Below are 115,343 nucleotides of genomic sequence, written 5' to 3' on the forward strand. Positions count from 1 at the left end.
TTAGAGGGCATGGAAACAGCAAGCTGGCATTAAAAGACACCTTCAACGAGGATTATACTTTTGATGTCATCACAGACGATATTATTGAAGTTTTAGAGCATTTAAAAATAAAGAAATCTCATTTTATTGGAATTTCCTTGGGGACCATTCTGATCCGTAATTTGGCTGAAAAAAGACAAGATCTAGTGGAGAGTATGGTAATGGGTGGCGCTATCTTGAAATTAAATGTTCGTTCTCAGATATTAATGAGCGTAGGAAATGTTTTTAAATCTGTAGTTCCTTATATGTTGCTCTACAAGTTGTTTGCATTTATTATTATGCCAAAGAAAAACCACAAAGAATCTAGAATTCTTTTTGCAAACGAGGCTAAAAAACTATATCGAAAAGAGTTTATCAGGTGGTTTAAATTAACAGCAGAAATCAATCCTTTGTTGCGTTTATTTAGAGCTAAAGATATTGAAATCCCTACTTTATACGTTATGGGAGCACAAGACCATTTGTTCTTGCCCTCCATTAAAAGAGTGGTAAAAGAACACCTTCAATCTTCTTTGTATGTAGTAGAAAATTGCGGCCATGTTGTCAATGTGGAGCAACCTGAAAATTTCAACATAAAGACTATTAGTTTTTTGAAAGCGATACCTTCTTAAACCAGTTAAAAAAGAAATCAACTTTTAAAGTTCTTACTTGTATAAGTAAGGAGTTATGGTAAATAGCATATTATCTTTCTTATCATTCATTTTACAAAAAATAATTAAGTTGGTAACATTGCTGTAACTGATAAGATTTAATCAGCAATTGCCTAGTGTTCTTTAGAAACATATACCCTGTTGAAATGAAAAAAGGAGTTTATATAATCTTGTTGCTGAATGATCACCAGTTGATTTTTTAAAGATTTATATAATTTAGGTCTGAAATATTCAATATCCTTTATAATATAGGTATAAGAAGAGCGATTGCTTGGATAGAGTAGATCTTTTTGTTTAATATTACATTGTCTAAACAGCCCAAAAATGACACATGAAATTTCTTCCAAAAGATTAAGTTTAAAAGATTTAAATTACATTTCTCAAAATGTTACTGAACTTCAACTATCAGAAAGTTCGCTTCTCGCTGTTCAAGCGTGTAGGGATTATTTAGATAAGAATTTTGGAAGCGTCAACAGCAAGCCTACTTACGGTATTAACACTGGTTTTGGCTCTTTATGTCATACCCCAATAGATAGCATTCACTTAACTCAATTACAGCATAATTTGATCATGTCGCATGCTTGTGGGACTGGTGAGGAAGTGCCTGAAAAAATTGTGAGATGGATGTTGTTTCTTAAGATTCAAAGTTTGTGTTACGGACATAGTGGCGTGAGTGTGGAAGTAGTGCTTCGTTTAATAGATTTTTACAATCACGGTGTTTATCCGGTCATATATGAGCAAGGATCTTTAGGAGCTTCTGGAGATCTTGCACCGCTGGCACATTTAGCATTGCCATTAATAGGTTTAGGAGAAGTAACCTATCAAGGAAAGAGATATACGGGTGAAGAAATTAATAAGTTAAAGGGTTGGAAATCGTTACAACTGCAGTCTAAGGAAGGACTGGCCTTAATTAATGGAACTCAGTTCATGCTTGCTTACGGTGTATTTCTTTCTCTAGAATCTAGAAAGTTATGGTACTGGTCTCACATTACAGCCGCTTTATCTATAGACGGCTTTTCTTGTAGTATGTCTCCATTTGATGAGCGTATTCATTTGATAAGACCTCATAAAGGACAGTTGACGAGTGCTGCGATGATCAGAGAGCTATTAGAAGATAGTGAGATAGCGGTAGATGAAAAACAAAATGTACAGGATCCATATAGTTTTAGATGCATACCTCAAGTTCATGGAGCTACAAAGGATGCGATTGATTATTTTATTAAAACAGTATTAACAGAATGTAATTCTGTAACAGATAATCCAAATGTTTTTCCTGAATCAGACACCATTATTTCTGGGGGTAATTTTCATGGACAGCCGCTGGCACTAGGTTTAGACTTTTTATCTATAGCTATGAGTGAGATAGGAAGTATTAGTGAACGAAGAATATTCCAATTAATGAGTGGTACACGTGAATTACCGCCCTTCTTATGTAAAAATGCAGGTCTGAATAGTGGCTTGATGATTCTGCAATATACAGCAGCAAGCATAGTGAGCCAGAATAAACACTTAGCAAATCCTTCTTCAACAGACAGTATAGTGAGCTCTAATGGTCAAGAAGATCACGTAAGTATGGGTGCAAATGCCGCTACAAAGTCCTATAAAGTTATTGATAATTTAAAAACGGTATTAGCCATAGAATTATTGACCAGTGCTCAAGCTATGGAGTTTCATGTCAAAGACACTTCTAGTTTTTTGAAGTCTATAATATCTATAGTGCGCAGCGTGGTGGAGCCTTATGATAATGATCGTGTGTTGTATAAAGACATACAATTGGCTAAAGAAATAATGGAGTTTACTGAATTAGATATGGATATCATGAATTAGTTCATACGATGGATTAGTAGGATTCCGTTAAAAGTTTCAAGTAGTTCCTTATGAGTCCAATGCAGTGCTTGTTCTTTGGTGGGGAGTGATTTTAGTTTATTAGGTTTAAAAAATCTGCTTTACACAGCTACAGCACTCATGCATGGCATCTTAGTTTCTACCATGCCTATGCAGTAATATTCATCATGCTTTGTATTGTGTAAATGTACCATAGGCTCCATATTATAGCTGTTTTCACGTATACTTGTAGATCCTAATTTGTAATATTCACTGGCTTAAGATATAACAGTTGCAGCCTGCAGATTATTTAATTTTAAATTAAAAGGAATACCCTCTTTTATTCTTCCTGTAATAAACTTAGCTAATCCTTAAACAAAAAAACGCATCTTAAAAATCGCTTTTTAAGATGCGTTGGTATGAACCATTATAGCCTATAAGGTTACTCTGCCGACTGTTCTGTGTCTGGTCTTACAATTTTCACTCTTAACTTGTCGTTTTCCTTGTCAAAATCCATGAATATGGTATCTCCTTCTTGCAGTTGGCTATTTACAATCTCTTCAGCAAGCGTATCTTCGATATACTTTTGGATCGCACGCTTAAGAGGTCTAGCGCCATATTCTTTATCAAAGCCTTTGTCTACAATGTAGTTTTTTGCTTCATCACTCAATGTTAATTCGTATCCTAAATCTTTGATACGAGCAAAGAGTTTTGCAAGTTCAATATCAATGATTTTATGGATATCTTCTTTTTCAAGTGAATTAAAGACAATAACATCATCGATTCTGTTCAAGAATTCTGGAGCAAATGTTTTCTTTAAAGCTGCTTGTATAACACTGCTAGCATTGTCACCTTCTGCTAATTTACGAGCAGCGGTACCAAATCCAACTCCAGAACCAAAATCTTTCAATTTGCGAGCTCCTACGTTAGAAGTCATGATGATAATGGTGTTTCTAAAATCAATTTTCCTTCCTAAGCTGTCTGTTAAGAAACCATCATCTAGTACTTGAAGCAACATGTTGAACACATCTGGATGTGCTTTTTCTATCTCGTCTAGTAAGATTACGGCATATGGTTTACGTCTCACTTTTTCAGTAAGTTGACCACCTTCTTCATAACCTACATATCCTGGAGGAGCTCCTATTAATCTAGAAATAGCAAATTTTTCCATATACTCACTCATATCAATACGAATGAGCGAATTTTCAGAGTCAAAAAGCTCGCTAGCAAGAACTTTTGCTAGTTGTGTTTTACCAACACCAGTCTGTCCTAAGAAAATAAAAGAACCAATAGGCTTGTTAGGATCTTTCAATCCAGCTCTATTACGTTGTATGGCCTTTACAACTTGTTTCACTGCTTTTTCTTGACCTATCACAAGATCTCCGATAGATGCATTAAGGTTACTGAGTTTTTTCATTTCCTTAGTAGCGATACGATTTACAGGTATTCCTGTCATCATACTCACCACTTCAGCTACGTTTTCTTCTGTTACGGTGTCTTTGTGAAGTTTAGAAGCTTCTTCCCAAGCTTGTTGTGCTTCAGCAAGCTGCAGTTCTAGTTTTTTCTCATCATCACGCAGTTTTGCAGCTTGTTCATACTTCTGCTTTTTAACCACGTTGTTCTTCTCTTCCTTAACCTCTTCTAGTTGCTTTTCTATTTCAACGATTTGATCAGGAACTTCTATATTGTTGATGTGAATACGGGAGCCAGCCTCATCCAAAGCATCAATAGCTTTGTCTGGTAAAAAACGATCTGTCATATAACGGTTGGTAAGCTTCACACAAGCATTAATAGCTTCTGGAGTATACTCTACGTTATGATGTTCTTCATATTTACCTTTGATGTTATTCAAGATTATAATTGTTTCTTCTACCGAAGTAGGTTCTACCATAACCTTTTGAAAACGTCTTTCTAACGCGCCATCTTTTTCAATACTATTTCTGTATTCGTCTAGTGTTGTTGCGCCTATACATTGAATCTCTCCGCGAGCTAACGCAGGTTTAAACATGTTAGATGCATCTAGGGAACCAGCGGCTCCACCAGCGCCTACTATGGTATGAATTTCATCTATAAAAAGAATAATATCTTCATTCTTCTCTAATTCATTCATAACCGCTTTCATGCGTTCTTCAAACTGACCTCTGTATTTAGTTCCAGCTACTAGACTGGCTAAGTCTAGTGTGATAACTCTCTTATCAAAAAGAGTACGAGATACTTTTTTCTGAATAATCCTCAAGGCAAGCCCTTCAGCTATGGCACTTTTACCAACACCGGGTTCTCCTATTAATAAGGGGTTGTTTTTCTTTCGTCGACTCAAAATTTGAGACACGCGTTGTATTTCTTCTGCACGTCCTACTACTGGATCTAGTTTGTCATCTTCGGCCATTTTAGTTAAATCACGACCAAAATTGTCAAGAACAGGAGTTTTAGATTTTTTATTAACCTTTTTATCACCGCTAGGAGAGAAGAGGTTTTCTTTACTACTATCTTGCATATCGTCTCCAGAGTCATCGTCACTTAAAGATTGTGCGCTCACATCTTCTACATAACCATCTTCTTGCGAAAGGATCATTTTAAATTCATCCTTTACATTATCATAATCTACTTTAAGCTTGTTTAAAAGTTTTGTAGTAGGGTCATTTTCATTACGTAGAATACATAATAATAGGTGTGCTGTATTGATAGAAGTGCTTTGAAAAAGTTTTGCTTCTAAAAAAGTGGTTTTGAGTGCGCGCTCTGCTTGTCTGGTTAGATGTAAATTCTTTTTCTCATTTATTGCAGTAGATATATTGGGGTTTGCTGGGCTGAGTATTTCAACTTTACGACGCAAACTGTCTAGATCTACAGATAAATTAGTTAAAATCTCTATCGCTTTTCCATCTCCATCGCGCAGTAATCCTAACATTAAATGTTCTGTACCTATAAAATCATGACCTAATCGCAAGGCCTCTTCCTTGCTATAGGCGATGACGTCCTTTACTCTTGGTGAAAAATTATCGTCCATATCGCTTCTTTCGTTTAAATGTATTGAATTTATTCTTTCAAAAAGCATTCCGTACTGTAAAAAAGGGTTAATACTTTGTTCGCTTTCGCGAAAGCGTAACTAGAACTCTTGTTTACCCCAATATTTAGACTCTTAAAACTTATCCACATGAAGGGATTAAAAGTGTTAATAAAAACAGCTCATAATGAGTATCTAAGCCTTATTAATACTAGGGATTTACTTAAATTGCTAGTTGTTAAAATAACTAATTAATATAATCTGATTTACATGGCAGATGGAGAAAAGTTAATCCCGATAAACATCGAGGATGAAATGAAGTCAGCATACATCGATTACTCGATGTCAGTCATAGTGTCACGTGCACTGCCAGATGTGCGAGACGGACTAAAACCAGTACATAGACGAGTTCTTTTCGGGATGTATGAACTGGGTGTGCTTTCTAATAGAGGTTACAAAAAAAGTGCGAGAATAGTAGGAGAAGTTCTTGGTAAGTATCACCCACATGGGGATACTTCTGTTTACGACGCCATGGTACGTATGGCTCAAGAATGGTCATTGCGTTACATGATGGTAGACGGTCAAGGTAACTTCGGTAGTGTGGATGGAGATCCACCGGCAGCAATGCGTTATACAGAGGCAAAAATGCGCAAGATATCTGAAGAGATGCTTGCAGATATTGATAAAGAAACGGTTGATACACAACTTAACTTTGACGATACCTTATCAGAGCCTACTGTCTTACCTACTAAAATACCTAACCTTCTCGTGAATGGTGCCAGCGGTATAGCTGTAGGTATGGCTACTAACATGCCGCCACACAACTTGACAGAAGTCGTTGATGGTACTATAGCTTATATTGAGAATAATGATATCGAGATCGATGAACTCATCACTCATATCAAGGCTCCAGATTTTCCTACTGGAGGTATTATTTATGGCTATGATGGGGTGAAAGACGCTTTTCACACAGGACGTGGGCGTATAAAAATACGTGGTCGTGTAAGAATTGAAGAAGTTAAAGGCCGTGAATGTATCTTAGTAGATGAGTTGCCTTATCAGGTCAACAAGGCTGATATGATTAAGAAAACAGCCGATCTTATTAACGATAAAAAACTAGAAGGAATCGCCTCTATAAGAGATGAGTCTGACAGAAACGGAATGCGTATAGTTTATGTTCTTAAACGTGATGCTATTCCTAATATCGTTATCAATAAACTATATAAGCATACGGCACTTCAATCTAGTTTTAGTGTCAACAACATTGCTTTGGTAAAAGGACGTCCTCAGTTGCTCAATGTAAAGGAGATGATCCATTACTTTGTTGAGCACAGACATGATGTAGTCGTTAGAAGAACGGTCTATGAACTGCGTAAGGCAGAAGAAAGAGCTCATATTCTTGAAGGATTGATTATTGCAAGTGATAACATAGATGAGGTTATTGCTTTGATACGATCTAGTAGTAACGGTGAAGAAGCCCGCGCAAAATTAATAGAGCGTTTTGAGCTTTCAGAAATACAAGCTCGCGCAATAGTTGAAATGCGATTGAGACAGCTTACCGGACTGGAACAAGATAAACTACGCACAGAGTACAGTGAGTTGATGGATACTATTACTGATTTGAAAGACATTCTGGAAAAGAAAGAACGTCGTATGCAAATCATTAAGGAGGAACTTATCGAGGTAAGAGAGAAGTTTGGAGATGAGCGTCGCTCTCAGATAGAATATGCCGGTGGCGATGTAAGTATAGAAGATATGATCCCAGATGAGCAGGTAGTGATCACTATTTCTCATGCAGGTTATATTAAAAGGACAAGCCTTACGGAATACAAAACCCAAAATCGCGGTGGAGTAGGACAAAAGGCAAGTACTACTAGGGATGAAGACTTCTTAGTAGACCTCTTTGTAGGAACTAACCACCAGTACATGTTGTTCTTTACAGAAAAAGGAAAATGTTTCTGGATGCGTGTTTATGAAATTCCAGAAGGAAGTAAAACTTCTAAAGGTCGCGCTATTCAAAACTTGATCAATATTGAGCAGGATGATAATGTGAAATCAGTTATTTGCACCCAAGATATTAAGGACGAAGAGTATATCAATAGTCATTTTGTGATTATGTGTACTAAGAAAGGTGTGGTTAAGAAAACATCTCTCGAGCAATATTCTAGACCTAGATCCAACGGTATCAATGCCATCACTGTTAGAGACGGAGATACACTTCTAGAGGCAAAACTCACTACTGGAGACAGTCATGTTATGTTAGGTCTTAAGAGTGGTAAAGCCATTCGTTTTGATGAATCTAAAACACGCCCTATGGGTAGAAATGCCAGCGGAGTTCGTGGAATTAGATTGTCTCATGAAGATGATGAGGTGATAGGAATGGTAGCGGTTAATGATATGGACTCTAATATTCTTGTCGTATCAGAAAAAGGATATGGAAAACGTTCCAGTCTTGACGATTACAGGGAAACCAATCGCGGAGGAAAAGGTGTGAAAACCATCTCAGTTACAGAGAAAACTGGTGGTCTTGTAGCCTTAAAGAACGTAAGCGATGAAGATGGCTTGATGATTATCAATAAATCTGGAGTTGCGATACGTATGAATGTGGCCAACTTAAGAGTAATGGGACGCGCAACACAAGGAGTACGTTTGATTAATTTAAAAGGAAACGATTCTATTGCTGCAGTAGCTAAAGTTGTCAAAGAGGAAGAGGAAGAAGAAGAAATAGCATCTGAGGATGGTGTAGTTTCTGAAGCTCAAGACACAGATACTACTGTTGTAAACGATGATAGTGAAGAATAATAAAATTTATAGTATGAAACTTAAATTAACAATACTTTTTCTGGCTGTAGCTTCTTTAGCTATGGCTCAGAAAAGGGAAATTAGAAAAATTGAGAAAGCAATAGAATCAAATGATTCCTCCGAGGCCGTTAAGGAGTTTAACTCTATAAACGAAAGTGAAGTAGACGCTAAATACGAAGGAGCGTATTCCTTTTATAAAGCAGCAACGACTATTGGTGTCTCAGGAGAAAGCAATGCTTCAGAGGAAGAGCTTTATGAATCCTTAGATCTTATTAAAAAGGCCGTAAAATTAGGCTATGATAATGAAGAATTATTCACTTCATTTGAAACTAAGGCAAAAGAACGATTGTTCAGCCTTGCAAATGAAAAGCTTAAATCTAATGACACCAAAGGAGCACTAGTCATTGTGAATTATTTATCAGATGCTGATACTTCTAACTTGACCATGTATTATAATGCTGCAAGGCTAGCTTATCAAGCCGGAGAATTTGATACAGCCAAAGAAAAGTATCAAACGCTCATAGATAAAGAGTATACAGGTGAAGAGGTTACTTATACAGCAGTAAAAATAGCTAATCAAACGGAGGAGAAGTTTCCTAGTAAAAGGTTGCGTGATTTTTCTGTCACTACCTCTAAGACATATACTAATCCTAAAGATATCAAATCAGCTTCTCAAGTAGGTAGTATTGTGACTAACTTGGTTTGGCTTTATAAGAATGAAGGGGATATGGATAAAGCAAATGGCACTTTTGAGAATGCTCTAATAAAGCATCCAAGCGATGAGTCTTTAAAATTTGCCATGGCTGATATATACTTGACACTAGAAATGATGGACGAGTATAAGGAAGCAACAGAAAGTCTTACACAAGAAGTTAAGGACCCAAAGGTTTATGATAACCTTGCTATTTCTGCACTAAATACAAAGGATTATGACCAAGCAATAAAGTATTATGAGCTGAGTATTGGAATAGCGCCTAATAACTTTGTTGCGCAAGCTAATTTAGGTCTTTCTTATGTAGAGAAAGGGAATTTAGAATCGACTTCCGCTAAGGATCAATTGGAGCTATATAAAAATGCTATTGCTTGTTATGAAAAAGCTCATCAGTTAAAGCCAGAAGATAAAACAGTAATTAGCACATTAATTAGTTTATACGGTGTCTTTGATATGAGTGATAAGGTTGCAGAAATGAAAGCCAAATTGTAATGTTGATTCGGGTTACTTATTAAATCGCTTTCGCGAAAGCATCATAAAAAAAGCTCTTAGATGAATATCTAAGAGCTTTTTTTATAATTTCTTTAAAAAAAATCAAATGATTTTCTTGATCATTCTCAGTTTATGAGTATGTATATTCTTTTCTATATTGAATATACCGCTTTGATCTAGTCGATCTATACGAACTTTACCATGAGCATGAATAATATAATTATCGCTCATAATGATGCCTACGTGAGTGATCTTTCCTTCGTGATTGTCAAAGAAAGCCAAATCTCCAGGTTCAGATTCTTCTATAAAACTAAGAACCTCACCTTGTGTTGCTTGCTCGCTAGCATCTCTTAAAAGATCAGAACCGCTCAACCTGTATATAAGTTGGGTAAAACCACTACAGTCTATTCCTAGTGGTGTTCTTCCGCCCCACAAATAAGGTGTGTTTAAAAAAAGTAATGCGTTATTTATAAGTAGAGATTTACTAAAATGAATCTTAGCAGTATCAATTGGAAACAAGTCGTGTAAGAAATTAGAAGAACTCACTTGAGCACCAATGGTTATGGTGCTCAAGGTATGGTCTTCATGTGTAAGGTGTGCAATTAAATCTTTAGAATAATAGTTATCTTCTTTTAGTAAGTGATGATACTCTTCTGCTTCGATCTCTTGGAACTGCTTGTTGTCTATCCAGCCTTCATAATTATCATGAGCCAGTCTTATTTTAGACCACTTTTTTCTACTCTCTATAATTTTAAAGATTTCTCCGTAGAGTACTTGAGACACCATTTCACTGGCATCACTAGTTTCAGACCTTAAAGGAGCAATAGAAATCGGACAGATACCGTATCTCATAAAACTTAATTAAGATTGTAAGATTATAGCACTAGCGCCACCACCACCATTGCAAATGGCAGCTGCTCCTATAGTTCCGTTTTCTTGTTTGAGAACACTCAAAAGTGTAGTTACAATTCTTGCTCCACTGCATCCTAATGGATGGCCTAATGATACGGCTCCTCCATAAACGTTAACATTTTTATCTTCAAGGCCTAGGATTTTCATATTAGCAAGACCTACTACTGAAAAAGCTTCATTAAACTCAAAGTAGTCAACATCTCCTAAATTAACACCTGCTTTTTTAAGCGCTTTGGGTAATGCTTTAGACGGGGATGTAGTGAAATACTTAGGTTCTTGAGCAGCATCAGCATAACCTATGATAGTTGCAAGTGGCACTAAACCTAGTTCTTGAGCTTTTTCTTCACTCATCAACACTAAAGCTGCCGCGCCATCATTAATAGTAGATGCATTAGCAGCAGTTACGGTGCCATCTTTTGAAAATGCGGATCTAAGAGCAGGAATCTTTTCCAATTTCACATTGGTAAACTCCTCATCAATGGAAACAATAACATCATCTCCTCTTCTTTGTGGAACATTAACAGGAACCACTTCATCGTTAAATTTACCATTTTCCCAAGCGGCTTTAGAGCGTTGATAGGATTGAATGGCAAAGTTATCTTGATCTTCTCTTGTGAAATTATGATCTGTAGCACATAGATCTGCGCAAGTTCCCATGGCTTCCTGACTGTAAGCATCAACGAGACCGTCTTTTTGCATTCCGTCTATTAGGGTAGAAGGACCAAACTTCTGTCCAGTTCTCATTTGAACATAATGAGGAATCATGCTCATGTTTTCCATTCCACCAGCTACAACGACGTCGTTATCGCCTAGTGCGATAGATTGCGCAGCCATCATAATAGTTTTCATTCCGCTAGCACACACCTTATTTATGGTAGAAGCAGGGGTACGAGCGTTAATCCCAGCTCCTATAGCAGCTTGTCTTGCTGGTGCTTGTCCATTGCCAGCTTGGACTACATTCCCCATCAATACCTCATCAACATGATTAGGGTCTAATGAAATTTTATCTAATGCCCCTTTAATGGCTATGGCTCCTAATCTTGTCGCTGGAACAGAAGATAAATTACCCATAAAACTTCCTATAGGCGTTCTAGCATAAGATACAATGACTACTTTTTTCATGACTCTATTTTTCTTTGCAAAAATAATGATTTTAATAAGCAATTCATAGAGTTCCTTGAATGCATAAATCAATTGTTTTCATTATATAATTGTATTTTAAAAGTATAGTTGTTAATTTGTTTTATACAGCGCAAGATGAATAGACTATATAATTATCAAAATGTTATTTATAGAATAATTTTGTTATGCTTTTGCACAGCACTAACAGTCTATATATTTCCTAATAATAATCGTTTTAAATACGATTACAACCAAGGAGAACCTTGGGACTATGAAACTTTGTACGCCCCTTTTTCATTTCCTATAGAGAAAGATGAAAATGCTCTTTTAAACGAGAGGCAAAGTGTTTCAGATAAAGCGCCACATTATTTTAAAATTGATCCGGCTGTTGAAAAAAATGTGCGTAACAACTGGTCCAATAGATATTCTATAAAAAGTGGTGATTTATTGTCAGCGAAGGATCTTAAAAACATAGACACGGAAGTAAGTAAAATATTTTCCGAGATTTATAAAGTAGGCTATTTAGAATCACCATTAGATGTAGAAGAAAACCAACTTGTTTTAATAGAGTTTAATAACGAATTAAAATCGGCTATCTATGGTGATTTGCACAAGCCTGAAGATTTAGGTCAACTTTTAAATGATCGGGTAGGGCAGTTAAATACAGGTAGCTTCAACAGAAGAGAATTGATAGCAGACCTTTTAGAGGTGATACAACCCAATATCACCTATGATAAGGAGTTAACAGATTTAGCGATTAACGAGGAGTTAAATAAAATTCTAACTACTCGAGGAGTGGTTTCTCAAGGAGCCAGGATCATCGCTCAGGGAGAGATCGTTGAAGGAGAAAAGTTGCAAGTACTCAACACGCTCAACAACACCTATAAATCTCAAACGTGGACCGATTCACAGTACAATTGGAAGCTTGGGGGTTATATCATATTAGTGGGTATGGCTTACACCATGTTGATCTTGTTTTTATGGAGGTATAGGAAATCCATTTTTGAAAACTTTAGAAAGCTTTTCTTTATATTTTTCAACATCTTAGTAGTGGTTGTTTTAACCGCAACGGTAGTAAATATTGATATTCAGTACATCTATGTCGTCCCTGTTTGTATTTTACCTTTAATCTTAAAAGCCTTTTTTGATGCGAGATTAGGCTTGTTCACTCATGTGATTGCTATTTTTATTTTAAGTTTTATTGTGCCTAATAGTGACGAGTATTTATTTTTACAAATGATGGCTGGGATTGTAACCATTCTCTCCAATAATGAAATTTATAAGCGAGCCAACTTATTTCTTACCGTAGCCCAAATAATAGGAATATATTTTCTTTCCTATTTTGCCTTTTATGCTATTAATCAAGGAGGTGTTGCTGGTTGGGAGTGGAGTAGGTTAGGTTACTTTGTGCTCTGTGGTCTGGCGATGCTTTTTGTTTGGCCTTTGATATACATCTTTGAAAAGGTTTTTGGTTTAGTAAGTGATGTGTCCCTTTTAGAATTAAGCGATACCAATTCAAAACTTTTAAAGGCTTTATCTAATAAGGCTCCTGGTACATTTCACCATTCTTTAAACGTAGCTAATATTGCAGAAACTGTCGCAAATGAAATAGGAGCAAACGCAATGTTAGTGCGTGTAGGAGCTCTTTATCACGACGTCGGTAAAATGACTAATCCGACTTATTTTACAGAAAACCAAGGTAGTGGTATAAACCCGCATAATGATTTAGATCCGGAAGATAGTGCGAGAATCATCATTGACCATACCCTTAATGGTATTGAGATTGCCCGTAAATACAACTTACCAGACCGTATCATCGACTTTATAAGAACTCACCATGGAGATAGCTTGGTGTATTATTTTTATGCCCAAGCAAAAGAAGGTAATCCAGAGGTTTCAAAGGATAACTTCCGTTATCCTGGTCCAAAGCCTTTTAGTCAAGAAACAGCTATACTTATGATTGCCGATAGTGTAGAGGCAGCTTCTAAAAGCATCAAGAATCCAACTTCTGTCAAGATAGACAACTTAGTAAATAAAATTATCGAAGGTCAGGTAGAAAGTGGTCAGTTTCTCAACGCAAATATTACCTTTAAACAGATAGAAACAATTAAAGCTGTGATTAAAAAGAAGTTAGCGAGCATCTATCATTTACGTATAGAATACCCTGAATAATTTATTGAAAAAATCTTCATTTTTGTTTGTGGAAATATAAAGTTCGCTTACATTTGCAACCGCTTTCAGAAATGGAGTAAGTTCTTTAAAATTTAGGAGAGGTGCCAGAGTGGTAATGGAGCAGTTTGCTAAACTGTCGACGGGCAACCGTCGCCAGGGTTCGAGTCCCTGTCTCTCCGCAACTTAACCCTTTTAATATCTGAAAAAGTATTAATTTTAAAGGTTAAAAATCAGTTCCCGAACTGATATAAAAAAAATCGGGGTGTAGCGTAGCCCGGTCATCGCGCCTGCTTTGGGAGCAGGAGGTCGCAGGTTCGAATCCTGCCACCCCGACTAAAAGTTATATTGCTTTTACAAACCGTTTTCATTTTATTATGAAGACGGTTTTTTTATTTTACATTCTAAGCATACTGCCTAAAATGTTTTTGTAATTCTTACGACAGGATTAAATGGAGTACGTCTCCTTGTTCTACTCGCCTCTCTTTTTAAGATTTATAAGATCATTATCTCGTTTTCGCGAAAGCGAAATACTCACCATCTATATGATATTTAAGAATTGTTTGCTATTTCAAAAGAAGCATTTAATGTAAATTGCAGTGAAATAATTAGTTCAATGCAAAGAGATCTTCAAAACTTACGTAAATCTTACGAAAAGGATGCCTTACTGGAAAAAAACCTACCAGAAACCCCTTATCATTTATTTGATACCTGGTTTCAGGAAGCCAAATCATCTATAGAAGTTGATGAGGCAAATGCGATGAGTCTTTGTACTCTAGGTGTTGATGGTTTTCCTAAATCACGTATCGTACTCTTAAAGGAGGTTCTAGAAGGGAAGTTTTTGTTTTATTCCAATTATACTTCAGAAAAAGGAGTTGCTATGGAAGCCTATGATAAAGTAAGTCTTCATTTTTTTTGGCCGTCATTAGAACGTCAGATTATAATTAAGGGAAATGTAAAAAAGGTCTCTAGAGAAAAGTCCTTAGATTATTTTCATTCTAGACCACGAGGCAGCCAGATTGGGGCATGGACCAGCAATCAAAGTAGCGCTATTATGTCACGTGAAAAATTAGAGGAACAGCTACGTCATTTTGAAGATAAATTTAAAGATCAAAACATACCATTACCAGAATTTTGGGGTGGATATGACTGTGATCCTGTGAGTTTTGAATTTTGGCAAGGAAGACCTAATAGACTTCACGATCGTATTTTGTTTGAATTAGAAAATGACCGTTGGACTTTTAAAAGATTACAACCTTAATGAAGCGATTAATAGTTATAAGGCACGGTAAATCAACTTGGGAACTTCAGGTGAGAGATCACGATCGCGTATTGACACAACGTGGTATTGACGATGCTCATCTTATAGGTGAAGCATTAAAAGATTTGGATTTAAATCCAGATCAAATATGGACCAGTACTGCGGCGAGAGCAATGCAAACAGCGACTTTAGTTAGTGAGTACATCAACTACAGTCTTTCAAAACTCGAGCTTAAAAGAGAATTATACACCTTTAGTAGTGATGAATTGATAAGTGTCATCTCTACTGCACAGGACGCCGTAGAAACCCTCGTTATCTTTAGTCATAACCACGGAATAACAGATCTTGTCAATGATTTGGGAAGCACTAGATTTGACAATGTGCCTACCACAGGAGTTGTAGCTATAGATTTTGATTCCAACTCTTGGTCTTCTCTAGGTAAAGGCATTACTAAATTTCATTTTTTTCCTAAATTGCTAAAATGAGTAAATATTATAATAGAGACTTGAGCTGGTTGCGATTTAACGCAAGAGTATTACAAGAAGCAAGCGATAAAAATGTGCCGCTTATTGAGCGCTTGAGATTTTTAGGGATTTTTTCAAATAATTTGGATGAATTTTTTAAAGTTCGCTATGCGACCATACAGCGCATTCAAAGAGCTGGAAAGAACGCTACCAAATCTTTAGGAGGAATCAGTGCAGAAGATTTGTTACAGGAAATCAATCAAATGGTTATCGTTGATCAAGCTCATAGTTTTAACGTACTAGCAGAGCTGGAAGATGAACTCAAAAAAGAAAATATCAGTCTGGTAGATGAGACAGAAGTGCTTTCTGAACATGAAGACTTTATAAGAAACTACTTTAATGAAAAAATAAGTCCAGCGATAGGTACCATAATGATTAACGATGAGGTAGATTTCCCACATTTGAGAGATGGGTACGGTTACCTCGCTGTGCGTATGCTCATGACCGATAACAGTATCAGGTACGCCCTTATAGAGAAGCCTAAGTATTTGAATAGATTTGTAGTCTTACCTCAAATAGATGGTGATCAAAGGCAATACATCATTCTCATTGATGACTTGATCAGACACCGTATGCATTATATCTTCAATATTTTTGATTATAAGGAAATTGAAGCACACATGATTAAGGTGACATTAGATGCAGAGCTGGATATGGAACTGGACCTTAAGAAAAGTCTATTAGAAAAAATACGTCGTAGTGTTCACGATCGTAAGGATGGAGATCCAGTGCGATTTGTTTACGACCGCCATATTCATAAAGATACGTTACATCTTATCATGAAGAAATTACAAATTGATAACCACGATAGTATTATTCCAGGGGGGAGGTATCACAACAGAAGAGATTACTTGAAGTTTCCCAGTCTAGGAAGAACAGATTTACTCTATGAAAAACTACCGGCCTTACCTATTAAAGATGTAAAAATTAGAGGTTCTCTTTTAGAACGAATAGCGAAAAAAGACATCCTTCAATACACGCCTTACCACACATTTGCTAATACCATTAAGTTTTTAAGAGAAGCGGCTCTTGATCCTCAAGTGAGGACCATTAAAATAACTATTTATAGACTGGCTGAAATATCGCAAATAGCAGGGTCATTGATTAACGCTGTAAAAAACGGAAAAAAGGTTACTGTTTCTATAGAGCTACAAGCTAGGTTTGATGAGCAAGCCAATATCAATTATGCAGAGTTAATGCAGGAAGAAGGTATTCATATGATATTTGGGGTTCCAGGACTGAAAGTACATTGTAAAGCTTGTTGTATCACTCGTGAAGAAGAGGGTAAAATTGTGAGATACGGTTTTATATCCACAGGTAATTTTAATGAATCCACCGCTGGGATTTACACCGACTATACCTTGTTTACAGCAAATCGCAAGATTTTGAAAGAAGTGGAGCGAGTCTTTGATTTCTTTGAAGTCAATTACCGTCAGCATCGATATAAACACCTACTCGTTTCTCCTAATTACCTCAGAAATGGAATTGAACGATTAGTTCGTCGAGAGATCGCTTTCGCGAAAGCGGGAAAATTTGCAAAAATGCGTATCAAAGTAAATTCTTTCTCAGATTTTAAAATGATCGATTTATTCTATGAGGCCTCTAATGCAGGTGTTCAAATAGAATTGATCGTGAGAGGAATTTGCTGTCTTGTTCCAGGTGTGAAAGGAATGAGTGAGAATATTAAGGTGATAAGTATTGTCGACCGATTTTTAGAGCATCCTCGGGTGTATAGATTTTATAATCAAGGGCAAAACGACCTCTATATATCTAGTGCAGATTTTATGGGACGTAATCTAGATAGCCGTGTAGAAATTGCTTGTCCTATATACGATGAAGATATCAAGGCCGAGATTATAGCCACCATGGATATATGTTGGAGTGATAATGTGAAAGCAAGAGAAATATGTGGCGAACAACTTAATAATTATGTGGTTAACGATGCACCAGCAGTAAGATCTCAATATGCCACATATGAGTTTTATAAAAATCAAATCACAAAGTAATGGCATTTGAAATAAGAAAATATGGAGCTATCGATATAGGGACTAATGCTATTAGATTGCTAATTGCAACCATAACTTTATATAATGATGAGCCACCAGTTTTTAAAAAAACAAGCCTGATTAGGGTGCCGGTAAGACTAGGTCAGGATGTATTTACTACAGGTAATATTTCCAAAGAAAATATTTCTCGTATGATAGATGCTATGAAATCCTATCAGTTATTAATGGGCGTTCACAAAGTGAAATCTTATAAGGCTTATGCTACTAGTGCCATGCGAGAAGCAAAGAACGGTAAAGATGTCGTAGCACTCATTGAAAAGGAATCTGGAATTCATATAGATATCATTGACGGGTCTCACGAAGCGGCTATTATCGCAATGACAGATTTACATGCAGTGATTGATGAAAGTAAAGTATTCCTCTATGTAGATGTAGGTGGCGGTAGTACTGAGTTTACCCTATTTGCATACGGTAAAGAAATCGTATCCAGATCTTTTAAAATAGGAACGGTACGATTGATTAATGATATGGTCAACAAAACACTTTGGGATGAGGCTCAGCAGTGGATCAAAGAGGTGACAGCTCCTTACGAGCGCATTGATTTAATAGGTTCTGGTGGTAACATTAATAACATCTTTAAAAGTAGTGGTAAAGCGATAGGTAAGCCGCTCTCTTACTTTTATTTGGCTAATTACTACGAGCAACTACAAAATTATAATTATGAAGAGCGAGTGTACCACCTGAACTTGAATCACGATAGGGCAGATGTTATTATACCCGCTTGTCGTATCTATTTAAGAGCTATGAAGTGGAGCAGAGCTAAAAACATATATGTTCCTAAGATAGGTCTGACTGATGGTATTATTAAATCCATATACAATACCGACAAAGGATAATAGTATAGGGTTTTAATGGACACCCTTTCGTGGAGCCCTACTTTACATTTAGGTCCTTGTTATATAAAAGACAACGCTACGATAGTTATGAAAAAACTTTTACTCTTTGTATTTATAGTTTCGTGCACAACTATGATGCATGCTCAAGCTTCTGGTGCTAGTTCTTATGGTTTCCGTTTTGGAGTAAATTACTCTTCATTATCTGGTGATGTTGTATCTGCTGACTATAATAGTAGAATAGGTTTACACGCTAATTTCTTAGCTGAAATTCCTTTGAATACTATTTTTTATTTACAACCAGAAATAGGCCTCTCGGCTTTGGGTGTGAATGAAAACGAAATAGGATTAGACAATGGTGATATAGTACCATTAAAGACCAACTGGTTGCAAGTAGCTGTTCTCGCTCATTTAAAAATAGGTCATCGTGCTTTTGTTCTCGTTGGTCCACAAGCTGGTGTCAACGTCACTGAAAGAGATCAAAATGACTATTACAACTATGATTTTGATGCAGTTGTAGGCATTGGTTATAGGATTAACGAAAACTTAGGTGTAGACCTGCGTTACGGTTATGGGCTTTCTAATGTTTTTGATAAAGAATTTGCAACTGTGTCTGATGCGAGCAATAGGTGGTTGCAATTAGGAGTTGCTTATAAGTTATAAATACCGCTTCCATTTATATACAAAAAAGCCTCTTATAAAGAGGCTTTTTATGTTTAGTATATTTTCTTAGTATTAAAAATCTAAATCAAAGGTTCTTCTCAATAGGTCAACAGCAGGGTTTTTCTCTACTAGTTTTGTGAACTTATCTTGGTCTGTATAAACATATTTTTTAGTAACGCTTTTATCTACTGCTATTTCAAAGTCTATAAGGTAGTTGTTCAACTCTCGTTTTAAGTATACTAGGATTTGCCCTTGTGATTTCTCGAGATCTTCCTTCATGGATTTGTTAGGAAAACGCAACATCACCGTGGTACCTCTAAGAATAGGTTGGTCTGCATTGATGATACTGGCTAGAATAAGCTGTCCTCTTTCTTTAAGATGTTCTACATATTTGGCCCATACCAGGCTTAATTGCTCTTGAGTAAACACTTCCTCTGGCAGTTGATGTTGTGCTACTTTTTTACCTTGTTGTTGAGCTATATGAGTGTTTTTCTCCTCTATTCCTTGGATAGAAAGGCCACTTATCTTTTTCTTGCTTTTATCAAGTAAAGCTTTTCGTTTCTCTTCAAGAGATGCTGATATCGCAGGAGTTGGTATTTCGGTAGCGACCTCTTCCTCTTTTTCTTCCAGTTTCTCTTCTCCACCTGAAGGGTTTGCTGCATTTTCAGGAGTATCATAAGTAGTGGAATCCTCCTGTACTTGAGGACTTGTTTCCTGCATAACTATTTCCACCTCTTTCTTTTCTTCCTTTACTTTAGGAGAAGTAGGTAAAGAAGAAAGGCTTGGGTTTACAGTAGTGTGTTCAAATTGGACTGCCGGTATGATGTACTTTACATCATTTTTTTTTTCTCCATCAGAAGTGATGGAGGCAAGTTGCATAAGAGTTAATTCTATCAGAAGCCGCTGGTTGCGACTGGATCGATAATTAAAATCGGCTTGATTTGCTATTTCTATACATTGTCTTAAAAAAGGAAGGTCTACTTTTTTAGATTGTTCTAAGTACTTTGCTTTTGTTTTTTCTCCTACTTCTAGTAGTGCAATGGTACGCTCATCTTTACCAACCATCAGGTCTCTAAAATGAGAAGCCAGACCGCTTACAAAGTGCTGTCCGTCAAAACCTTTTGCCATGATCACATCATAGTCCACTAACAATTGCGGGATGTTATTTTCCAGCAATAAATCAGTCATATTAAAGTAAGTATCCCTATCAAGAACATTTAAATTTTCGGTAACAGCTTCTACAGTGAGCTCTTTTCCGGAAAAACTGACCACACGGTCAAAAATGGAAAGGGAATCCCTTAAGGCACCATCAGCTTTTTGAGCAATAATCTGTAGGGCATCTTCCTCAGCATTGATCCCTTCCTTTATAGATATGCGTTTTAAATGCTCGCGCATAGCGCTCACTGTAATGCGTTTAAAGTCAAATATTTGACAACGGGAAAGTATCGTTGGAATAATTTTATGCTTCTCTGTTGTTGCAAGAATAAAGATCGCATGTGCAGGCGGTTCTTCTAGAGTTTTAAGAAAGGCATTAAAGGCCGCATTAGAAAGCATGTGTACCTCATCAATAATATAAATCTTGTATTTACCTACTTGTGGAGGGATACGCACTTGGTCTACAATACTTCTTATCTGGTCTACACCATTATTAGAAGCGGCATCTAATTCAAAAATATTAAAGGCAAAATCCTCATCTGCATCATAATCACCACTTTCATGGTTGATCTTTTTTGCAAGAATTCGGGCACAAGTTGTTTTTCCAACACCTCTAGGACCTGTAAACAGTAGCGCTTGCGCTAGGTGATTGCTTTTTATTGCATTCTCCAGCGTCTTTGTAATAGCGCCTTGACCTACGACATCTTCAAAGGTTTCAGGACGGTATTTTCTAGCCGATACTATAAATGGTTCCATATGTCAAAGATACTTTTCTATGATCTTTTAGATCGGCTTTCTAAGCCTATAATTTCTGTGAATTATCAACATTTATTAACTAGTTTTGTGGCTTAGCAGGTCGCCTTATCGATCTTGCGCAAGCGAGGTAGGAAAGTCCGGACACCATAGGATAACATAGCGGCTAACGGCCGTCGTTTTGTTTTCGCTTTCGCGAAAGCGAGATAGGACTAGTGCAACAGAAAGTATGTACAGATAATGCTGTAGTGAAACCAGGTAAACTCTATGTGGTGAAATGTCGCGTAAATCAGAGCTTGAGCGCGATCCGCGCGATTCTGAAGGGTAGGCAGTTAGAGATAACGAGCAATCGTTATACTAGATAAATGATAAGGTGCTTGAGTAATTAGGTAACAGAATCCGGCTTATAGACCTGCTATTTTTTATTCCATCCCAACAAATAAATCGATCATATGATCAGACCGCTTTTTCCCCAAAAATAGGAAAAGGTCGGTAGGCATAATAGTGTAAAACTTCTTCTATAGCTATTTTAAGAGCCTTATTGATCGGTAGTATGATGTTTCCTAAATGAAAATCGATTTGATTTAATTGCATGTAATAGGTCGAAAAGATAGGAACAGATAATCCTTTAGAAAGAGCTTCTAGGTTAGAGTTATAAGCGTCCGTCTGGCCTTCTTTGATGATTTTACAAGTTGCTAGTCTCAATTTGCCATATTTATCGGTACTGGCAGCACTTCCAAATAACCTACAGATCAAACCTCGGTATTTATAATTGCTACAACTTCCTTGATCAATGATGGATAAGGGTTTGTAAATCATACAAGTGGAGCTGTTTTTTTTCTTTAGTTTAAGGAGTGTGTTTTCTGCTTCCCCATTTAAAAATAAATGAAAGGCCCATGGTAAAAACTCTAAAGGAGAAGCTTCTACATCTGGATAGGTGCAACATTTACCACAACCAGAAACACAACTCATTCCTGATACTTTGGCAAAGGCAGTAGTTTCTTGCTCTAATTGGTGAAAAAGATCTTCTACCAATTGTACTTTGCGCTCTATGGACATTTTTTAAGGAAAGATAATCTTATTAAAGCCTTAGTGTATAATTATGATACTATTTTTTAGTGGGTTTATTTGATTTGGATGAACTCACCAATCAGTGCAACCAGCTAACGATTATATTTCAAGCTTGCTGATCTATGGATCAATTAATAACTGTTTCAAAGGCGGTAATTAAAGCCCTTATTCATAGCATAAACCTTAATAGTGCAGATAGTGCACTATTAAATCACATTATAAATTATCAATCCACCTAATAAAAAAGCAAATGGAGCTAAAAGTTGCCAGTATAAGGGCTGGAGTATATCAGCGGCTTTCATGGAAAAATGATGATGTTTGATTCTTGGAATCATATACAATACTAACGAAGTCAATAGCATGAACCACCCCAGAACTTTAAATGCAATAGGCAATTTTGAAAAGTCACCATACATGATCATGGCTATAGCAGGAATCAATCGCAGTGTAATCTCTGTATAGTTGATCCAGTTGGTGCTTCCGGCTTTTCGTAATGTAGCTCTTGCTTTTTTAGGAGCAAAAAGCATCAGAAACCCAGCTATAATAATAATAACTCCGAAGACTAAGATGATATATTTTGCTGTGCTTACTAGCATCACCTTTAGGATTTATAGTTAATATATTTTCACTCTTCTTCACTACTAGGACCTTCAAAAAAGCTAAAAACCGTACCGCCATAACGCCGCTCGTTATCAAAATGTTCATGAGTAGCTAGTGAGGTGTGTTTAGAATGTTCTATAATAAGAATTCCATCTTCGGCAAGAAGCTCGTTAGCATACACGAAGTTTGGGATTTTTAGAAACTCTTCTTCTTCCAGCGCATAAGGTGGGTCAGCAAAGATGATGTCGTACTTGCCTTTGTGTTTTTCTAGAAACTTAAATACATCTGCCTTTATGGTATCTATAGGAAAATCCAATTCTTCTGCCATTTTTTTTATAAAAGCGATGCAAGGATAATGTTGATCTACCGCAATTACACTTCCAGCACCACGACTGCAAAATTCATAAGACATATTGCCACTACCAGCAAAAAGCTCCAGCATTTTGATATCGTGAATATGAATCTTATGACGCAATATATTGAATAATGCCTCTTTAGACATATCGGTAGTAGGTCGTACAGGCAAGTTTTTGGGAGCCGATATACGTCGGCCTTTGTGCTTTCCAGATATTATACGCATAAGATTTGTTCTAAATAGTTAGGGTAGTCTTCTATATAACTTACATAACGCACGTAAGTGTATAAAAGATCAAATAATTCTTCTTCTTGTTGCTCTGCACACAAGATCATTTTCATGGTCTCTGGATCGAGATCATTATGATGTGTGGTAAACATCGTGTAATATAAAATATCTTCTATGGCATCATGAGGGAAAAGATTTTGTGCCACGAGCTTTCCGTTTTTAAAAATAGTCAGATAAAAATGACTTTTTTTAATGTCTAGATATACCTGTGGTTGCAGCGTTGTTAGCTCCTTATCTCTCAACTCAAGAATACGAGAGCTGTAATGAAAATACTCATAGCTGCCAAAGCGATCAAAGAAGTAGTTATTGATATTAGCATAGGCAATGTACACTGTATGTATGTCTAGATCTCCCAGATTTTTGTCCACACTCAAGACATCTGTTTCTAATATTCTCGCATTGTATTTGAGATAATCTACCGCGTGGTCTTCACTGTATAAAGCTGCCGGGACGCTGGTAAATATATTGTGGTGGTAGAACAAGGTAGCTTTCGCGAAAGCGGAATCTAAAAAAGCCTCTTCCTTAAAACAATCCTCCATAGACTGCAAAATTTCTATAGGGTTTGCTGGGTGCTTAAACTCCTTATGCAACGAATTTAAGATTCCTGTTGCATCATAGGTATAAAAAGAAAGTCCATCCTGATGAATCAGAACGGACAGTTTCTTTATGGAGTCGTTAGGACTATTTTTCGTTGAGTGCATACTGTCTTGGCCAGTTTCCACTAGTAGTAATTTCCTCAAGGCTACCAACAAAAAGAGTTGGGCCATCAATACCTTCTACACTTTTCATTTCTAACTCTTCTTTTACAAGTCTTTCTGGCTGGTCAAAGAGAATATCTTTCTTTTGTGCCACAGCGCGGAAAACAGGAATTCTGTTTTCTTTATCGATGACAACATCGGTCTTTAATTCTATAGAACCAGGAGCACCTTTGATAGTGTATTTCAATAGTTGAGAAACATCTACTTTACTAAACAGGGAATCTTTAACTGATGTAAAGCCTAAAGTATCTGTAAGCGTTATTTCTTTTTTGTATCCGTTAGGATCATCAGCACGAAGTCTAAATTTGATGTTGCGCTCTTCATCGATAATCGTACTATCACGTTTTTGAGTTAAAGCAAATTTTGCGGTGTCTATAAAACGAGATAATTTATCAATATCATCACTATAAGCACCTGTAATGGACTTGTGAGCATTTTGTGCTTCTCTTAAGAGTATCAATTGAGCTACTACTTCTTTGTAACGTTCTTCTTTTGCTGCTTCAAACTTCACGGGCTCTTCAATAGATTTATACAGCTTGTATCCAAAAAAAACACTGATGCCTAACAACACAACAATTATAATTGGGTGTAGTTTTTTAGGGATCTTGTTAATGAATATCGCTAAGAGAACAAGGACTATAAGACCTAAAACAACTGCTATAATTAAATTGACCATATTTGAAGGGTTTAATGTTATTTTTTAACGCTAACAAATCTACAATTTTTTTTCACTCGTCCTAGCCTGAGATATAAAATTTGAGTTAAGTTTATACTCAGTTTTCCACAATTGCCAATGACTCCACAAGAATTTTACAAAGTACTCCTATTAGAGTTCCCTTTTAAGCCTACAAATGAGCAAGATAGGGCCTTAGAGTCCTTAGCCGATTTTATTATAGATACAAATAAAGATAGGCTTTTTATGCTGCGCGGTTATGCAGGAACCGGGAAAACTACCTTAATAAGTACTATTGTTAAGAGTATTTGGAATTTAAAAATGAGCTGTGTGTTGCTAGCCCCTACCGGTAGAGCAGCAAAAGTGATCAGTAATTATTCCAATAAACAAGCGGCCACGATTCACAGAGAAATTTATTATCCAAAAAGTCAAGGAAATGGTGGTGTGCAGTTTACTTTAAAGCAAAACAAACACCGGAATGCGCTTTTTGTGGTAGATGAAGCATCAATGATTCCTGATGTGGCTGCAGATAATAAAATGTTTGGGGGGAATGGTTCTCTTCTAGATGATCTTATTGAATATGTTTATAGCGGTGTCAATTGTAAGTTGATGATTATAGGAGACACCGCACAACTACCTCCGGTAAAGCTTGATGTTTCTCCAGCGCTGGACAGTCAGTTGATTGAACAACGTTATTTAAAAGAAGTCACAGAGATCGAATTAGACGAGGTAAAACGCCAAAGCGAGAACTCGGGAATCCTGCTCAATGCTACAGGAATACGAAATCATATATTACATCAGGAATTTGATTTTAAATTTGATGTAGAGAATTTTACCGATATCAACAGACTTATAGATGGTTATGAAATCTTGGATGCTATCAATAGCGCCTATGATTTTCATGGTCATGAAGAAACCGCGATTATCGTGCGTTCTAATAAAAGGGCCAACTTGTACAACCAGCAAATAAGATCGCGCATCTTGTTTAACGAGAATGAGCTCTCACCAGGAGATTACCTCATGGTAGTAAAGAACAACTACCACTGGCTAGAGCCATCAAGTGACGCAGGGTTTATTGCTAATGGCGATATCGTAGAAGTGCTGGAAATATTTGGCTTTAAAAACATCTACGGTTTTCATTTTGCAGAAGTTAAAGTCAGAATGGTCGATTATCCTAAAATGAAAGAATTTGAAACAGTACTCTTAATGGATACCCTCACTTCGGAAACACCTTCCTTAACATATGATGAGAGTAATAAACTCTATCAAGAAGTGCGTATGGATTATTTAAAACTACCCAAATACAAACAGTATAAGGAGATCAAAGAGAATCCGTTTTTTAACGCCTTGCAGGTCAAGTTCTCCTATGCTATTACCTGTCATAAATCACAAGGAGGGCAGTGGGAGAACGTGATTGTAGAGCAACCTTATTTACCTGAAGGACCTAATAAAGGCTATTTAAGATGGTTGTATACGGCAATTACTCGTGCTAAAACTAATTTGTATCTCATAGGTTTTAAAGACGATCATTTTATAGAACGCTAGTTCCTGTTTGCCCTTATTTTAAGTATTTTTCTTGGAATAGGACTTGCCACAAGTGCAGGTTTTAGAGTGTTTATACCGCTGGCGTTTGTTCTAGCAGTAACTTAACTGCTGGTGGATTAGGCAACCCAGTAGTAAGCAACGTAGAAGCAGGTTTTTCTAGTGCATTATTATTTTGTCCGCTGCTTTTTAACCCTTTGCTATCATAGCGGTGCTTTTCCTATTGAATGGAATGCGAAAGTGATACAAGACAATGTTCAAGAAGAAGAAGGAAAATGTTGTGGTTGGGTAGTTCCGCTTTCGCGAAAGCGAAACGAAAGACTAAATTTATTTAAAGCCCCCCTTTTTTAAAGCTAGAAATGCGAGATAGTATATTCCTTCAGAAAAGGAACCTATAGTCATTGAGGATGATGTTATCTCGCGATATTGTTTGGGATTCATGGTGCTCTGCATTATTAGGATTGATCATTTTAATTTGTGTTTTGCCATTAGTAATCAGGATCAAGACAGAGGCTGTTGCATCTAGAATTTTAATACACAAAATTGATCATTTGTTTTACGGTATACATAGCAGAGCACATCAAACTTCTATCAAGTTCCATAACGCTAACTAATGCTGCGTCATTTTTGAAACGACCGCTGCTAGAAATACATTTGTACATTTTAGGAGAGAAAATGGTTTTGATGTAAAAGAATCAGATAGAAGATTACCTTTGTTATCGCCTAATTATTAGAGATGAAAAAAATAGCGGTTATTCCAGCACGTTTTGAAGCCAGTAGATTTCCTGGAAAACTCATGAAAGATCTTTGTGGGAAGTCAGTGATCTTGCGAACTTATGAAGCAGCTTTACACACCGGTCTTTTTGACCAAGTTCTTGTTGCGACAGATAGTACAGTGATCTATGATGAGATCATTAATAATGGGGGAGAAGCAGTAATGAGCCGCAGAGATCACCAAACAGGAAGTGATCGCATCGCAGAAGCGGTGGAGAATTATGAAGCAGACGTGGTCATTAACGTTCAAGGTGATGAGCCATTTACCAATCAAGCCGATCTTAAAAAGCTTATTGAAGTATTTGAAAATGATCCTAGGAAAGAAATTTCCTTAGCTTCTTTAATGCACGAAATCAAGGATCAAGAAGATATTCAAAATCCCAATAATGTAAAAGTGATTACAGACTTGAGTGGTCATGCCTTGTATTTTTCACGTTCGATTATTCCATTTCCTAGGGACGAGAACGTTAAGCAACCCGTTTTTAAACACATAGGGATTTATGCTTTTAGAAAAGAGGCTTTATTAGATTTTTATCATCAATCCCCGACACCATTAGAGTTGTCAGAAAAGATTGAGTGTATACGGTACCTGGAGCATGGTAAGAAAATTAAAATGATTGCTACAGATCACCTTAGTATAGGAATTGACACAGCACAAGACTTAGAGAAAGCAGTTGTCCAATGGAAGCAACTGTATAATTGATAATAAAAAAGGCTCTTATTTATTCAATAAGAGCCTTTTTTTATGGATATAGTCAGTGCTTAAATAGCAATTCCAACCGGAAGCATGTCCTTGTATTTCATGCGGTTTTTTCTTACAAAACCTGCAATTTTAGGATGAGTAGGAACCACTTTGAGTTTTTTCTCATTTTTAATATTTTCAAATACAGCAGTTAAAAATTCGTTTCTAAATTCTACATCATCCTCTAATTCTTCAGGGACAATTAATTTAGTTAGGAATATTTTTCTCTCTTGCTGGGCATATTCAATTTTTGCCAACATGTCGCCTTTGCGACACTCGTACTGACGTAAAAATTCATTGTCAGTAATTTCTAAGGTAGTAGAGGTATTCATATACTTTATTTTAACTCATTATAACCTACTAAATAGACTATCACTAATTTTATTAAAGCTAACTTTATGGCCGATTAGTGAAGTGAGTAAAAATTTCACTTATAATAATGCAAATATAGTTTAAAATTGATGCTATACATCAATTTTAATGTTAAAGCGCTGATGGAAAGCGTTTATTAATGATATGAAACACGTTTATCTTATGCCAGGTATGGCAGCTTCTTCCTTGATTTTTGAGCATATCAAACTGCCCGAGAATGAATTCACTCTACATTATTTAGAATGGATTATACCTCATAAACAGGAAAGCTTGACTTCCTATGTCAGTCGCTTGTTAAAATTAGTTACTCATAAGAACCCTGTGCTTATAGGGGTTTCATTTGGCGGTATAATTGTACAGGAGATGGCAAAACTGATAGCCGTGGATAAACTTATTCTTATTTCAACCGTTAAATCCAACAAAGAATTCCCAAGAAGGATGCGTTTTTCCAGAAGGCTAGGTTTGCATAAGATTTTTCCTACCAGCCTGGTAGAAAGTTTTGATGTATTGAGTAACTACAGTTTTGGTATTGCTCCTAAAAAGATAGAAATGTATAAAAAATACCTTTCTGTAAATAGTTCTGTTTACCTGGACTGGGCACTGGACACCATAATCAATTGGGATCAAGAAGAATCATTACCGGGTGTTATTCATATTCATGGCGATGCAGACCCTGTTTTTCCAATTAAATATATTAATGATTGCATCGTTATTCCTAAGGGGGCTCATGTAATGATTGTGAATAGATACCGATGGTTCAATGAACACTTGCCAGAACTTATTCTTTCCTGAAAAGCAGAAAGCTTAACGGTTTGTAAGACGTTAATCGTTTCATCTTTATTTATCTTTGAATAAATTCCTTAAACACATGAAAAAGATACTTTTAGGGGCTGGAATAGCCATCGTTTTTATAGTTATTATTAGTGCTATCCAACAAGGAGGAGCTGCTTCTAATACAACTACAATTGGAGCTTTGAATACATCGACTACGGTAAAAGTGGAAAAGCGTGTACAAGATTATAATGTATACAGTGTCAACTTACCTAAAAGTCTTGATTTTGCTGGTGAAGCAGTACCGCTTCATCAACCAGATATAAAAGAACGTGTTGATCGTGAGTTTTTAGTAAACACCTACTGGCAATCCAATGGTATATTACTGATTAAACGAGCCCAAAAATATTTCCCAATTATTGAGCCTATTCTTGCAGAAAATGGTGTTCCAGACGATTTTAAATATCTAGCGGTTATAGAAAGTGGTTTGCAAAATGTTAGTTCTCCGGCTGGAGCGAGAGGTTTTTGGCAAATTATGACTGGAACAGGCAGGGAATTAGGATTAGAAGTAAATGACAATGTTGATGAACGCTACCATATAGAAATGTCAACTAAAGCAGCATGTGACTATTTAAAGGAAAGCAAATCAAAATTTGGTTCTTGGACTCTTGCGGGAGCTGCCTATAATGCCGGTAACGGAGGAATTAACAAACAATTAGAAGCCCAAGGAGTAGGGAGTTATTACGATCTTCTTTTAGGAGAAGAAACGGGTCGTTATGTTTTCAGAATTTTAGCTCTCAAAGAGATTCTTAAAAACCCGAAGAACTTTGGCTTTAATGTAGACCCTAGTCATGGGTATGAAGTTATTCCTACTAAAAATGTATTGGTAGATTACGAGGTGGATGATCTTTCCGCTTTCGCGAAAGCTAATGACATTAATTATAAGATTCTTAAAATCCACAACCCGTGGTTAAGGGAACCTAGTTTAAATAACAAATCAAAAAAGGAATACACCATTGCTATTCCTGAAAAAGGCTATTATAATTAAACAGGATCAATAGGGCTCTCTCTATAGTGTTGCCTACCATTTTTTAAGGCAGTCCTTGTAACTTAAGAAAAACACTTCTATCTTTTAATATTTTGTAAGCTTTTATCTTGATGAACAAGGTTTAACGCATACAAAAATAATAGTCGTAAATAAAGAGTTTGCCGCTACAGGAACTTCTTAATATGGTTTACAAAAGTTTTGATAGCAATGCACTCATTTTTGACTCAGCTTTTGCTGAAGAACTCCGTGATCCATTTTTTAAAGATTTAATCTATTGTGAACAAGTTGTTATTGAAAAGTGACAAAAGGAGATAAATTGAATAAAATGAAAGAGTCTTTTTGTAGCTTGTGACCAACATTATTATAACCATGAAATCAACTAAAATGAGCTTAACTACTGTATTACTACTATTATTAATAGGATTGCTTGCTGGTGTTTTGAGTGGCAGTGTAGGAGTAGGAGGCGGTGTTATCATGGTTCCTTTAACTATTTGGTTTTTAGGATATTCACAACATCAAGCGCAAGGAATGAGCCTGGCTGTCCTCGCTGTCCCTGTTACTTTACTCGCGGCATATACCTATCATAAAAATGGGCATACGCTGGACTGGCGTTATGCTCTTGTTATTGCAGTAGCATTTGTAATAGGCGGGTTTTTTGGTTCAAAAATAGCTATTAGTATTAATCAACAAATGCTTAAAAAGGTGTTTGGAGTAATATTGTTGGTCGTTGCCATTAAAATGATCTTTTTCTCCAGCGTTAAAGGAGTTAGTTAAGAAAATCCTAACATTTTGAAGATCTAAATTAACGACATTTACATACTTATTAAAAATTAAAAAATCACACCATGAAAAAATTAATAATCGTTTTAAGTTTAATGTTTGTAGCTACTAGTGTTGCTGCTCAGATAGATGCGCCACAACCTAGCCCAAGCGCTAAGGCCATGCAAACCGTAGGTCTTACAGAAGTTACTCTAGAATATTCTCGTCCAGCAAAAAGAGGAAGAGCTATTTTTGGAGAGTTAGTGCCATTTGACAAACTGTGGAGAACTGGTGCAAACTCAAATTCTATGATTACATTTTCTGACGATGTAAAATTTGCTGGGACAGATGTAAAAGCAGGAACATATGCTGTTTATACAAAACCAGGAAAGAACGAATGGATCGTAATGTTATACAACGACACGAGTAACTGGGGTAATCCTAGAACTTGGGACGAAAATAAAGTAGTTGCTAGCGCTAAAGTAGAAACTAAAAAACTAAAAAACGAAGTAGAAAGCTGGACCATGGCGATCAATGAAGTGACTATGGAAGGTGCTCATTTACAAATGATGTGGGAGGAAACATTAGTAGCTGTTCCTTTTACTGTTCCTACAGCTGCCAAAACACAAGCTAGTATCGATAAAGTTATGGCAGGCCCATCAGCAGATGATTATTATAGTGCTGCTACATTTTACTTGGATGCAAATAAAAACTTACAACAAGCACATGAGTGGATATCTGAGGCTGTGGAAGCACGTCCTGAAGCCTATTGGATGCACAGAAAAAAATCTCTTATAGAGGCAAAAATGGGTAACAAGTCTGCTGCGATTGCATCGGCAAAAATCTCGTTGACTCTTGCAGAAGAAGCAAAAAATATGGATTATGTAAAATTGAATACCGACAGCCTTAAAGAATGGGGCGCAAAGATGTAAGGATATTTTATGATCTCGCTTTCGCGAAAGCGGAACAACTAAAAACCGTTTAGATTATTTCTAGGCGGTTTTTTTTATGATCAAAACTCAAATATCTGTTAAAGGAGGTAGAACTCATGTGCTATTTTTTAAATTTAGTTTCAACATAAAAATATAACAATGAAATTTTCAAGAAAAGCAAATGCCCAATGGGAAGGAACAGGTAAAGAAGGAAAAGGAAACATTTCTACACAAAGTGAGGTGCTCGATAAGACCGCATATTCATTTGGCACCCGCTTTGCCGAAGGTAAGGGGACTAATCCAGAAGAATTAATAGGAGCTGCACATGCGGGTTGTTTCACTATGCAATTGAGTTTTTTACTCAACGAAGAAGGCTTTACAGCTACTGATTTATCTACAGATGCTAAGGTTACATTTGAAGATGGAGAAATCACTCACATAACTTTAGAACTAACTGGAAATGTTCCAGATGTGTCTAAAGAAAAGTTTGCAGAGATCGCAAATAAAGCAAAAGAAGTCTGCCCTATATCAAAATTACTAAAAGCAGAGATTTCCTTAGAAATAAAGTAAATAATCGCATCTTATTTTTAAACCCGTCCGTACTAGTTACAGGCGGGTTTTTAATGGAATACATTTTCTATATTAATAAAATCTCCAGTTAGCAGGTGATTGAGGTGTGGTTTATAATTCGGGTGTTTTTATTACCTAGTAATTCTTGAACCTTAAAAGCAGCGAACTCTCTGAAACCACCGTGTAAAAGTATTGTTGATTCTCTAGCTATTTTCAAATTGAAAAGTGGTGCGATCTTCCTTATTTAAGGAGCTAAATAACAAAGCAAATCCTATTGTTAAAAATGCTCCTAACGGATTCAACCAAAGGAATGGAAGGATTTCAATTCCTTCTACAAATTCATGTAACATGGCACAAGTGGCAACAATGACTTGAGAAATACAAGCTGCTATAAAAACGGCTTGTCCTTTTATTCTTTTAAAGTAAAAAGCGACTAAGAATATACCTAGAATAGTTCCGTAAAAAATAGACCCTATAAAATTGACCAGTTGGATCAAGTTGTCAAATAAAGAAACAAAGCTAGCAAAGAAGATGGCCATAAGACCCCACATGAGCGTGAACCACTTGCTCATATTTACATAATGATCGTCGTCTTTTTCTTCCTTGCGGTATCTTTTGTATATATCTATTGTGGTCGTGGAACTTAAGGCATTTAATTCTGACGCTGTGGAACTCATTGCAGCACTTAGTATGACCGCAAGCAATAATCCTATAAGGCCTTTAGGCAAGTGATGTAATATGAAATGTATAAACACAAAATCCTTGTCATTAGTTTCAATGCCACTGTCTGCCTTTTCAATAAGGGTGCGTGCCGTAGCTCTGTTCGTTTCTTCTTGAGATCTCAGGGAATTCAAAGCCAATTCATAATCGACAATATCTTCTGAAGCAGAGGTGTTTAGTGCTGTGGCATACTTTTTTTGAACTTTTTGTTTTTCTTTTAATATTTCTTCATGACTGGATTCAAGTCTGCTGTACTGACCTGCAAATTCGCTTTCTTTCACTGCTTTTTCTGCCGCGGGGTTAAAGTTTAAGGGGGTGGAGTTGAATTGATAAAAAACAAAAACCATAACACCTACCATAAGAATAAAAAACTGCATAGGTACTTTAAGCAGTCCGTTGAACAGCAGTCCAATACGCATTTGTTTTACAGATTTCCCGGACAGATAGCGCTGTACCTGTGACTGGTCCGTTCCAAAATAGCTCAACATTAAAAAAGTAGCTCCAAAAAGTGCGCTCCACACATTATAGCGATCATCTAAGGAGAAATTAAAGTCTAGAATTTGCATTTTTTCGGCACTTCCTGCCATGGTGAGCGCATTGTCAAAAGTGACGTTATCTGGCAATTGAGTTACGATAAGGACAAAGGCAGTTACCATTCCGGCCATGATGACAATCATTTGTTGCTTTTGGGTCACGTTAACGGCTTTAGTACCTCCAGAAACCGTATAGATGATGACTAGAATACCTATGATGATATTCAGGTATTTTAATTCCCAATCCAGTACGGCGCTCAAAATAATTGCCGGCGCATAGATAGTAATTCCGGCGGCTAGACCACGTTGGATCAAAAAGAGGATGGAGGCAAGAGACCTGGTTTTAAGGTCAAATCTTTTTTCTAGAAACTCGTAAGCCGTGTATACTTTCAGTCTATGATATATAGGGATAAAAGTCACACAGATAATAATGACTGCAATGGGAAGCCCAAAATAGAATTGAACAAACTCCATTCCGTCGGTATAGGCTTGTCCAGGGGTGCTTAAAAAAGTAATAGCACTTGCTTGGGTAGCCATCACCGAAAGTCCTACAGTCCACCACCTAGCGTCACCACCTTTAATGTATTCTTCACTAGTCTGTCTTCCTCTAGTCTTATAAACTCCGTAAAGTACTATAAAAGCTAGTGTACTTACAAGTATGAACCAATCAACTATTTCCATAAATCGAGCTTATAATATAAAACAATACGGCAAAGACAATATTTGCTAGAATAACCAGTGCATACACAAGCTTCCATTTTTTAGAATTTTCCTTGGCCATCTTTGTTTTCAATTGGTTGATTTTCAACTCCTATACTGATTATATTTGCCAGTAATTTATAAGCCCCTGAAACTCCTGCAGGTAATTCTCTAAAAAGGCTTAATCCTGTATAAATAATATGGCCCTTGCCATATTCAGCAACGATCAGACTTCCTTTAGTCATCTCCTCATCCTTATCACTCATTCCTAAAATAGGAGTAAAGGCAGTATCCCATTGTTCTGGAAAATAAAGTCCGCGTTCCTGTACCCAACCTTCAAAGTCTGTTGAGGTAATCGCATTAGGATAGGACATGATCTTATGCTGAGGTTCTAATATGGTTACGGTCGCATTTTCATCAGTTACTCGCTTTCGCGAAAGCGTAATAGGTAAAGGCCCTAATTCATCAGGACTAATTCTGCGACTTGTATTGTATTGCATCATCAAGGTGCCGCCATTTTTCACATAAGTATCCAAACGGTTTTGCAGTGCCGCCATATCGTCTTCTGCTACATTATAAGCTCTGATTCCTACTACTACGGCATCGTATTTAGAAAGATCATCTGGCACTTCACTTGGTTCAAATTTGAATACTTTACCACCTATAGCTTCAATAGCTTGAGCGACATCATCTCCAGCACCATTGATATAAGCAACCGTTTGAGCCGTATTGATAAGACCAGGTTTTACTACTTGAGACTCGTTATCTCTAACCAATTGTTGATTTGGAATATGATCGTAATCGATCTTAATCACTTCCTGTTTAAAGATCTGTGAACCTATTTTAACCCATCCAGAAATGACACCTCTTGAGGCCGTTTTAGGGGGTTGTACATTAAAGGTGTAGGTTTTTTCCTCTCCTTTTTCTAATCCTTTAAAATTAAAATCTGTAGGAGTAATGCTCCAGTTATCTGGATGAGCTAACTCTAAGCTACCTTGAGGTAATTTTTTATTTGCCTTGATGGTTACATGAACAGGTTGTGCGGTATTTCCAGAGAATACATATACTGGATTTTCTATGCTTACAGCAACTTCTGGAACGACATGAAAAGGTTCATTCACCTCGCCACGCACAGGGTCCGTGCGCTTGTGAATGATGGGAATTTCTCTATATAATCGAGTTCCCTGTATTTCTAAAAAGGTTCTTACTATAAACTCAGGGCCCATTTCAGGTTTTCCCGTAAGACCTCTATTTTGAAATTGATACATTCCTAAACTGCCTTTTTCTTTTAAGTAATACGGAGTGCTGGCTTCGTAATATGCAGGAATATTTAAAGTTGCTTCTATAGTTTTAGTATCGTTTTGATGGAGACGGAGTTCCTTTTCTTGGATTTGAATCAGTTGGTTCGGTAGAAGGCTTACTTCAAACTTTTCTGATGACCTATTGGTGAGCTCTACACGCACCGTTAAAGATTCTCCAGCAGTAGCTGTAGATGTATTCACACTTGCTTCTAGATAAACGCCTGCTATATCAAGAACTATCTGGTCGAGTTCCTCTAATTTGATATTTTTCCAGTGTTCGTCTTTTAATTTTTCAATTTGAGCTCGCATTTCTAATAGCGCAGGAATGCTCGCCGTCGGATTTTTAAAATCATAGTTGGTTATGATAGAATTGAGTAAGGTCTTTATGCTGCTGCCGCCTGTTACACGAGTCCAAGTGGTGTTTATTCCAGAAAACAAATCAGATTTATCAGTAGGGAAGGAGCCTTTTAGATACTCTAAATATTCTGTTTGTGAACCTCTTGAACCAGAACTTCCAAAGCCTTGAGATTGGTGCTTACTTCTGCTTAATGCAGCAATCTCGCTATTAGATAGTCCTTTGTATGGGTAATAAGTTCCAGCATCTAGTTCTAGAAGGTTGGTCTTATCTGCTTTTTCAAAAGCCTCTTCACTTCCATAAAACCACCAGCTGGTATTAAAGAATATACGTTGTGCTTGCCAGGTGTTGAGTTCTTTTAACTGGTTGGCATAAATAGTTTTATCTGCTGCAAAATCAAAAACCTTCATACTCAACATGGCGCTGCTGGTATGATGTCCGTGTGTTGATCCAGGAGTGCGATGATCAAATCTATTAATGATTACATCTGGTTGAAATTCTCTGATAATACGCACCATATCTTCCATCACTTCCTGCTCATTCCATATTTCTAGGGTTTCATCAGGATGCTTGGAATAGCCAAAATCATTGGCACGTGTAAAAAATTGCTGCCCGCCATCGGTATTTCTGGCTTCTAGCAACTCTTGAGTTCTTATCATTCCCAACTGTTCCCGCAACTGCGGCCCTATAAGGTTCTGACCACCGTCACCGCGTGTGAGCGATAGGTATGCAGTACGCGCCATTTGATCATTGGCAAGCCAAGAAATAAGTCGTGTATTTTCATCATCAGGATGCGCAGCTACGAAAAGTGCTGTTCCCAAAAAACCTAATTTCTCGATTTGATGATAGATTTCGGCCGTATTAGGCTGTTTTTGAGCAAGCCTATTTTCTTGAGCAACAGCTGTCGACAATAGGAAAAGGGCCATTATGGAGGTAAAAAAAATATGCTTCATATAGTCTGTGAAGATAGAATTTTCAAATCTTAAAATTTTGTGAAGATTTGCTTGCGCGAAAGCGGAACCTAATCAAACAAAAGAATGGTCCAATTATATTTGGTGCCATTTGATTTTTGCTATGATAGTTCCTTTTTCCTCTTTATGGATTAAAGTACAACAATTTTAAAAGGAAAAGTCACTACTTCATTTACGTCAGAAGCACTTGGTCCAAAAAAATATTTGTTTACCAGGCTATTATTGAAAGTAGAAAAGCTAGAAGAGTACCAATTCTGTTCCTTTATTATTATACTGTGGGCATCAATCAATTTACGATATCCATAATATTTGCCCACATTTCCTCATGGAACAAAACAGGAACGGTCTCTTGTGCTGAGGTGTCGCCCATACGTATCACTACCATGTTTAAACTAGGAACTACGTCTATAAACTGACCGTTTTTACCAAGTGCACTAATCATATCTATAGGTCCAGATGGTGTTACTGAAGATGGAATAGCGGCTGTAGTTCCCGGAAATACAACAGAGTCCTTTCCATTGAGCCACCACAAGTAACCATAAGACTCGTTGATAGATTGAGAGGTAGTGGTCATGGAGTTAAAATAAGTAGCGTCTCCTAAAACAGTGGTATCCTCCCAGAGACCTTGGTTTAAAGTCAATAGACCAAAACGCGCGGCACTTCTCGCCGTACTGAAGTACACCTCGTTTAAACCGTTGGTGCTTAACCAAGATCCATCCATCCCGATTTTATCCTTAATTGCCGTATTTGTGAATTGGTTATTGGTAACTCCAGTAGCATTTTCTAAAACCCTATGCAATAAGGTATAGGTGCCGTTGTGATAGTACCATTGATTTCCAGCATCGGTTAGATAATTAAGACAAGCTGGTGCAGTGCAATCTACTACAGGCACATTATAATCAATTCCAGTAGTAAAAGACAGCTGGTTTTTAACGGTAATTAAATCTTCTTTGTTTGCTGGCATGCTCGTCCAGCCAGCTCCCAAATAATCTGATGTTTTATCATTGATATTTAAGCTGCCTTCCTCTTGTGCAATACCTATTAAGGTAGCGGTAAGGGACTTTCCAGCACTTGCCCAGTACCAATTGCTATCTGCAGTAAATGGATTTCCTTGTAAATCGTTGTTCCAATAATTTTCTAAGACTATTTTTCCATCGATCAGTACTATAAACGCACGAGTTTCATTGACCTCAAGAAACGTCTGAAGCTCAGTGATTTTTTGTGCGTCCCATTGAAGTGTTGTGGGATTTATAGTTTCCCAAGTAGTACTGGTTAAAGGAGGGAAATAAGCTTCCTCCAGAGGAATAAAAATAGTGTCGTCAGTAGAGTTACAAGCAGATAATAGGATGAGTGTAAACATCAAAAAGTAAAAAGGATATTTCATAATCAGAACTTTTGAATTACAAGAATAAGCATTTGACCATAAATAAATGCAAAAGTTTAAATACCTAGTAAGCTACTCCGTTATCGTTTTCGTAAATTTGCAATCCATAATCTGATAAGTTCATAATGCAAGATCAAACACCATATATTCCCGTAAATAAAGTACGTATAGTAACGGCCGCCAGTCTTTTTGACGGTCATGACGCTGCTATTAACATCATGCGACGTATCATACAATCTACGGGTTGTGAAGTGATTCATTTAGGTCACGATAGAAGCGTAGAAGAAGTGGTAAACACTGCTATTCAAGAAGATGCAAATGGTATCGCTCTAACTTCTTATCAAGGTGGTCACAATGAGTATTTTAAATACATGCGTGATTTATTGGTAGAAAAAGGTGCTGGTCATATCAAGATTTTTGGTGGTGGAGGTGGGGTTATTCTTCCTTCTGAAATCAAAGAACTCATGGATTATGGCATTACTCGCATTTATGCTCCAGATGATGGACGCGCGATGGGATTGCAAGGAATGATTAATGATTTGGTAAAGCAATGTGATGTTGCTGTTCCCCCTTTCGCGAAAGCGGAATTAAACGGAGAGCTTTTAGAAAATCATGCACCTACCATAGCGCGATTGATCTCACTTGCAGAAAACAGACACGAAGACTTTGTAAAGCATTTTGCACAAGCTGATAAAACTGAAAAACAAGCTCCAGTGCTAGGAATTACAGGAACTGGAGGTTCTGGAAAATCTTCCTTAGTAGATGAATTGATCCGTAGGTTTTTAGTGGATTTCCCAGAAAAAAATATAGGAGTTATATCGGTAGACCCATCAAAGCGTAAGACTGGTGGAGCACTTTTAGGTGATAGAATACGTATGAATGCCATCAATAGTGATCGCGTTTATATGAGGTCCCTAGCAACGAGAAGGTCCAACCTAGCGCTTTCCAAACATGTCCAAGAAGCGGTGGATATTTTAAAAGCAGCCAACTATGATTTAATAATTTTAGAAACCAGCGGTATAGGACAAAGCGATACCGAAATACTAGACCATAGCGATGTGTCTTTGTATGTAATGACACCAGAATTTGGCGCAGCGACACAGTTGGAAAAAATCGATATGCTCGATTTTGCAGATGTGGTAGCGATCAATAAATTTGATAAACGCGGTTCCCTAGACGCACTGAGAGATGTAAAAAAACAATACCAGCGCAACCATAATTTGTGGGAAGTAGACCCAGCGACATTACCAGTTCACGGAACCATTGCAAGCCAATTCAATGATCCAGGAATGAATGCTTTGTATGAAGCACTAATGGCTGAGCTAACTAATAAAACAGCAGTAGACTTCAGTTCTAAAAACGAACTCAATAAAGCACAAAGCGAAAAGATATTTGTCATCCCACCATCGAGAACTCGTTATCTAAGTGAAATTGCAGAAAGCAATAGAGCCTACGATAACATCGCAGATGCACAATCTAAAGTAGCTCAGAAATTATATGGTGTCTATCAAACAATTAATACCTTATTAGACCAAAACGAGAATGCTAGTTCGAGCGAAAGTCGAGAACGTTTAATTACAGAAAAAGGCTTAAATGAAGAATACATCATCTCACAAACACTTGCAGATGATACCGATTTCATGGATCTTTTAATTGCCCAATTCAACAAATCCCTAAAAGATCTCGATCCCTACAACTGGGAAGTAATTACCGGTTGGGATGAAAAAGTAAACAAGTACAAGCAACCTATTTATGAGTTTCAAGTACGTGACAAAGTCATTAAAATTGAAACACATACCGAGTCACTTTCTCATAAGATGATTCCTAAAGTGGCGCTGCCTAAATACAGCGCATGGGGCGATATTTTAAAATGGTGTTTACAAGAAAACGTACCAGGAGAATTCCCATATACCGCGGGATTGTATCCATTTAAAAGAACTGGAGAAGATCCTACCAGAATGTTTGCAGGTGAAGGTGGACCAGAACGTACCAACAAACGTTTCCATTATGTAAGTCTTGGAATGCCGGCAAAACGACTGAGTACAGCTTTTGATAGTGTAACTTTATACGGTAACGATCCAGGATTACGACCAGATGTATATGGAAAAATTGGTAACGCCGGAGTGAGTATTTGCTGTCTGGATGATGCTAAAAAACTCTATTCTGGGTTTGATTTATCGCATGCCATGACATCGGTTTCTATGACTATCAATGGACCGGCTCCTATGCTATTAGGATTCTTTATGAATGCCGCGATTGATCAAAATTGTGAACGATTCATTACTGAAAACGGATTAGGCGATAAAGTAGAAGCAAAGCTCAAAGAAGTTTACGACGATAAAAAAGTAGAACGTCCTTCTTATTTAAATGCTGAAGGAGATAAAGTATATTCTAAAAATGGCCAGATAGATGTCAACAAATTACCAGAAGGAAATGATGGTCTAGGTTTGATGCTTTTAGGATTGACAGGAGATCAGATTCTAGAACCAGCAGACTATGCCCGTATTAAAGCCGAAACTTTGGCTCAAGTGCGTGGAACAGTTCAAGCAGATATTTTAAAAGAAGATCAAGCACAAAACACTTGTATTTTTTCTACCGAATTTGCGATTAGACTAATGGGTGATGTACAGCAGTATTTTATTGAAGAAAAAGTACGCAACTTCTACAGTGTTTCTATCTCTGGATATCATATTGCAGAGGCTGGAGCAAATCCGATTACACAATTAGCGTTCACATTGGCAAACGGATTCACTTATGTAGAATATTATTTGAGTCGCGGTATGGATATCAACAAATTTGGTCCTAACCTAAGTTTCTTCTTTTCCAACGGTGTTGATCCAGAATATTCGGTTATAGGTCGTGTGGCTAGAAAAATTTGGTCAAAAGCCTTAAAGAATAAATACGGAGCTAACTCTCGTGCACAAATGTTGAAATACCACATTCAAACCAGTGGACGTTCTCTACATGCACAAGAGATTGACTTTAACGATATACGCACCACATTACAAGCGCTTTATGCGATTAATGACAACTGCAACTCCTTACATACTAATGCTTATGATGAGGCGATCACCACACCTACTGAGGAATCGGTAAGACGTGCGATGGCGATCCAATTGATCATCAATAAAGAATTAGGTCTGGCTAAAAATGAGAATCCAATTCAAGGAGCCTTCATTATTGAAGAGTTAACCGACATGGTAGAAACCGCTGTTTTGGAAGAATTTGACCGCATTACAGAGCGTGGTGGCGTGCTAGGAGCCATGGAAACCATGTACCAGCGCAGTAAGATTCAAGAAGAATCCATGCACTACGAGATGTTGAAACATACTGGCGAATTCCCTATCATAGGAGTGAATACGTTCCTAAGTTCAAAAGGCAGCCCAACTGTTTTACCAGCTGAGGTGATCCGTGCGACAGAAGAAGAGAAGCAAGCTCAAATTGCTACAAAAAATAATTTGCATACCGCTTTCGCGAAAGCGCAACAAGAACAACTATCAAAAATCCAAGAAGCAGCCGTACAACAAGGCAATATCTTCGAGCACTTGATGGAAGCCACAAAGATCTGTACACTAGGACAGATCACGGAGGCCTTGTTTGAAGTAGGTGGGCAATATAGAAGAAATATGTAAGCAGAGAACCACCAGCTCTGCTGGTGTGTGAATCGCTTATCCCGATGAGTGACGCAGGAGCGATATCGGGATCTGTACCTTTATCAATCTTTGGTAGTACCGTTTCTGAAATTTTAAAAAGCGCAAACCGACAGGTTTGCGCTTTTTTTATAACCTGTCATTACGAGGAGAGCAACGACGAAGTAATCTGCTGTTCAAATCGAGAAGTATTTTAATAAACCAGCGGCTTAGGTTTAAAACCTGTCAGGTTGCCAGCGCTTCTCCCTTGCGAAACCTTACAGGTTAGAGTAAAGGTTTTGATTAAAACAAGATGTCAGTTCGAGCGAGAGCGATGCACTGAGCCTGTCGAAGGGTCGAGAACCATTACAGAAGAAATTTCATTGGTTAGCCTTCATATGTCCATCCGCTGCAGAGCGGATGCGCTAACAACCTTTCTCAAATACTATTTAATAGCATCAAGGTTTCCGTTGCCCATCCCTAAAGGGTGCGGAAACACGAGAATTTTATTAGAAATGCAATTAAGAACCATTAATTTCCGCACTTGATGCGGAAACTGCTGGAATTTATAAGGTTTGCGCTTTTCTATTCAATGTTGTCGTCCATCCGCTGCAGAGCGGATGCGCTAAGAATCTTTCTCAAATACTATTTAATAGCATCAAGCTTGGTGTTTCCCCAACCCTAAAGGTTGCGGAAACACCAAGCTTTTAAAAGAAATGCAATTAAGAACCATAAATTTCCGCACTTGATGCGGAAACTGTTGGAATTTATAAGGTTTGTGTTTTTTTATTTTATGCCAGTTCGAGCGAGAGCGATGCACTGAGCCTGTCGAAGGGTCGAGAACGATTACGGAATGAAATATCTATAATTTATTTAAGGTTTAATTTTTATACTGTCCATCCGCTGCAGAGGGGATTCGTATAATTTTATAGCTATATCGTCTTATTCCTAACCGGCTTTTATGATATAAGAAACTCCTAAATCCTTTAGCAAACGTTTAACATATACGGTTTTAATTATAATGTAGTTTGCACGAGTAAGTACAAGATAATTTATGATGAAGCAGATCTTTTTAATTTTAACAATTATCCTTTTAAGCGGGACCACAATAGCACAAGTTGGAGTCAATACAGCTAATCCCGATACCTCAGCTGCTCTAGATATCTCATCAAGTGATAAAGGGGTCTTGTTTCCTCGAATGGATTTGGGTGATTTAACAGTTGCCGATCCAGTTGTTAATCCAGTGGAGAGTCTCTTGGTATGGAATACTGATGCTGCTAATGGTGGAAGTGCTAAGGGTTTTTATTATTGGGATGGCGAGTGGAAAGCCTTTGGAACATCTTCAAGCGACCAGTTGTCAGGTGTTTTTGGTGAACTGACTTTAGACTCAGATTTAAATACTTCTTTACGAAGATATAATAATACCTTTATCACAAGTTCTTCAACTGGAACCTCTTCAGGTGTTACCCTTGATAGTGCACAATCTACAATGACTGTGCAGGTTGATGGAAGGTATAGGTTGACGTATACAATTACATATGACAAGGTTTATAATGCAGGATCAAACTATATTGAATTTTATTTGCATCGATATAACAATCCTATTGATGCGAGTAAAACAACTGGAAACTTATCAACTTCTCAAAATACAGTTACGCATACCGTTGAGTTAGATCTTAACGCTAATCAAACCTATGGTATGGGAATTTCTAGAAGTGATACCGGACCTGGCGATATAGACATAACCATTTATTCTGATTTAACTCAATTTAGTTTACAGCGCCTTTAAATTTTTTCCAATAAAATTTATTCTAAGGAACATCTGTGTGGACTTAATGCAAGCTGCAAAGATTTGTATTGTATGAAAAATTACAGAGGCCTAGTTTGAGGTAGGAGGATGGTGCTACCGCAAAATTTTAAATCCCAAGTTCTAAGTATAAACTGAAGAAGCGCAATCTAGTGGTTTACAAGTTTATATTCTATGGTGTCCATCAGATGCATAGCGGACTCGCTAAGAGTCTTTCTCATGAGCAAGTTAATAGCACGATCCAGCCTTTCCCTTTAGATGAAGGGAAAAAAGTAAAGAAGCGACAGCGATTTACGAAAAGGGTTTGGCGGGATGCAGGAATCTATCGAGAAGTTTCTTTCCCCATCCCTAAAGGTTGCGGTAACAGGTGACTTAAAGAAATGCAATTAAGAACCATAAATTTCCGCACTTGATGCGGAAACTGCTGTAACGTTCTCCATGCTAGTTAACTATCTATTTCTAGCCTTTCTCTTCAGCCGCTTGTATCCAATTAGTGGGGTTTAGGCTTATCTAAAAGTAACGAAGCGCCTAATAATTTAGGTTTGACTATTCTTAAAAATCAAACGAATTTGAGTATGGAAAAGATATAGTTAGAGCAAGACTTTGTTTTATAATTCAAACAGTTTTCTTCTAGATCATTGTAAGTAATTCTATCCTGATGCTCTAGGCCAAAAGTTTTTCAATAGACCAGTAGCTCAATCCTGCAGCTAAAATCCCTAAAACAAGACTTAAAACGAGGTATAAAATCGCAGAAGAAAAAGATCCGTTTTTTATCAAGAAAAAAAGCTCTGCACTGAATGTAGAAAAGGTAGTGAGACCACCGCAAAAGCCTACTCCTAGTAATACATACCAGTGATGGGTTAGGTGTTCTTTGTGAAAAGCTGCGAGAAAACCTCCTAACAATAAACAACCCAAGATGTTTGCACTAATCGTGGGAATCCACTTCAGACTATTACTATTTTCTATGATAGAAAAATAAAATCTAAGACTACTGCCCAATCCGCCGCCAAGAAAAACAAATAAGAATGCTTTCATCTATTGAATAGGTAAGTATATTTCTGTAAAATAATCGGCGGGGTTAGGAGTTAGCATCGGATCAGTTTTATAAACTTCATAAGGTGCTTCTTCAGATCTCACCAATCCATTTTGATCAATAAACTCTTCCCCTTTTTTTCTAGCCTCGTCTAAATTGCTATAAGCTCCTTTCAAAGTCACCTTTACTGCTTTCCCAGGTTCTTGGTAGCTGCACAATATGTTGCTATTGGTAGCGGTGATCTCTCTATTCTGAACGGGTATTGCCGCAGAAAAAATCATGCTATCATTATAAGGGTTTATTTTCTCATAGATTATACGAGGCATGCCGTACATATCTATTTTATTGCGCTGCATATAGGACATGATATTTTGAAGCATCTGAGTTTTTAATTCTTGAAAGTTTTCTTTTTTTGAACTTGAGGACATGTATAAGAAATAACCGCCTCCAGTTTCTATAATACCGTCAACACTTGAAGAACTTATATTCATGTTTTTGATGACGATTTTTTCTAAGTTTTTTAGTCCTTTTTTATATTTGGGAGCAATCTCATCTTCCATATTGAAACCAAAAACAGCGCCCATTGCTTTATCAACTAATCCTTGTTCTCCTTTAATATTCCAGGTAATAAGTGTTCCATCTTCAACTTGTTCTAGGGCCATAATCACCTCGCTATTAGAACTAGTCATACCATTATCGTAAAACATATCCATGATAATTGACTTATCTGGCTCAAGGCCTGTTATGGTCATTTTACCATTGCCATAAGAATCTATAAAAGAATAATTAGCATCGACACCTTGAGTTTGCGTTCCCATTGTGGTTTCTATTTCTACATCTTCTAGCCATGGATTCCAGTTCTCCCATTGTTTAAAATCTTCTATTTGATCGTATATCACAGATGTTGGTGCATCTATGACTAGAGTTTCGGTAATATCGTATGTACCGTCTTTAAGTGAAAAATATACAGCACCTCCTATAATAAGGATGAGCAGAAGAATCAGAATATATTTGATCGCTTTCATTTTTGGTTCCTTTTATCATATCAAAGATACAATTATTGCATATTATAGGTCTCCTTTAAAGGATAAGAGTAAGGAGGATTAAAGAGCATTTTGGTATCGTAGAAGCTCAATCGAAAGTAGTTGTAAAATAAAAACTGTCAGAAGTATCTGACAGTTTTTTAGAAAGTCATCTTAAAATGAGCTTTCTTCCCCTAAATTATGGATAGATTAAGGTTGGCTAGATCTATATTACAGTTGTAAATTTAAGTTAGTTATAAGCATTATAAAATACCCCTTAAAGGGTATATTTTAATGCTATGGACGTATAAAGAAAGCACTTATTTAATTAATAAGTCAAAAAAAAAGCTCCCGGTTTTCAAAACCAAGAGCTTTAATAAGTTGAAAGCTTGCTTTTTATCTAAAAACGCCGCTAGGAAAACTCACCATACTTTCTATGCCATCTTTTCCAATTGCTGCTACTCCAAAAAACGAGTTGTCGATCACAATACCTTTTAAAGTAAACTCAGATAGATCCCCTACATAACGAGAGTGGTCCCAAGTAGGACTAGTAGTATCTCGCCAATAGATTTTATAACCCACGGCTTCTTTTACTTGATCCCATTGTAACTTTACATCGGCTTCCACAATACCGCCTATTTTTACATTTTGTGGTCGACTAGGAGCCCAACCCAGTTGTGCAAGGTTGATGGCATTTACCGCTGTTAATTTTTTTGCATAGGTAAAGTTGACATGCTCCACCACATCTCCATAGTTGATGCCGTCCTCTGTTCTAATATCTTGGTGCTGTTGTGTGTAGTTTTCATGTGCTTCCATAATGCGTATCCCTGGGAATCCAAGGTCGGCAAAAGGCCTGTGGTGTCCACCACGACCAAAACGGTCTAATCGGTACACCATCATTGGTTTCATTTCGGGCATATAATCAGTCACTGATTTGTGTATGTACCTCGCTAATTGTCGTGAGATTCCGTCTACTTCACCACCGTAAAAACGTCTTCCGTTTCTTTGTTTTTCTGTTTCTGTAGGGTCTGTAGGTTCTGAGAAAATCCTGAATTCGCGATTATCAGTCACTCCATCGACACCTGTTATATTTCCTATCATGTCATTGTTTAAAAAGCCTATGACATTCCATTCTTTTTTCTGCGCATATTCTGCAAGCCCCTTACCGCCAAAAAGCCCTTGTTCCTCACCACTTAATCCTACATAAACAATACTGTTGTTAAACTTGCGCTTACTCAATACCCTTGCTGCTTCAATGGTTCCTGCCATACCACTCGCATTATCGTTTGCTCCAGGAGCATCTGTAGTGAAATCCATGGTGTCACTAGCTCGTGAATCTATATCACCGCTCATCATTACCATATCATTAGGGTTTTTAGTACCACGTTGAATCGCTACTACGTTTACCACCCAAGCATCTTTAGGAATACGATTCCCCATTTCTTTAGTCACATAATCTTTCTGATAAAACACTTCCAGACAGCCACCACAATCTGCTGATATTTTGTCAAATTCTGCTTTGATCCACCTTCTAGCAGCACCTATTCCTCTGGTGTCAGAAATAGTATCAGAAAAGGTATTTCTCGTTCCAAATCCAGCCAATTTTCTAATGTCTTTTTCAATACGGTCGGCACTTACCTCATCAATAATGTGGTAGAGATCCATCTGATGATTTGTAGGCACTTGTGCGATTCCTGATATACTTACCAATAAGGCTATAATTATAATTCTCATAGTTAAATTTGTTTTAAAGATATGTTATGACTCGCTTTCGCGAAAGCGAAAATAAAAATAAGCTGCTCACATCAAACAACTTTTTATACTTGTTACTCTTCTATTTCTATTTTCACTTCCTTTTCTGAGGCGGTGAAATCGTTATTATTTATCCAGTAATCTGAGGTAATAATCTCATACTGATCATTTTCTAAGGCTTTGAAGTACCAAATAATATCTGCTGCTTCATCAAATTCTTCTTCTCCCGCGAGCTGCTTTTTATACAATCGTTTGAATATTGCATGGTCGGTAATAATAGGAGCAAGACATTTAAGTGCAATAGCTTCATCCACTGCGATATCAGTTTTGTGATGAGGAACGAGTTTTACTTTTATGACGCTCGCTTTGGCATGCGGAAACTTTCCATTGTATGCCTTATAGAGCAATTCGTTAATATCAAATAATCTGGAATGAAAAGAGATATCAGAGTAATGCTCAGCCACGTTTTCTTTGAGCATATCGTGTGATATTTGCTCTATTTGTCCTTCATTCAAATCCTTTCCTAGTTGGTGTTGGAGTATGAGTAGAGCAGCTTCTTGAGGCTCAAAATCGCTAATTGCCATATAGAGCAATTCCTTAAGATCTTTATCAGTAGCATCACCAGAATCGCCAAATTCAAAAACGTCTAATAATGCGATATAATCATCATGTGACCATTTTCCATCAATTTCATTTATGGAGGTCACATCTAATAAGTTTACTTTGTATGTCATATAAATTAACTTTTATAAAAGTCAAAAGAAAGATAGCTGAACCCTTTTTGTCTTTTATTAAATTGATGATAAAATTATAAAACAAAAAAACCTGTCTTGGTAAAAAACAGGTTTTGAATAGAGGCGTGTATAGTTAGACTTGTTTATGAATTTCTACTTGATGAGGATAAGGAATCTCAACACCTATGGAATCAAGTGTAGGCTTAAAGTTTTGTTGTAGGTAAAAGTTGACGGTCCACACATCGGCTGTAAGTGTATATGGGCGCACCAAAATATTTATGGAACTACTTGCATTTTCGGCTACTTTAACTATTGGTGCTGGATCTTTAAGGACTAATGGGTGGTCGGCACATAATTTTGTTAGTGCTTCTAAGGTTTTAGGAATATCGGCATCATAACTAACACCGATCATGGTTTCACACCTTAAAATCCCTTCAGTGTCATAGTTGATGATATTCCCATTAAGAAGGGGCCCGTTAGGAATAATAGCAAGTTTGTGTGAAAATGTAACTACTTTAGTTTGTAAAATATCTATTTCTTTAATGGTACCAGTGATCCCTTGTGCTTCAATGGTGTCTCCTACTTTAAAAGGTTTGAAGACTAATAGAAGTACTCCACCAGCAAAATTAGAAAGTGACCCTTGTAAGGCTAGCCCTATAGCAAGTCCAGCAGCAGCAAGAATCGCAGCAAAACTAGACGTCTGTACGCCTAATGTTCCTATTACAGTTACTAATAATAAAATGGTAAGCCCCCACTTAATCAGATTGAGTAAAAACTTCTCTAATGTGAGGTCACAATCTCTCGCAAGCATGACTTTTTTAGTGAGCTTTAGGGTTCTTTTGATCAGCCACCTTCCTATAACGTAGATAAGAATAGCTTTTAACAAAGGAATTCCATATTCAAGGATGAGTTCAGATCCTTTTTCTAAATTAAAATTTTCGATTAGTTCTTTCATAATAGGTAAAGTTAAAATAAGCTGACAACATCCCTGTATAGGATTTGTTAAGAGTTAAAGGGTCTGGAGTCATTCTCCATTCCTTTGTCACACTGAAAAGAGTTTAGTCTCAATTTCTATTTTCTAACTAAAGTAGAAGTCGCAAATTTTAAAAAGCCGCTTTACTGATTGTAGTAAGCGGCTTTTGTGAAATAGAGGTTTTAAATCCCTAAAAAGGATATTTATTGGTTTCTGTTACTTTATCAGCAATGGTATTTCTTAATTCTACTATATTAGGAAGGTTTACATATTTTGTAAAACGCTTCAAGCCCATAAGCATCATGCGTTGTTCATCGCCTTCAGCAAAACTTGAAATTCCTTCCTCGGCTCTTGCTTGTACGATTTTTGAAGCACTGTATAAGTACAATTGAGACATAGCAATTTGCTCTTTTTGCTCCTCGACACTAGTACGTGCGATGTTCTTTTGAGTTCTTAATATGGCACTTTCGGCCATATAGATTTCGATAAGAATATCAGAGGCAGCTAGCAGTAACTGCTGGTGCTCTTCTAATGCTGGACCAAATTTTTGAACAGCACTTCCTGCAACCATTAGGAATACTTTTTTAAGTTTTTTAACCATATCCATTTCTTCAGATAGTGGCTCAGAGAAGTCAGGAGTATCAAAAGAGGGTATAGAAGTCAATTCATTTCCTACTGCCATTGCTGGTTCCAGAAGATTCACATGACCTTTCATCGCTTTTTTAACAAGCATTCCTACAGCTAGCATGCGATTGATTTCGTTAGTACCTTCGTAAATACGGGAGATACGTGCATCTCTCCAAGCTGATTCCATAGGAGCGTCTGCGCTAAAGCCCATTCCTCCATAAATCTGGATTCCTTCATCTGCACAAGCTTGCATATCTTCAGAAACAGCTACTTTAAGTATAGAACATTCAATAGCAAATTCTTCTACACCTTTCAATTCGGCCTCAGCAAAAGTGGCTCCTTCTTCTTGACGTAAGTGAATTCTATTTTCAATATCCTTTGCAGCTCGGTAAGAAGCACTTTCACCTACATAAGCATTCGTTGCCATTTCAGCTAGTTTCTTTCTTATAGCTCCAAATTTTGCGATAGGAGTATTGAACTGTTCTCGTTCGTTTGCGTATTGTGTTGCAAGAGAAATCACTCTGCGTTGTGCATCTAAACAAGCAGCAGCAAGTTTGATACGACCTACGTTTAATGCATTCATGGCGATTTTAAAACCTTCACCACGACCAGCAAGCATGTTTTCTGCAGGGACCATACAGTCGTTAAAGAATACTTGACGAGTAGAAGAGGCGTGAATACCTAATTTATGTTCTTCTTCACCCATAGAGATACCATTACTAGCATCATTTTCAACTATAAAACCTGTAATGTTTTTATCATCTCCTAAACGCGCAAATACTACAAAAACCTTACAGAAACCTGCGTTTGAGATCCACATTTTCTGACCGTTGATTTTGTAATGTTTACCGTCTTCGGTAAGTTCTGCTTTAGTTTTACCAGAGTTGGCGTCAGATCCTGCGCCTGGCTCTGTTAAACAATAAGCTCCAAACCACTCACCAGTAGCAAGCTTAGGTACGTATTGTTTCTTTTGTTCTTCCGTACCGTACAAAGTGATAGGCATCGTACCTATTCCAGTATGGGCACCAAATGCTGTTGCGATGGAACCAGTAGCACCAGATATGTAATCACAGACCAACATAGTAGAAACAAATCCCATTCCTAACCCGTCGTATTCCTCAGGAACTGCGACCCCTAAGAATCCCATTTCTCCTGCCTTGCGCATTACTTCTTCCGTAAGTGCGTAATCTTTCTTTTCAAAACGTTCTTTATAGGGAACGATTTCTTTATCTACAAAATCTTGCACACTTTCACGCATCATTTTTTGCTCGTCCGTAAAATCTTCTGGACTGAATACGTCTTGTGGGTTAGTCTCTGTTACGATGAATTGTCCACCGCGTATCATTTCTGTTTTTTTAATTGTTTCTGTTGACATAACTTTCTTTTTAATATGTAATGTTCCTTAGAAAGAGATTAGAAATTAAAGGTGAGAGAGGAGTTTTTATTACTGTCCTAAAGCCCTATTAGCATTCTTTTCTTTGGAATTCATTGTTTTTGTTATCCGAATTTTTAAATTGACATCTTTCTTACACTTTTTTTAGTCATACGTTGTGTGCCTAGTCAAATAAAGCCCTTAGTGTATAATTATAAAAATCAGTATATGCTCAATAAGTTCTAGTATTATTTTAGCAACTATTTCAAGTTATGGGAAACGAGCCGTCTGTAATTTGAGAGGGCTGTTTAGCATCTTTACTTTTTTAAAAAACAAGCGGTCCAGCCATTTGGATCAGTTGTAATTTCTACAGCTCATTGTCCACTTGTTACATTAGGATGATGAGTACTTACCTTTGACTCATTTCCTTGTCTCTATATCCTAACTTCTTATAGTTATTTTTTCTTTAAGATAAAAACTCATATACTCCACAAGCTCCTTGTCCGGTACCTACGCACATCGTCACAAGCCCATACTTATTTTTCATTTCGCGTTTTCTCATTTCATCAAAGAGTTGAACGCTCAATTTTGCTCCAGTACAACCTAATGGGTGACCTAGTGAAATGGCCCCTCCATTAGGGTTAATGATGTCAGGGTTCAATCCTAATTCACGTATCACAGCGAGGGACTGAGAAGCAAAAGCTTCATTCAGTTCTATCATATCTACATCTTTCAAGGAAAGACCAGCTTGTTTTAAGGCTTTTGGAATGGCTTTTACTGGACCTATCCCCATAATTCTAGGTGGTACACCAGCAGCTGCAAAGTTGACCATACGAGCAATAGGCTCTAGGTTCAATTCTTTTACCATTTCTTCACTCATTACTAAAACCATTGCAGCACCATCACTCATCTGTGAAGAGTTACCGGCAGTTACAGAACCACCAGCAGCAAATACAGGTCGTAGTTTTGATAAAACTTCTAATTTTGTATCAGCACGTGGTCCTTCATCTTTGTTGATGGTATAAGATTTTGTTTCTTTTATACCGTCGGCATTTAAGAAGGTTTCATCTATGTGAATAGGTACGATCTGATCTTGAAAACGACCTTCTGCTTGCGCTTTAAGTGCTTTTTGATGTGATTCAAAGGCAAACTGATCTTGGTCTTCACGAGAGACTTTGAATTCATTAGCAACAGCCTCAGCAGTTAATCCCATTCCCCAGTAATAATCCTCGTGGCCGGCTTTGACTATGTTATAATCAGGAGTAGGCTTGTACCCACCCATAGGTATATAGCTCATAGATTCGGCTCCACCAGCTATAATACAACTCGCCATTCCAGATTGTATTTTTGCTGTAGCCATTGCAATAGTTTCCACACCACTAGCACAGTAACGGTTTACGGTAACTCCAGGCACACTGTCTATTTTCAATCCCATTAAAGAGATCAAACGAGCCATGTTAAGTCCTTGCTCTGCCTCAGGCATTGCATTACCTATAATCACATCGTCTATTCTTGTTTTATCAAGATTAGGCACTTCTTTTAACATTGCTTCGATGTTCTCGGCAGCAAGTTCATCAGGTCTTTTAAAACGGAAAACTCCTTTAGGTGCTTTCCCAACAGCTGTTCTTTTGGCAGCTACTATATATGCAGTTTTGTTCATTTCTACTAAGATTATAGAATATGGATCATAGAATATGGACTTATTATGAAAGTCGGTCTATAAATGATCCTATCATTCTTTGTGATTTTTGAATTTTCTCTATTGTTATATTATACAATTATTGATCAACATAATTTAATTTTAAAGCAACGGTAAATTGAGTTTCCCATTCATATGCAGATCCTAAACCTGTTTCCAAATATGTTTTAAAATGTTTATCTGTTGATTTTGCAGAACCTTCTGCAATATTTGATGGTATAGAAACAGCACAACTATTCATTTGACTAATCAAATTAAATTTTTCAAATTCTGGAAACGTTTTAGTAATTGAATAATTATGGATAACAAATTCAACTCCATCTTGCCAGATTTTCAAATTTCTAAAATTGTGTATCGCCATTTTCTATGATCCATACTCTTTCATCTATATTCTCAACAATTAGTTTCTCAACGGTTTTCCTTTTTGAATCATGTGTTGTAATCTCTCTAAAGTCTTACGTTCTCCTGTAAGACTTAAGAAAGCTTCACGTTCTAGATCTAGTAAATATTGTTCAGAGACTAGAGTAGGAGCACTTAAATCTCCACCCGCCATCACATAAGCCAGTTTATCAGCAATTTTCCTATCGTGTTCAGAGATGTATTTTCCAGCTTCCATTTGGTCTGTTCCAACTAAGAACATCCCTAAGGCCTGCTTTCCTAATACTTTTATATCTTTACGCATCGCAGGTTGTGTATAGCCTTTATCAGCTAATAATCTTGCCTGCGCTTTCGCGAAAGCGATACGTCTATGATCATTTACCACCACATGATCTATTCCTTTTCTAAGGATACCTAGGTCAAATGCCTCGTAAGCGCTAGTGGCAACCTTTGCCATCCCTATGGTTAAGAAATATTCTTGAAGCCTGTTCAATTCTACATCGTTTTTCTCAAATGTGTCGCTAGCGCGTAAGGCCATCTCTTTAGATCCTCCTCCGCCAGGGATTACACCTACGCCAAACTCTACTAAACCTATGTAAGTTTCTGCACTGGCAACAGCAACGTCCGAGTGCATAGTCATTTCACATCCTCCACCTAAAGCCATTTGATGTGGCGCCACGACAGTAGGAATACTACTGTAACGCAATCTCATAACTGTGTTTTGGAATTGTTTGATCGCCATGTTCAACTCGTCATATTCTTGTTCAACGGCCATCATAAATATCATACCTATGTTAGCTCCTACAGAGAAGTTGGCACCGTTATTTGCTACCACAAGACCATCAAAACGATCTTCGGCAATATCAATAGCTTTATTGAGCCCAGCAAGAACGTCTCCACCTATAGAATTCATTTTAGAAGTAAATTCTACATTTAAAATACCATCACCTATATCATGAACAGTTACACCAGAGTTTTTAAATACAGGAGCATTAGCACGCAAATTATCTAGAATGATAAACCCATCTTGACCAGGTTTCTTTACATAATCTTTATCTGGAATGGAGTAGTAGTAAGTCGCTCCGTCTTTTACGGTGTAAAAAGATTCAAAACCTTTTTCAAGCATTTCTAAAACCCAACCTGCTGGTTCTTTACCGATCGCTTTCATGAGTTCCACACCTTTTGTAACGCCTACAGCGTCCCAAACTTGGTAAGGTCCATGTTCCCATCCAAAACCTGCACTCATCGCATCATCGATACGGTATAGTTCGTCAGATATTTCAGGAATTCTATGTTGTACGTAGGCAAACAAGGAAGCAAATGATTTTCTATAGAAATCACCAGCTTTATCTTTCCCTTTAATTAATACGGGAAAACGGTCAGCTACGTTATCAATTGATTTTGTCAATTCTAGTGTGGCAAACTTAGTTCTAGGTTGATTCTCATATTCCATGGAATCAAGGTTCAAGGCTAGAATTTCTTTCTGTCCATCTTTAGAAACGTTCTTTTTATAAAAACCTTGACCAGTTTTAGAACCTAACCACTTGTTTTCCATCATGGTATTGATGAAATCAGGAAGTTTAAAGCTGTCTTTTTGCTCGTCATGAGGGCAGTTTTCATAAACACCATTAGCAACGTGCACCAAAGTATCTAATCCTACCACATCTACTGTTCTAAAAGTAGCCGACTTTGCACGACCTATCACTGGACCCGTCAGTTTATCAACTTCAGAAACGGTTAATCCCATTTCTTTTACGGTATGGAACAAGCTTTGTATAGAGAAAATACCAATTCGGTTCCCAATAAACGCAGGAGTATCCTTTGCGAGAACAGAGGTCTTTCCTAAGTATTTCTCACCGTATTCCATTAAGAAGTCAGTTACCGCAGGATCACAGTTAGGCCCTGGGATTACTTCAAATAATTTTAAATATCTCGGCGGATTGAAAAAGTGAGTGACTGCAAAGTGCTTCTGGAAATCTTCACTACGTCCTTCATTCATAAAAGAAATAGGAATTCCAGAGGTGTTTGAAGTAATTAAAGTTCCTGGTTTGCGGTACTTTTCAATTTGTTCAAAAACAGATTTTTTAATGTCCAACCTTTCTACAACCACCTCAATAATCCAGTCGGTATCTTTTACTTTAACAAGATCATCTTCCAAGTTTCCAGTGGAAATTCTACTGGCAAATGATTGATTATACAAAGGTGCAGGCTTGCTTTTGATAGAAGCAGTAAGTTGATCATTAACCATACGGTTGCGAACGACTTTGTCTTCTAGGCTAAGACCTTTTGCTTTTTCTTTATCAGTAAGTTCCCTAGGAACGATGTCCAAAAGAAGAACTTCACAACCTATGTTTGCAAAATGGCAGGCGATACCGCTTCCCATAATTCCAGAACCTATTACCGTTACATGTTTTATTCTACGTTTTCCCATTTTATTTTTGAGCTACTAGAGTTTGTTTTTTGAATATTTTTTTAGAATTAACTATTTCGTTGATTTTGAAGGCAACTTCTAGAAAAGTTTCTAATTTTTCAGGTTCAATTTCATCTTTAACCACTTGGTCAAATGTTTTAACAACTGATTTAGAAAAATTACGCATTTCCATTCCGAAATCTGTTAGATGTATCAGGACGCTTCTCCCATCTTCTGGATTTTTGCGCCTTTCTATAAGACCTTTATTTTCCATCATTTTAAGAGTACGAGATAAGGAAGTTGCTTCCATTCCCATTTTTGGACCCAAAGAAGTGCTAGGTGTTCCAGTTTCTGGATCTATACTGATAAGTGCAAATCCTGTAGACATTGTACTACCTTTTACAGAAGCTTGTTCATTATACATTTTTGATACAGACATCCATGTGGCTCGTAAAATGTAATCAATAGTTTTATCTCTCATGCTTTAAATTCTAATGCAATATACAAATCTTTACTATGCACGCATAGTAAAAGAATAAATATTTCAATCGTTATAGTGTATAAGTTTCGCTTTCGCGAAAGCGTAATAACACCAAGGTAAAAAAAAATCCCAGTCTATACAACTGGGATCTTTTAAATTACAATATTGTGTAGCTTTAATAGTTGATGTATACCCAACTCGCAGAGTCTGGTGTATCAGCATCATTATATTGAATCACATAGAAGTAAACTCCGGTAGGTAGTAATCCGTCACCGGCTAATACTCCAGAATTGGGGATCCCAGCAAATTCTTGATAGTTAGTAGCAGTCGTTTCATAAACTACCGAACCATTGCGATTAAATACCTTTAGGTTAAAGTTAGTGTACTGTTCTGCAAGACCAGGTATAGAGAAAGTGTCGTTAATTCCATCGTTATTAGGACTGAAGCCTTCAGGAAAAATGATTTCACATCTTTCAAAAATGATCGTAAATGCAGAGGTATTGAAACATCCAGTAGTATTATTTTCTAGTCTAGCAAATAATAAATCGGTTGTAACTCCTGCTTGAAATGGTACAATATAAGTGATAGGTAGTGCATTTGTTCCAGATTGAGCATCAGCATCTGTTGTGTAGTAAGTGATCGTATAGTCTGATGGATTATTACCATTTAGTATGATAGCATCTTGAACGCTTAGTTCAAATAGATTTTGATCGAGATCCACACTATCATCACATATATTAGTTAGATCAGGTGCATTTCCTATAGAAGGAGCTTCTTGCACAGTGATCATAAAACTTGTGGTGTTGTAACATCCATCTGGAGTTTCAGATCTTACAAACAATTCTTCCGTTCCTGAAACGGAGTAAGGAGAGCTGAGAGGATTGTTTCCAGAATCAGCATCATTCATGCTGTTGTAGTAGCTTACGGTGTTTATCCCAGTAGGATCAACTTCAAGATCTTGGTCTTCAAGAATAAAAGCATTGCTGCCATCTAGTGGTGCATCATCACAAACTTCAATATCTACAGGAGTAGAAATAGAAGGTAAGCCGAGTACCACTAAGTTAAATGGAGCGGTACCAAAACAGTCTGCATCATTGGTGTTTTGAAGTCTTACATAAACTACTTGAGGGCTTGTCGTATTCATATAAGGAACACTTGTATCTATAGCAGCCATATTCATATCTGCATCCGATTGAGAATTATGAAGAGTATAGGCGACATCGGTAGGGTTACCAGCCGTATTTTCAATAACAGGTAGGTAACCTGCAAGGTCAAAATCTTCTAAGCCGTCTAGACTGGAGTCATCGCATAGTTCAAAGTCAGGAATATTTGAAACGCTAGGTGTTGTGCTTACGGTTAAATCAAATGAAGCAACTGCGCTACAACCGTCATCAATAGGAGACGTGTTATTAGATATACGTACCCATATTTGAACGGTACCTACAGCAACATCATAATTATCAGGTAATGGATTGGTGTTCATTTCTGCATCCATCATGGTTGGGTGGTAACTGATGTCAAAAACAACAGCATCTTGAGTACCTAGAACATCTAGAGTAAATTGAGTTAAATCAACTATTTCAGACCCAGAACCATCATCATCACAGTAATCTAATAAAGTAGTATCTATAGGATCAACAATTCCATTTTCAAAAATTGTGATGTCTTGAGTAAAGTCTCTTATATCCCCAGATACGTTGGTTACGTTAACGGTAACTGTATAAGTTCCTGAACTTACATAGTTATTTTGTACCACTCCTGGTCCAGTAACGGATAAGGTATTACCGTCTCCAAAATCCCACATAGAAGCGGCAACTTGAGGAAGACAAGCCAGTTGAAAATCGGTGGCGTCTCCTTGACATTGATCACTTACCGTAAAGAAACTTTGAAAGTCTGATTGTACAAATACAGGCAAGCCTTGTTTACCTTGTCCTGGACTGATATCAAAAGCGATTGGGTTGTATGTAGCAGTAGCCGTTTCAGAGTTTTCAATTTTACCTATGGTGGTTTGATCAAATCTAGCCACGTAGATTTCACCATCTTTTGCTAGTTGTAGTGTACTTCTTCCTTCCCCTACATTAGCAATTTGAGTTTTAGATGACAGGATGTTTGCATCATCACATAATTCATATTGAAAAATCAATTTTGTACCACCAAAGCCATAAGTATTACTGTCATCATGATACAAATATTGAGAAGAGGCAGAGAACTCAGCTCCATAAACTGGACCTGTGTGAAGTGTTAATCCAGCGCCGCTGACCTGACCATTACCAGGATTGAACTCATATAAATATGCTCCAGTGGAAGCTGTACCGCCAAAACCTCCATTTTGATTACACACCACTAGTTTTGTACCATCTGGTGAGATACGCAACATACCACGGTCACCGCTTGTAGCACCAACTGGTGTGGGAAACCATCCTTGATTTGCATTGGAAGATTGTGGAATAGGAGTCGGGAAAACGAAAGATATATTAGGACCAGGGATACCTCTTACTTCCCAAGTAAAAAGTGCGTTAAAATCTCCAGTTCCATTATTTTGTGCTGTTGCATTGCTTTCAGCAAATGTCATTATATAAGCATTATTGGAGTTGGTTTTGATAGTTGCAGCAACTTTTTCCGCACAACTTTGAAGTAAAACTACGTTTTTAATTCCTCCTACGACATCACCTAAGCCACCGTTTAATGCCATTTCAACTCTAGAATAGGATAAAGGGCCTCCACCAGCTGCACCTACCGTAAATATAAAATATACACCAGCAGTTTCTGGAGCTTTAACTACTATAGCTGATTGTGTGGAAGAAAAATTTCCATCGAGTCCGGTTCCATTTGGCATAATGGTTCCATTAGTATTCCACACGGTAGATCCATCAGTAAAAAACAAAAGGTTTCCGCTGTCATCTGATATTACTGCTACACCTTCATCAGTATCATATCCAGAAGTAAGTACCGCCGGACTATTGGATCTGTTTTGAGGGTTAGGAGTAAATTCTATACCAGCTCCATCACCAAAAATCCACCAAGAAGATTCATTTTGGGCTGTGAGTGATAAACTAAGGGTTAAGGTTAATGTAAGAAGTAATAGTCTTTTCATCTTTAATTGTGATTGGTTTAAGCTTATCTTAAATAGACGTAGCCTGCTTTAGGTTTGGTGTGTGGTTCATTTAATTCTAATACGTAAAAATAGGTTCCTGTAGGTAATCGTTCTCCTGAGTTGAATAAACCGGTATTTGAAGTGCCGTCCCATCCCCCAGAGTCATTATTTCCTTCCCATATTTTTTGTCCGTATCTGCTAAATATATACATTTTATGTTTAGCATAGATGTTATAAAGGCCAGAAACGATGAACGTATCATTTAATCCATCACCGTTAGGGGTAACCACATTAAAAACCTCAACAGGACAATTTTTTATCTGTATCAAAAATGAATAAATTAGGAAACAGTTTTCATTTGATACTCTTACATGAATTTCTTGTGTAAGAAAGAGATTGGTATAATTAGAAGGGTTTAAAATTGAGTTTTGGTCTTCTAGTGCGTCTATTTCTGATTCATAATAGCTTACTGTTTGATTGCTATTTGTAGAAATAGTGTCACCAATTTCAGTTAAATCAAATAGCGCCACATCAAAACTTTCTTCACACTCTTCTAATATATTTGGAAAGCTATTCACAGATACTTGTTCAAATACTTCTACAGTCGTTGTAATGGTAAAAACTTGTACTAAGGTTTCTACGACGGCTGTTACGGTATAAGATCCTGGAGCAGAAAATAAATGAGAAGCTAAAAGGTCACTAGAAATATTAGCAGTTCCTGAGTTTGGATCTCCAAAATCCCAATTTACGGAGACCAAATTTGCTGCTGTATTGACCCTAAAAAACTGTTCCTCATCAAAACAGTGATCCATTGCTTCAATTTCTCCATTCAGTAAAAAGGATTGTACAAAAATGGGCAAGCCGTACCATGCTGTTGCATTTTGAGTTAATGGAAAAGAGTTAAAGGTATAATTGGCATTAGTTCCAGCATCATCAGGGTTATTGATAACACTCAGAGCATTTTGTTGATATCTAGAGTGGTAAATTTTATTGTCCAGTCCCAATTGCAGCGCACCTCTAAAAGGCGTGATATTATCTTGATGAATAACTATTGCGCTACTTGCGATATTAGATGCCGTTAAGTCATATTGAATAATTTCACCTCTTATTAATTCAAATATTTGAGTTGTAGAGGAATTCATATAATCCACTTCTGCATATAAAAATTGTCCATTTCCAGAAAATTCTACACCATAAATAGAACCACCATCTTGTCTAGTCAATAAGGGTAGCGGATTTGAAACTATACCTGTAGCATTATCAAAGTCGTATAGGTATAACTCGCCACCGTTAGCATAAGCGGCGCTGCGTGCTGTTAAAACATCTGTGATTCCCGCAAATTCTACTGTGGTGTTATTTGAAAAATGAGCGGCAACCAGTCTATTGCCTCTGGCGTTGACCTTAATGTAACCTCTCATGGCAGCTACATCAACATTTGTTACAGGTGTCGTAATCAATTCTACAAAAGGAGCAACTTGAGAAATAACGGGGCTCGTACTCAAACCGCTGGCTGTTAGTTCAAAAGAATAAAATAAATCTTGAAACTGCGAAATGATCCAAAATCCATCACCTGTAGCGTTTGAAATAGCGGTTAGTTTTTCTGAAGTTACAGGGAGTAGGTTAATGTTCTTGTTCAGAACATCTATATCTCCGGTACCACCGTTTAAAGACATGTCGACTATAGAATAGTGCAATCCTTCTGTATTGCGATAGACCAGATCATCAGTGTCTACGGTAAAAACATAATATAAATTAAGACTTCCAGGTAATGGAACGATGATAGCGCTGCTGGTACTTGAAGAGTTTCCTTTAAGGCCAGTCCCGTTAGGCATTATGATATGAGCGGCGTCGTATACTAAGGAGCCGTCTGTGTAGAATAATAAATTACCAAATTCATCTGAGATAGTGGCACAACCTTCCCCAGTGATTAATTGTCCGTCATCAATTGCTGCAGCACTACCGGTGTTAAAATCAATACCGGCGTTGATCCCAAAATACCAGTAGGAGGATTCTAGTTGCGCTTTCGCGAAAGCGGAACAAATAAAAATCAATAAATATAAAATGTACTTCATTGCTCTATCGTAAAAATAGGCAATCTGAATTTATCTTTTCAAGGTAAAGTGAGAAGAAAAGATTGTCCCATCCATTAAAGTAGCCTTGAACCAATAATCGCTTGAAGGTAAAGGAGTGCCATTATAGGTTCCATCCCAACCTGGGCCTTGCGGAGAAACTTGCTTTAAAAGTTTCCCATATCTATCAAAAATAAAAATTTCAGAATTTGGCTCAAAAACCACAGAGACCCCTATTAATTGCCAGTAATCGTTAAAGCCATCATTATTAGGAGTAAAAAAACGAGGATAACCCACAATACTAAAATCTTGTGAAGTGGTTCCACAACCGTTTTTATCCCTTACATAAGCGGTGTAAAATCCAGGAACAATGTTGTTAAAAACAGGACTATCTTGATAGGGGTCTTCTAAGTTAATGCGGTATTCATAATCCCCTAATCCAGTCACATTAATAGTTGCCGATCCACCGCTACTAGTACCTGCGTTTATAGTTTCTATGCGGGTAATAGTTGCAGGCTCACTTATGATAACCGTAATTAGTCTATCTCTAGAACAGCCTTCTAAGTTAGAAACCGTGACGCGATAATCGCCGCCTGCAGTTACAGAAATAGACTCTGAAGTTGCCCCAGTACTCCATACATAAGTGTAGTCATTTACAGTTCCAGTTAGGATGCCGCTATCAAGAGTTAAAGCTTGCGGATTGTTGCCACAATAATCATACAATTCGGTTAATTCTATAACCGGTAGTGCATTCACTGTTAATAATACCTCGCTGATTCCAAAACAGTTTCCATCTGGAGATTCTGCTCTTGCAAATAGGGTTTGGTTATCAGGCGTTGTGTTGGTAAATAGGTTAGGCAGTGTATTTTGCTCTGTTAAAGCCTCGTTTAGAGATGCGTAGTAATTTACAGTGACGTTTGCCGGTGCACTGATCAATACATCGTTATTGGCATTGGAAAGATCAAACTCTGCAAGACCATCTTCCATTCCATCATCATCACAAATAGATAAGGCAGTGTCTTGAGCATCGCTAGCACTAACTGATAAAGTAACAGCAGAAGTACTGTAACATCCAGTGAGATCATCTGTAACTCTAGCGATGATGTTTTGCATAGGAGTAAGGTTGATATAGCTTACATTATCCAGTGCATTTAAATTAGCATCTGCATCATTTTGATTGATAAAATAAGAAACGCTAACGCCCACAGCACTTGCACTTATTGAATTATCAAAACTCATAAAACTAAACACCGTTCTTCCATCTGGAGTGCCGTCTTCATCACATTGAAACGCAGAGAAGTCGTTAGCGACAGGTTTAGGATTAACAATTAAATCAAAAGATTGAGTGGTATCAAAACAATTTGGTTCTAAAGCATTTTCTATACGTATAAATACCGTTTCATTAAAAGGGGTTGTATTAGGATAACTCAATGCCAATGCGCCAGAGTTATTGTCGGCATCATTTTGTGAAGAGTGATAGGAGATATTAAAATCAGAGGCGTTTTGAGAGCCTAGGATGGTATTGGTCTGATTGCTCAAATCAAAAGTTATCACTCCATCAAAATCGTCATCACAAACCTCTAAATCATTTACCAGATTAGAAATGGGTTGATCAAATATTTTTAAATCAAAGGCTAAGGTTTCATAGCAGCTGGCACTATTACTGTTATAAATTCTAGCAATAAGTGTTTGTTGAGGAACATTTGCTAGAAAGGGAGTAGTAATGGCATTTCTGTTCAAATCGGCATCTGCTTGATTAATAAAATACCGCACTGTAAAAAGGTTAGGGTCTTGTGCACCTAAAATTTGAGGTGTAGCAAGTAAGTCTAAATCAACTATTTCTCTACCGTTAAGATCTGCATCACAGGCAACTATATCGCTTATGGTATTTGCAATAGGAGTGTCATAAATCTGTACATTTTTACGATAGACTCTCGTGCTTCCACCACTTGTTAATGATAAAACAACATTATAAATTCTAGCGGCAGTATAAATATGAGTTGGGTTTTCTAGTGTAGAAGTGGTTCCATCACCAAATTCCCACAGCACGGAATCTGGTGGTGTGTCAGATCGAAATTCAAATGTGGTACCATCCCCTAAACACAAATTTTCTACTTCTATTAAAGCAAAGAAACTTTGAATAAAAGGGGGTAATCCTTGAGCTGACATGCGACCAGCTAAAGGAATAGCATCGTGTTGATAATTACAACCAGTACCTACGACATTAGGATTATTAATAACACCTAAAAAATTTCTACCAATGGTAAAAGTATCGGCAAGTGCTCTGTATATTTTCCCGTCTATACCCAATTGTATGGCACCTCGATAACCAGGACGTGTATCTATTTCAATACCGCTCAAAAATGGAGTAGATAGGTTTGCTGGAGTGAGTTCGTATTGATAAAGAGTAGAGGAATGGTTTGCGGGATTATTTCCAAAGGTGTCATTAGAAGCTGTGATATACAATAAGCTGCCGTCTGGAGAGAACTCTGCACCATACCCAGCTTGATTTGCAGTAGTTAAATTTATAGCCCTTTCATTGGAAACGACTCCAGTACTTTGGTCAAAATCGTAGATATAACTTTGAGCACCCATGGTACAAGAAACTAGAAAGCGACCGTCTGGTGAGAATTTTAAATATCCCCTTCTTGCTAATGTAGGGGTAGCAACAGTTGAAATAATTGGTATAGGATTAACTCCAGTAGCAGAAACAGTAAACGTGTGGAATGAATCAAAGAAGCCAAAACCTGTAGAGTTGGCGTAAGTAGTTACAAATATCTCATCATTGACTGAATGATTAATTGCGGTCAATTTTTCAGAAGCCTCGTCTACTAATGAAGGCGGATTGTTAATATCAGTAGTTACCTCTCCGAGTCCAGAATTACCTCTCATGTCTACTTCATAATAATGCACTTTATCACCACCGCCCTGATTTCCTGGAGGAAGATCCACGGTGAAAATATAATAGATATTAGCATCTTGGGGTTTAGGAATAATAATCGCACTTTGACTGCTCGATGGATCGCCTCTCAATCCTTGGCCATTGAGCATAATTTGGTGGGTGCGATCATAAACTATAATCCCGTCAGTATAAAATAACAGCTGCCCATTCTCATCTGAAATGGTAGCACAGCCTTCGTTGGTGGAGACCTGACCATTAGTTAAAGGGGTTACCGCACCTGTTATGGGATCAAAGTTGATACCAGCGTTGAATCCAAAATACCAGTTTGATGCCTGCAATTGTGCATTTACGATACTAGAACACAATGTAATTGCCGTAATAAAGAAGGCTAATAAAAATTTCTTTTTCTGCATGTGCGAATTTAATACACCTATATCACATTTAATGCTTTTTTAGAAATTCTTCATTTACCTGGCCTTTCATTAAAAAAAGATGCCAATTGAAAAAAATCAATTGGCATCTTGAGTATGTTATATAAAATTCAATTTACAAGTCTCTTCGTTTTAGTAAGGCATAAGACCAGTAGATCAATAGGGCACTCCAGATACAAACAGAAAGGATATCAACCCATTCAATATCGTAAGTAAAATTAAGACCTTTAATATCTATTTGATTCATTGCAGACGATATCAGGTCAATCTTAGTTATAGGCTCTTTGATCAAATTAGACATGGCGTTAAGGGGCAACAGATGCAACAACCAGTCATAAATATGCGTGTCGTATAATTGATCTACACCTCTTGCAATTAGATTTAAAACACCTTCAAAGATCCACCATACCGCAACAAAACCTAAAGCGAAAGCACTTCTTTTTACTAAAATCCCTGCAAATAGACAAAAACAAAAGAACACCAAATGACCTAAAAAGAAAGCTCCTAGATATCCCATTTGGGAGAAAATTATGGAGGCCTCATTAAAGTCAGAATAAATCAAGCCTAATGTCAACGAGGCTAAGAATACAATAATTGTTGTTAAAAAAGCGAGAGAGCAAGCGAAGTAAAACTTAGATAGGATCAATTCCTTTTTACTTAAACCATCTATCAAGTTTTGTTTTAAAGTTCTATTAGTGTATTCATTTGCCGTTAAGGATACGATCACAATAGCAATAAAAATCTTAAGAAAACTTGTAAAGTAAGTACTCACATGCCAGATTAATGGGAAATTGAATATTCCTAAATCGGAGAAGCTACCATTAAAACCATTCAATTCGATCCTTATCATCCCGGTAAGCATCAACAGTATCACTATAGCTAAGTAAATAATGGTAAGTACTTTGCTGCTTTTACTATACCTGAATTTGTGAAATTCTATATCTAATAATCTTTTCATAGCGGCCATTAGTTTTGGTTGGTTAATTCAATGAATTGGTCTTCTAGACTCTGCTTCTTATGAAATAGTTTGTTGAGAACAATACCGTTCTCAAAAGCTTCTTTATTGATTTGTGTATTGTCTACATCTTCATAAAGTTTTACTTCTAGACCATCATCATGTACGGTGATGGTTCCTGCATAAGCTTTATTTTTAAGGAAATCATGCAGCGCATCCCTGTCAGTGGCGTCTATAAATATGGATCCATGATTTCTATTCATTTCGTCTACTGGACCAGAATACAACATTTTACCTAAGCGCAAAACCACTACGTCAGTGCACACTTTTTCTACTTCGTCTAGTAAGTGAGAAGCCAGTAGGATGGTAGTTCCGTTTGCTGCTATTTTTTGAATAATATCCCGTATCTGTCGTATTCCTTGAGGGTCTAAGCCATTGGTAGGTTCATCAAGGATCAATATCTCTGGGTTATTGAGCAAGGCACTCGCTATCGCAAGACGTTGTTTCATACCCAAAGAGTAGGTTTTAAAAGGAGAATGCTTTCGCGAAAGCAAATCTACAAGTGTCAATTTCTCTTCAATTGTAGAAGGATCTATATTTTTAATTTTACAGACCAGCTTTAGGTTTTGAATGGCACTCATACTGGGGTAAAAATTAGGCCGTTCTATAATCGCACCTATTCTTTTTAGGGCATCATGATTAGAGGTGGTTCCTTCAAACCACTTATAATCACCACTAGTAGGGTTCACTACATTGAGTACCATTCCTAAAGTGGTGGATTTACCACTACCGTTAGGACCTAGAATTCCGTAGACATGGCCTTTTTTTATTTTAAATGAAATATGATCCACCGCAGTGAGCGGACCATAGTTTTTATGAAGTTGGTTAATTTCAAGGATGGTTTCCATGAATAAAGTTTTTTTGTTGTATTATGTGACTGCAAGAAACACCAAATGTTACAATATTGATGTCCGAAAAGATCCTTAATGATAAATTACTCTCTAATAAGAAACCTACTTTTCCTATAGGTACCTCTTTATCAGATTATGTAAAAAGATACAATAGAGCTACTACCATTCCAGTTTCCTATGATGACTTATTGAGATTTGCCGGTTGTATCACTGTTTATGATAAAAATGATGAAGATACTTTATGGGTGCGTTGTTATTATTCTGATTCTGATCGGGAGCAAATAGACGGCCATTTAAAAAGAATTTACGATATTCTTCACAGTGATGGACGTGATAAGTCATTGGACTATTTGAATGTCGACGCTGTGGATTACTGCACCTTTGGTAATACAAAACCATTTCGTATCCGGATACGAAATATTTTGAATGACGGATTTACTTATTTCTATGTAAAAAAAGCAGATGCTTCAAGGGTTTACGGGTTAGAAATAGAACATCTTTTATCACCTCACCGTATCAACTTTTTAGTGTATAAGAATACTTTAATTGAAGAACATATTGCGGGTATTCCAGGAGATGAATTCATAGAGAATTATATGGAAGATTGTGATCAGCAAGAGTTGACTCAAATAGCAAAAGAGTTTGTCAAATTTAATGAACGTTGTTTGATCCGATTATTGGGTGATATGAGGTCCTACAACTATGTGGTCATTCCAACTCATGATTTTGACAGAGTTAGTTATGCGATACGCGCTATAGACTTCGATCAGCAATGTTATGAGGGTAAATTAAAAGTATATCGACCACAATTTTTTAAAGAAAACCTGGCAATGGTCACTAATGTAGCAACTCATCTTAAGAGTGAAAGTATCGAGCAATATAAAAAAGAAGAAAGGGCACTTATTGCAAAACGATTGATCAATACACAAAAACGATATAGACAATTGATAAAATGTATGAAGGCCGATTTTATTTCTACTCCTTCAAAGTTCAAACAGCTTAAAAAAGAACTTCATGATTTTACTGGAGATGTAGCATTTAAATCTACGAGAAGCATGGGAGGAGTCCTAAATACTGCAATGGAATTTGTAAAAAGAAACTATCATGATGCCGATCATGAAAATCAATTTAAAATATAGGCATAAACTATTAGTCATAAAAAAAACCTGAATTTTATTCCATTAAGAATAAAATTCAGGTTTTTTACAGCCGGTACTTTTTAGTTACTTCTTCTCTTCTCGGTTGAAGTAAACTAAGTAATAATACATTTGTTTTTCTTCGTCCCATCCTTTTTCTATAAACTTCTCTGCACTGCTAGAGTTGGTGAAATCCATCTTTATTTGCACATGAGTATCTAGATTGATAACACTTTTAATTCCCTTTCGAGCAGCACTTACAGCAGTGTTAGAGATAGGGAAGGTAGACACATCTTCTATAGAGTGTTTGGCTCCTTTTTCTAATTTATAATTTTTAAATTCTGGAATCAAATCCGGATTTTCTAGTGTTTCATTTAAGAAAGCCGTTTCTTCAAAGGTGTCGTTTTTGGCAAAGTGATTTACCGCACGGTTCATAAACATGACTTCTTCCTTCTTATCTTCAGCAGGTAATACCACGTCTTTTGCAAAGTCTTGACAAAATTTCAAATACTTTTTTGTAAAGAAATTCTCGTCCTCAAAAACATCTACGCCCAAGAAACTTTCCAACCAATACTTAGCATCATAACGGTTAGAATCTACAGAAAGGATCTTGTAACCAGCTTCTTCTTCTACGTTAAAAATTATTGCTCCTTTGTCTAATTTGTTCAAATTGACGCCTTGTTGAAGAATCATTTTTAGATCTGTTTCTCCTTCTTCAAACTGTAAAAACTCTTGTTTGATCTCACTTTTGAAAATCCCTATAGCGTCGGTTTTATTGTTGTCCACCATAACGTTATCAAAATAACAGATATACACTTCACCACTTCGTATGTGAGGATGGTCTGACTGTTCATACAGGTGTTTTGCCATCTTCTTACTGTTTTCTAGCAGAGATGCTGGTGTGGAGAATATCGCTTTCGCGAAAGCGTACATTTCATGAAACTCTAAGTCATCTTCATGAAAGAAACTGTAATATGCTTCTTCTTTAGAACGAAAAGATTTCAAAAAGTATTCCTTTAAAAGGGAGTGCATCTCATCATCCAAACTCGTAGAACTGTTGGAAGTAAGTAAAGCTTCTCCTTTATTTTTGTTACCTACACGATGTATGGCAAGACTTTCAATTCTAGTGTTGTATAAATTGATCATAGTTTAATAGAGGTCATTTTCGTCAAAGGATTCTTCATCATAAAATTCATTATCGCCATCACCGCGATATTCTTCGTCATCGTCATCATCGTCATCATCGTGAAAACGTGGGTCTGCTTCAAATTCTTTATCTGGTGCACTGTCTGGTAATTCACCCACAGAGAATATCACTTGCGGATAAGTGGTACCTGGATTATGAGGAACTACATCAGCTAATTCAACAGAAAAGGTCCACAAACTCAAGAAGTCATAAAGATAGATCATTCTTGTTTTCTTTTTACTCATGGCTTTTTCTAAAAGCGTATCGGCCATCTTTTTTACAGGAGCCATTCCACCGCTCATATCAAAAAGGCAGTATTCCTCGCCTTGATTCCACTCTTCATCACTGGCATAGAAACTAGCCATTTCATCACCTTCCAGCTGGAAAGCTTGCACAATGACATTATGAAACTCTTCTAAAGTGCTTTTTTCATCTATCTCAATGTCTCTAAAACAGTCGTCGTTTGCATCGAGAAGAACTCTTAATCTATAGATCATTTACTCCAATTTTTAAGGATGGCAAAGATAGGATTTTTGAGTAGCAACTCTAGCTTGAAATCGGATTTGAATTTGAAGATATTTTGTGTTTTTTTATCGTTTGAAAATCTTATTTTTTTTATTCAATACACATGCGTAATACTTCATATAACAAGCCCGTTATAGTATAGGCCACGCAAAGAAAGACCTTTAGTACTATTTATTCTTTCTTCAGTTCTTCAATTCTTTTTTTATAGGAGTCATCTCCACTTATTTCAAGAGCTTGAGTGAAAAACTTTATAGCATTTCTCTTGTCATTGTTTCTCACATAATAAGTTGCCAAAGCGCTATAAGCATTTACATTTTCAGGATAATATTCGATGGCAAAATCAAAGTACATCTTTGCCTTGTCCATTTGGTCCATATCCATATTCATATCACCTTGTATATACAATAGGAAATAGGGTAAAGGGGGTACAGAATAACCAAAATAAGTTTGGAGTTTGTTTTGACGGTATCTAAGGACCTTAGTAAGCTCCTCGACAGTTGTAGCAGGCGTGTTGTATGCATCAATATGCTCCATTTGATACCATTGGAAAACAGAAATTAAACCATCCATGATAGAGGGAACAGCAATAGTTCCATGTAAATCTCTTGGATAAAACTTCCATTCAAAGGATAATTCATTCTGCTTACTATTATTCAAAAGTTCGGAAAAAGCAAGATTTGATCGTGCAAATAAGGTAAAGTCTGTACTGTCTTTTTTAACCTCCTCTAAAGGCATATTTGGTTTCTGCATATGTACTTGACCCCCTAACGACATAAATAACGACTTGCCCTTAAAATCAGTGCTTGTAATTTTATCTTTTGCTTCTTTAAGTAGTTTTTGATGGTCCCAATCTAAACTAGGGTCAATGGCTAGATAATTTGAAAATAAATGTGGTTGATGAACTAATGAATACAACGTGAATAATCCTGCATAAGAATGTCCAATTAAGGTTCTAAAATTCGTTACAAGATATTTCTTCTCCACAAATGGAATTAATTCGGTCTCTAGGAACTTACTAAAATTTGCTGCCTCTCCATTTTTTTGTTTAAAGGGCATTCCATACATCTCTGTTACCGTTGATGTGGTCAAGTCCCGCATTCTATTCTTATCGTTTGAAATGCCTACAACAACCATTTCTGGAATAAAACCGCCACTGTAAAACCTAAGAACATTAGTTACAGTAGGTAAGAATACCTCTCCATCTAGAACATAAACTACCGGATACTTTTTATCTTCTGCAGGATTGTAATCGGCAGGCAGTTGAATATAAATTTCTCGGTATTCATTTAGTGTTTTAGAATAGATGCTATCTAGAGTGCCTATTTTTTGTAAAAACTGAAGATCTGAATCAGTTTGGCCATTTGTAAATTGCTGAAGCAAAAAGCTCATTCCAACGGCTACTAATAGTTGTGTTTGATTCATAAATTTATATTTGTTTTACTTCCTGGAAGTAGCCGTTGTCAAATGACTTCCATCAACTATAAGTTAAATGATAAATAGGTATAGATTCAAAACTTCTATGAATGGAGTACTGATGGATGAATAGTTGAACCCTAACTATTATTTTTTAGATTTTTTTAATCTCTTTTCTTCCTTTTTTTCTTTTGGAGTTTTGGTCGCTTCTTTTTTTACGTTTTTCTTGGAGTCTTGACTTTTTGCCATGATGCTATTTATTTATTTACTCAACATTTGTTTGTTGAACTTTTAAATATAGTTCTATTATCGAAGCTATTTATAGGCCATATAAAATATTGTGAAATCTTTTATATGGTTAAGATGTTAAAAGCATGGGCGCTTTCGCGAAAGCGTCATGGAAACACTTATTTAAGAAACACTTTGACATCATATGGAATCCGCATAAATGTGGAGTCAACTAAAATTTGGCGCTGAATACGATAGTATAAATAAATCCCACATAAATTTGGAACAAGGATTGTTCTTTCCTAAAACTTTTTTATAGATGGTGTGCCCTATTTTGAAAAGCTCCATAGATTAGTTCGGCATGTGAACCTCTTATTTTAATGCCACTCGCAATCGCATCCACAAATAAAATTGCATACCTAGAATTAAGGAAGCAACAACTAAATGAATCGCTTGAGAACCGAAAGGAAAGTCCAAATAATTCATAAAGACACCGCTTAGAATCGTGATAACAAATAACGAAGCGAGAACGGAATAGGATTTTGTAGGATGATGGAATATATGAACCGCTCTATAAATAAACCAACCGTGAAGCACCAGCAATAAAATAGAATAACTTCTATGAATTAAGAAAACCAAAGGGCCATTTTCTAACCACTCTGAACTTAATGGGTACCCAAAAAGATCTACTTGCTCATCTATAAACTGGCGTACTTGTGTCCCCATAACTACTTGAATTAGGGTAAGAAAAATTAACCCAGCGGCAGCACGCACCATTGTTTTATTGCTTTTATAACGGTAGTCTGTTGGTTTTACTTCATGAAGCAAATAAATAAGCAATCCTACAATTAATAAAGCAGCGATCATATGAAAGGTAATGAGCGCAGGAGAAAGATTGGTGTCCACAACAATTTTACCTATCACGGCTTGAATTCCCATTGAAAGTACCGAGACAAAACTAAGAATAGTAAGTCGTGGTCTTTTTTTGATGTAGCGTAAGGAGAATAAAAACATGATAAAAACAACTAGGCCACCCAGCGCACCAATGAGTCTATTAATATATTCTGTCCAAGTATGATATACGTTAAATACGGAGTAATCATGTTTAGTGTAGGATTCCCAGTTTTGTGGTTGGTAAGTAGTACCTGTAAAAAAATCTTTTTTGGCCACTCGCAGTTCCTCATCAAGGATAATGACCATTCCTTCTTTATAAGGAGTTTCTGGAGAGAACTCGATCTCCACTTGCTCTGTAGGGGGAATCCAATAACCAAAACACTTTGGCCAGTCTGGACATCCCATACCGCTTCCAGTCATGCGTACAATAGCTCCGGCAACGATAATTAAATAAATAATAGTAATACTGGCCATAAGCCACCAGCGGTAACGCTTTTCTGAAAAGAAGTTTTTGATATTTTGGTTCATTTAGTTTAATCTGTTTTCAAGCTTTTCTTCCCAAATGGCAGAATTAATTCTGTCCTTTGGGAAACACAACTCGCCTGTGGCTTTTTTTTATTTAGCAGAATACTTCAACAAGCTTAGCACAAGGGAATTCCGCTTTTTTTAATTTCTTTTTCAATTTCTTTTTCAATTTCGAGTTCGAGTTCGACAGGGAATTCGGCAATTTTATTTTATTTCAATTTCAATTTCAATTTCAATTTCAATTTCAATTTCGAGTTCGAGTTCGAGTTCAATTTCGAGTTCATCAATGCATTCGATCGCCACGAACTTCAAGATGAGGTAAAAAACCTGCTTCATGATCTAACCAATAGTGCCATCTCGTCATCACTTTTTCTTCTTCAAAAAAGCTTTTGGCAAGCTGGAGGAACAATTTGTAATGAGCAGCTTCTGCCACCATGAATTGATGGTAGAAATCTTTTAAACCTTGCTCTTCTAGTTGTTGAGAAAGTATTTTAAAACGCTCACAACTGCGCGCTTCAATAAGCGCACAAATCAATAGCTGATCTAAAAACAACTGTTCGCGTCCCGTACCTTTTGGTTTTCCTTTCATCAATTCTTTGATGTATTGATCTGGGCGTTGTATACCAAGGGTCAAGCCTCTTTTCTTTAACTCGGCCAAAACCATTCTAAAATGTCCCCATTCTTCTGTAACAATAGGAGAAAGAGCTTCCACAATTTCAGGTTTGTCAGAATGCATTTGAATAATCGAGATGATGGTACTCGCCGCTTTTTGCTCACAAAAGGCATGATCTGTTAGAATATCCTGCATACTCATAGCAGCAAGATCCACCCATCGCGGATCTGTAGGTAAGTTCAACCCTAAAGTTGTTTTAGAAACAGTGTTTTCCATAATACAAAGGTCGTTTAGAATGTTGATTTATAACAGGAATAATTGATAATATTCGTGCTCCTAGAATTGTGTGCAATTAGATCCATGCTGATAAGTTTATATTTTTGATCCTTATAACAAGGTTCAAAAAAAATAAGCTGTTGTTCCATTCTCTAATATTAAAGAACGCAAAATCAACTGCGCATTTGTCAAGAAAAATTTAAGAATATAGAAATGAAAATAGCTTTTGATATTAAAATAAGACAGTATTGTTCTCGCTTTCGCGAAAGCGGTAGCCACAAACTGAAAAGGCTTATTGTGACTGTGAACTAATACTTACCTTTGCATCCTTAAATTCATCACAAATTATGCTTGTAGAGACAGCTGCAAAATCCGTTGCATTTTATACTTTAGGTTGTAAACTCAATTTTAGTGAGACCAGTACTATTGCTCGTTCTTTTGAGCAAGAAGGTTTTCATAAGGTAGGCTTTGAGCAAAAGGCAGATATCTACGTGATCAACACTTGTAGCGTGACTGAAAATGCTGATAAGCGTTTTAAGTCCATCGTAAAAAAGGCACAGAAAGTGAACGAGGACGCTTTTGTCATTGCGGTGGGTTGTTATGCACAATTACAACCAGAAGAACTGGCTGATGTAGATGGTGTTGATCTCGTTCTTGGGGCAACAGAAAAATTTAAAATTACCGATTACATCCATCAGCTGTCTAAAGAACAGCCTACACAGGTGCATTCTTGCGAGATTGATGAAGCCGATTTCTATGTGGGATCTTATTCCATAGGAGATAGAACAAGGGCGTTTTTGAAGGTACAAGACGGGTGTGATTATAAATGTACCTATTGCACCATACCACTGGCACGTGGGATTTCTCGTAGTGATACTTTAGAAAATGTGATGGAAAATGCACGCCAGATAAGTGGTCAAGGAATCAAAGAAATTGTTCTTACCGGTGTGAATATAGGAGATTATGGAAAAGGAGAATTTGGCAATAAACGCCATGAGCACACTTTTTTAGACCTCGTTCATGCATTGGACACCGTAAAAGGGATTGAACGCCTGCGTATTTCTTCCATCGAACCTAATTTATTAAAAAACGAAACCATTGAATTTGTCTCTGGAGGCAATGCTTTTGTTCCTCATTTTCATATTCCGCTTCAAGTTGGTAATAATGAGTTGCTTGGTAAAATGAAGCGCCGTTACAATAGGGAGTTGTATACAGATCGTGTGAGTAAGATCAAAGAGGTCATGCCAGACTGTTGTATAGGAGTGGATGTTATCGTAGGTTTTCCCGGAGAGACAGATGATCATTTTCTCGACACTTATAATTACTTGAATGAGTTAAACATTTCTTACTTACATGTTTTTACCTATTCAGAAAGAGAAAATACACCAGCAGCCACTATGGAAAATGCTGTGCCTCTTAAGGTGCGTAAAAAGCGTTCTAAAATGTTGCGTGGTCTTTCTGTGAAGAAACGCCGTGCTTTTTATGAAAGCCAACTAGGAAAAACCAAAACCGTGCTTTGGGAGGCTGATAATAAAGAAGGTTTTATTCATGGATTTACAGAGAATTACGTAAAAGTAAAATCCTATTGGAATCCAGAATTGGTTAACGAACTTCAACAGGTACAATTGGTTGTTATTGATGACGATGGGCTGGTAAGAATAGAACCAGCAGATTAACTATCAAAATCTCTACTACAAGATAAAAATAAATTAAACTTGCAATCGTTATCTCAATAGCAGTTTTTAAAACCCATTAATGCGTCATCTGTTTCTTCTTATCTTTTTATGTTCCGCTTTCGCGAAAGCGCAAATAGGAGGACAATCAACTTATCAATTTTTAAATTTGGTTTCTGGGACAAAGCAGGCAGCTTTAGGTGGCAGAGTATTGACTGGTGTGGATTACGACCCTACTTCTGGAATCTATAATCCAGCGACCATCAATCCTAAAATGGATAATCAGTTACAAGTTAACTATGTCAATTACTTGGGTGACGTGAGCTACGGTACAGCAAGTTATGCATACACTTGGGACCGACACGTACAGACTTTTCACGCCGGAGTGACTTATTTGAACTATGGTAAATTTGACGGATATGATGAACAGGGGAATTCTACAGGAGAATTTGGCGGGAATGAAGTCGCTGTTTCTATGGGCTACAGTTATAACATTCCGTGGTCCGATTTTTATGTAGGAGCTAACTTGAAATTGATCTCTTCTAAACTAGATATTTACACCTCTTTCGGCGGTGCGGTAGACATAGGAGTTCTTTATTACAATGAAGACAAAGCTATAAGAGCTGCGCTTGTGGTACGTAATTTAGGAACTCAATTCACTCCTTATAACGAGATTTATGAGGATTTGCCTTTAGAGATAGCCGTCGGGTTTTCTAATACGATGAAAAATATCCCGTTACGACTCCACGTCACCCTGGAGAATCTTCAACAATGGAATATAGCCTTTTCAAACGAGGCTAATGCACAAACCGATCTCGATGGTAATATCACTGAAGACCAACCTGGTTTTTTTAATAACGCTTTACGTCATACGGTTTTGGGACTAGAGATTTTCCCGGAGCAAATTTTTGAACTGCGATTGGGTTATAGTTTTAGAAGATCAGAGGAGTTGCGTATTGAAAATACTAGAGCCTTTTCTGGGGTCAGTGCCGGATTTTCCTTAAAGATGAACAACCTGCGATTCAGCTATACACATGCGAGGTATACACTGGCATCACATACGAGCCTTTTTGGTGTTAATATTAATTTACAATAGATGAGTAAAAAAATAACTATTGCCATTGATGGGCATTCCAGTACTGGTAAAAGTACCGCTGCAAAGCAACTGGCTTTGAAATTGCACTATGTTTATGTAGATACAGGAGCCATGTACAGAGCGGTCTCTTATTTCGCTTTACGCGAAAAACTGCTGGTTAACGGTAACCTAGACAAGCAAAAGCTTATTGAGAAACTTAAAGATATTCGCATCAGTTTTGTGTTTAATAAAGACACTAATAATGCAGACGTGCATTTGAATGGAGAAAATATTGAAAAACAAATCCGTACGCTTGAGGTAAGTAGCGTCGTAAGTAAGGTGGCTGAAGTTTCTGAAGTACGCGCCAAACTAGTGGAGCAGCAAAAAGCAATGGGCGATAAGAAGGGCATTGTGATGGATGGCCGCGATATAGGAAGTGTAGTTTTTCCAGATGCCGAACTCAAAGTGTTTATGACCGCAGCGCCTGAAATACGCGCGCAAAGGCGTTATCTGGAGTTGGTAGAAAAAGGTGATGATGTTTCTCTTGAAGAGGTACTTAAAAATGTAGTGGAAAGAGATCATATGGATTCTTCTAGGGAAGACAGCCCACTGATACAATTGCCAGAAGCAAAATTACTAGACACGTCAGAAATGACTCGAGAAGAGCAATTTGAATTATTAGTTTCTTGGGCTGAGGAGGCGATAGAAAAGGCGTAGTTATTTTCGTGTCATTCCGCTGCATAGCGGAATCTTTTAAAACCTTTCTCAGAGCTATCTAAAAAATTCGACCATCAATCAAACATGCCAAGAGAAATACTTTGCATGTTGATTTCTGAAAGTTTTCTTGAACAAAGTTATTGAGATTTGACATACCAACTATTTGTGTTGGCATGTAAAAAAATCGACCATCAATCCAACATGCCAAGAGAAATATTTTGCATGTTGATTTCTGAAAGTTTTCTTGAACAAAGTTATTGAGATTTGACATACCAACTATTCGTGTTGGCATTGTCTAAATCTGACGGTGATTTTGATGTTTTTTTTATAAATATGAATTCTTCCTGAATCTAGATGTAGTGGACTGATTGTACCGTTTTCTCCATCACTCGAAATTTTTCAATTAATTTCTTATTTTGATATCGATGGCTTTTCTAAAAGACTTTATTGATTGCCATAACTTGAAAAAACAATTGTTTTTTGACTCTATAATTATTTGGGGTATTCTCGTAGAATGAGCAATTCCTAAAGGATCATCTTTTAAAATAGTAATTGATTCTATTAATGTAGGATCTATCGCTTCATATTCTTCTTGAGATATTTCAACACCGTCAAAAGTGATTCTATGCTTTTGATTTTTGTTGTAATCATTAAGCTTTTCTAAATCTGATCGAAACTTTATTGTATCTCGTAATTTTTGATATTCCAGAGGCACGATGATGGTATCATAAGGCATAGTTGTGATGCCTCGATAATTTAAATTAGTATATGAGTGAATAGCTACCAAACTGGTATTAATATTTGAATTGTCGTTAATTTTTTCAAGTTGAGAGTAATATCCTTTCAGTTTAAAAATTAGGGTATCATTCTTTCTGGCGTTGATTTTAAAGTTTCCATCAAAATCACTAAATATAGAATTAGAAGAACCTTTTACTTCTATTGTTACTCCAAGCATACCTCCATCATGATCAGATATATTACCAGATACATATTGTGCAGCTGCAATGTTGGTAATTAAGAACAGAAAAAGAGTGTATAATGTTTTCAATTTTTTTAATTGTTTAATTAGTCCTTACTAAAACCCCAGTAGTTCTTGTTACGTGTAAATTAGGTCCTAATCTAAATTTTAACGTATCTCCTTTACATTCTTCGATTTGATAGTAAGAATACTTAAAATCTTCAACTAAATATCTCTGTACCTCAGTTAGAGAATCTATATTTATTTGAGGATGATGAATAACAAAAACTCCTGAATCAAAACGATCAATTTTGATACTGCTATTATCACTTTCAAAACAGATACTATCCCCTTTTATTTCAAATTGATAATTAGTGTAGTGAGAAAACTCTTTGTCATGAATAGCTTTGTATTTACCATCTGAAATTTGACATTGTAAACTAAGAGGAATTATTGATGTGTAATTTTTTATAATTTGTGCTTTTGGAGAAGAGTTCAGTTCATCCATTGTTATAATGTAATTGACATAGAATACCAATCCTATTATAAACCCAGTACAACCAATAATAATTAGAAGATCGTTAAGTGTTAAAAGAGGTTTTCGAATATAAGTTTTATTCTTTTTTCTCATCTATTTCTTTATCTCAGATTCATAAACTCCCACCCATTCCTGTGGCGTCATTTTACGACACAACTCAGCAACCAAATCTAAAGGAATTGCATCTGCTTTTTTAAATCGCACACAGCTTTTTCCCATATCCAGTTTGTATTTGGAATGTTTAGGGAATTCGGTTTTGAACCATTTTAAAAGATCTGGATCAGCATAAATACCAGAATGATAAAGTGCAATAAAGTTTTTTTGTGAAGCAATATTGATAAAGGCTAATGGTGTCCATTCTTTCCCAACGTGATATCCAGGTTCATAAACACTTTTAGGAACATAATATCCTATCATACCGTATAGCATTCCTTCTTCAAAACCTGGAGGTAAATGTTTTAATATGACATCTCTCAAGTCATTCATAGCTTTCTTACGGTCCTCTGGTAGCTTATTTAAGTATTCTTTTGGAGATTTTGCTGTAGAAGTCATGGATGTATTGTTAGCATTTAAAAGTACACTTTCAAAATTAACTAATAATAAAACCTCACAGATAACAATCATACTTTTGGCCTTTAAAACCAATTTGTTTTTTAAATGACGTATTAAAAATTTGAATTGTTTTTTATCAAGTTTAGGAATAAAATCTAAGCATAGCTATAGCTACGGTTCTATTTTATGACGAAAAATGGTTAAAAAAGAAACTAATTTTATGCGGCATTTGAAAGATAAATTGGTGTCAGTTGATCATTGGTTCTTACCTGTGAGGTTTTTTAATTTTTAATAGCCAGAATAGGAAAGGTTTTGAGTTTCATATTCCTTGTAAGACTCTACTAGTCTAATAAATTCTGCACGATAACCGTCTTCATCTGTTCCTTTTCCTTTTTTAGCCAGTTTTATAACCGCATCTAAATCTGTGGAGTTGGTGTATTTAGAATGTCTCAACTGCATTCCGAACAATGCTACAGCAGCTGCAAATTGCATATTGTCGTCGGCTTTGGTCGTTTTATTTCTTTGTACAAATTCCATGGCGGTACTTTTATCGCCATCCGGTTTTTTATAACGCAGCTTTACCGTAAACAACTCATCGTTGAAATCTTTTGAAAATGAGGTGTTGGTATATTTTAAATCGGTCAGTTCTTTGAGGTGTTCACTGCTTTTACCAGTTGGCACAATTTCATATAGTGCGGTTACTGTATGACCTATTCCTAATTCGCCTGCGTCTTTGTTGTCGTCTACAAAATCTTCGGTAGCCAGCAATCTGTTTTCATAACCTATAAGTCGGTAAGCCAATACATTCTTAGGATTGAATTCTACTTGGAGTTTTACATCTTTTGCTATGGTATACATGCTGCCGGTGAATTCCTTACCAAAAACTTTACGAGCCTCCTGAATGTTATCTATATAGGCATGATTGCCGTTTCCTTTGTCGGCTAGTGTTTCTAACTTAGCATCTTGATAATTTCCATATCCCATTCCCAAGACCGATAAGAACACACCGCTCTTTCTTTTCTCTTCGATTAATTTTTCCATAGCGCGATCACTAGAAGCGCCAACGTTAAAATCCCCATCGGTGGCTAGAATAACACGATTGTTTCCATTTTTGATAAACTGTTCTTGAGCTACTTTATAAGCAAGTTCTATTCCTTCCCCGCCTGCAGTAGAACCACCAGAGTCGAGGTTGTCTAGGGCTCTGATAATTGTTTCCTTATCTGCTCCTGAAGTAGGTTCTAAAACGATTCCAGCGGCACCGGCATACACCACTATAGAAACTTTGTCTTCTGCTCTTAATTGCTGTACTAATATCTTAAAAGCCGATTTAAGTAAAGGCAATTTATTTTCTGAGGACATAGATCCAGAAACATCGATTAAGAAAGTCAAATGTGAAGCAGGAAGTTTTTCACGATCGATGTCTTTACCTTGTAATCCTATTTTGACCAACTGTGTTTCTTTGTTCCACGGTGTCTTGGATACATTGGTATGAACGGCAAATGGTTGATCATCAGTAGTTTGCTCGTAATCATATTTGAAATAATTAATCATTTCTTCAATTTTCACCGCATCTGGTTCAACAGTCTGGCCATTATTAATCATGCGGCGCACATTGCTATAAGAAGCTTTATCCACATCAATGGAAAAGGTAGATAGAGGGGAAGTACCTACTTGTTCAAATTCATTTTCTTCTATGTTCTTATAGGATTCATTTTCAAAAAGATGGTTGATCTGACGCAGGACTATTGCAGCTCCTTCCATCTTAACATCACCATTGGTTTCAATCTCAATCACACCCTTTGCTCCTCTATTTCCATACATAGAAGTTTGAGAGGCATCCTTTATAACGTTCACACTAGAGATCTCAGCAGTATTAAATTTTTTCAATTCATTGTTTGAGATGGGAGCACCATTTAAAATAATAAGGGGTTGTGTAAACCCATTAATACTCCCAACACCTCTTAAGTTTATAGTGCTATTGGCCCCAGGCTGGCCATTAGAATTACGAATGTTTATTCCAGCTACTTGACCAGAGAGGGTTTGTACATAAGTAGCGTTTGGCCTGGACTTTATAGTTTTTGAAGTTACTGTACTGTTCGCCACACGACTACTTCGAGCTGAGGTGGTTCTATACCCTACAACAATTACCTGATCCAGGCTCGTAGTCAGAGCAACATTAATGACCCTTCGATTTCCAACTAAAATTTCTTGAGAATCATATCCAGAGTAGGTAAAGACAAGCTTGTCTGTTGCTTGTGCTTCTATGGTATAATTACCGTCAAAATCTGTGGTGGTATTTGTTTTAGCCCCTTTTACAGAAATAACGACGCCAAATAGGCTTCCCTCACTATCTGTTACTTTCCCAGTGATGGTTTTTGCTTGAGATAAGCTGGCACCAGCTATAAATACGAGTAATAGTAAAAAGTTTTTCATGATTTTGGTTTTTAAATTCATTTAAAACTACACCTGTGTTAGAGGTATAAAAAGCAATAATGAGTCAAGTGGTCTTTTGGTCTAGTGAAATAGGATAGAGGTTGAGGGAGTTGCAGGAGGTTCCGCTTTCGCGAAAGCGATATAAAAAGCAAGTTTTTTCATGTATTGAGGTGTTGGTATTCATGAAAAAAGAACGTATTTTTGCAAACCCAAATCGAGAACAAGGAAACCGGTTGGGAGTCAAAACTTTATAAACATATCTTCTAGAGCAGTTCTATTAGTTTCCACAAGTCTTTAGAATACAAATTTTAATCAGCAAACAAATTATGGCTGAAGAAACAAACAAAAAAGAACTTGAAGTTGCACAAGATGTTACAACTGATAATCAAGTTCAAGAACAAGTAGAAGAAGCAACTGTAAGACCTACTTCTCCACAACAAGAAGACCCAACAGCATTTCTAGACTCTTTTGACTGGGAACGTTATAGTGAAGGTATTGAAAAAGTGGATGAAGCTCAGTTAAAAGCATTTGAAAAATTAGTATCTGACAACTTTGTTGACACTATAGATACTGACGTTATTGAAGGTACAGTGATCAAGATTACTGATCGTGATGCAATCATTGATATCAATGCAAAGTCTGAAGGTGTTATTTCTCTTAATGAGTTCCGTTACAACCAGAACCTGAAAGAAGGTGATAAGGTTGAGGTTCTTGTAGATATACGTGAAGATGCGACAGGACAATTGATCCTTTCTCACCGTAAGGCACGTCTTATCAAGGCTTGGGAACGCGTTAATAACGCACACGACACTGGCGAGATTGTAAACGGTTATGTGAAATGTCGTACTAAAGGTGGTATGATCGTAGATGTATTCGGTATCGAAGCATTCTTACCAGGTTCACAAATTGATGTGAAACCTATACGTGACTATGACCAGTACGTTGATAAAACAATGGAATTTAAGGTGGTGAAAATCAACCACGAATTCAAAAACGTTGTAGTATCTCACAAAGCGCTTATCGAGGCAGATATCGAAGAGCAGAAGAAAGAAATTATCTCTCGTCTAGAAAAAGGACAAGTACTAGAAGGTGTTGTTAAAAACATTACTTCATACGGTGTATTTGTTGATTTAGGTGGTGTAGATGGATTGGTACACATTACTGACCTTTCTTGGTCACGTATCAATCATCCTAACGAGATTGTAGAACTAGATCAAACACTTAACGTGGTAATCCTTGACTTTGATGAAGATAAGTCACGTATCCAGTTAGGTCTTAAGCAGCTAGAGGCTCACCCATGGGAAGCACTATCTGACAAGATCAAGCCAGGAGATAAGGTGAAAGGTAAAGTAGTTGTAATCGCAGATTACGGTGCATTTGTAGAGGTAGAAGAAGGAGTTGAAGGACTTGTTCACGTATCTGAAATGTCATGGTCTACGCACTTAAGAAGTGCTGGTGACTTTGTAAAAGTAGGAGATATTATCGATGCTGAGGTACTTACAATAGATAGAGAAGATCGCAAGATGTCTCTAGGTATGAAACAACTTCACCCAGATCCATGGACAGACATTACTACTAAGTACCCTGTTAGTTCACGTCACACTGGAACGGTAAGAAACTTTACCAACTTCGGAGTATTTTTAGAACTTGAAGAAGGAGTAGATGGATTAATATACATCTCTGACCTTTCATGGACTAAGAAAGTGAAGCATCCATCAGAATTCTGTACAGTAGGAGATACACTAGAAGTAGTGGTTCTTGAACTAGACGTAGAAGGACGTAAATTATCACTTGGACACAAGCAGACAATGCCTAACCCATGGGATAAATACGAAGCTGAATTTGGTGTAGGAACAACTCACGATATTGAAATTACTGAAACTGTAGACAAAGGTGCTGTAGTGAACTTTAATGAAGATATCTCTGTGTTCATTCCAACTCGTCACTTAGAAAAAGAAGACGGTTCTAAATTGAAAAAAGGTGAGAAGGCGCAAATCCAGATCATTGAATTTAATAAAGAATTTAAGCGTGTAGTAGGTTCTCACATGATTCTTCATAAAGAAGAGGAAGCTAAGAATGTACAACAAGCAGCTGCTAAAGCTCAAGAAGATGCTAAACCTACAATAGGTGATGCTAACTCTAAGCTTCAAGCTCTTAAAGATAGAATGGAAGGAAAGTAAGATCACTTTTCTTTTAACTCAAAATCCCTTATCGGTTTTCGATAAGGGATTTTTTTATGCCTCAACTTTATGGTATGATCAATCATTAACTTGATCTATCACTATTGATGTTAGGTTCGTATTCAATAGCCAAGTCAAGAAATTGAGCCTGTTTAAATAGGAGAGTGCATTGGTAACTCATCTTTTACTATTTAAAAAAGATGAAGCATGTTGCATTATCGATGCCTAAATTAGAAAATCAAAGGGAGGTTTCAAGTAGTAATAAAATCATTAAGTCTTTAAAAGCATTTTTTAATTTCATTAATTAAAATTCAAACTTTAATCACAGTCCAAAATACTTATCTTTGCTTAACGAAATGGTGATGTTACCATTACATTTTTTGAAATTAAATTGGTTTCATGAGTCAAAAATTACTTCTCGACGCCGCAGCTCTGGATATTATACTTCACAGGCTAGCTTGCCAATTAATAGAAAATCACGATACATTTGAAAACACGGCACTAGTTGGTCTGCAACCTAGAGGAAGTTTTTTATTAAAGCGTCTGGCTGATATTTTAACAACCAGCTACAAGATCAAGGATCTAAAAACTGGATTACTAGATATTACCTTCTATCGAGATGATTTTAGACGGAGTGAGGAGCCACTTAAAGCAAATTCTACCGAAATCAACTTCTTAGTAGAAAATAAAAAAGTAGTCATCGTAGACGATGTGTTGTATACAGGAAGAAGTATACGAGCAGCATTGACGGCATTGCAATCTTTCGGTAGACCAGATACTATAGAGTTGCTTACACTTATTGACAGAAGATTTTCCAGACACTTACCCATACAGCCAGATTACAATGGGCGTCAAGTTGATGCCATTAATAATCAAAAAGTAAAAGTACTCTGGAAAGAAAATGGAGGAGAAGATGCGGTTTACCTTATAAAAAATGAAGACTAATGAGTGAATTAAGTGTCGATAATTTATTAGGTATCAAATACCTTAGCGTAGCAGACATCAACCTGATTCATAGAACTGCAGACCAGTTTAAAGAGATCATCAATAGACCTATTAAAAAAGTACCTTCCTTAAGAGATATCACAATTGCCAATCTCTTTTTTGAGAATTCTACTAGAACAAAACTTTCTTTTGAACTGGCAGAAAAACGCCTTAGTGCAGATGTTATTAATTTTAGCGCTGCTCAAAGTTCCGTAAAGAAAGGGGAGACGCTGGTAGATACGGTAAATAATATTCTTGCTATGAAAGTGGATATAGTCGTGATGCGACATCCCAATCCAGGAGCTGGAGTATTTTTATCCAAACATGTAGATGCACGAATAGTTAATGCTGGTGATGGTGCTCATGAGCATCCCACACAAGCGCTATTAGACAGTTATTCTATCAGAGAAAAACTGGGAAGCCTTCAAGGTAAAAAGGTGGTCATAGTAGGTGATATTTTACACAGCCGTGTCGCCCTTTCTAACATTTACTGTCTTAAAAAATTAGGTGCTGAAGTAATGGTTTGTGGTCCTGCCACTTTATTACCTAAGCATATAGAATCCCTAGGAGTAAAAGTAGAGCTGAATCTTAAAAAAGCACTAGAGTGGTGTGATGTGGCAAACATACTGCGTGTACAGAATGAGCGTATGGATATTTCTTATTTCCCAAGCGTTAGAGAATATGTACAGCAATATGGTGTGAATAGAGAATTACTCGATAGTCTCAAAAAAGACATTGTCATTATGCATCCTGGGCCTATCAATAGAGGAGTAGAAATAACGAGTGATGTGGCCGACTCTGATCAAGCGATCATTCTGAATCAAGTAGAAAATGGCGTAGCCATTAGAATGGCAGTCTTGTACCTGGTTGCCGCAAAAATTAGAAGAAATGATTAGTGAAGAAAACGATACCTACATACTTTTAAAAGATGAGCGAGATGATATTAAAGATTTTGCTTTATTTCTAGATCGCATATACGATCAGTTTAAGGAAAAAAATCTCATTATTGACTTGCTACAATACAACAAGGTTTCTTTAATGGATTTGATTTCCTTTTTAGAGTTAAGTGACAAACACAGAGCTACAAAGCAGTCTTTTGTAATGGTGAACACGGCCTTATCTATGGACGAAATTCCGGATGAATTAATAATTGTGCCTACCATACAAGAGGCACAAGATGTAATTGGGATGGAAGAAATAGAACGCGACCTAGGGTTTTAAGCTATCTAGACTCCTTACTTCCAACTGAGACTAAAAACGTATTTTTATAGTCCAAAACCATTTGATTTGAAACTAACCATACTTGGTTGCCATAGTGCCACTCCAAAAGATAACGCTCGTCCTACAGCCCAGATATTAGAAATGAAAGGACATCTCTTTCTAATTGATTGTGGAGAAGGAACACAAATGGCATTGCGTAAAAACCGCATCAAGTTTTCTCGGATCAAACATATTTTTATTTCTCATCTTCATGGAGATCATGTGTATGGTTTGATAGGATTGATTTCTACTTTTTGTCTTTTAGGTAGAGAGTCGGAGTTGACGATCTATGGACCTAAGGGGATCAAGGAAATGATTTTGTTGCAATTAAAATTGGCTAAAGTGTACACTTCTTTTGATTTACGCTTTCGCGAAAGCGTAGAAAACATCCCACACCTCTTGCTAGAAGACGACTCTTTGACGGTAACTACTATTCCATTAGAACATCGCGTTTTTACTCATGGCTTTCTTTTTCGAGAAAAACCAGGGGATAGACATTTAGATATTGTTGCCTGTGAAGAATACGGAATTGATCATGCCTATTACCGTAAAATCAAACAAGGTCATGACTTTGCACTAGATAATGGCGAGGTAATTCCTAATCATGAGTTGACAATGGATGGTGATCCACATAAGAGTTATGCTTTTTGTAGCGATACGGTTTATAAGGAAGATATGGTGCCGCAAATCAAAGATGTGACGGTATTATATCACGAAAGCACTTTTTTAAAATCACACGAGCACCTCTGTGAAAAAACAAAACACTGCACTGCTGCCCAAGCAGCAACTATCGCACAAAAAGCAAAAGTAGGAACATTGATTCTCGGTCACTATTCTTCACGTTATGGCGATTATGAGCTTTTTAGAAAAGAAGCCAAAGAAGTATTTGAGAATTCAGAGCTGGCGCTAGATGGAAAGGTGTTTGAGTTTTAAATAACATTTATATACAACAAAGCCCCATCGTGAGATAGGGCTTTGTTGTAAGTTCTTATTATTGAAAAGAGTCTCTTATTTCTAAAAAGCTAGATTTTTTTCATTTGATCTTTCATCATTTTGATCTGATCTTTTAGCATCCCGTGTTTGTCTAATTTTTTAGCTTCGCTTAAGAGCATAGTGGCTTCACGTTTGCGTCTTTTCATCATAGAAATACCTGCAAGGTTGAGCTTAGTTACCGCAATGTCTTGATCCATGCTGAGTCCTAAAGAGAGCGCTTTTTTAAAGTACTTCTCTGCTTTGGTCATGTTTTCTTGCGAGATCATCAAACCGTGTAAGTAGTTGTAATATCCTTGTTGCTTCTTAACGAGAGCGGTTTCTGGATGAGATATTTTATCCAACCAGTTTTTTGCTCCAGGAAAATCTTGTTTTCTCAACTTTAAAAAAGCTAATAAGATCATTTCATTTTTGAAATAAAGAAAAATGAATATTCCAGAAAAGAGAATTAAGAAGATTCCAGTAAGAATCTCGTTTCTAGTGATTTGATATATGGCATAGGCTACAATTAAAGCAGTAATGACCAATTTGATGTTTTTGTTAAACATTATAAGGTGTGTTTTAAAGTTTGCAAAGATAAGGATTTAGACGTTCTTTGTTTCCAGTCTATATCTCCGTTTTTGGCTGATTTTGTAGCCTCACTAAATATCTTTGCGGTAAGTTCTTCTTCTTTTATGAAGTGTAGGTTCGTAATTTTTCCAAGACGCTTGTACAGCAAGGTTGTCTTCTAATTCTGGATTTGTTTCGCACTTTTTAATACCATAATTCATAAAGTTGACGATAATATTTCTAAACATCATAGCAGTAACACCTTTACCTTGATATTCTGGATCGATGCCGATCAAATAAAAGGCCGCCTCCTTATTTTTCTTTTTTGCTTTCAATAAATGTATAAAACCAAAGGGGAATAACTTTCCATTCGCTTTTTGTAATGCTTTAGAAAAAGAAGGCATGGTAATCGCAAAACCTACTAATTTATCTTCTTGGTCTACCACCAGTTCTATAAAGTCTGGATTTATAAACGGAAGGTATTTTTCTTTATATAATTCTATTTGATATTGTTGTATAGGTACATAGGTAACTAGATTGCTGTATGTTTTGTTTAACAAGTCAAACATAGCATCTACATAGGGTAGGATTTCTTTAGTCGTGCTAAACTGAAGGGATTTTAACGTGTAGCGCTTTGCTATGATATCTGCAAACCTATTGATTTTATCAGGAATAGGATTTGGTGGTTGGAACTTGAATTCCACCCATTCTGCGGCTTTTACATAACCTAGTTGTTCTAGATGTTCCTTATAATAAGGATGATTGTACCACGTGATCATGGTGCTCAATTCATCAAAACCTTTGATCAGTAAACCAGCCTTATCCATGTTAGAAAAACCTACGGGTCCTTCCATGAACTCCAAATGTTGTTCTTTTCCTACTTTTTGAACTTCATCAAGTAAGGCTCTGGTCACCTCGATATCATCAATCATATCCAGCCAGCCAAAACGCATCTTAGGTTTCTTTTGTTCTTTAATTTCAATGTGATTGATCAATGCTGCAACACGTCCTACTATCCTATTATCCTGATAAGCAAGAAACATCCAGCAATCTGCATTTTTGAAGACCTGATTTTTATTTGGATCAAATATTGCCAGTTCATCTTTAATGATAGGGGGTACAAAGAACTTATTGTCTTTGTAAAGGTCCATTTGAAATTGGACAAATTTTTTGATGTCCTTTTTAGACTCAATTTTACGTACTTCAATCATAAGTTATATGCCGCCTCCTTCTCCTTCAAGATTGAGTTTGTTTTTTTTCTTTTTCTTTTTCCCTTTTTTATCATCAGCTTGCGGGTCGCTTGTCTGCTCTATAGGAGTGTCTTTATGAAAATCCAATCGGTACGACATTCCTACATTTACTTGAAAGACTGTTGGTGTATCTTTAAAATTTAAAGTAACACTCGTATCCACTTGCCAGTCTTTGGTAACTAAATAAGTCACACCACCACGACCTAAATCATCACTATAAAAATCAGATTTTAGGCCTTGATACTCTGCAAATATCGCCCATTTATTACTCAAACTACGGGTCATGGTTAATAACCATTGATAGGATGGATAGTCAGTAGCTATCCGGTCTGCGACAAAGTTGGTCACAAATACCCAACGGCCCCAGTTGTTTTGAGTTATTAATTCCAATCGAGGAGATATAGTGGAATCGTCTGGGGGTGTTAGTAGATTATTCTCGCTAAAATCAAAATTAGCACCGGCATAAACTGAAACAGCAGGAATAAGGTCTCTCCAGTCCAACTTGTTATTTGCTTTCCAACTTAATAAGTTGACCTTCTTTTCACCAAAAAACTGATATGGGTCAAAGACCAGATACTTTGCACCAACTGTAAATCTTGAAAAATTAGAAAAAGAAGTATTGGTAGAGACGGTACCATTAAAATCGGTTTGATCGATACTGTTATAAGTACCAAAAACAGAAAACTCTAATTTTTCGGTAACAGCACCGTACCTCAGCTGGAAACTAGTACCTATATAATCTCGCTCATACCTTTGAAGAAGATGCTCCTCAGCACGATAAAAAAGGGAACCTTCTATTTGTGCCACTCCATTCCCCACTGCAAAAGCACCTTGAGATCTTCCAGGACTATTAGTATTGATAGTTTCTGTATATTGGGCATGTACTAATTGAATTGTAACAAACAGCAATAAAAACAGTCTTATACTTTGAGTGGAGTATTTCATATTTATTTATTCTTGCTCAAATTTAATATTTCTTATAGAGTATCGTGGCTTAGACTTATTATTTTTACACAAAAGATTATTATTTGGAATTTTTACAGACATTACTAATCATCCTACTTGTCCTCGTAGGCACAAGGCTATTGTGGAAATCCTTTGGGAAAATGTTTCTCAAATGGTTAGGAATGAAAGCTTTACAACGTGTTCAGAATAGTTTTGAAAAACGTGCTGGTTTTCAGGAAGAACAAAATCCTTTTCAAAACACAAACAGTAGGCAATCAACAAGTGCCAAATCTTCCACACCGTTGAAATCAAAGGAAAAGAAAAAGGTAGGTGAGTACATCGACTTTGAGGAAATTGATTAATTTCCCTCATTCATTTTATTTAAAGTTTTCATGAATTTTGATTTCAAGAAATTAGTACCGCATTTAGCCGTATTTATAGTTTTTATCATTGCAGCACTCGCTTATTTCCATCCCGTTTTAAGTGGTAAAAAATTGTATCAAGGTGATATTGTTCAATATAAAGGTAACGCTAGGCAGCTTATCGATCACAGAGCTGAGACCGGGGAAGAGCTGTATTGGACAGATGCCGTTTTTGGGGGGATGCCTACTTATCAATTAGGCGCACGATATGAATACGATTTTATAGACAGTCTTGATCGCGCATTGAGATTTTTACCTCGTCCAGCAGACTATCTATTTCTTTACTTTGCTTGTTTTTATGTACTTATGTTGGTCATGAGAGTAGACTGGAAAATAGGTTTACTCGGTGCACTAGCATTTGGTTTTTCTACCTATCTCATCATCATTATTGGAGCTGGGCATAATTCAAAAGCCCACGCTATTGCTTATTTCCCGTTGGTATTAAGCGGTCTCATACTCGTTTTTCAAAAACGATACTTACTCGGCTTTGTGTTAACGGCACTGGCCATGTCATTAGAATTGCAGGCAAATCATCCTCAGATGACTTATTATTTATTGCTAGCGGTAGTAATTTTAGGAATTGCCTATTTTATAGATGCCGTTAAAAAGAATTTGATTCCGCATTATTTTAAATCTATTGGAATCATGATTGCTGCCGTAGTTCTCGCTTTAGGAACTAATGCTGGTAACCTCCTAGCTACTAGTGAATACTCCAAGGAAAGTACGCGTGGGGAAAACAATTTGACGGTAAATGCTCAGGGCGAAAGCTTAGCAAAAACAAGCGGCTTAGACTACGATTATATTACGGATTACAGTTACGGACTGTCAGAAAGTATGAACCTTGTTTTACCGCGTTTTGCTGGTGGGGGAAGTGGAGAGGTTTATGATGAAAATAGCCAAAGCCGGGAACAGCTTTCTAGAATAGACCCTTCTACATTAAATGAAGAAGAGATGAGTTATCTCAATCAGCTGGTCTCCTTAAGTCAACGTAAATATTGGGGCGATCAATCCATTGTAGAAGCACCTGCTTATCTAGGAGTAAGTGTTGTATTTTTAGCTTTATTGTCTCTGTTCTTAATCAAAGGAAGATTAAAGTGGTGGACTCTTACGGCCATTGCCCTCTCACTACTACTTTCTTATGGTAAGAATTTAAGTTGGCTTACAGAGTTCTTTATAGACTATGTGCCATTTTATAACAAGTTTAGAGCGGTAACTTCTATTCAAGTAATAATTGAATTGTGCGTACCTGTACTCGCAGCAATAGGTTTGTGGCAGTTCTTTAATAAAAAAACAGCCCTAGAGAAAAAACGAAAAGCATTATTATATGCTGGAGCAGGTTTTGGCGGATTATTGCTTCTTATAGCCTTTTTAGGTTCTTATATCTTTAATCTTACAGGACCTTATGATGAATATTTATTAGACTTTCCTCAGTTAGGGTCAAGGTATGTAAAAGCACTACAAGCTGATCGTTTTGCAATGATTCAAACGGATGCGTTTAAAGCATTGTTATATGTAGGATTGATTTGTGGCTCTTTATATTTATTATTAAGTGATAAGATTAAAGAGACGGCGGTTTTAATTGTTTGCGGTGTCGTTATTCTTTTCGACTTGGTCAGCTTTGATTTAAATTATGTCAATTCAGAAGATTATGTCAGCGCTAGAGAATATGCTTTTGCATTTGATAAAACTCCAGCAGATGAAGTGGTGCTTCAAGACAAAGAGCATTTTAGAGTCTATGATCAATTGGCAGATCCAGTGAATAGTGGTAGAGCAGCTTATTTTCATAAAGCCATGGGTGGTTACCATGGAGCAAAACCACGTAGGTTCCAAGATTTAATGAATTTCTATTTTGTAGAAGAGCAAGGAATAACTCGAGAGCAATTAGAAATACTAGCGATGTTTAACACCAAATATATCTTGGGTCAAAATCAAAACGGAACCGTTGCTCAACAAAACCCAGTAGAATTAGGAAATGCTTGGTTTGTAAGTGATATTAAAACGGTGGCAGATCAAAACGAGGAAATTCTAACTTTAAAAGAGCTCGATGCAGACTCTCTTGCTATAATGACCAAAGATCAAAAAGAGTTGATAGGTTTAAAGAGTGTAGGTAAAGATGCTGCGGCTACCATAAATCTCAAGGATTACAAAACAGAAGAATTGACCTACACCAGCAACAACAGCAAAGAAGGGTTGGCTGTATTTTCAGAGATGTATTATCCATATGGATGGAAGGCTAGCATAGATGGTAGTGAAGTTCCTATTGCACGAGTTAATTATGCGTTGAGAGGATTAAAAGTCCCTGCAGGACAGCACGAAATCGTTTTTAAGTTTGTACCAGAAGTCGTAAAAACAGGTTCTACCATTATGTTGATTAGTAATATACTATTGCTATTGATCGTTTTAGGCGGTTTATTTACAGTTTATAAAAAGAACGTTTAGCCCTTGAAAAAGCCAGTATTGATTATCAGTTATTATTGGCCGCCAGCTGGTGGGCCAGGTGTACAGCGCTGGTTGAAGTTTGCAAAATACCTTCCTAGAAATGGTTATGATGTGACGGTAGTCGTACCTGAAAATCCAGATTATCCAGTGTTGGACAAAAGCCTAATGGAAGACATTCCAGAAGATATTAGACTACTTAAAGTACCTATTAAGGAACCTAGTAGGATGGCTGGTAAGCTTTCGCGAAAGCGTACTAAAAATCTACAACGCGGTATTTTAAATAAAAAAGCTAGTTTTCTAGAGCGCACTCTGGTATGGCTGCGCGGCAATTTTTTTATTCCAGATGCTCGAGTAGGATGGAAGCAACATGTTTTAAGAGCAGTAGAATCTTATCTTTCAGAAAATCGGGAATGTACAGTGATCACCACAGGACCACCACATTCTGTGCATTTAATAGGAATGGAACTGAAAAGCCTTCTCCCTTCCATCAAATGGCTGGCCGACTTTCGGGATCCATGGACGACTATAGGGTATCATAAAGACTTAAAGCTAGGGAAACGCGCTCAAAAAAGACACTTAGCATTAGAAAAAGAAGTGCTCCACACAGCAGATTTGCTAATAGTTACCAGTCCACACACTGGAAAAGAATTTAAATCAAAAACAACAACACCCATACAATTGATTACTAATGGCTACGACATAACGCCTAATGCACAAAGAAGACAGCCAGACGCTGCGTTTGTTCTCGCACATATAGGAACTTTATTATCTGATCGCAATCCTCAATTGTTGTGGGAATCTTTGCGAGAACTCTGTCAAGAATCAGAAGACTTTTCAAGCGATTTTAAATTACAACTCGCTGGTAACGTTAGTCAGGAAATCTTAGATAGTCTTGTTGAATACCAATTAGACCAGTATCTGGACAATAAAGGTTATGTATCACATGATGAATCTGTGGAGCTGATGTATCAAGCGCAAGCTTTATTGCTTATTGAAATAGATACCGAAGAAACTAGAGCTATCATACCAGGTAAAATCTTTGAATATTTTGCAAGCCGCCGTCCTATTATAGCTATAGGCCCTAAAGAAGCAGCTATAGAATTACTGATTACGGACACGCATTCTGGAGAGTTTTTTAATTACCAACAAAAGGAATCCTTAAAAAAGTATATCAGTCACCTTTATGACCTCTATAAAAAAGGTCAAAATGATAGTAATTTCAATGATCATATAGACCGATATCGACGTGCTCACCTTACTCAAATTCTTTCCAAAACCATAGAATTTGTATGGGAGTAGTCATCAAACAATCCGTTTGGAACCTAGTAATTACTGGGTTGGGTTTTGTGCTAGGAGCACTTAACGTACTTATTCTTGCTCAAATCTACCTCTCAGACGATTATTATGGTTTATGGAATTATGTACTCTCTACTTCTTTTCTCTTTTTTCCATTGATGTCCTTTGGTATTCATAACACCATTGTAAAATATTACTCGAGTTATACCACTAAAGAGGAGCGTGATGGCTTTTTAACTCAAATGTTGTTGTGGCCTTTATGCATTATCATTCCAGTAATAGGAATCATTTATCTGGCTCAGGATACAATCGCTTCTTATATTTCTGATAAAAATGAAATCACAGGAGCTTTTTTATGGTGTATTCCTCTGATAGCTATTTTTCAAGCCTATTTTGAGATCTTCTATGCTTGGGTAAAAGTTCATATGAAAACCATAGGCGGTAATTTTTTAAAGGAAGTTTTTTATAGAGCTGGTGCTATGCTTACTCTAATGATGCTTGCCATGGGATGGATTGATCAAACAGAGTTCATTTACAGCTTGGTTTTTATTTACGCACTGCGTGCGCTGTTAATGAACATTTTAGCATTTCAAACCTATCTCCCTGTGTTTAAATTTCAGAAGTTGATGAATACTTCAAAGATTATCAACTATAGTATTTATATGATTATAGCGGGTTCTATTTCTACAGCTTTAATCGATCTTGATAAATTTATGCTCAATCAGTACGTGACTATTGATCAAATAGGATACTATGGTATTGCCGTTTTTATCGCTACTGTGATCGCAGTCCCTGCTAGAGGAATGGCTCAAATAACACACCCACTTACAGCAGGTCATTTTAATAGAAATGAGATGGGAGACGTAGCGCAATTGTATAAAAGAAGCTCTCTTAATTTAAGTGTGGTCGCCGGTTTTTTATTGGTGATTATCTTTTGTAATCTCAACGAGTTCTATGCGATGATGCCCCAAGAAACACGTATTGCAATTCCAGTGGTATTTCTGATTTCTTTGACCAAATTTTCAGAAAACTTATTAGGCAGCAATAATGCTATTCTTTACAACAGTGATTTATATAAAGTCACTTTGTGGATGGGCTTTTTGTTAACTTTTGTTGCTATAGGTCTTAATTGGTGGCTTATTCCCGAATTTGGTATCATCGGTGCTGCAATAGCTACGTGTATGGCTTATTTGTGTTACGCTTTCGCGAAAGCGTATTACGTGTACATTAAATTAAAAATACACCCATGGACTTCTAAAACATGGAATACTTTATTCCTTATAGTCGCTATCATAGGAGCGTTTTACTTTTGGGATTTCACATGGCATCCATTAGTGAATATCGCTATAAAGTCTGTTTTAATCTCGCTGATTTATCTTGGGTCTATCTATAAAATGAAGTTGTCTTCTGAAATTAATCAGATCATAAATAGATACTTTTTGCGCAGCTAGAATCAAATAGGAGCTTATAAGGCTTTTGTTTTGAGCCTCTTTGGGTAGATAACTCGGCTACTAATTAGTCCATTTAACAAACCATAAAAAAAGCCGATTCTTAATGAATCGGCTTTTTAGTAAACTTATAAATCTTATCCTCTTTTATTACTCCTTTTGGAGCCAGTAGAGCGATTTGCGTTGCTATTGGAACTTGTTCTAGAACTTCTAGCTTGAGTATTTCTTGAAGACGAGCTTCGCGAATTTACAGCTGTATCATTACTAGGTGATGGTCTTCTAGTGGCAGCACTTCTACTAGGAGTAGTGTTGCGATTCACTGGGTTACCAACGGTAGCATTTGTGTTTCGATTAGATCTATTAGACCTAGTTGTAACAGCAGGAATTGTTCTCGTATTCCCTACACTTAACGTTGAAGATCTTGATGTGCCTCTTGTATTTATAGGAGTAGCAGTTGTTGTTCTACTACTTCTTGTGTTTACTGCGCTGGCACTTCTTCCATTTCTTGAAGTAGATCTTGTGTTAACAGCAGTTGTGTTACGTCCAGTGTTTCTATCATTAGCCGCGGTAGTTCTACCATGATTATTTCTAGTTACTTGACTTCTTCCAGTAGCAATTGCTTGTCTGTTTCTAGAAACTCTATTGTTTACAGCAACAGCTCTACCACTTGCATCACGTCGTCCTCTTTCAAAACTTCTGTAGTTCACTCGATCATAAGGTCTGTAGAAGTCACGTCTGACATTTGCTCCGGCATAATACCCAGCATAATACCCATTGTAATAGGAAGGCGTATTCCAGTAGTTTCTGTGATAAGACCATGCATAACGTATCGGGAAATACGATAATCGGTATGGCGTATTGTAAACAATACATCTACTTACCAGTGGAAGACCATAGAAATTGTGCCATGGTTGGAAAACATAGTTTCTATTATACGCATTAATGTATCCGTTATAATAATCGATGACACCAGGTCTGCTATAGTAAACATTCAAGTTACCTATACGGTTGATATAACCACCGCGATAGTTTATAAAAACTTCACCTATCTGATTGACACGACCATAAGAGTCGTAGAATACAGGTATTTCTTCTATTTGTATAACAGCGCCGTAAGAATCGTACTGTACGAAGCGATTGTAATCATAACCAGTGTTGAAAGACATTTGCAGGTTTCCAGTGTTTACATAAACATTGGTACCATTTCTATCTTGTAAATAGTTAAAATCAAATTGACCGTCTGGAAATACAGCAAACTCGATTCCATTTTGATTAAAAATAAAGTTCTTTGTATAATTACGGTAGCGTCGGTCATCTTCTGTGTTTTCTGCATTTGAAAGACCCATCCCAAAAAGAAAAACAAGTGTTAGTGTAAATAGCTTTTTCATAATTATAGGTATTAATGTCAGCACTTCTTTATACCAACACTAATAACTAATCAACCAGCGTGCCAAACCATAAAAAGCTCATGCCGCATACGATGGTATCTGTGTTTTAAAAACCCTATGATTCTTTAAATCAGTGGTCTATATTTATTTTATTTAAATAGTAATTTCTAAAATACTTGTATCTCAGGAATTTTAAGTACTGTAGGACTAGCGTTTTTTGCATCCAAACGAAAGCTTGCATATAGCTGTCTTACAAAACATCTCCTTGTATGAAACTACCAATTGCAGTAGCATTGGGATAGGTTTCTTTAAGGTCAGCAAAGACATTTGTCGGTTATATCATGTTTTCTGGAACTGCTTCTGGTTCCATGATGGTAATCATAAACATATGGGTAATACCTGGATAACATCTCATAAGGTCCTTTCAATATTTGTTAAGATAAATGACATCAAAGCTTGCTTCTGCTATCCTATAAACATCTCTGCGCAAAGGTTGACCTTCTTTTTAAGGTTTTTAAATCAGGTAATTCTTTACCTATGTCAAGTGATCCTGTACTGTTATAATTCAAAAGCTATGTCGAATCAAATGCTTGTAGTGTGTGATCACTTTTTGAATAAACGACCTCTGGTATTTCTGTTTTCTGAATTTCTAATTCAGGGGTTTCTATGTTTTCTTTAGAACTTATACTGGTAAGTACGAATACAAAAAGGATGGATATCAATTTAATAAACATATCTACAATTACTTATGGTTTTATAATTCCGCTATTTTTCATTGAGAATACGTCCTCTGGGTTGATCACCTTTATAAAGCACCACTTCAGAATGTAAGAATTTAGCAGCAGCAGCAGAATCTTTTACTTTAGAAGCAGTTCGTTCTAACATTTCTAATTCAAAGGGGGTTAATACACTTTCTCTCACACCCTTTTTTCTCCAATTATTTTGGGGTCTACATCCTAATGCTATCCCGCGAGCCAGTGCCAGTGCATCTAGCAAAGCTTGATTGGCACCTTGACCTTTAAATGGGCTCATGGGGTGAGCAGCATCACCAATGAGTGTTACATGTTTTGCTTTTTCTAATACTAAAGGGTCGAGTAATGCTCGGTCATAAACGGGGTAACCAGAAACTTGAGCTGAAGAGGTGGCTTCCATAATCTGCGGAATAGGATGGTGCCATTGGGTTCTGCGGCAAGCTTCTTCTTTTAGAGCTGCAGCGCCTTTTTCACTTAGGGCTTTAGCATCCTTCTCTGCCATTGGGAAACTGAGTTGCCACATAATGGAATTAGCATCATATGGCATCATATAAATGCGTTCGTGACCGTTAGCGGTTTGAAATACGGTAGCGGAGTCTAATAATTCATGATCCAAATTATGGAGGTACTGCAAAGGACAAATTCCCAAAATAACAATACAATCTAAGTATCGCAGCGGATAAATATTTTCATCAATTAACAATTTACGCACCGAACTACGAATTCCGTCGGCACCGACTACAAGGTCTGCTTTCGTATTTTTATTTACTCCATCTACTTCAAAGCTCAGTTCCACAGGTTGATGCTCACTTTCTTTGAAATCGATCAATTGATGTCCCCATTGCACCATTTTTTGTCCGCCGAGTTGATCGAGTAGTGCTAAGCGCAAGGATTGCCTTGCGATATGAATATTAGTGCGTTTAGAATAGCTATTATCTTCTGATTCCAGCCATTTTCTAACTCCCCATTCACCGATGACCGTTCCATCTGTAGTATGAACCATATGTTTTGTAGATACTATTCCTTCTGTTAAAGAAAATATACCAAAGCCTTCCATAGCTTTACTCGCTTGTTGCAATGTCAAACCGTAACCTTGAGAACGAGCATCAAAGCTATTGTCGCGCTCGTAAAGTGTAAAAGGGATTCCACGGTGCAAACAAGCTACAGCTAATGCCACACCGCCGATTCCGGCACCTATTATAGCCACGTGCGGGTAGTTCTCTACATCAGGAACAGTTGGCGAAGTAGCAGTAACTAATCCGGAACCATTGCAGTCGGAGCAAGTAATTAAATGTCCTCTTGGTTTTATGGGAGCAGTTCCTTGACCATTTGATTTCTCAAATTGCTCTAAGGCTTGCTGATAACTCAATCTCACCTTCTTGCGCAGCCGCTGGCTTTTTTTACCTTGTCCTTTGCAGGTTGGGCAAATGCTATAGTTGGGATTAGGGATTTTATTATTTTTTAAGGAGTCCAATAATTATTTGTTATAATTTTATTTTTCATGCTCCTTTATCAACTTTTGATTTCTTAAAACAGGTAAGTAGTTGATTCCTATGGATCAGATATTTTCATCTGAAATACCATCACAAGAAGGTATTACATGATTTTTAAGTCGTACGATAGTCTGAAAATTGGTTAGAAAAAATTATGATCCTTTTTAGGATTCAATTTAGAGCTTATTCGACTATTTATTGAACCCGTTCTACAGCTCTGTTGAGTATGTTGTTTTTTCTGTATTCAAAAATCAAAGTTAGATAAAAAGAGAATAGTAGATTAAGGGAAAATTCTTTGAAGTAGACTCCCTTTATATTTCAAAAGCTCGAAGCACCTTTTCGGCATTTTTTAAATCTGAATTCAAAACAAACAATTCAACACTTTCTCCAGAAGTGCCGAAACCTGCAAGTCTTCCTGACTCTATAGGATTCTTAATAAGAAAAGATATATTCTGTTCCTCTAATAAAGATGCTATTCTATTCACTTGAATAGAAGTTCCGGTAAATATTCTTACGTGTTCATTCATATTCTTGTATTAATTGTTTTTATATTTTTGATTCAGAAATATGAATATACAAAAAAGTCTCAAAATTATTGCTTTTGTAATTCAATCCCAGCTCTAACTCCTTATTTCACCACCACCAGGCCAGATTTCTCTTCCTGGATTCGTGTGCTTATTGACAATCCTACGAGACTCAGATTTGGACTTAGCGTCTTTTTTTATTCCATATAAAATATCTTGTGCATGTTTTCGCGCAAGCTTAGCATCTACAATAGGTAGCGGATAATCCTTACCCAACTCAAAGTTTTGAAATACAGCTTCCATAGCTGGGATTTCCCAAGGTTCGTGAATATATGGAACAGGTAAATGCGCCAATTCGGGCAACCACTTTTTAAGAAATACAGCCTCTGGATCGTGATCGAGACTGTTTCTGACAGGGGAGTAAATACGTACCGTATTGATGCCGGTAACACCTGCTTGCATCTGTAATTGTGGGTAATGAATTCCAGGTTCAAAGTCTAAAAATTGTTGCGCCATATGTTCGCTAGCGTCCTGCCAAGGTTGCCATAGATGATGTGTAAAGAAACTCACTAACATAGCTCTGATTCTAAAATTCACAAAACCAGTAGCTACGAGGCATCTCATTCCAGCATCCACCATAGGATAACCAGTTTTTCCTTCTTTCCAAGCTTGTTGAACCTCAAGATTGCTAGGTTTGTTTAAAGATCTAAAAGCTGCATGTACATTGCGGTATTCCATCTGGTATTCCATCTCAAATTTCTCAATGAAATGTGCTTGCCATCTCAATCGCGATAAAAAGCTATTCAGATTGCGCTTGTTTTTAATCTGGCTTTTAAAACTAGCGGCCTTTTGTGCCACCATTCTAATACTTAGATTTCCCCAAGCGAGATAGGGTGACAGCCTGCTGCTGTAATTCCGACTGGTCAGTGGTTTGGAATAATGAGTATTGTATCCGTTAATACGTTCCTCCAGAAATCCTTCAAAGTATTTAAGAGCTGTTGTGGTGCCTCCTTTTTGAAAAGGGGTGGCCTTAGTGGTATTTAAATCAACTGATTTGAAGCTGGATTCTAGTTGTTTAATTCTCGAAATACCAAACAAAGTACTGTTGTCAAAATTGGGGTGGTCAAAGTCTTTATTGATAAAGGCAATCCAATGTTCTTTCCAGTTGGTTCTATTTTTTAATCCGCGTACGACTCCATTTGCAACAGACTCGCTCCAGTGGATCTTTTGAGTTTTAAAGTATTCTTTAAGCTTTATGTCTCTTTTGAAAGTAAGCAGCAAACCTGTTTCTTGGTAAGAAAACACATTCTTAATATCTAAACTCGAAGCTAAGGTTGTGAAAGCATGTGATGCATCGCTTTCTATGATCAATAATTGCGTTCCTATCGCAGCCAGTTTCTCGTTCATATTAACGAGCGATTGTTTGATAAAATCAAAATGACGTTCACTGTAATGAGCGTCATTTAAAAGCATAGGTTCAAAAATGTAAAGTAATAAGGTAGGAACTTCTGAATTTAAAGCAAGCATCAATGGCTCATGATCTAATAACCTTAGATCTCGCTTAAACCATACGATGTTTACTTCTTGTTTCAAGTTATGGATTCTATTAAATACAATTTGCACTGGTAAAAAGCTTACTACACAGTATATGCTGAATTAGTTCAGTACCACACCAAGTGTTTTTTCTCAATGGTAACTTTTATTTTGAAAACAACCTTTACTTATGTTCCAAAACCTTTTCTAGGCACAAAGACTAGCCTGAACGGTTTTGAAAATTGTCAGTTAAAGTGCGAGTCTAAAACGGTGATTGGATGATAAATTTAAAATCGGTTTTCGAGTACTTCTTTCCTCGCATCTACCGCATTACTAATTCCTCATGTTATCTCTTTTCTAAGAAAGGGCTTCTTTATACGTCTTTAAGCATCTTTCTCGAGCCTCTTTATGATCTACCATCATATCTGGGTATCTCGGGGTTTCAAATTCTGGAACGAATTCTTTAATGTATTTACGTTCCTTGTCAAATTTGTCTTTTTGAGTAATAGGATTAAAAATTCTAAAATAGGGGGCTGCATCAACACCGCTACCAGCGGCCCATTGCCAGTTTCCTACATTACTAGACATTTCATAATCGTTGAGTTTTTCGGCAAAATAGGCCTCTCCCCAACGCCAGTCGATTAATAAATGCTTGATAAGAAAACTTGCTACCAACATGCGTACGCGGTTGTGCATGTGACCCGTGGTATTGAGCTCTCGCATTCCAGCATCTACTAGTGCATAACCGGTGGTGCCGGTTTTCCATTTTTCAAATTCGTCTTCATTATTACGCCACTCGATGCGATCGTACTTCGATCTAAAAGCCGCGTCTTTGGTATGCGGAAAATGATATAAAATTTGCGTAAAGAATTCTCTCCAAATAAGTTCACTTAAAAAGGTTTTGTTATTGGCCTGATCGGCTTTGCGTATCATTTTACGCACGCTTACAACACCAAATCTCAAATAAATCCCCAATCGGGATGTTCCTTTTTCTATAGCCGGAAAGTTTCTTGTCTTTTCGTAATCTTCAATCAAAGTAGGGGTGACTGTATATGCTGGAATTTCAATTTTTGATTTTGAAAATCCCATGTCACTTAAAGAAAGGTTGGGCAACCGGCTGTTTTTAATACAATTATCCAGATGGTCGTTAGTATAGTAAAATTTTTGATCTGCTCCAGAACCAAAGTCTTTTCTAAAATGCTCCAGCCATTTATTCTTATAAGGTGTATACACTACATAAGGGTCTCCATCATTTTTCACGACATCATCTTTTTCATAAACTACTTGATCTTTGAAAGTCTTAAAGTCTATTTGATGTTCTGCGAGAAGCTGATCTATATGCAGATCTCTTTCTTTTGCATAAGGTTCATAGTCATGATTGGTATAAACCGTATCTATGTCATAAGACTCCATGATCTCCTTCCAAACCTCCATGGGTTTTCCATAATACAGGGCTATAGAACTCTCGTGTTGGTCTCGAAGTTCTGAACGCATGCGTTGCAGTTCTTCATGAATAAAGGTGACACGTGCATCATCTTCTGGAAGTTTATCGAGAATATCGCGATCAAAAATAAAAATAGGTAGGACTCTGAGATCGCTTTTGAGCGCTTCATAAAATCCTACATTATCATTTAATCTCAAATCCCTTCGGAACCAAAAAACGTTTACCTTTTCACTCATACTTCTTATCCTATACTCAGAGAACCTTTTCCTCCATTGACACCTATTACCTGACCCGTGATCCAACCTTCATTTTGATTGAGTAAAAATACGGCTAGACTAGCGATATCTTCTGGAGTACCTACACGTTTCAACGGGTGCATTTCTCCCATTTTCTCTTTTTTAGCATCGTTGTTTAGCAACCTACCAGCAAGTGGTGTGTCTACTAGAGATGGTGCGATCACATTTACTCTTACTGTTGGTGCATACTCAGCTGCAAGCGCTCTTGCATAACCTTCTATGGCGCCTTTTGCAGCGGCAATACTGGTATGGAAAGGCAATCCTGTTGCTACTGCTACGGTGGAAAAGTAAACAATACTACTAGTTCCATCTTTAGTAAGCAATGGCAAAACAGATCTGGTCGCCTTGATTAATGAGAAGAAATTAATTTCCATATCTTCTTCAAAATGAGATTGTTTCAGCATTTTGAAAGGTTTTAAATTGATACTTCCAGGACAGTAAACAAAACCGTCTAGTGACTCTGGTAAAAGAGAAGTATCTAATTCCTCAGTTAATGCGTCAAATGGGATATGCGTTACGCCGTCTGGCAGATTTTCATTCTCTCGGGAAGCTACAAACACATTATTCCCTTCATACATTTTTTGTACAATTGCGTTTCCTATTCCGTGGCTTCCGCCTATAAGTAGTATGTTTTTAGACATTTTAAAAAAGTATTTTTTGTTTTTTTTCTGATTTTTGAACTTTAATGTGGTTTTCTTCAAAAGCACCGAAGTGTTTAATGAGGGCGCTTTCGCGAAAGCGGAATATTTCTTCCAACTTTTTTCTTACAAATGGAGCACCTAATTTACCTATCGCACCAAAAGGCAATCTGTAATGAATTAAATCTTCCATTAATGTGCCTCCATCCACCTCACTGATAAAGTGTTTATGATGCCAAGTGGCGTAAGGGCCATACATTTGCTCATCTACAAAGAATTTCTTCTCTTCCACTTGCGTAATGTGAGTAACCCAGTTGGTTTTATAAAAAGGAAGCGGTGTGACTGAATATTCTATAAGCTGTCCCGGATACATACCTCTTTCCGTACCATATTGAACCTGCATGTTCAATTCTGGTGGCGTGAGAAGTTTGAGATTGTTAGCATCTGTTAGGAACTCCCAGGCTTCTTCTAAGGAGATAGGAAGCTTTTGTTGTGATGAAAATGAAAATAATTTCAAGCTTTTTTTGTTTAAGTTATAAAGGTAACACTTAAACAAAAAATAAAGAATAAAGACATGTTAAATTCGAAGGTGAAAATAAAACCAAATGCAAATTCTTGTATGATTAAGGAATCATTATTTCACAGTCGGTATCCATAGAGGCAGCTTTTTTATTGAAATTTTAAACAGTAAAATGCTTTTAACCATAGCTCAACCAATTTTTTTGCATTTTTAAGGAACTTTGAAGATCTGCTTGATTTCAATTAGTCATCAATACGCATCTCAGCATTGCTGTATTCTTTACCTATGGCAATTTTAACCCCTATGCTGAAGATCAGGTTAGAAGCATTAATTTTTTTGAAAACATTAGGTCGTATAGGTGCTGTGGAAGTGTCGTCTCTAAAGGAATAGGCGATAGGTTTCCCCAAAGTAGTACTGTATTGAGGGGAGAAAAACACTTGAACTGATCTACGGAAGTAGTAGTTAAAACGCAACCCACCTTCTAGATAAGCACTTGATGCCGATTCATTTGCTGTGTCATTTGAAAATACTTGTGTGTTACCAATTCCTATTTCAGAAACACTATTCTCAGGATTATTTAAAAAAGCAACTCCAGTTTTTGCAAAGGCATCAAATTGGAACCTTCCATTTGTAAACGAGTAGGTAGGACCTATAGCTATAGAGGTAGTGTTCCAGTTGTTAGAGGTTACACTGGTACGATCGTCATTTTGAAAGTCAAGAAAACCAAATTGGTTGTTTTGATGCCTTAAGGAAATACCTAGCCCCAAATGTTTATTTGTGTAATAGGAAAACTCTGCACCTATTTGAAGTCCAGATCTAGCGATATCGCCATAACTTGCTGTAGGTTGGGTTATGCCAAGGTCCAGGATCAAGTTGTTTCTAGGGATCTCTCTTAAATGCACTGCATCTTGAGTACCTTTAAGTTGTAAGGAATCGGTTTGTGCCAATACAGAAGCGGCAACAAGCAGTAGCAATAAGGTACATTTTCTCATGGGTTAAATATAAGATTTACTCTTTCATTAATAATATTATATGGAAGGATTAAGGTTTTTTTTGGCACGCTTTCGCGAAAGCGGTATTGTAAATACTTCATTGTAAAAAACAAAAAGGTAGAGCAACAAGGAAATTATTCCTGAATCAGAACCCTAGAAAGGTAGGTGAAAGATGAATTAGGTCAATTAACGAATGGTGCATCTTACAAAGTCGAAGGAAAAACAGGTGAAGTTAAAGATAAAATTAAAGAGGAATTAGTTGAGGCTACTAGAAAAATAAAAAATATCTTTGACATTAAATAAAATAAAAATGGAAAAATTAACAGAAGCACAAATAGAAAAGCATTTAGAAAATGTGGATGGATGGGATTATTATGATGATGCGATTCACACCACATTTGAGTTTGACAACTTTATGGATTGCTTTTCTGTAATGACGCGTATTGCTATGGAGGCAGAAAAAATGGAGCATCATCCAGATTGGCATAATACCTATGCTACTCTAGAGATCACTCTTTCTACCCATGACGTAAATGGTTTAACTGAAAAAGATTTTAAACTAGCAGCTGCTATAGAACACATTGTAGGAGACGAGTAATTTTCTCCTATAGAAGTAAAAAGCCCTATAATTTTAGATAAAATTATAGGGCTTTTTGTTTTATGAATTTTGAATTAACCACCAACGCGCTTGACTTTAAAGCCCTTTTCTTTTAGCATTTCCATAATACGGTCGCGGTAATCACCTTGAATAATAATCTGGTCATTTTTAAAACTACCACCTACACCTAGCTGGGTTTTTAACTCCTTAGCAAGAATTTTAAAGTCTTTAATAGCACCTGTATATCCGTCAATCACAGTATTTACTTTCCCTTTGCGCTTTTCAAATTTACATTCCAAAGGCTGATCTTGTAACCAGATATTACTTTTTTCAGGTTGTTCGTCTTCCTTAAATTCGTGTTTAGGGAATAGATTTTTAAGTTGATCACTTAAGTCCATCGAGTTTTTCTTTTATCTTTTTGCTATATGGTTCGATCTACATCTTCCTCCGGAGTATCAAATATAGATTCTTTTTTCTCGTTTAGTATAGAGACTCCTTTTTGTAGTAATAAGTTATTGGGATAGGTGATGATTTCTCCTTCGTCTGTAACAAGTAAGGTGTAAAAACCTTTTATATCACTAATAACTGCGGTTACTGGTAAGTCTTTATCGTGTATACGTATGCGGTCACCTATTTTGTAGGGAAATGTAAAGTAGAGTATAAAGCTAGCGGTTATATTACTTAGTATGCTCCAGTTAGCAAATAAAGCGACACCTACTACGGCAAATGTAGATCCTAATGCTACCCAAAAACCTTCTGTTGCATTACCCCAAACAAGAATTATTGATATGGCGCAAATACTCCATAATACATAACCTGTATACCTGTTTAAATATTGCTTACGCAATTCTGATCTAGAAACTTTTTTTGAAAGTTTTAAAGCGCTCCAGATAATAAAACGATGGATAATAAAGGTACAAAGCAGTAATGATAGGGTAAATATTACTTCTGGTTTTAAAAAGAAATTGCTCATAATCCTAGGCTATCTCTCATGACAGCATCTTTATTTGTATTCTGTCTCCAATAAGGAGCTATTATCGTTTTTTGGAGTGTTCCCGAAGAAACCATGGGAGCAGCCCCATCTTTATATCGGTCCATCCAAGATAGAATTCGGTAAGGGAATTCTTTTTCGGTTTTAAAATCAATGGTCCTTCCAAGCTCTGTGAATTTAACACTGTACAAATACCCATCTGTGATCTCGCTTAATTTTGCAACGGCATCATAAGGCTTTGTCTCGATGTGTTTCAATCTTAGATATTCTGTACTTGGAATCATTTGCATCTCACCTACAGGCATTTCTTTTGGGTCTAATCTCAATTGAGCGGCCAGTTGATTTTCAGTGATGACATTGTCCACTTCAAACTCCCTATTCCCTTCACTTTGAAAATAGGAGTGAAGCATTACATTATATTGGTCCCCGTCTTGATTGAGTTGCATATAGGTATGACCGCACCATTCTTGAATAGAAGCAGCAATTTTAATAGCATTATCTTTTTTATCAAGTGGTAAAAAAGTACTGCTCATGATGCTGTAGGGGTAGATGCCCGTATTAAAATTACGAGTGGCGTTCAGTTTTAAGACGGGCCTGTTGGTCTGTTTACTTTTATCTGCTTTTATCTGGTCCTTTTTATCAAATGGCTCTGTAACAAATATCATAACAGCTGTTCCTTCTCTCATCTCTCCATATCTAGCCTGACTTAATTCATAACTAGAAATTTCGGCAGTACCGTTGTACCAGTAATCTTTGAATTCTTGAGAGAGTTGTCTGTCTTCCAACTTTGCCATAGGATCTTCCCCTATGATAGTCTTACCATCTTTTTCTACAGATACTTTTGTATCACAGGACTGGAATACCAAAATAAGAGTAAATAACCATACATATTTCATGAACCAAAGTTTTTACAAAGATAAAATTTATGATTTTGAAAAGTGTTATAAAAAAGTATAAAGAGAGATCTATTGCTTTAGTTAGAACTATAGGTTTTATCGATGTTTTTTTAAAAAATCAGTGGTTAGGTTGGAGTTTTTAAGTCTTTTTTAGTCTCATTTTATAATTGATGAATAGTAAAATAATTTTTTTCACTGCTCGCACCAAATGTTGCAAAATTATCGTTGAATCTAAATTCGATAAACTCTCCTGCATTTAGTTGAACAATATTATTCAGCGATCTGTTGATATGGTCTTCAGCGGTAGATCCCACATTTATGTGTCTTCTTACATCTATAGATAACAGGTTAGCTCCTTTATAAATAGCCAGTCCTTGTGTTGAATCTACATCATAATTGTCAGAACTAACCTGAATACATATCTGATAGTATCCAGCTATTGTTGCGGTGAATCTATTGGTCACCGTGTCAAACTCATTTTTAGTATCAATGGGATCATTATCAAATGGAATCTTTAAGTAATTTACTGGATTTGAAGACCCCGTTGAAGATTGCCACAGGCTTCCCAAATGACCTTTTACGATGGACTTATTTGCATCCAAATTTTCCCAGCTCGCAATCCCATTTCCATCAGTAGTAAGAACTTGTCCTGCACTACCAGATAGAATAGGCATTTCATAGCCGTCACTATCTGCTTCATTTCTTATAGCAAAATGATCTCCTCTGAAATAACCAGAGTATGATGGGTCTGTTGTAGTAGTTCCGTGTTGAGCATAGCCATAGACGGCATAATTAGTACCTCGGGAATTAGCACTGCCTATTTCGGAGCGCAGACCATAATTGATAGTGCCCGTACCATTTGTTGTTCCAACATCATTAAAGATACCTGTTAATGAAGTTGTTGCAGAACCGCTGTCATATACTTTGTTTTCAATTCCAATATGGTCACCAATTCCGTCACTAGAAACATCATTTTTTATCCCATATTTATTACCGGTTGTACTGCTCGTATTTTCAGAATAGATAGCGTAAGTTGTTGTTGCACTGTTGCTGCTATTGGAATTGTCGATACGCAATGCGGTTCTTGTGCCTACGGCATCAGTAGATTCAATCTCAATATTTAATTTCCCAGTGTTTAAACTTCCACCTATACTTATCTGACCTTCTCTTTGAATAGCTCCGGTTGTATTTACAGCAGGGGAGGTGGTTGCATTTTCATAAAAAGCAGGGGTTTCCATCGCTGTATCTGAGACATTTTGAAAGGAAGTTCCATCAAAAAAATAAAAACCTTCTGAGGCAGTACCGCTTTCTAAATAGAGAATCAGACCTTTATGAGCAAGTGTTGGTAACAATGCACCTGTAGGAAGAGTTGTAACTTTAGGAATGATGATTCCATTGAATTCTCCTGGTGCAAGAATTGCTCTAGACATTATTTCTAAATCGGCAGTAGGCGTTGCTGTTCCTATACCAACTTGGGCAAAGGAAATAAAACTGAAAAACACACATACAAGGAGGGTATAACAAGAATATAACATAATAGTAGAATTGGTTAGCGAATACTACCTAAAGATACGTCTTAGTATGTTAGTTAAAGTGTAACAATCTCATTATCAAGGTTTTTTGGCATTTTTAATCGGTAATTAATGCGTATTATCTAAAAAAAACGATGATCTGTTAGAAAATTCGATGAATTAAAGCTAGATAGCATTTCAATATATTGACTATCAGATTTTAATGGGTTTGTTTTAGATGTTTTTCACTTTTTCTTGCAGCATTTTAATCTGATCTCTAAGTCTTGCGGCTTCCATAAAGTCTAATTCTTTTGCCGCTTTCTCCATCATCTTTCGAGTATTTCGTATCTTTTTTTCTAGCTCTGCTTTCGTCAGGTATTCCGCTTCTTCCTCAGCGGCTTTTAAAGTGAGCACTTCTTCAATAGCAAATGTTGCTGCATTTTTTCTATATAAGGCTGTTTCTAGCTTTTTCTTTATTGCGGTAGGTTTTAAGCCATTTGCTTCGTTATAAGCGATTTGTTTAGAACGACGGTAATCTGTTTGATCAATAGTTTTTTGCATGCTGTTAGTGATTTTATCCGCATATAAGATAGCACGACCGTTAACGTTACGTGCTGCACGCCCTATTGTTTGTGTTAACGATCGTTGATTACGTAAAAAACCTTCCTTATCTGCATCTAAAATAGCAACCAAAGAGACCTCTGGTAAATCCAGCCCTTCCCTTAATAAATTTACCCCTATCAACACATCAAAAACTCCACGGCGCAAGTCTGACAAAATTTCTACACGTTCTAAGGTATCCACATCACTGTGAATATAGCGACATCGCACATTGATTCGAGAAAGGTATTTGGTCAGTTCTTCAGCCATGCGTTTGGTTAGAGTAGTGATAAGTACACGTTCATCCCGTTCTTCTCTCAATCGTATTTCTTCCACAAGATCATCTATTTGATTCTGACTAGGTCGTACCTCAATAACCGGATCTAATAGTCCTGTAGGTCGTATGATTTGTTCTACAACAACTCCTTCACTTTTAGCCAACTCATAATCTGCTGGAGTTGCGCTTATATAAAGGACTTGATTTTGCATCGCTTCAAACTCCTCAAATTTTAACGGACGGTTATCCATAGCGGCAGGCAGGCGAAAACCATAATCTACTAAATTTTCTTTTCTAGACCTATCTCCGCCATACATAGCACCTACTTGCGGCACGCTCACATGACTTTCATCAATAATCATGAGGAAGTCATCGGGAAAAAAGTCTAATAAGCAGAAAGGTCTGGTACCTGGTTGACGTCCGTCAAGATAACGACTGTAATTTTCAATACCAGAACAGTAGCCCAGTTCTCTAATCATTTCTAGATCAAATTCAGTTCGTTCTTCCAGACGCTTAGCTTCTAGCGGTTTTCCTATTTCTTTAAAATAATCGGTTTGTTTTACCAAGTCTTCTTGGATAGCGTGTATGGCACCTTGTAATATGTCTGGAGAAGTCACAAACATATTTGCTGGATAGATAGTAATTTGATCAAAACGTTCTAACACGGTTCCATTCACTGGATCAAAACGTTCTATTTCCTCAATCTCATCGCCAAAAAAATGAATTCTAAAAGCGGTATCTGCATAACTAGGATATACATCTAGAGTATCTCCTTTTATTCTAAAATTACCTCTATTAAACTCTGCAGTGGTTCTGGAGTACAAGGATTGAACTAATTTATGAAGTAATGCTGTTCTAGCAATCACCTCGTCTTTTTTGATTCTAACAACGTTTTTCTGGAACTCGACAGGATTTCCAATACCATAAAGGCAAGAAACTGAAGCGACCACTATAATATCTCTTCTCCCAGAAAGTAGGGAAGAAGTGGTACTCAATCGCATCTTTTCTATTTCTTCATTAATAGAAAGGTCTTTCTCAATATAAGTTCCTGAGGAGGGTATAAAAGCTTCTGGCTGATAATAATCATAATAAGAAACAAAATATTCCACCGCATTATCGGGAAAAAAGTCTTTAAACTCTGAGTATAATTGAGCTGCTAACGTCTTGTTATGACAGAGTACCAAGGTTGGTTTTTGCACACCTTGTATCACATTTGCAGCCGTAAAAGTCTTACCGCTTCCAGTAACACCGAGAAGCGTTTGATATTTGTCATTAGCTTCGATTCCACTAATAAGCTTCTTGATCGCCTGTGGTTGATCTCCAGTAGGAGAAAATTCTGATACAATATTAAAGTCCATGAAATGTAAAAATAGGTTTTTTACAATTCCGCTTTCGCGAAAGCGAGGTTAAAATAATACCAAGGACCTGTTTATCTTTTGAGAGAGAAATGCCCCTTGAAACTGCGGCCATCAATTAATTCAACGAGGTACCAATAATCAGTACTAGGCATAGGCTTGCCATTATACATTCCATTCCACCCAGGTCCTAACGGGCTTATTTGTTTTAATAGTTTTCCAAAACGATCAAAAATATAGATCTGTGCATCAGGTTCGGTTTCAATCGCAGTTACTTGCCAGTAGTCGTGAAATCCGTCTTCATTAGGGGTGAAATAAGGAGGTGCAGCGATGATGGTTGCTGGAGCAGTCACCAGGTCACAACCATTTACATCTCGCACATAAATAGTATAATACCCTGGAAGTAAATCCGTAAAAACGTTACTATCCTGAAAAATAAAGTTATCGATACTGTATTCAAAGGGACCATCTCCGATAACAGACACTTCTATGCGGTTGGACCTTAAGGTAAATTGCTCAATTTCTACGGTGACAATTTGAGTGGTCTGGAAATTAGTCACTGTTGTAGAACTGCTATCTTCACAGCCGTTCTGATCTGTTACAATGACGGTATAGGTTCCCTCATCAGTAATACTGATACTAGAAGTGGTTGCTCCTGTATCCCATAAATAAGTGGCAAAACCAGGAGACGCCTGAATAACTTCCTCTTCTGTAATACATTTTGAGAAGTCATCAGTAGTGTTCACTATAGGTTTTGGAAACACTTCTATACGCAAGGGTTGTACATCATAACAAATAGCTACATCATTGTTTTCTAAGCGTACCCATAAAACTTCTGAAGTCATGGTATTCGTATAAGCAGTATTTAAAGGATTGTCATCTAATTCTGCATCTTGTTGTGAGCTGTGAAATGTAGTCGTAAGATTTCCAGATTGAGTATTTTGAATAGAGGCGATCAAAGAATTCAAATCAAAAACCTCTACTAAATCTCTCGATTCATCATCACAAATAGCCATATCATTAATCATAGGAATCACCGGCTGTGCTACTACATGAAGATTAAAAGAAACAACTTCATAGCAATTTGTGTTGGTCACATTCTCATAACGTACGAAGATTTCTTCATCGGCTATGGTATTGTTGTAAGGCGAGCTAATTGGATTCTGTCTCAAATCTGCTTCATTTTGAGATCCGTAAAAGGAATAGTCCACTAGTACAGGGTCTTGGGTTCCTAAACCTTGAATCGCTGCACTATCTAAATCAAATGACTCTATACCATCGTTACTAAAATCGTCACACAAGATCAAATCATCTACCCTCGATGCTACAGGAATGGCATCAATAGTCACATCAAATGAAGTAGTTATATAGCAACCGTTTGACAGTCGATTATCAATTCTAATAAAATAAGTACCGCTAGCAACCGGATCGTTATCAGCTATGGAATTAAAATCGTTTACCGCATCTTGAAGACTGGAATGAATAGTGACTTCAAAGTTGTTCGAGTTTTGAATACCTAAGGCACTAATTCTTGCCGCAGTAAAGTCTATGGCCGCGATACCGTCATTGGAACTATCATCGCATAAGCTTATGTCATTAACAGTATTTATAAAAGGAGTATCGACTATCTGTATAACGCGACTGGAATTAAAAACATCTGAAGCGGTCGTAATAACAAGATTCACCGTATAGGTTCCAGCATTGGTATAAATATGAGTAGGGTTGATCAGTGTGGAACTGTTGGCTAGACCACTGGCAATGTCTCCAAAATCCCAAAGAACTGAACTATTAGGACAAGTTGCTATTTCGTCTGCAATGAATTGTGTGGTGGTGGTACTGCAACCTTCAATGACAGAAAATGATGGATTGAAAAACGCGTTGTAAAAAGGAGGTAAACCTTCCTTACTTGTGGTCCCTGGAGTTAATAACAAACCCTCGTATTGAAAGTTACATAAAGCACCTATATTATTAGGGTTGTTAATTACTGCAAGCCATTCTTGCTCATCTCTGGCATAGTATATCTTTTTATCAGGAGCAATTTGTAACGCACCACGGGTCACATCATCATTAGGATCGTTAGCGTCACTTTGATAGATCACCACCGGATTATTTTCAAAATTTTGGGCTGTGGTATCGTATTGTAACAACAGCCTTTCGGCCGCTACAAGGCCACTTCCTAGTGTGTTGAGATCTACATACACCAGTCTAGAGTCTAAGGAAAACTCCGTTCCATAAGCTTGATAGCCGGCAGGGAAATTCATCCTTACAGGATTATTGACTATACCGGTACGGTTATCAAAATCAAATAACCAAGCACCTACACCAGATTCATCTGGGATGCTGGTGTCTACATAAAACTGTGTCATCATGGCTACTTTTGAGCCATCAGGAGATACTTTTAAATAACCTCGTTTATCTGTGGTGCGAGTAGCCTGACTGGTAGAACTTACAGTAGCCGATAAATCCATCCCATTTGGCGTTAGTTTAAAAGCATAAAACTGATTAAAACTTAAACTACCTGGAATACTTTCTGCATAGGTGACAATCCATGCATCTTGACCGTTTGCTGCAACTGCAGCAAATAACTTTTCGGTGCTGTTAGCTAGTAAGCTGATGTTCTTCTGGGTAACGATAACATCGCCAGTCCCACTGTTCAAACTCATGTCTACAACCGAATAATATAGCCCAGTGGTAGTACCTATCGAAATAGAAAAAACATAGTAGAGATCGGGGTTATTAGGTAATGGAATCACAATAGCCGACTGTGTACTGGAAGGATTCCCAAAGAGCCCGTTACCATTTGGCATTACTAGGTGATTGCGATCCCATATGCTAATCCCGTCTGTATAAAAAAGCAATCCACCACAGGCGTCTGAAATAGCAGAGCAGCCTTCTATAGTGTTTAATTGTCCTATATTATTAGGTACAGGAACGCCTGTATTAAAATCAATTCCAGCATTAGAACCAAAAAACCACCAATTAGCTTGATTTTGTGACACTGCAGGAATCGTCATAAGTAGCAGGAAGATGGAAATAAATATTCTCACGCTTTAAAAATATAGAAAGAAATCAAAACGATCGTTACTATTCATGTGAATTCACCTTTCTAATGTAGAATACATTCATGCCTCAGTGTTTGTGGTTGGAAAGTCTATCATAAAAAATGCCCGCTATAAAGCAGGCATTTGGAATGATATAATTTATCTGATATTTAGATTTGAACTCTCCAGCCGTGACGATCTTCAGCACGATTGTATTGAATGTCTTTTAAAGCTTTTATAAGCTGAGAAGCATAAGAATCTGTTAGTACAGGAAGTTCGTATTTGAAGTCTTCATGTTTATATCCTTTAATTGGAACAATCACAGCCGCAGTTCCACTTCCAAAGATCTCTTTAAGTGTCCCATTACCAGCAGCTTCATTTAATTCCTTAACAGAAACACGTCTTTCTTCAACAGTAATACCGTGATCTTTTGCCATTTGTATCACACTTCTTCGGGTAACTCCGTTCAGAATACGGTCATTATGAGGCGCGGTAAGTAAGGTATCACCTATTCTTGCAAATATGTTCATGGTACCGGCTTCCTCCAAGTATTCATGAGAAGCGGCATCGGTCCAAATGATTTGTTGATAACCCTCTTGAATAGCAAGGTTATTCGGGTAGAAACTAGCGGCATAATTTCCAGCAGCTTTAGCATATCCTACACCGCCATTGGCAGCTCTAGAAAATTCTGAAGCGATAACAACACGTACATCTCCTTTATAATAAGCAAATGCCGGAGACATGATGATCATGAACTTATATTCTGTTGAAGGTGCAGCAGCAACTCCATTTTCACTAGCGATCATAAAGGGTCTTAGATAAAGAGAAAGTCCCTCACCATAACGTACCCATTCTTTGTCAAGGTTGACAAGTTCCTTAAGGCCTTCAATAAAGATTTCTTTTGGAATTTCTGGCATAGCAAGACGCTTAGCACTTTCATTAAATCGTATCCAATTATCTTCTGGTCTAAAAAGAAACACTTCGCCATCAGGATCCTTAAAAGCTTTCATTCCTTCAAAAATAGCCTGGCCATAATGAAATACTTTACTGCTAGGTTCTATTTGAATAGGACCATAGGGTTTTATTTCAGCGGTTTTCCACGATCCATCGCTCCAAGTACATTCCAGCATGTGGTCTGTAAATGTCTTACCGAAGGTTAAATTATCAAAATCAATTTTACTGATTTTGGATTCTTTTACCTTGTCTATAACGATTTCGTGAGTTGGAGTCATGGTGCTGTAATTTTTTTGCAAATATACTTCATTAGGACTAGTAATAAATACAAACGAATTCCTAAATTTGTTTAAATTATAAACTTATGAAACAGTTCATTTTAGGATTATTTGCAATTTCTTTATTAGTAGGATGCAAAGAACAGAAACAAGAAGAAGAAATGCCGGCCATCAATGACGAGCAGGTTCAAGAAATGGCTTACATGGATTACGGAGCTGAGTTTTCTAACAATGACGTCATCGACGCTATGGAATTAGGAGCTATGTATCAAACTATGAAAGTAG

The 115,343-nt window shown here is 36.9% G+C and carries 90 protein-coding genes, 2 tRNA genes and 1 other RNA gene (2 of these 93 only partly in view); 38 read left to right on the forward strand and 55 right to left on the reverse strand.

Going from position 1 to position 115,343, the window contains the following annotated elements:
* Nucleotides 1–647, forward strand: partial view of an alpha/beta fold hydrolase gene (locus CW736_RS09535; protein WP_101013729.1) — the 3' portion only. The gene continues 139 nt to the left of window position 1, outside the view; the window shows 647 of its 786 coding nt (coding positions 140–786); its start codon lies off the left edge, out of view; the stop codon is at nt 645–647.
* Between the two features lie 363 nt (nt 648–1,010).
* A complete protein-coding gene (hutH, locus tag CW736_RS09540; RefSeq protein ID WP_101013730.1) occupies nt 1,011–2,513 on the forward strand; it encodes a histidine ammonia-lyase in 1,503 nt (500 codons plus the stop codon).
* A 439-nt stretch (nt 2,514–2,952) separates the two neighbouring features.
* On the opposite strand, the gene CW736_RS09545 is transcribed toward hutH, so the two are convergent.
* Nucleotides 2,953–5,514, reverse strand: coding sequence for an ATP-dependent Clp protease ATP-binding subunit (locus tag CW736_RS09545; RefSeq protein ID WP_101015100.1), 2,562 nt, complete (start codon nt 5,512–5,514; stop codon nt 2,953–2,955).
* Nucleotides 5,515–5,781: 267 nt separating this feature from the next.
* Between CW736_RS09545 and gyrA the strand changes: the two genes are divergently transcribed.
* Both gyrA and CW736_RS09555 read left to right on the forward strand, forming a co-directional pair.
* On the forward strand, nt 5,782–8,313 hold the full coding sequence (gyrA, locus tag CW736_RS09550) for a DNA gyrase subunit A (protein ID WP_101013731.1): 2,532 nt from the start codon (nt 5,782–5,784) through the stop codon (nt 8,311–8,313).
* Nucleotides 8,314–8,326: 13 nt separating this feature from the next.
* Nucleotides 8,327–9,517, forward strand: coding sequence for a tetratricopeptide repeat protein (locus CW736_RS09555; RefSeq protein ID WP_198519316.1), 1,191 nt, complete (start codon nt 8,327–8,329; stop codon nt 9,515–9,517).
* Between the two features lie 102 nt (nt 9,518–9,619).
* On the opposite strand, the gene CW736_RS09560 is transcribed toward CW736_RS09555, so the two are convergent.
* Both CW736_RS09560 and CW736_RS09565 read right to left on the reverse strand, forming a co-directional pair.
* Nucleotides 9,620–10,369, reverse strand: coding sequence for a C40 family peptidase (locus tag CW736_RS09560; RefSeq protein WP_101013733.1), 750 nt, complete (start codon nt 10,367–10,369; stop codon nt 9,620–9,622).
* A 9-nt stretch (nt 10,370–10,378) separates the two neighbouring features.
* Nucleotides 10,379–11,551, reverse strand: a complete 1,173-nt coding sequence (locus CW736_RS09565) for an acetyl-CoA C-acyltransferase (RefSeq protein WP_101013734.1) — start codon at nt 11,549–11,551, stop codon at nt 10,379–10,381.
* Nucleotides 11,552–11,686: 135 nt separating this feature from the next.
* On the opposite strand from CW736_RS09565, the gene CW736_RS09570 reads away from it, so the two are divergent.
* From CW736_RS09570 to CW736_RS09605, 8 genes are all read left to right on the forward strand, one after another.
* Entirely contained in the window at nt 11,687–13,723 is a 2,037-nt protein-coding gene (locus CW736_RS09570; RefSeq protein ID WP_101013735.1) for an HD family phosphohydrolase, read from the forward strand.
* 95 nt (nt 13,724–13,818) lie between these two features.
* Nucleotides 13,819–13,902 (forward strand) — tRNA-Ser (locus CW736_RS09575).
* A gap of 79 nt (nt 13,903–13,981) precedes the next feature.
* Nucleotides 13,982–14,056: transfer RNA gene (locus CW736_RS09580), tRNA-Pro, on the forward strand.
* Between the two features lie 280 nt (nt 14,057–14,336).
* Nucleotides 14,337–14,981 (forward strand): pyridoxamine 5'-phosphate oxidase, encoded by a 645-nt coding sequence (pdxH, locus tag CW736_RS09585; protein ID WP_101013736.1) that lies wholly within the window; start codon nt 14,337–14,339, stop codon nt 14,979–14,981.
* Nucleotides 14,981–15,466: a SixA phosphatase family protein gene (locus CW736_RS09590; RefSeq protein ID WP_101013737.1), complete on the forward strand. Its 486-nt coding sequence runs from the start codon at nt 14,981–14,983 to the stop codon at nt 15,464–15,466. Before pdxH ends, CW736_RS09590 begins: the two co-directional genes overlap by 1 nt.
* A complete protein-coding gene (gene ppk1, locus CW736_RS09595; RefSeq protein WP_101013738.1) occupies nt 15,463–17,511 on the forward strand; it encodes a polyphosphate kinase 1 in 2,049 nt (682 codons plus the stop codon). The genes CW736_RS09590 and ppk1 overlap by 4 nt, the downstream gene beginning before the upstream one ends.
* Nucleotides 17,511–18,407, forward strand: a complete 897-nt coding sequence (locus tag CW736_RS09600; protein ID WP_101013739.1) for a Ppx/GppA phosphatase family protein — start codon at nt 17,511–17,513, stop codon at nt 18,405–18,407. The genes ppk1 and CW736_RS09600 overlap by 1 nt, the downstream gene beginning before the upstream one ends.
* Nucleotides 18,408–18,494: 87 nt before the next feature.
* Nucleotides 18,495–19,067 carry a porin family protein gene (locus tag CW736_RS09605; protein WP_157810924.1) on the forward strand — a complete coding sequence of 191 codons (573 nt, stop codon included), beginning with the start codon at nt 18,495–18,497 and terminating at the stop codon, nt 19,065–19,067.
* A 72-nt stretch (nt 19,068–19,139) separates the two neighbouring features.
* Here the strand turns inward: CW736_RS09605 and CW736_RS09610 are convergent, their stop codons facing one another.
* The gene (locus tag CW736_RS09610) at nt 19,140–20,978 is read right to left on the reverse strand and encodes a DNA polymerase III subunit gamma/tau (RefSeq protein ID WP_101013741.1); all 1,839 of its coding nucleotides are present in this window, start codon (nt 20,976–20,978) and stop codon (nt 19,140–19,142) included.
* Nucleotides 20,979–21,070: 92 nt separating this feature from the next.
* On the opposite strand from CW736_RS09610, the gene rnpB reads away from it, so the two are divergent.
* Nucleotides 21,071–21,398, forward strand: an RNA gene (gene rnpB / locus CW736_RS09615) — RNase P RNA component class A.
* A gap of 33 nt (nt 21,399–21,431) precedes the next feature.
* Here the strand turns inward: rnpB and CW736_RS09620 are convergent.
* The 5 genes from CW736_RS09620 to CW736_RS09640 form a co-directional block, all read right to left on the reverse strand.
* A complete protein-coding gene (locus CW736_RS09620) occupies nt 21,432–22,034 on the reverse strand; it encodes a YkgJ family cysteine cluster protein (RefSeq protein ID WP_101013742.1) in 603 nt (200 codons plus the stop codon).
* A gap of 218 nt (nt 22,035–22,252) precedes the next feature.
* On the reverse strand, nt 22,253–22,642 hold the full coding sequence (locus CW736_RS09625) for a hypothetical protein (protein WP_101013743.1): 390 nt from the start codon (nt 22,640–22,642) through the stop codon (nt 22,253–22,255).
* Between the two features lie 29 nt (nt 22,643–22,671).
* A complete protein-coding gene (gene rsmD / locus CW736_RS09630) occupies nt 22,672–23,226 on the reverse strand; it encodes a 16S rRNA (guanine(966)-N(2))-methyltransferase RsmD (RefSeq protein ID WP_101013744.1) in 555 nt (184 codons plus the stop codon).
* Entirely contained in the window at nt 23,217–23,990 is a 774-nt protein-coding gene (locus CW736_RS09635) for a DUF3822 family protein (RefSeq protein ID WP_101013745.1), read from the reverse strand. Before CW736_RS09635 ends, rsmD begins: the two co-directional genes overlap by 10 nt.
* Nucleotides 23,971–24,723, reverse strand: coding sequence for a hypothetical protein (locus tag CW736_RS09640; protein ID WP_232735337.1), 753 nt, complete (start codon nt 24,721–24,723; stop codon nt 23,971–23,973). The genes CW736_RS09635 and CW736_RS09640 overlap by 20 nt, the downstream gene beginning before the upstream one ends.
* Before the next feature lie 117 nt (nt 24,724–24,840).
* On the opposite strand from CW736_RS09640, the gene CW736_RS09645 reads away from it, so the two are divergent.
* Together CW736_RS09645 and kdsB are read left to right on the forward strand one after the other, a co-directional pair.
* A complete protein-coding gene (locus CW736_RS09645) occupies nt 24,841–26,265 on the forward strand; it encodes an ATP-dependent RecD-like DNA helicase (RefSeq protein ID WP_101013746.1) in 1,425 nt (474 codons plus the stop codon).
* 733 nt (nt 26,266–26,998) lie between these two features.
* Nucleotides 26,999–27,739: a 3-deoxy-manno-octulosonate cytidylyltransferase gene (gene kdsB / locus CW736_RS09655; RefSeq protein WP_101013747.1), complete on the forward strand. Its 741-nt coding sequence runs from the start codon at nt 26,999–27,001 to the stop codon at nt 27,737–27,739.
* Between the two features lie 59 nt (nt 27,740–27,798).
* On the opposite strand, the gene CW736_RS09660 is transcribed toward kdsB, so the two are convergent.
* Nucleotides 27,799–28,110, reverse strand: a complete 312-nt coding sequence (locus tag CW736_RS09660; RefSeq protein WP_101013748.1) for a GNAT family N-acetyltransferase — start codon at nt 28,108–28,110, stop codon at nt 27,799–27,801.
* Nucleotides 28,111–28,294: 184 nt separating this feature from the next.
* On the opposite strand from CW736_RS09660, the gene CW736_RS09665 reads away from it, so the two are divergent.
* The 5 genes from CW736_RS09665 (at nt 28,295) to CW736_RS09685 (ending at nt 32,230) form a co-directional block, all read left to right on the forward strand.
* Nucleotides 28,295–28,942: an alpha/beta fold hydrolase gene (locus tag CW736_RS09665; RefSeq protein ID WP_232735338.1), complete on the forward strand. Its 648-nt coding sequence runs from the start codon at nt 28,295–28,297 to the stop codon at nt 28,940–28,942.
* 76 nt (nt 28,943–29,018) lie between these two features.
* Nucleotides 29,019–29,969 carry a lytic transglycosylase domain-containing protein gene (locus CW736_RS09670; RefSeq protein ID WP_101013749.1) on the forward strand — a complete coding sequence of 317 codons (951 nt, stop codon included), beginning with the start codon at nt 29,019–29,021 and terminating at the stop codon, nt 29,967–29,969.
* 384 nt (nt 29,970–30,353) lie between these two features.
* The gene (locus CW736_RS09675) at nt 30,354–30,743 is read left to right on the forward strand and encodes a sulfite exporter TauE/SafE family protein (protein ID WP_101015103.1); all 390 of its coding nucleotides are present in this window, start codon (nt 30,354–30,356) and stop codon (nt 30,741–30,743) included.
* Between the two features lie 71 nt (nt 30,744–30,814).
* Complete coding sequence (locus tag CW736_RS09680; RefSeq protein WP_101013750.1) at nt 30,815–31,660, forward strand: DUF2911 domain-containing protein; 846 nt, start codon at nt 30,815–30,817, stop codon at nt 31,658–31,660.
* Between the two features lie 159 nt (nt 31,661–31,819).
* The gene (locus tag CW736_RS09685) at nt 31,820–32,230 is read left to right on the forward strand and encodes an OsmC family protein (protein WP_101013751.1); all 411 of its coding nucleotides are present in this window, start codon (nt 31,820–31,822) and stop codon (nt 32,228–32,230) included.
* Between the two features lie 203 nt (nt 32,231–32,433).
* On the opposite strand, the gene CW736_RS09690 is transcribed toward CW736_RS09685, so the two are convergent.
* The 3 genes from CW736_RS09690 to CW736_RS09700 all read right to left on the reverse strand — a co-directional run bounded on the left by CW736_RS09690 (nt 32,434) and on the right by CW736_RS09700 (nt 38,193).
* On the reverse strand, nt 32,434–34,164 hold the full coding sequence (locus CW736_RS09690; protein WP_101013752.1) for a sodium:solute symporter: 1,731 nt from the start codon (nt 34,162–34,164) through the stop codon (nt 32,434–32,436).
* An 80-nt stretch (nt 34,165–34,244) separates the two neighbouring features.
* Nucleotides 34,245–36,764, reverse strand: coding sequence for a PIG-L family deacetylase (locus CW736_RS09695; RefSeq protein WP_198519317.1), 2,520 nt, complete (start codon nt 36,762–36,764; stop codon nt 34,245–34,247).
* A 331-nt stretch (nt 36,765–37,095) separates the two neighbouring features.
* On the reverse strand, nt 37,096–38,193 hold the full coding sequence (locus CW736_RS09700) for a serine hydrolase domain-containing protein (RefSeq protein WP_232735339.1): 1,098 nt from the start codon (nt 38,191–38,193) through the stop codon (nt 37,096–37,098).
* Between the two features lie 125 nt (nt 38,194–38,318).
* On the opposite strand from CW736_RS09700, the gene CW736_RS09705 reads away from it, so the two are divergent.
* Nucleotides 38,319–41,825 (forward strand): methylmalonyl-CoA mutase family protein, encoded by a 3,507-nt coding sequence (locus tag CW736_RS09705; RefSeq protein WP_101013755.1) that lies wholly within the window; start codon nt 38,319–38,321, stop codon nt 41,823–41,825.
* Nucleotides 41,826–42,876: 1,051 nt separating this feature from the next.
* Nucleotides 42,877–43,611 (forward strand): hypothetical protein, encoded by a 735-nt coding sequence (locus tag CW736_RS09710; RefSeq protein WP_101013756.1) that lies wholly within the window; start codon nt 42,877–42,879, stop codon nt 43,609–43,611.
* 681 nt (nt 43,612–44,292) lie between these two features.
* On the opposite strand, the gene crcB is transcribed toward CW736_RS09710, so the two are convergent.
* The 15 genes from crcB to CW736_RS09785 form a co-directional block, all read right to left on the reverse strand.
* The gene (gene crcB / locus CW736_RS09715) at nt 44,293–44,664 is read right to left on the reverse strand and encodes a fluoride efflux transporter CrcB (protein ID WP_101013757.1); all 372 of its coding nucleotides are present in this window, start codon (nt 44,662–44,664) and stop codon (nt 44,293–44,295) included.
* Nucleotides 44,665–45,687, reverse strand: coding sequence for an SRPBCC family protein (locus tag CW736_RS09720; RefSeq protein ID WP_101013758.1), 1,023 nt, complete (start codon nt 45,685–45,687; stop codon nt 44,665–44,667). It lies immediately after the preceding gene.
* 393 nt (nt 45,688–46,080) lie between these two features.
* Nucleotides 46,081–47,349, reverse strand: a complete 1,269-nt coding sequence (locus tag CW736_RS09725) for a M28 family peptidase (RefSeq protein WP_410503954.1) — start codon at nt 47,347–47,349, stop codon at nt 46,081–46,083.
* Nucleotides 47,350–47,510: 161 nt separating this feature from the next.
* On the reverse strand, nt 47,511–48,170 hold the full coding sequence (locus CW736_RS09730) for a hypothetical protein (RefSeq protein ID WP_101013760.1): 660 nt from the start codon (nt 48,168–48,170) through the stop codon (nt 47,511–47,513).
* A 133-nt stretch (nt 48,171–48,303) separates the two neighbouring features.
* Nucleotides 48,304–49,125 carry a mechanosensitive ion channel family protein gene (locus CW736_RS09735; protein WP_101013761.1) on the reverse strand — a complete coding sequence of 274 codons (822 nt, stop codon included), beginning with the start codon at nt 49,123–49,125 and terminating at the stop codon, nt 48,304–48,306.
* A gap of 208 nt (nt 49,126–49,333) precedes the next feature.
* A complete protein-coding gene (locus CW736_RS09740; RefSeq protein ID WP_101013762.1) occupies nt 49,334–51,145 on the reverse strand; it encodes an acyl-CoA dehydrogenase family protein in 1,812 nt (603 codons plus the stop codon).
* Between the two features lie 463 nt (nt 51,146–51,608).
* Complete coding sequence (locus CW736_RS09745) at nt 51,609–52,802, reverse strand: acetyl-CoA C-acyltransferase (RefSeq protein WP_101013763.1); 1,194 nt, start codon at nt 52,800–52,802, stop codon at nt 51,609–51,611.
* A gap of 118 nt (nt 52,803–52,920) precedes the next feature.
* Entirely contained in the window at nt 52,921–53,178 is a 258-nt protein-coding gene (locus CW736_RS09750) for a four helix bundle protein (protein ID WP_232735340.1), read from the reverse strand.
* 63 nt (nt 53,179–53,241) lie between these two features.
* Nucleotides 53,242–55,650, reverse strand: a complete 2,409-nt coding sequence (locus CW736_RS09755; protein ID WP_101013764.1) for a 3-hydroxyacyl-CoA dehydrogenase/enoyl-CoA hydratase family protein — start codon at nt 55,648–55,650, stop codon at nt 53,242–53,244.
* A gap of 1 nt (nt 55,651) precedes the next feature.
* A complete protein-coding gene (locus CW736_RS09760; protein ID WP_101013765.1) occupies nt 55,652–56,110 on the reverse strand; it encodes a MarR family winged helix-turn-helix transcriptional regulator in 459 nt (152 codons plus the stop codon).
* 175 nt (nt 56,111–56,285) lie between these two features.
* Complete coding sequence (locus CW736_RS09765; RefSeq protein ID WP_101013766.1) at nt 56,286–59,204, reverse strand: gliding motility-associated C-terminal domain-containing protein; 2,919 nt, start codon at nt 59,202–59,204, stop codon at nt 56,286–56,288.
* A gap of 23 nt (nt 59,205–59,227) precedes the next feature.
* Nucleotides 59,228–61,276 (reverse strand): gliding motility-associated C-terminal domain-containing protein, encoded by a 2,049-nt coding sequence (locus CW736_RS09770; RefSeq protein ID WP_101013767.1) that lies wholly within the window; start codon nt 61,274–61,276, stop codon nt 59,228–59,230.
* A 30-nt stretch (nt 61,277–61,306) separates the two neighbouring features.
* Nucleotides 61,307–64,588: a T9SS type B sorting domain-containing protein gene (locus CW736_RS09775; RefSeq protein ID WP_101013768.1), complete on the reverse strand. Its 3,282-nt coding sequence runs from the start codon at nt 64,586–64,588 to the stop codon at nt 61,307–61,309.
* A 133-nt stretch (nt 64,589–64,721) separates the two neighbouring features.
* Nucleotides 64,722–65,564 (reverse strand): ABC transporter permease, encoded by an 843-nt coding sequence (locus CW736_RS09780; RefSeq protein WP_101015104.1) that lies wholly within the window; start codon nt 65,562–65,564, stop codon nt 64,722–64,724.
* 8 nt (nt 65,565–65,572) lie between these two features.
* Nucleotides 65,573–66,469 (reverse strand): ABC transporter ATP-binding protein, encoded by an 897-nt coding sequence (locus CW736_RS09785; protein ID WP_101013769.1) that lies wholly within the window; start codon nt 66,467–66,469, stop codon nt 65,573–65,575.
* Between the two features lie 59 nt (nt 66,470–66,528).
* Here CW736_RS09785 and CW736_RS09790 point away from each other — a divergent pair, with 59 nt between their 5' ends.
* Nucleotides 66,529–67,611: a hypothetical protein gene (locus tag CW736_RS09790; RefSeq protein ID WP_101013770.1), complete on the forward strand. Its 1,083-nt coding sequence runs from the start codon at nt 66,529–66,531 to the stop codon at nt 67,609–67,611.
* Between the two features lie 84 nt (nt 67,612–67,695).
* Here the strand turns inward: CW736_RS09790 and CW736_RS09795 are convergent, their stop codons facing one another.
* The 5 genes from CW736_RS09795 to CW736_RS09815 all read right to left on the reverse strand — a co-directional run bounded on the left by CW736_RS09795 (nt 67,696) and on the right by CW736_RS09815 (nt 73,268).
* Nucleotides 67,696–68,754 carry a nucleoid-associated protein gene (locus CW736_RS09795; protein ID WP_101013771.1) on the reverse strand — a complete coding sequence of 353 codons (1,059 nt, stop codon included), beginning with the start codon at nt 68,752–68,754 and terminating at the stop codon, nt 67,696–67,698.
* Between the two features lie 3 nt (nt 68,755–68,757).
* On the reverse strand, nt 68,758–69,291 hold the full coding sequence (locus CW736_RS09800) for an IS1096 element passenger TnpR family protein (protein ID WP_101013772.1): 534 nt from the start codon (nt 69,289–69,291) through the stop codon (nt 68,758–68,760).
* A gap of 199 nt (nt 69,292–69,490) precedes the next feature.
* Complete coding sequence (locus tag CW736_RS09805) at nt 69,491–70,741, reverse strand: alpha/beta hydrolase-fold protein (RefSeq protein WP_101013773.1); 1,251 nt, start codon at nt 70,739–70,741, stop codon at nt 69,491–69,493.
* A gap of 591 nt (nt 70,742–71,332) precedes the next feature.
* Nucleotides 71,333–72,382: a COX15/CtaA family protein gene (locus CW736_RS09810; protein WP_101013774.1), complete on the reverse strand. Its 1,050-nt coding sequence runs from the start codon at nt 72,380–72,382 to the stop codon at nt 71,333–71,335.
* A gap of 280 nt (nt 72,383–72,662) precedes the next feature.
* Nucleotides 72,663–73,268, reverse strand: coding sequence for a tRNA-(ms[2]io[6]A)-hydroxylase (locus tag CW736_RS09815; RefSeq protein WP_101013775.1), 606 nt, complete (start codon nt 73,266–73,268; stop codon nt 72,663–72,665).
* Nucleotides 73,269–73,615: 347 nt separating this feature from the next.
* Here CW736_RS09815 and mtaB point away from each other — a divergent pair, with 347 nt between their 5' ends.
* From mtaB to cmk, 3 genes are all read left to right on the forward strand, one after another.
* Complete coding sequence (gene mtaB, locus CW736_RS09820; protein ID WP_101013776.1) at nt 73,616–74,944, forward strand: tRNA (N(6)-L-threonylcarbamoyladenosine(37)-C(2))-methylthiotransferase MtaB; 1,329 nt, start codon at nt 73,616–73,618, stop codon at nt 74,942–74,944.
* A 79-nt stretch (nt 74,945–75,023) separates the two neighbouring features.
* The gene (gene porQ, locus CW736_RS09825) at nt 75,024–76,037 is read left to right on the forward strand and encodes a type IX secretion system protein PorQ (RefSeq protein WP_101013777.1); all 1,014 of its coding nucleotides are present in this window, start codon (nt 75,024–75,026) and stop codon (nt 76,035–76,037) included.
* Entirely contained in the window at nt 76,038–76,733 is a 696-nt protein-coding gene (gene cmk, locus CW736_RS09830; protein WP_101013778.1) for a (d)CMP kinase, read from the forward strand.
* A 403-nt stretch (nt 76,734–77,136) separates the two neighbouring features.
* Here the strand turns inward: cmk and CW736_RS09835 are convergent, their stop codons facing one another.
* From CW736_RS09835 to CW736_RS09850, 4 genes are all read right to left on the reverse strand, one after another.
* The gene (locus tag CW736_RS09835; protein ID WP_101013779.1) at nt 77,137–77,781 is read right to left on the reverse strand and encodes a carboxypeptidase-like regulatory domain-containing protein; all 645 of its coding nucleotides are present in this window, start codon (nt 77,779–77,781) and stop codon (nt 77,137–77,139) included.
* A gap of 13 nt (nt 77,782–77,794) precedes the next feature.
* On the reverse strand, nt 77,795–78,199 hold the full coding sequence (locus tag CW736_RS09840; RefSeq protein ID WP_157810926.1) for a hypothetical protein: 405 nt from the start codon (nt 78,197–78,199) through the stop codon (nt 77,795–77,797).
* Between the two features lie 123 nt (nt 78,200–78,322).
* On the reverse strand, nt 78,323–78,781 hold the full coding sequence (locus tag CW736_RS09845) for a DUF1801 domain-containing protein (protein ID WP_101013781.1): 459 nt from the start codon (nt 78,779–78,781) through the stop codon (nt 78,323–78,325).
* Between the two features lie 288 nt (nt 78,782–79,069).
* Nucleotides 79,070–81,214, reverse strand: coding sequence for a VWA domain-containing protein (locus tag CW736_RS09850; RefSeq protein WP_101015105.1), 2,145 nt, complete (start codon nt 81,212–81,214; stop codon nt 79,070–79,072).
* Between the two features lie 326 nt (nt 81,215–81,540).
* Between CW736_RS09850 and rpsA the strand changes: the two genes are divergently transcribed.
* The 5 genes from rpsA (at nt 81,541) to CW736_RS09875 (ending at nt 86,571) form a co-directional block, all read left to right on the forward strand.
* Nucleotides 81,541–83,394 (forward strand): 30S ribosomal protein S1, encoded by a 1,854-nt coding sequence (rpsA, locus tag CW736_RS09855; protein WP_101013782.1) that lies wholly within the window; start codon nt 81,541–81,543, stop codon nt 83,392–83,394.
* Nucleotides 83,395–83,793: 399 nt separating this feature from the next.
* A complete protein-coding gene (gene pyrR / locus CW736_RS09860; protein WP_101013783.1) occupies nt 83,794–84,339 on the forward strand; it encodes a bifunctional pyr operon transcriptional regulator/uracil phosphoribosyltransferase PyrR in 546 nt (181 codons plus the stop codon).
* The gene (locus CW736_RS09865; protein WP_101013784.1) at nt 84,339–85,274 is read left to right on the forward strand and encodes an aspartate carbamoyltransferase catalytic subunit; all 936 of its coding nucleotides are present in this window, start codon (nt 84,339–84,341) and stop codon (nt 85,272–85,274) included. The genes pyrR and CW736_RS09865 overlap by 1 nt, the downstream gene beginning before the upstream one ends.
* A complete protein-coding gene (locus CW736_RS09870) occupies nt 85,267–85,599 on the forward strand; it encodes a ribonuclease Z (protein ID WP_101013785.1) in 333 nt (110 codons plus the stop codon). The genes CW736_RS09865 and CW736_RS09870 overlap by 8 nt, the downstream gene beginning before the upstream one ends.
* 66 nt (nt 85,600–85,665) lie before the next feature.
* Nucleotides 85,666–86,571 (forward strand): ribonuclease Z, encoded by a 906-nt coding sequence (locus tag CW736_RS09875; protein WP_101013786.1) that lies wholly within the window; start codon nt 85,666–85,668, stop codon nt 86,569–86,571.
* A gap of 89 nt (nt 86,572–86,660) precedes the next feature.
* Here the strand turns inward: CW736_RS09875 and CW736_RS09880 are convergent, their stop codons facing one another.
* The 3 genes from CW736_RS09880 to CW736_RS09890 form a co-directional block, all read right to left on the reverse strand.
* Nucleotides 86,661–87,176, reverse strand: coding sequence for a hypothetical protein (locus CW736_RS09880; RefSeq protein ID WP_101013787.1), 516 nt, complete (start codon nt 87,174–87,176; stop codon nt 86,661–86,663).
* Nucleotides 87,177–87,269: 93 nt separating this feature from the next.
* The gene (locus CW736_RS09885; RefSeq protein ID WP_101013788.1) at nt 87,270–88,388 is read right to left on the reverse strand and encodes a GNAT family N-acetyltransferase; all 1,119 of its coding nucleotides are present in this window, start codon (nt 88,386–88,388) and stop codon (nt 87,270–87,272) included.
* Nucleotides 88,389–88,391: 3 nt separating this feature from the next.
* Entirely contained in the window at nt 88,392–89,372 is a 981-nt protein-coding gene (locus CW736_RS09890) for a transporter (protein ID WP_232735341.1), read from the reverse strand.
* Between the two features lie 83 nt (nt 89,373–89,455).
* On the opposite strand from CW736_RS09890, the gene CW736_RS09895 reads away from it, so the two are divergent.
* From CW736_RS09895 to CW736_RS09910, 4 genes are read left to right on the forward strand one after another with little or no spacing between them, the layout of a single operon-like run.
* On the forward strand, nt 89,456–89,734 hold the full coding sequence (locus tag CW736_RS09895; protein ID WP_101013789.1) for a DUF4834 family protein: 279 nt from the start codon (nt 89,456–89,458) through the stop codon (nt 89,732–89,734).
* 30 nt (nt 89,735–89,764) lie between these two features.
* Nucleotides 89,765–92,233 carry a YfhO family protein gene (locus CW736_RS09900; protein ID WP_101013790.1) on the forward strand — a complete coding sequence of 823 codons (2,469 nt, stop codon included), beginning with the start codon at nt 89,765–89,767 and terminating at the stop codon, nt 92,231–92,233.
* A 3-nt stretch (nt 92,234–92,236) separates the two neighbouring features.
* Nucleotides 92,237–93,532, forward strand: coding sequence for a glycosyl transferase family 1 (locus CW736_RS09905; RefSeq protein ID WP_101013791.1), 1,296 nt, complete (start codon nt 92,237–92,239; stop codon nt 93,530–93,532).
* A complete protein-coding gene (locus CW736_RS09910) occupies nt 93,523–94,980 on the forward strand; it encodes a polysaccharide biosynthesis C-terminal domain-containing protein (RefSeq protein WP_101013792.1) in 1,458 nt (485 codons plus the stop codon). The genes CW736_RS09905 and CW736_RS09910 overlap by 10 nt, the downstream gene beginning before the upstream one ends.
* A gap of 134 nt (nt 94,981–95,114) precedes the next feature.
* Here the strand turns inward: CW736_RS09910 and CW736_RS09915 are convergent, their stop codons facing one another.
* From CW736_RS09915 to CW736_RS09950, 8 genes are all read right to left on the reverse strand, one after another.
* On the reverse strand, nt 95,115–96,365 hold the full coding sequence (locus tag CW736_RS09915) for a hypothetical protein (protein ID WP_101013793.1): 1,251 nt from the start codon (nt 96,363–96,365) through the stop codon (nt 95,115–95,117).
* Nucleotides 96,366–97,130: 765 nt separating this feature from the next.
* Entirely contained in the window at nt 97,131–98,591 is a 1,461-nt protein-coding gene (locus tag CW736_RS09920; RefSeq protein WP_101013794.1) for an FAD-dependent monooxygenase, read from the reverse strand.
* A gap of 330 nt (nt 98,592–98,921) precedes the next feature.
* Nucleotides 98,922–99,137 (reverse strand): putative signal transducing protein, encoded by a 216-nt coding sequence (locus CW736_RS09925; protein ID WP_101013795.1) that lies wholly within the window; start codon nt 99,135–99,137, stop codon nt 98,922–98,924.
* Nucleotides 99,138–99,230: 93 nt separating this feature from the next.
* Entirely contained in the window at nt 99,231–100,727 is a 1,497-nt protein-coding gene (locus CW736_RS09930; RefSeq protein ID WP_262493798.1) for an FAD-binding domain-containing protein, read from the reverse strand.
* A 297-nt stretch (nt 100,728–101,024) separates the two neighbouring features.
* Nucleotides 101,025–102,347, reverse strand: a complete 1,323-nt coding sequence (locus CW736_RS09935; RefSeq protein ID WP_101013796.1) for a cryptochrome/photolyase family protein — start codon at nt 102,345–102,347, stop codon at nt 101,025–101,027.
* Between the two features lie 5 nt (nt 102,348–102,352).
* Complete coding sequence (locus CW736_RS09940) at nt 102,353–103,048, reverse strand: SDR family NAD(P)-dependent oxidoreductase (protein ID WP_101013797.1); 696 nt, start codon at nt 103,046–103,048, stop codon at nt 102,353–102,355.
* Between the two features lies 1 nt (nt 103,049).
* Complete coding sequence (locus CW736_RS09945) at nt 103,050–103,562, reverse strand: SRPBCC family protein (RefSeq protein WP_101015107.1); 513 nt, start codon at nt 103,560–103,562, stop codon at nt 103,050–103,052.
* 245 nt (nt 103,563–103,807) lie between these two features.
* On the reverse strand, nt 103,808–104,557 hold the full coding sequence (locus CW736_RS09950) for a hypothetical protein (RefSeq protein ID WP_101013798.1): 750 nt from the start codon (nt 104,555–104,557) through the stop codon (nt 103,808–103,810).
* A gap of 165 nt (nt 104,558–104,722) precedes the next feature.
* Between CW736_RS09950 and CW736_RS09955 the strand changes: the two genes are divergently transcribed.
* Both CW736_RS09955 and CW736_RS09960 read left to right on the forward strand, forming a co-directional pair.
* Nucleotides 104,723–104,860, forward strand: a complete 138-nt coding sequence (locus CW736_RS09955; RefSeq protein WP_101013799.1) for a CsbD family protein — start codon at nt 104,723–104,725, stop codon at nt 104,858–104,860.
* Between the two features lie 7 nt (nt 104,861–104,867).
* A complete protein-coding gene (locus CW736_RS09960; RefSeq protein WP_101013800.1) occupies nt 104,868–105,155 on the forward strand; it encodes a 4a-hydroxytetrahydrobiopterin dehydratase in 288 nt (95 codons plus the stop codon).
* A gap of 74 nt (nt 105,156–105,229) precedes the next feature.
* On the opposite strand, the gene CW736_RS09965 is transcribed toward CW736_RS09960, so the two are convergent.
* The 7 genes from CW736_RS09965 to CW736_RS09995 all read right to left on the reverse strand — a co-directional run bounded on the left by CW736_RS09965 (nt 105,230) and on the right by CW736_RS09995 (nt 115,058).
* The gene (locus CW736_RS09965; RefSeq protein ID WP_101013801.1) at nt 105,230–105,553 is read right to left on the reverse strand and encodes a translation initiation factor; all 324 of its coding nucleotides are present in this window, start codon (nt 105,551–105,553) and stop codon (nt 105,230–105,232) included.
* A 23-nt stretch (nt 105,554–105,576) separates the two neighbouring features.
* Nucleotides 105,577–106,128: a mechanosensitive ion channel family protein gene (locus tag CW736_RS09970; RefSeq protein ID WP_101013802.1), complete on the reverse strand. Its 552-nt coding sequence runs from the start codon at nt 106,126–106,128 to the stop codon at nt 105,577–105,579.
* A complete protein-coding gene (locus tag CW736_RS09975; protein WP_232735342.1) occupies nt 106,125–107,042 on the reverse strand; it encodes a septum formation inhibitor Maf in 918 nt (305 codons plus the stop codon). The genes CW736_RS09970 and CW736_RS09975 overlap by 4 nt, the downstream gene beginning before the upstream one ends.
* A gap of 161 nt (nt 107,043–107,203) precedes the next feature.
* Nucleotides 107,204–108,577: a hypothetical protein gene (locus CW736_RS09980; RefSeq protein ID WP_157810927.1), complete on the reverse strand. Its 1,374-nt coding sequence runs from the start codon at nt 108,575–108,577 to the stop codon at nt 107,204–107,206.
* Between the two features lie 210 nt (nt 108,578–108,787).
* The gene (gene uvrB, locus CW736_RS09985) at nt 108,788–110,788 is read right to left on the reverse strand and encodes an excinuclease ABC subunit UvrB (RefSeq protein ID WP_101013804.1); all 2,001 of its coding nucleotides are present in this window, start codon (nt 110,786–110,788) and stop codon (nt 108,788–108,790) included.
* 71 nt (nt 110,789–110,859) lie between these two features.
* Nucleotides 110,860–113,799: a T9SS type B sorting domain-containing protein gene (locus CW736_RS09990; protein WP_232735343.1), complete on the reverse strand. Its 2,940-nt coding sequence runs from the start codon at nt 113,797–113,799 to the stop codon at nt 110,860–110,862.
* A gap of 197 nt (nt 113,800–113,996) precedes the next feature.
* The gene (locus CW736_RS09995) at nt 113,997–115,058 is read right to left on the reverse strand and encodes a branched-chain amino acid aminotransferase (protein ID WP_101013806.1); all 1,062 of its coding nucleotides are present in this window, start codon (nt 115,056–115,058) and stop codon (nt 113,997–113,999) included.
* Nucleotides 115,059–115,144: 86 nt separating this feature from the next.
* On the opposite strand from CW736_RS09995, the gene CW736_RS10000 reads away from it, so the two are divergent.
* Nucleotides 115,145–115,343 carry the beginning of a DUF4920 domain-containing protein gene (locus CW736_RS10000; RefSeq protein WP_101013807.1) on the forward strand. Its footprint extends 353 nt past the window's final position, so 199 of the gene's 552 nt are visible here — the first part of the coding sequence; the start codon lies at nt 115,145–115,147; the stop codon falls past the right edge of the window.

It is taken from the genome of Nonlabens sp. MB-3u-79 (assembly GCF_002831625.1).
Lineage (GTDB): Bacteria > Bacteroidota > Bacteroidia > Flavobacteriales > Flavobacteriaceae > Nonlabens.

Excerpts from the sequence above, each read along its gene's own strand:
- CW736_RS09570 (WP_101013735.1), top strand. The coding sequence starts at position 11,687 with ATGAATAGACTATATAATTATCAAAATGTTATTTATAGAATAATTTTG.
- CW736_RS09880 (WP_101013787.1), bottom strand. The coding sequence starts at position 87,176 with ATGTTTAACAAAAACATCAAATTGGTCATTACTGCTTTAATTGTAGCC.
- CW736_RS09735 (WP_101013761.1), bottom strand. The coding sequence starts at position 49,125 with ATGAAAGAACTAATCGAAAATTTTAATTTAGAAAAAGGATCTGAACTC.
- ppk1 (WP_101013738.1), top strand. The coding sequence starts at position 15,463 with ATGAGTAAATATTATAATAGAGACTTGAGCTGGTTGCGATTTAACGCA.
- CW736_RS09545 (WP_101015100.1), bottom strand. The coding sequence starts at position 5,514 with ATGGACGATAATTTTTCACCAAGAGTAAAGGACGTCATCGCCTATAGC.
- CW736_RS09935 (WP_101013796.1), bottom strand. The coding sequence starts at position 102,347 with ATGAGTGAAAAGGTAAACGTTTTTTGGTTCCGAAGGGATTTGAGATTA.
- rpsA (WP_101013782.1), top strand. The coding sequence starts at position 81,541 with ATGGCTGAAGAAACAAACAAAAAAGAACTTGAAGTTGCACAAGATGTT.
- CW736_RS09685 (WP_101013751.1), top strand. The coding sequence starts at position 31,820 with ATGAAATTTTCAAGAAAAGCAAATGCCCAATGGGAAGGAACAGGTAAA.
- CW736_RS09700 (WP_232735339.1), bottom strand. The coding sequence starts at position 38,193 with ATGAAATATCCTTTTTACTTTTTGATGTTTACACTCATCCTATTATCT.
- CW736_RS09555 (WP_198519316.1), top strand. The coding sequence starts at position 8,327 with ATGAAACTTAAATTAACAATACTTTTTCTGGCTGTAGCTTCTTTAGCT.
- CW736_RS09910 (WP_101013792.1), top strand. The coding sequence starts at position 93,523 with ATGGGAGTAGTCATCAAACAATCCGTTTGGAACCTAGTAATTACTGGG.
- CW736_RS09720 (WP_101013758.1), bottom strand. The coding sequence starts at position 45,687 with ATGAAAGCGATCAAATATATTCTGATTCTTCTGCTCATCCTTATTATA.
- CW736_RS09620 (WP_101013742.1), bottom strand. The coding sequence starts at position 22,034 with ATGTCCATAGAGCGCAAAGTACAATTGGTAGAAGATCTTTTTCACCAA.
- CW736_RS09565 (WP_101013734.1), bottom strand. The coding sequence starts at position 11,551 with ATGAAAAAAGTAGTCATTGTATCTTATGCTAGAACGCCTATAGGAAGT.
- CW736_RS09790 (WP_101013770.1), top strand. The coding sequence starts at position 66,529 with ATGTCCGAAAAGATCCTTAATGATAAATTACTCTCTAATAAGAAACCT.
- kdsB (WP_101013747.1), top strand. The coding sequence starts at position 26,999 with ATGAAAAAAATAGCGGTTATTCCAGCACGTTTTGAAGCCAGTAGATTT.
- gyrA (WP_101013731.1), top strand. The coding sequence starts at position 5,782 with ATGGCAGATGGAGAAAAGTTAATCCCGATAAACATCGAGGATGAAATG.
- CW736_RS09950 (WP_101013798.1), bottom strand. The coding sequence starts at position 104,557 with ATGAGAAAATGTACCTTATTGCTACTGCTTGTTGCCGCTTCTGTATTG.
- CW736_RS09745 (WP_101013763.1), bottom strand. The coding sequence starts at position 52,802 with ATGAACAAAACTGCATATATAGTAGCTGCCAAAAGAACAGCTGTTGGG.
- CW736_RS09675 (WP_101015103.1), top strand. The coding sequence starts at position 30,354 with ATGAGCTTAACTACTGTATTACTACTATTATTAATAGGATTGCTTGCT.
- CW736_RS09625 (WP_101013743.1), bottom strand. The coding sequence starts at position 22,642 with ATGCTAGTAAGCACAGCAAAATATATCATCTTAGTCTTCGGAGTTATT.
- cmk (WP_101013778.1), top strand. The coding sequence starts at position 76,038 with ATGAGTAAAAAAATAACTATTGCCATTGATGGGCATTCCAGTACTGGT.
- CW736_RS09800 (WP_101013772.1), bottom strand. The coding sequence starts at position 69,291 with ATGATCTATAGATTAAGAGTTCTTCTCGATGCAAACGACGACTGTTTT.
- CW736_RS09975 (WP_232735342.1), bottom strand. The coding sequence starts at position 107,042 with ATGAAATATGTATGGTTATTTACTCTTATTTTGGTATTCCAGTCCTGT.
- CW736_RS09840 (WP_157810926.1), bottom strand. The coding sequence starts at position 78,199 with ATGGATGAACTGAACTCTTCTCCAAAAGCACAAATTATAAAAAATTAC.
- CW736_RS09925 (WP_101013795.1), bottom strand. The coding sequence starts at position 99,137 with ATGAATGAACACGTAAGAATATTTACCGGAACTTCTATTCAAGTGAAT.
- CW736_RS09810 (WP_101013774.1), bottom strand. The coding sequence starts at position 72,382 with ATGAACCAAAATATCAAAAACTTCTTTTCAGAAAAGCGTTACCGCTGG.
- CW736_RS09865 (WP_101013784.1), top strand. The coding sequence starts at position 84,339 with ATGAGTGAATTAAGTGTCGATAATTTATTAGGTATCAAATACCTTAGC.
- CW736_RS09900 (WP_101013790.1), top strand. The coding sequence starts at position 89,765 with ATGAATTTTGATTTCAAGAAATTAGTACCGCATTTAGCCGTATTTATA.
- uvrB (WP_101013804.1), bottom strand. The coding sequence starts at position 110,788 with ATGGACTTTAATATTGTATCAGAATTTTCTCCTACTGGAGATCAACCA.
- CW736_RS09600 (WP_101013739.1), top strand. The coding sequence starts at position 17,511 with ATGGCATTTGAAATAAGAAAATATGGAGCTATCGATATAGGGACTAAT.
- CW736_RS09795 (WP_101013771.1), bottom strand. The coding sequence starts at position 68,754 with ATGATCAATTTATACAACACTAGAATTGAAAGTCTTGCCATACATCGT.
- hutH (WP_101013730.1), top strand. The coding sequence starts at position 1,011 with ATGACACATGAAATTTCTTCCAAAAGATTAAGTTTAAAAGATTTAAAT.
- CW736_RS09980 (WP_157810927.1), bottom strand. The coding sequence starts at position 108,577 with ATGTTATATTCTTGTTATACCCTCCTTGTATGTGTGTTTTTCAGTTTT.
- CW736_RS09690 (WP_101013752.1), bottom strand. The coding sequence starts at position 34,164 with ATGGAAATAGTTGATTGGTTCATACTTGTAAGTACACTAGCTTTTATA.
- CW736_RS09805 (WP_101013773.1), bottom strand. The coding sequence starts at position 70,741 with ATGAATCAAACACAACTATTAGTAGCCGTTGGAATGAGCTTTTTGCTT.
- CW736_RS09995 (WP_101013806.1), bottom strand. The coding sequence starts at position 115,058 with ATGACTCCAACTCACGAAATCGTTATAGACAAGGTAAAAGAATCCAAA.
- porQ (WP_101013777.1), top strand. The coding sequence starts at position 75,024 with ATGCGTCATCTGTTTCTTCTTATCTTTTTATGTTCCGCTTTCGCGAAA.
- CW736_RS09665 (WP_232735338.1), top strand. The coding sequence starts at position 28,295 with ATGAAACACGTTTATCTTATGCCAGGTATGGCAGCTTCTTCCTTGATT.
- CW736_RS09785 (WP_101013769.1), bottom strand. The coding sequence starts at position 66,469 with ATGGAAACCATCCTTGAAATTAACCAACTTCATAAAAACTATGGTCCG.
- CW736_RS09770 (WP_101013767.1), bottom strand. The coding sequence starts at position 61,276 with ATGAAGTACATTTTATATTTATTGATTTTTATTTGTTCCGCTTTCGCG.
- CW736_RS09590 (WP_101013737.1), top strand. The coding sequence starts at position 14,981 with ATGAAGCGATTAATAGTTATAAGGCACGGTAAATCAACTTGGGAACTT.
- CW736_RS09725 (WP_410503954.1), bottom strand. The coding sequence starts at position 47,349 with ATGGATCTCTACCACATTATTGATGAGGTAAGTGCCGACCGTATTGAA.
- CW736_RS09915 (WP_101013793.1), bottom strand. The coding sequence starts at position 96,365 with ATGAAAAAGCTATTTACACTAACACTTGTTTTTCTTTTTGGGATGGGT.
- CW736_RS09670 (WP_101013749.1), top strand. The coding sequence starts at position 29,019 with ATGAAAAAGATACTTTTAGGGGCTGGAATAGCCATCGTTTTTATAGTT.
- CW736_RS09890 (WP_232735341.1), bottom strand. The coding sequence starts at position 89,372 with ATGAAATACTCCACTCAAAGTATAAGACTGTTTTTATTGCTGTTTGTT.
- CW736_RS09660 (WP_101013748.1), bottom strand. The coding sequence starts at position 28,110 with ATGAATACCTCTACTACCTTAGAAATTACTGACAATGAATTTTTACGT.
- CW736_RS09605 (WP_157810924.1), top strand. The coding sequence starts at position 18,495 with ATGAAAAAACTTTTACTCTTTGTATTTATAGTTTCGTGCACAACTATG.
- CW736_RS09740 (WP_101013762.1), bottom strand. The coding sequence starts at position 51,145 with ATGTCAACAGAAACAATTAAAAAAACAGAAATGATACGCGGTGGACAA.
- crcB (WP_101013757.1), bottom strand. The coding sequence starts at position 44,664 with ATGAAAGCATTCTTATTTGTTTTTCTTGGCGGCGGATTGGGCAGTAGT.
- CW736_RS09870 (WP_101013785.1), top strand. The coding sequence starts at position 85,267 with ATGATTAGTGAAGAAAACGATACCTACATACTTTTAAAAGATGAGCGA.
- CW736_RS09845 (WP_101013781.1), bottom strand. The coding sequence starts at position 78,781 with ATGACTTCTACAGCAAAATCTCCAAAAGAATACTTAAATAAGCTACCA.
- CW736_RS09760 (WP_101013765.1), bottom strand. The coding sequence starts at position 56,110 with ATGAGAGATAAAACTATTGATTACATTTTACGAGCCACATGGATGTCT.
- CW736_RS09635 (WP_101013745.1), bottom strand. The coding sequence starts at position 23,990 with ATGCACTCAACGAAAAATAGTCCTAACGACTCCATAAAGAAACTGTCC.
- rsmD (WP_101013744.1), bottom strand. The coding sequence starts at position 23,226 with ATGCGTATAATATCTGGAAAGCACAAAGGCCGACGTATATCGGCTCCC.
- CW736_RS09850 (WP_101015105.1), bottom strand. The coding sequence starts at position 81,214 with ATGAAAAACTTTTTACTATTACTCGTATTTATAGCTGGTGCCAGCTTA.
- CW736_RS09680 (WP_101013750.1), top strand. The coding sequence starts at position 30,815 with ATGAAAAAATTAATAATCGTTTTAAGTTTAATGTTTGTAGCTACTAGT.
- CW736_RS09710 (WP_101013756.1), top strand. The coding sequence starts at position 42,877 with ATGATGAAGCAGATCTTTTTAATTTTAACAATTATCCTTTTAAGCGGG.
- CW736_RS09695 (WP_198519317.1), bottom strand. The coding sequence starts at position 36,764 with ATGGCCCTTTTCCTATTGTCGACAGCTGTTGCTCAAGAAAATAGGCTT.
- mtaB (WP_101013776.1), top strand. The coding sequence starts at position 73,616 with ATGCTTGTAGAGACAGCTGCAAAATCCGTTGCATTTTATACTTTAGGT.
- CW736_RS09780 (WP_101015104.1), bottom strand. The coding sequence starts at position 65,564 with ATGAAAAGATTATTAGATATAGAATTTCACAAATTCAGGTATAGTAAA.
- CW736_RS09640 (WP_232735337.1), bottom strand. The coding sequence starts at position 24,723 with ATGGTCAATTTAATTATAGCAGTTGTTTTAGGTCTTATAGTCCTTGTT.
- CW736_RS09560 (WP_101013733.1), bottom strand. The coding sequence starts at position 10,369 with ATGAGATACGGTATCTGTCCGATTTCTATTGCTCCTTTAAGGTCTGAA.
- CW736_RS09940 (WP_101013797.1), bottom strand. The coding sequence starts at position 103,048 with ATGTCTAAAAACATACTACTTATAGGCGGAAGCCACGGAATAGGAAAC.
- CW736_RS09970 (WP_101013802.1), bottom strand. The coding sequence starts at position 106,128 with ATGAGCAATTTCTTTTTAAAACCAGAAGTAATATTTACCCTATCATTA.
- CW736_RS09730 (WP_101013760.1), bottom strand. The coding sequence starts at position 48,170 with ATGACATACAAAGTAAACTTATTAGATGTGACCTCCATAAATGAAATT.
- CW736_RS09775 (WP_101013768.1), bottom strand. The coding sequence starts at position 64,588 with ATGCAGAAAAAGAAATTTTTATTAGCCTTCTTTATTACGGCAATTACA.
- CW736_RS09960 (WP_101013800.1), top strand. The coding sequence starts at position 104,868 with ATGGAAAAATTAACAGAAGCACAAATAGAAAAGCATTTAGAAAATGTG.
- CW736_RS09815 (WP_101013775.1), bottom strand. The coding sequence starts at position 73,268 with ATGGAAAACACTGTTTCTAAAACAACTTTAGGGTTGAACTTACCTACA.
- pyrR (WP_101013783.1), top strand. The coding sequence starts at position 83,794 with ATGAGTCAAAAATTACTTCTCGACGCCGCAGCTCTGGATATTATACTT.
- pdxH (WP_101013736.1), top strand. The coding sequence starts at position 14,337 with ATGCAAAGAGATCTTCAAAACTTACGTAAATCTTACGAAAAGGATGCC.
- CW736_RS09705 (WP_101013755.1), top strand. The coding sequence starts at position 38,319 with ATGCAAGATCAAACACCATATATTCCCGTAAATAAAGTACGTATAGTA.
- CW736_RS09885 (WP_101013788.1), bottom strand. The coding sequence starts at position 88,388 with ATGATTGAAGTACGTAAAATTGAGTCTAAAAAGGACATCAAAAAATTT.
- CW736_RS09645 (WP_101013746.1), top strand. The coding sequence starts at position 24,841 with ATGACTCCACAAGAATTTTACAAAGTACTCCTATTAGAGTTCCCTTTT.
- CW736_RS09610 (WP_101013741.1), bottom strand. The coding sequence starts at position 20,978 with ATGGAACCATTTATAGTATCGGCTAGAAAATACCGTCCTGAAACCTTT.
- CW736_RS09990 (WP_232735343.1), bottom strand. The coding sequence starts at position 113,799 with ATGACGATTCCTGCAGTGTCACAAAATCAAGCTAATTGGTGGTTTTTT.
- CW736_RS09965 (WP_101013801.1), bottom strand. The coding sequence starts at position 105,553 with ATGGACTTAAGTGATCAACTTAAAAATCTATTCCCTAAACACGAATTT.
- CW736_RS09755 (WP_101013764.1), bottom strand. The coding sequence starts at position 55,650 with ATGGGAAAACGTAGAATAAAACATGTAACGGTAATAGGTTCTGGAATT.
- CW736_RS09765 (WP_101013766.1), bottom strand. The coding sequence starts at position 59,204 with ATGAAAAGACTATTACTTCTTACATTAACCTTAACCCTTAGTTTATCA.